Source organism: Achromobacter sp. 77 (genome assembly GCF_020541125.1).
Lineage (GTDB): Bacteria > Pseudomonadota > Gammaproteobacteria > Burkholderiales > Burkholderiaceae_B > Achromobacter > Achromobacter mucicolens.
Genome location: NZ_CP059848.1, coordinates 3,390,547 through 3,504,072 on the forward strand (window position 1 = coordinate 3,390,547; position 113,526 = coordinate 3,504,072).

Below are 113,526 nucleotides of genomic sequence, written 5' to 3' on the forward strand. Positions count from 1 at the left end.
TCGCGTTCCTCATCCAGGAGGCGCGTCAGCGTGGCTCGCATCTCGGCGCGCGCCGCTTCCAGCTCGGCTTGCAGCGTGTCCAGCACGCCGGCGTCATCGCGCGCATCGTCCAGCATCTCGCGCCAGGTCATCTGCTGCATCAGAAAGGCCGCGTCCATGGACGTGTTGCTTTCCGTCTGAAGGTCCACGCCCGCCTGCTCGCAGAGGTAGCGCGCCCGCAGCAGCGGATCCTTCAATTCGCGATATGCCTCGTTGGCGCGGGCGGCCCACTGCATCGCCACGCGGCGCTCCGCAGGGCTGGCCGTCGCAAACCGGTCGGGGTGAACCTTCGCGGCGACGCTGCGCCAGGCGTGTTCAAGCGCCTGGCCGTCCAGGTCGAATCGTGCCGGCAAGCCAAACAGGCTGAAGTGATCGTCACCAGCCAAGACTTACACCGTGAACGACTCGCCGCAGCCGCAGGTCGCCTTCTCGTTGGGGTTGCGGAACTTGAAGCCTTCGTTCAGGCCCTCGCGGGCGTAGTCCAGCTCCGTGCCATCGAGATAGGAAAGGCTCTTGGGGTCAATGAAGACCTTCACGCCAAAACTCTCGAAGACGACATCTTCCGCCTCGACCTCGTCGACATACTCCAACTTGTAGGCCATGCCGGAACAGCCCGTCGTCCTAACGCCGAGCCGCAAGCCTATACCCTTTCCGCGCTTTTGCAAGTAGCGGCCGATATGGGTGGCAGCCTGTTGGGTCAGGGTAACGGACATGATCAGCCCGCCACAGCTTCGGCAGTGGCCGAATGCTTTTCTTTGTAGTTCTGCACCGCGGCCTTGATCGCGTCTTCGGCCAGGATGGAACAGTGCACCTTCACCGGCGGCAGGGCCAGCTCTTCGGCGATCTGCGTGTTGCGGATGCTCATCGCTTGATCCAGCGTCTTGCCCTTGACCCACTCGGTCACGAGCGAGCTGGAAGCGATGGCCGAGCCACAGCCGTAGGTCTTGAAGCGCGCGTCTTCGATCACGCCGGCTTCGTTCACCTTGATCTGCAGCTTCATGACGTCGCCACAGGCCGGCGCGCCGACCATGCCGGTGCCCACCGACTCGTCCGACTTGTCGAACGAACCGACGTTGCGGGGATTTTCGTAGTGATCCAGAACTTTGGTGCTGTAAGACATGTTAATTCTCCACGTATTTCGAGGCGCGGGCGCTTAGTGCGCGGCCCACTGCACGGTGTTCAAGTCGATGCCTTCCTTGGCCATTTCCCACAGCGGCGACATATCGCGCAGCTTGCCAACCCGGCTCTTGAGCAGCTCGACCGCAAAGTCCACTTCCTTCTCGGTCGTGAAACGGCCCAGCGTGAAGCGGATCGAGCTGTGCGCCAACTCATCGTTGCGGCCCAGGGCGCGCAGCACGTACGAGGGCTCCAGGCTGGCCGACGTGCAAGCCGAACCGCTGGACACCGCCAGTTCCTTGATCGCCATGATCAGGGATTCGCCTTCGACGTAATTGAAGCTGACGTTCAGGTTGTGCGGCACGCGCTGGTCCATGTCGCCGTTGAGGTAGACCTCTTCGATTTCGGACAACCCCTTCCAGAGGCGGTCGCGCAGCATGCGGATGCGCTCGTTCTCGGTGCCCATTTCTTCGCGGGCCAGACGGAACGCTTCGCCCATGCCGACGATCTGATGCGTGGCCAGCGTGCCCGAGCGGAAACCGCGCTCATGGCCACCGCCGTGCATCTGCGCTTCGATGCGGATACGCGGCTTGCGGCGCACATACAGCGCACCGATGCCCTTCGGGCCGTAAGTCTTGTGGGCCGAGAACGACATCAGGTCGACCTTCAGCTTTTGCAGATCGATTTCCACCTTGCCGGTCGCCTGAGCGGCGTCCACATGGAAGATGATGCCCTTTTCGCGGCAGATTTCGCCCAGCGTTTCCACGTCCTGGATCACGCCGATTTCGTTGTTCACCATCATCACCGACACGAGCACGGTGTCGGGACGCAGCGCAGCCTTGAAGACATCCAGGTCGATCAGGCCGTTGTCCTTGACGTTCAGATACGTGACTTCGAAGCCTTGGCGTTCCAGTTCACGACAGGTGTCGAGCACAGCCTTGTGCTCGGTCTTGACCGTGATGATGTGCTTGCCGCGTTCGGCGTAGAAGTTGGCTGCGCCCTTAATGGCGAGGTTGTCGGATTCGGTGGCGCCAGAGGTCCAGACGATTTCGCGCGGGTCGGCATTGACCAGCTTGGCGACTTCTTCGCGGGCGCGTTCGACGGCCTCTTCGGACTCCCAGCCAAACGCGTGGCTGCGCGAGGCCGGGTTGCCAAAGTTTTCGTACAGCCAGGGCACCATGGCGTCGACGACACGCGGGTCGACAGGCGTCGTGGCCGAATAATCCAGATAGATCGGACGGGTGGTCATTTCTACAACTCCTGATGCTTCTTATACGGTGGCGTTGGCAGCCACAGTCGTGGTCGGGGCGTTGGCGGCGGTCGCGCCTCCCACCCGGTTCACACGCACTGCGCAGGCCTGCGCTTGATTGGTGGCTTCCTGCAGTTGGCGCACACGCTGCTGATCAACGAGATCCTGCAGGGACACCGAATCCAGGTAATCCACCATCTTGCGATTCAACGTCGCCCAGAGTTCGTGCGTCATGCACTTGCCCGGCTTGCCGTCGTTGCCGCTCGTACAGTCCCGCTTGCCACCACAGCTGGTCGCATCCAGCGGTTCGTCGACGGCGAAGATGATGTCCGCGACCGTCACATTGCGCGCCAGACGCGCAAGCGAATAACCCCCGCCCGGGCCGCGGACACTGTCCACGAGCTCGTGACGGCGGAGCTTGCCGAAAAGCTGTTCAAGATACGAAAGCGAAATGTTCTGACGCTGGCTGATGGCCGCAAGAGTGACCGGACCGCTATGCTGCCGCATAGCCAGGTCGATCATGGCAGTCACGGCGAAACGCCCTTTGGTAGTTAGCCGCATGGTGAATTCCCTGTGATTCCGGCAGTGGCCGCCAGCGAATCCAGCGGTCAATACCCGAGTAATTGGCTCAAGTATAGCCTATTCCCGACTAATTTGGTATGGCTCCGGGCTACAAAAAACCGCGCATCTGCGCGGTTTTTCACTGCCTTATACCTGAAGAGCGGCTCTGCGAGCGGCTCCACGACCATGCAATCAGGCAGCCTGGTACTGGGTAGCGCGCTTGCGGACCAATTCGAGGACGCCCTGACAGGCATCTTCCAGGTAATCCAGAACCTTGCCGAAGCCGTCGGCGCCGCCATAGTAAGGATCGGGCACGGTGGCTTCTTCGAATTCATTGGCGAAGCGCATCAGCAGCATCAGCTTGTGCTGGTATGCCTTGGGGCATTGCTGCTGCATGGCGGACAGATTGTCCCAGTCCATGGCGAGGATCAGATCGAAGTCACGGAAGTCTTCCGCGGTGACCTGACGCGCCTCGCAGTGAGTGATCTCGTAGCCGCGCTTGCGAGCTGCAGCCTGCGCCCGGGCATCAGGCGCCTCGCCAATGTGAAACGCGTGCGTACCCGCGGAGTCGATGCGAACGACATCGCCCAAACCCGCGTCATTCACCAAATGGCGAAACACGCCCTCTGCGCTCGGCGAGCGACAGATATTGCCCATGCAAACGAAAAGTACCTTGGTCATCATGGAAGCAAGTGTGCGGGAAAACCCGAGATAAGGCAAGCTTTTTTTGCGCCCGCGCAATTGACGCAGCGCAAATCAGAGGCCGGCATAACTACAACAAAATCATGGGCTTGCAAGCTTATATTCAGGTAACCATTGAGATGCAAACGGCGCAAAATTCCCGAATGGTTACACCATGATTGCAACGCACCACTTTTTGCGGCTATTCAGGAAGCAGTAAGCGTCTGGACATGAATTGAAACATCCATATCCCGCTACACCGCCCCATCGAGCAGCACCCGCTGCTTGAGCGCATTGAGAGAATCCCGAGCTGCGGCCGCCTGCTCGAATTCGAGGTTGCGCGCGTGATCCATCATCAGCTTTTCCAGGCGCTTGATCTCGCGGGCCAGCGCCTTTTCGTCCTTCAGCAGTTCGGCGGGCACTGCGGCCTCCAGCGTGTCATGCTGGGCGGGCGCCACGATGCCGTCGATCAGCTCGCGCACGGCCTTCTGCACACCGCGAGCGGTGATGCCGTTGTCGAGGTTGAATTGCAGCTGTTTGGTGCGCCGGCGGGCGGTTTCATCCATGGCGCGCTTCATCGAGTCCGTGATCCGGTCGGCATAGAGGATCGCATGACCATTGAGGTTGCGCGCCGCGCGGCCGATGGTCTGGATCAGGCTGCGCTCCGAACGCAGGAAGCCTTCCTTGTCGGCGTCCAGAATGGCCACGAGCGACACTTCGGGAATGTCCAGCCCTTCGCGCAGCAGGTTGATGCCCACCAGCACGTCGAACGTGCCCAGGCGCAAGTCGCGCAGGATTTCGACGCGCTCTACCGTATCGATGTCCGAGTGCAGATAGCGCACCTTCACGCCATGCTCGCTCAGAAAGTCGGTCAGGTCTTCGGCCATGCGCTTGGTGAGCGTCGTGACCAGCACGCGATCTCCTTGCGAGACACGCGCCTTGATCTGCCCGAGCAGATCGTCCACCTGCGTGCGGGCGGGCAGCACCTGCACGAGTGGATCGACCAGCCCCGTGGGGCGCACCACCTGCTCCACGACGTTGTCCGCATGTTCTTGTTCGTACGCGGCCGGCGTTGCCGAAACGAACACGCATTGGCGCATCCGCGCTTCGAACTCTTCGAGCTTGAGCGGGCGGTTGTCCAACGCGGACGGCAGACGAAAACCGTACTGCACCAACGTCTCCTTGCGCGACCGGTCTCCGCGATACATGGCGCTGAGCTGGCCGATGGTCACGTGGCTTTCGTCGATGAACATCAGCGCGTCGGACGGCAGGTAGTCGATCAGGGTCGGCGGCGGCTCGCCCGGCGCGGCGCCGGATAGATGGCGCGAGTAGTTCTCGATGCCCTTGCAGAATCCCAGCTCCTGCAGCATTTCCAGATCGAAGCGGGTGCGCTGCTCCAGACGCTGCGCCTCGACCAGATGGCCGTCGTCAACGAAGCGCTTGACGCGTTCGCGTAGTTCTTCCTTGATGGTTTCGATGGCGCGCAGCACGGTGTCGCGCGGCGTCACATAGTGCGATCCGGGATAGACAGTGAAGCGCGGCAGCTTCTGGCGGATACGGCCAGTCAGCGGGTCAAACAATTCCAGGCTTTCGATTTCGTCGTCGAACAGCGTCACGCGCAACGCGAGCTCGGCGCTTTCCGCCGGGAAGATATCGATGGTTTCGCCCCGCACGCGAAACACCCCGCGCGTGAACTCCGCGTCGTTGCGGGTGTACTGCATGGCGACCAGGCGCGCGAGAATCTCGCGCCGGGCGATCTGATCACCCGCACGCAGGATCAGCACCATCGCGTGATAGTCGCCGGGGTTGCCGATACCGTAGATGCACGACACGGTGCCCACGATGATCGTGTCGCGGCGCTCAAGCAGGCTCTTTGTGGCCGACAGCCGCATCTGCTCGATGTGTTCGTTGATGGACGAATCCTTCTCAATGAACAGATCGCGCGTCGGCACGTAGGCCTCGGGCTGATAGTAGTCGTAGTAAGAAACGAAGTACTCGACCGCGTTCTTCGGGAAGAACTCGCGCATTTCGGCGTAGAGCTGCGCGGCCAGCGTCTTGTTGGGCGCAAGCACCAGCGCCGGGCGGCCCATGCGCGCAATGACGTTGGCCATGGTGTAGGTCTTGCCCGACCCGGTCACCCCCAAAAGCGTCTGGTACATGAGGCCGTCTTCGACACCCTGGGTCAGCCCTGCGATGGCCGTGGGCTGGTCCCCCGCCGGCGGATAGGGTTGGTAGAGATGAAACGGGCTGTCAGGGAAATCGACGAATCCCGGACCTGCGGCGGGAGCCCCCGCGCTCGGGTCTATTGCGCTCTTAGGCATGCTAGACTGTTCCAGGGTAAACCCCCCATTATCCACAGCACCTCGTACTGCGTCCACCCACCTCATCAGAGTCCCATGAGCACCCTTTTCGATTCCGTCGAGCTCGCGCCGCGCGACCCCATTCTTGGTCTGAACGAACAATACAACGCGGATACCCGCCCCGGTAAAGTGAACCTGGGCGTGGGCGTGTATTACGATGATCAGGGACGGATCCCGCTCCTGGGCGCAGTGCGCAAGGCCGAAACCGCCCGCATCGAAGCCGCTGCCGCCCGCGGCTATCTGCCGATCGAAGGCATTGCCGGCTACAACGCCGGTGCGCAGGCCCTGCTGCTGGGCAAGGACTCCGCGCTGGCCGCCGCTGGCCGCGTGCTGACCACGCAAGCCCTGGGCGGCACCGGCGCCCTGAAGATCGGCGCCGACTTCCTGCGCCAGCTGTTGCCGGGCTCGAAGGTGCTGATCAGCGATCCCAGCTGGGAAAACCACCGCGCGCTGTTCGAACGCGCCGGCTTTGAAGTCGGCACGTACGCCTACTACGACGCCGCCACCCGTGGCCTGAACTTCGAAGCCATGCTGGCCGACCTGAAGGCCGCGCCCGCCAAGACCATCGTCGTGCTGCACGCATGCTGCCACAACCCCACCGGCGCTGACCCCACCGCCGACCAGTGGAAGCAGATCGCCGCCGTCGTGAAGGAAAACAACCTGGTCCCGTTCCTGGACATCGCCTACCAAGGGTTCGGCGACGGCCTCAAGGAAGACGCCGCAGTCGTGCGCCTGTTCGCCGACATGGACATGACCATGTTCATCAGCTCGTCGTTCTCGAAGTCGTTCTCGCTGTACGGCGAGCGCGTCGGCGCGCTGACCGTTGTCGCCGGCAGCAAGGACGAAGCCACGCGCGTGCTGAGCCAGCTCAAGCGCGTCATCCGCACCAACTATTCGAACCCGCCCACGCACGGCGGCACGGTCGTCTCGACGGTGCTGAACACGCCCGAGCTGTTTGCCCTGTGGGAAGAAGAACTGGCCGGCATGCGTGATCGCATCCGCCTGATGCGTGCTCAACTGGTCGACAAGATCAAGGAACACGGCGGCAAGCAGGACTTCAGCTTCGTGCTCAAGCAACGCGGCATGTTCTCGTACTCGGGCCTGTCCGCCGCCCAAGTGGACCGCCTGCGCGAAGAACACGGCGTCTACGCCGTGTCCAGCGGCCGCATCTGCGTGGCCGCGCTGAACAGCGGCAACATCGACAAAGTGGCAGCCGGCATCGCAGCCGTGCTGTAAATCACGTCGGCAGTGCGCCGTCAGCAGTCAAAACGGGACCTTCGGGTCCCGTTTTTGTTGGCACCGTGCCCCGCTTGCTTTTTTGCGCTACGTCCCCCAGAATGGCGCTGTATATATGTACAGTCCGCTCACACCGGATCATCGCCATGGCCAGCAAACTCACGGATCGCCAACAACAAATCCTGGACCTCATCAGGCAAACGGTCGCGCGCACCGGCTTTCCGCCGACCCGCGCCGAAATTGCCCAGGCCTTGGGTTTTCGCTCTCCCAACGCCGCAGAAGACCACCTCAAGGCATTGGCACGCAAGGGCGCCATCGAACTCACGGCTGGCGCCTCACGCGGCATCCGGCTCAAAGATGCCGCCGCCGCGCCGGTGCAATCGTCGCTTCCCATCCCCGCCCTCGCCCAGCTTCTCCTGCCGCTGGTCGGCCGCGTGGCAGCTGGCAGCCCCATCCTTGCAGCTGAGCACGTCGAGCGCGAAGTTGGTGTGGATCCCAGCCTTTTCGCCCAAGCCCCCGACTACCTGCTCAAGGTGCGCGGCATGAGCATGCGCGACGCGGGCATCCTCGAAGGCGATCTGCTGGCCGTCAAGAAGGCGTCTGAAGCGCGCAATGGCCAGATCGTGGTGGCCCGTCTGGGCGACGACGTCACGGTCAAGCGGCTCCAACGCCAGAACGGCCATATCGAACTACTGCCTGAAAACCCCGACTTCGAAACGATCGTGGTCAAGGCCGATCAGGAATTTGCGCTTGAAGGCATTGCGGTGGGTCTCATCCGCACTCAAGCGCTTCACTGAGCTGCAGTCCTCTGGCGGGCGTCCCCCACCCCACCCAAACTGGCAGGCAAGCCCACCAAAGCAAAAACCCCGCTCATGAGAGCGGGGTTTTTGCTTTCGGGCGTCAACAAGGCCTGGTGACGCCTTTCGGCTTCGGGCACCCTCTTTCGAGGGCGCCCCGGCGTTCAAGACGCCATCAGTGCTTCATCACCGGGTCGGTCGAGCCAGGTTCCGCAGGTTTGGCAACCAGCGGCTCCTTGACGGCTTCTTCCTCCGCCAGGGGCTCCGGCAGACGCTCCAAGGCCAGCTCCAGCACCTTGTCGATCCAGCGGACCGGCACGATCTCAAGGTGGTTCTTGACGTTATCCGGGATCTCCGCCAAGTCCTTGACGTTTTCTTCCGGGATCAGAACCGTCTTGATACCGCCGCGGTGGGCCGCCAGCAGCTTTTCCTTCAGACCGCCGATCGGCAGGACTTCACCACGCAGCGTGATCTCGCCCGTCATGGCGACATCGGCGCGCACCGGGATGCGCGACAGCGCCGAGACCATGGCGGTGGTGATCGCAATACCTGCGGACGGACCGTCCTTGGGCGTCGCGCCTTCCGGCACGTGCACGTGCATATCGTGCTTTTCGAAGACGCTATCGGCAAAGCCCAGACGGCGAGCCCGCGAACGCACAACCGTGCGCGCCGCCTCGACCGACTCTTTCATCACATCGCCGAGCGAGCCCGTGCGCTGGATGACGCCCTTGCCGGGCATGTCCGCGACTTCGATCGTCAGCAGGTCGCCGCCGACTTCCGTCCACGCCAGGCCGGTCACCTGGCCGATCTGGTTTTCCTTTTCGGCCATGCCGAACGCGTAGCGGCGCACGCCCAGGTAGTCGCTGAGGTTGTCGGCCGTGACGTTGACCGCCTTGACCTCCGGCGTCTTGCCCTCGGCCTTGGCGCGATCGCTTTGGGTCAGCAATTGCTTGATGACCTTGCGGCAGATCTTGCCGACTTCGCGTTCGAGCGCACGGACACCGGCTTCGCGGGTGTAGTAGCGCACGATATCGCGCAGCGCGCTGTCGTCCACGGTCAGCTCGGTATCCTTCACGCCGTTGTTCTTCATCAGCTTGGGCAGCAGATGGTCGCGGGCGATGTGGATCTTTTCTTCCTCGGTGTAACCCGACAGGCGGATCACTTCCATGCGGTCCAGCAGCGCCGGCGGAATGTTCAGCGTGTTGCTGGTCGCCACGAACATGACGTCCGACAGGTCGAAATCGACCTCGATGTAGTGGTCCTGGAACGTATGGTTCTGTTCCGGATCCAGCACTTCGAGCAAGGCCGACGAGGGATCGCCGCGGAAATCCATGCCCAGCTTGTCGATTTCATCAAGCAGGAACAGGGGATTGCGCACGCCGACCTTCGACATGTTCTGCACGATCTTGCCGGGCATGGAACCGATATACGTACGGCGGTGGCCGCGGATCTCGGCCTCGTCGCGTACGCCGCCCAGGGCCATGCGCACGAACTTGCGGTTCGTGGCCTTGGCGATCGACTGACCCAGCGAGGTCTTGCCGACGCCCGGAGGGCCGACCAGGCACAGGATCGGCGCCTTCACCTTGTCCACGCGCTGTTGCACGGCAAGATACTCGAGGATCCGTTCCTTGACCTTTTCGAGACCGTAGTGGTCGTTGTCCAGCACCGTTTCGGCGTTGCTGATCGAGTTGTTGATCTTGCTCTTCTTTCTCCAGGGGAGATTGATGAGCGTATCGATGTAGTTGCGCACCACCGTGGCTTCGGCCGACATGGGCGACATGAGCTTGAGCTTCTTGAGCTCGGCATCGGCCTTCTTGCGCGCCTCTTTGGGCATGTGGGCAGCGATGATCTTCTTTTCAAGCTCTTCGATGTCCGCGCCCTCTTCGCCTTCGCCGAGCTCTTTCTGAATGGCCTTGACCTGCTCATTCAGGTAGTAGTCGCGCTGGCTCTTTTCCATCTGCTTCTTCACGCGGCCGCGAATCCGCTTCTCGACCTGGAGGATGTCGATTTCGGTTTCGAGTTGCGTGAGCAGACCTTCGAGGCGTTCAGAGGTGCCCGTGATCTCGAGCATCTTCTGCTTCTGCTCGAGCTTCAGGGGAAGATGCGCGGCGATCGTGTCAGCCAGGCGGCCAGCATCGTCGATGCCAGCCAGCGAGGTGAGGATCTCGGGCGGGATCTTCTTGTTGAGTTTTACGTATTGCTCGAACTGAGCAACGATGGCGCGGCGCAAGGCTTCGGTTTCGGAGCCCTGCATGGCGTCCGGTTCGATGGGCGACACCTGGCAGGTGAAGTGCGAATCGGCGTCTTCGATGGAGTTGATGCGGGCGCGCTGCGTACCCTCGACCAGCACCTTTACGGTGCCGTCAGGCAGCTTGAGCATCTGCAGGATGCCGGCGACGCAACCGATCTCGTAGACGTCTTCAGGCGTGGGGTCATCTTTGCCGGCGGACTTTTGGGCCACCAGCATGATGCTTTTGCCCGCTTCCATCGCGACCTCGAGCGCGCGGATGGAGCGCGGTCGGCCGACGAACAGCGGGATGACCATGTGCGGGAACACTACGACATCGCGCAGCGGCAGCAGGGGAAGGTCGATCGGGTCGGAAGGCAGGGTCTGGCTGGCAGACATATGAGGTTCCTCGGTATGACTCGGCGTATGGGGACGGGGCACCCGGGTAATACCCGAGCAAACTCGTCAATTACGTCTGTTATGGGAACAATAGCCGAAAATTCAAGATCTCGGCCGCCTGGATCACCAAAAGGCCCCAAAAAGGCCCTGGAACCGCCTTCAGTATGCGGCCATGACGGGCGGCTGAAAAGTGCGATCGGGGATGTAGGCGCGCCCTAGGTAAAAAAACCCGTTACTAGAACGGGCTTTTTTGAAATATCAGGCGGCGGCGTCGCGGACTTCTCCGCGCTCCGGCTTCTCTGGCGCGGCATTTTCATCCGCGTAGATCAGCAGGGGCTTGCCCTCGCCTTCGATGGCGTTTTCGTCGAGGACCACGCGCTTGACGTTGCCCTGGGAAGGCAGGTCATACATGGTGTCGAGCAGTGCCTGTTCAATGATGGAACGCAGGCCGCGGGCCCCCGTCTTGCGGCGCAGCGCCTTGCGGGCGATGGCCTTGAGCGCAGCCGGGCGCACGTCGAGCTCGGCGCCTTCCATGGCGAACAGCTTTTGGAACTGCTTGAGCAAGGCGTTCTTGGGTTCGGTCAGGATCTGGACCAGTGCGGCTTCGTCCAGCTCGTCCAGCGTCGCGACCACGGGCAGACGACCGACCAGTTCGGGAATGAGACCGAACTTGATGAGGTCTTCGGGTTCCACTTCGGAGAAGAGTTCGCCCACGCCGCGCTCGGACTTGGCACGCACCGACGCCGAAAAGCCGATACCAGACTTTTCAGTACGGTCGCGGATGACCTTTTCCAGCCCGTCGAAGGCGCCGCCGACGATGAACAGGATGTTGGTGGTGTCGACCTGGACGAAGTCCTGGTTCGGATGCTTGCGGCCGCCCTGCGGGGGAACCGACGCCACCGTGCCTTCGATCAGCTTGAGCAGGGCCTGTTGCACGCCCTCGCCCGACACGTCGCGCGTGATGGACGGGTTGTCGGACTTGCGCGAGATCTTGTCGATCTCGTCGATGTAGATGATGGCGCGCTGGGCCTTTTCGACTTCATAGTTGCAGTTCTGCAGCAACTTCTGAATGATGTTTTCGACGTCTTCACCCACGTAGCCCGCTTCGGTCAGCGTGGTGGCGTCGGCCATGACGAAAGGCACGTTCAGCATGCGAGCCAGCGTCTGGGCCAGGAGCGTCTTGCCGGAGCCGGTGGGCCCGATCAGCATGATGTTGCTCTTGGAGAGCTCGACTTCGTCGCCCTTGATCTCGCCGTGGCGAATGCGCTTGTAGTGGTTGTAGACGGCCACGGCCAGCATGCGCTTGGGCGACGTTTGCCCAATAACGTACTGGTCGAGGAAAGTCTTGATTTCAGCCGGAGTGGGCAGCTCGGAACGAATCGCCGCGCGCGCGGTGGCCTGCGCCTCTTCGCGGATGATGTCGTTGCACAAGTCGATGCATTCATCGCAGATGAATACCGACGGACCCGCGATCAGCTTGCGGACTTCGTGCTGGCTTTTATTGCAAAACGAGCAATGCAGCACCTTAGCGTCTGCCGATCCCTTTTTTTCAGGCATATTTCTTTCGTATCTCAGGTAAAGATGCGCCAGGCCGGGTACATGGCCTAGCGCATGCGCTTACTCAAACATGATGGCAGCGGGTCTGGATCAACCGGGAAGTCAGCCTTCGGACCGGGAGGCCATGACCTTGTCCACCAGTCCATACGATACCGCATCTTCGGCCGACATGAAGTTGTCACGTTCCGTATCCAGCTCAATGCGCTCCATGCTCTGCCCGGTGTTGTGGGCCAGGATGCGGTTCAAGCGCTCGCGCAGGTCCAGGATTTCGCGAGCCTGGATCTGGATGTCGGAGGCCTGCCCTTGGGCGCCGCCCGAGGGCTGGTGAATCATGATGCGCGAGTTGGGCAGGGTGAAACGCTTGCCCTTCTTGCCAGCCGCCAAGAGGAACGCGCCCATGCTGGCCGCAAGGCCGGTGCACAGGGTGGACACGTCCGGCTTGACGAACTGCATGGTGTCAAAAATGGCCATTCCCGCGTACACCGACCCGCCAGGCGAGTTGATGTACAGGGAAATGTCCTTGTCAGGATTCTCCGATTCCAGGAACAGCAACTGAGCCACGACAAGGTTGGCCGTGGCGTCGTTCACCGGCCCCACCAGGAAAATGAGCCGTTCGCGGAGCAGACGCGAATAGATGTCGTAGGCGCGCTCGCCGCGCCCCGACTGCTCGATCACCATGGGAATGTAGCCCAGGCCGGTGGGGGTCACCGAAGACCCGCCATTCATTGCCGCATAGAAATCGGTGAATCTCTGCATAGTGTTACGCCATCCCCATCAACTGATCGAAAGGCACCTTTTCATCGGTGACCTTGGCCTTTTCCAACACGTGCGCGACGACGTTGTCTTCAAGCACGATAGCCTCGATTTCAGCACGACGCTGGCGGTCTGCCAGGTAATAGCTGACAACCTGGGCGGGTTGTTCGTAGTTCTGGGCGAATTCTTCGATGCGCGCGCGGACCTGTTCCGGCTTGGCTTGCAACTGAGCTTGCTTGACCAGTTCGGAGACCAGCAGGCCCAGGCGGACACGGCGCTCGGATTCGGTCGAGAAGGCTTCGGCCGGGATCGGCACGGATTCGGCATTGGGCACGCCGCGCTGCTTCAGTTCTTCGCGGGCAGCGGAGATACGGCCTTGCACGTCGTTGTCGACCAGGGCCTTCGGCACGTCGAACTTGCCGGCTTCGACCAGGGCGTCCATGACGCTTGACTTGGTGCGGCCTTGCGAACGGACCTTCACTTCGCGCTCGATGTTGCTGCGGATGTCGGCCTTGAGCTTTTCGACGTCGCCTTCGGCTTGGCCGAGCGACTTGGCGAATTCGCTGTTCAGTTCGGGCAGGACGCCTTCAGCCACTTCCTTGACGGTGATGGTGAATTCGGCGGTCTTGCCGGCAACTTCCACGCCTTGGTAGTCATCGGGGAACTTGAGCTGGAAAACCTTGGTTTCGCCAGCCTTCAGGCCACGCGCGGCTTCTTCGAATTCCGGCAGCATGCGGCCTTGGCCGAGCACGAACGGGAAGTCTTCGGCCTTGCCGCCTTCGAACGGCACGCCGTCGATGGTGCCGGCAAAGTCCAGCGTCACGCGGTCGCCGTCGGCGCTGGCGCGGCCTTCACGGGCTTCGAACGTGGCGCGTTGCTTGCGCAGCACGTCCAGCGTCTGCTGAACTTCAGCATCGGTGACGGCGGTTTCGTAGCGGGTGACGGCCAGGGCGGACAGGTCCGGCACGGCGACTTCCGGGTAGACCTCGAACGTGGCGGTGAACGCCAGCGTGTCGTCGGAAACGCCTTCCGTCTTGGGCTCGAGGTTCGGGGCGCCGGCGACGCGCAGCTTGGCGCCGTCGATGGCTTGTTCAAAGGCACGGCCAACTTGGCTATTGATCACGTCGTAGCGGATGCTGGGACCATGGCTGCGCTCGAGCATGGCGAGCGGCGCCTTGCCCGGACGGAAGCCGGGGACCTTGGCGGTCCGAGCCACGCGCTTCAATTGCGCCTGGACTTCCTTTTCGACGTCGGCCACCGAGACGGCCAGATCAACACGGCGCTCCAGGCCGGAGAGGGTTTCAACCACAGGCTGCATTAAAAGACCTATTTTCCGAGAGATGAGATTACGGGCGGATAAACGCGGCATTTTACCGGAAACTTCCGGAACCCTGACGCAAAGGGGCGCGAGCCCCGGATTTGCCCGGATGCTCGCGCCCCGTTTATCGCCCAAAAAGCGAGGATCGACGCCTGGCTCAGAGGTTACTTGGCCTTGGCGATGCGGTCTTCGATGTGCTGCGCGCGCTTGGTCGAGGACGGGTGGGAGCTCATCATATCGCTCTTGCCGCCATCAAGCTCGGCCAGCTTCTGGAACGCGGTCACAAGGCCACGCGTATTCTGCTTCTTGGACTGCAGCAGGTCGAACGAATAATCGTCCGCCGCGCTTTCCTGCGATTGCGAGAACTGCGCATTGATGAACTTCTCGGTCAGGTCGCCCAGTTGCGAGGAGCTCAGTTGGGAGACGGTCGCGCCACCCGCCGCGCCAGCCGCGTCACGCGCAGCCGACACGGTGTAGGCGGTCTGCATTGCCTTCTTGGTGTGGCCCAGCGCCACGTGACCGATTTCGTGGCCGACCACGCCCATCACTTCGTCGTCCGTCATCATGTCCATGAGGCCGCTATAGACGCGGATGCAGCCGTTGGCCATTGCCCAGGCGTTCACGTCCTTGGTGACATAGACCTTGTAGCTGGCTTTCTGGCCATTGACCGTGCTGCCCAGCGACTTGGCGATCTTCTGCAGACGAGCGTCGTATTTGCTGCCCGGCGCGGCGATCTTTTCCTGCGAATCGCTCTGTGCGCATGCCTTGTCCGACAGGGTCTTGATCTCGGCATCGCTCAGCGTGGCCGCCTGGACGACCTTGGCGCCGGCGCCGACGAGCCCACCGATATCCAACGCATGTGCGGCCGAGTAAGGGGCGAGCGCAATGGCCAACGCGGCGACGGTGTAGCGGATCTTCATGGGAACAAACTCCTATTGACTTGTTCTATGCAAACGAGGCGGCAATTCTATATACGCCTCCAGCTTTCGACGTATTTCGGCACAGAGTTTCGCAAATGCGAATTTCGCTTACCAAAAAGCCGAGCGCTTCGAAGGACGCCATGCTAAGCATCCTGCCAGCGGCAAGCCGCCGGTTGAAAGAGATGTCCGCTGTCTCATGGCGTTGATAGAATTGCCGCCGCGCATTTTTTCGCAAAACCACAACGGCTCGCACCCATCATGATCCCGAATCCCCCTCCCCGCCTCGGGCTGCTGCCCAGTCTCATCTTCAGCTCGCGCTGGCTGCAGCTTCCGCTTTACCTGGGGCTTATCGTCGCGCAGGGCGTATACGTCATGCTGTTCCTCAAGGAACTGTGGCACCTCGTCACCCACGCAACCAGCTTCGGCGAAATGGAGATCATGCTGATCGTGCTGGGCCTGATCGACGTGGTCATGATCTCCAACCTGCTGGTGATGGTGATCGTTGGCGGCTACGAAACGTTCGTGTCGCGCCTGCGCCTTCAGAACCATCCCGATCAACCGGAATGGCTGAGCCACGTCAACGCCAGCGTGCTGAAAGTGAAGCTGGCCATGGCCATCATCGGCATCTCCTCGATCCACCTGCTGCGCACCTTCATCGAAGCAGGCACGATCGGCACGCCGAATGCGCGCTTCACTGAAGCCGGCGTGATGTGGCAGACCATCATCCACGCCATCTTCATTCTTTCCGCATTGGGGATCGCACTGGTGGACAAGCTCTCGACCGGCAGCAACGCCAAGCACTAAGCGTCCGCGCAAAAAAAAGCCCCCACGCGACAAACGTGGGGGCTTTTTTATGGATAGAACACCGGGCGCACCCAGCGCGCTACCCGAGAGGTCTCAGGCCGCTACCTTGATGTTCTTGGCGCTGGGGCCCTTTGGGCCGGTTCCAACGTCGAAAGTGACCCGCTGGTTTTCCTGCAGCGACTTGTAGCCCTCGCTGCGGATTTCGGAGTAGTGAGCGAAAAGATCCTTGCTGCCGTCGTCGGGCATGATGAAGCCATAACCCTTTTCGGCGTTGAACCACTTGACGATGCCGGTTGCCATGGGATGTCCTTGACCTAAAAAGCGATTGCTCGCGGGACGCCAGATCTTCAAGGATGGGAGAGGATAGCAACCGCGGCACCACTGACGGCGACCAAGGAGAACGCAGACCGCGTCGCTTGAGAATCTCGCTGAAACCAGTTTATTGGCGAATCTGGAAAAACGTCAAATGTCCGAAAGGCCTGTTTTTGATCCCGAAAACGGGCCCTACACCCGCTAAAAAGCGCAAGCCAGGCCGCTGGGCGGATTGAACATTTTCAACTTGCCACGCACCGATACACCTAGAAACCGACACGCCCGGCCTGCTTCGCGAGGCACCGCGCCCTACCCGGCGAATCCGCCGGCTTCCAGAAACTCGCGTTCGGCCTGGCTCGTCTGCCGTCCCAGCGCCGCGTTGCGGTGCGGGAAGCGTCCGAAACGCTTGATGATGTCGCGATGCAGGACGGCCCACTTCACGGCTTCTGCACCCAGCGGTTCCATCAGGGCGACAGCGCGGTTCTGTGCAGCCAGGCTCTCGGCATGCTCGAACGGCATGTAGAAGAACTGGCGTAGCGACGCATCGACTTCCAGATCATGGCCCGCGGCGATCGCGTGTTCCGCGAAATGCAGCGCCAGCGCGTCGGTGGCGAACATATGCGCGGTGTCCCGGTAGGCATTGCGGGGAAACTGGTCCAGCAGGATCATGAGCGCGATCGCGCCCGAGGGGTCATCCAGCCAGGCATCGAGCCGGCGCGCGGCTGCTGCCATATGCGCCGCTTCGAAGCGCTGGCGAAAGCTGGCGTCGAACTGTGCGTTCTTGCTGAACCATTGGGGTGGCCCGGCTTGCAGCCAAAAGGCGACCACATCCTGAGGTTGCGTGACAAACGGCGTGGGGGTGGTTGCGGTCATGGCGATGCGTGCATAAGGGTGAGTGCGCTGCCATTCCCAAAAGAATCGGTAGCGCGACGGAAAATCAGCCGCCCAGCATAACGCGCAGAAAACAAAAAAGGCCCCACTAGGGGGCCTTCTTGCGAAAATTCAGAGCCTTACAGGACCTGGATCTTCGTGGCTTGCGGGCCCTTGGGGCCATTGGCCGTCACAAAGCTGACGCGCTGGTTCTCTTCCAGAGACTTGAAGCCCGAGCCCTGAATTTCGGAGAAGTGAGCGAACAGATCCTTGCCACCCGCTTCCGGGGTGATGAAGCCATAACCCTTTTCCGAATTGAACCACTTAACGACGCCGGTTTCCATACTGTATTTCCTAGAGATAATGGGCAAATGCCCGGAGGTCACGAATCAATCAAGGAGGGGACAGTAGAACAATAACGCTGAGCCGGAAACGGCACCGCACTGATCGAAAATCGCAACGCTTGTGATCGTGTGCCGACACTATCGTTATATTCCCCTCACAAGTCAACATAATCCTAAAAAACACGTGCCAATAATGCAACAAAGAGAAACTGCGCGGTTATTCTGCACGTTTTTAAAGGGTAAACGAGTCCCTGCATAGGTGTTAACACCCATACATCATAAAAAAACAAACAAGGCTTATATAAATGCCATCAAAAGCGCGTACGACCTGCAATACGCCGTTCGGATGACACTATGGTTTGCCGCCAGGCTTACTCGTCGATAGGTAAACCCAACAAGTCGAGCGCCGCGCCAAAAGCATCGGGGCCCGAGCAAAGGAAAACCGCCACGTCGCCGGGGTTCATATTTTCCAGCACTTGGTCGATCTGTTCTTGAGCATTATCAACATTGTCGACATTGGCGGCGTGTATATCCGCTCCGGCATCGACTTTTTCGCGAGGCACGATGTCTGCGATTGCATTGAGATCATCCACGCCCATGACGACATAAGCGCTGATGCTCTCGCCGTCCAGGGTGGTGTGCAGCTCGACGCCGCCCGCTACGTCGGCAACGTGCCGACTGAGTATTTCCATTTCCATCTTCCTTGATTTGCGGGCTGAACCCGCCTGGGCACGCACCTCACAGGTGCACACGCACGCCCAGGCGCGACTATAACAGCCTTAGGCTAACGTTTCTTGACGCTGGGGCCAAGCGACTGGCGAGCAGCCCCGGAAGTGGCCGCCACGGTACGGCAACGCACCCCGGCTTCGGCCAGCACCCGGGCCAGCGGCTTCTGCGCGGCGAGGAAAGCCGTCTTTTCGTCGGCGGCCAGCTTGCAGATGAACAACTGAGCCTGGAGTTGCGTGCGGCGCGCCTTGCGGTTGTCGGCTTCCTTGGCGAGCCATTCGCCCACCCAGGCCGCGGCAGCCTCGGCATCTCCCTGCTGCTTGACGTGCCCGAGCAGGTCGTAGACGGTCACGCCGTCGATGCGCTCATCCTCGCCGCGGGAGAGGAACAGCTTGGCGGACTGGCCCGTGTAGCCTGGAACGACCGCCAGACAATCCCGTTCTGCGGGTTTTTTCATGGTGTTTTCGAATGTGGTTTAGCAAGAACCCCGGACTGTAACGCAGGCGCGCCCGCCGTCCTATTGCCGTTGCGGAAGTCTGCTATCGTCAACGTGTTCTTTCATCCCAACATGGTGGACATCATGCAACGCGATTTCGATCTGGTCGTCACGATTCTGGGCGCCCTGCGCGACGCCCCCGGCCCCAACCTGAGCACGCACGACATCAAGAACGCCGCCCTGGCGCCGCACCCCGAAGAGCAAGGCCTGCAGCTCATCGCGCATCACCTGGACCTGCTGGAAGATGCCGGCCTGGTCAAGCAGATCAGCGAGACCGCGGCGACCGCTGGCGCCACGCGCTGGCGCATCACGTGGAAGGGCTACGACGCCCTGGAGCAGGATGAGGACGACGAAGACGAAGACGACGAGGACTTCGACGCCGAAGAATGAGACGCTGCGCCGAAAGGCGCAGCCGGACGATCCGCGCGGCTTAGCGCAATGATTGCGCCGTTTGCCGGCGTTGCCGGATGCGCCGCGTCAACAGCGCCGCCGCGGCGCCGATCACGAGACTGAACATGAAGGCGGCGATCGACAGCATCGCCGCCAGCTCATCGAATCCCCCCTGCCGCGCCAACACCAGCACGGCCACGAATATCGCCACCGACCACGCCACAAGGCCGATCAGCAGCTGCTTGACCGTCCGCAGGCGGCCGCACAAGGCGCCGCCGGCAAGTGCGGCGGCCACCATGGCAGCCATGGACCAGAACAGATACTCGTAGTGCATGGGAACGGTCTCCGCCAAGGGCATTGAGGCGCACGCATTATAGGCGGCGCCTGCGTGCCGCCGTTTGCTCCCCTGCCCGGCCGCGAACCCCGGTCAGGCCAACGCCACCACGCTGATTTCCACCAGCGCGCCGTAGTGCAGTTCTCGGGTGGGCACGATGGCGCGGGCTGGCCGGTGGCTGCCAAAGCATTCCTCGTACACCGCGTTGACCTCATCCCACAGGCTGACGTCCGGGATGTACACGGTCACGTTGACCACCGACGACAACGAGGAACCGGCAGCGTCCAGGATTGCGCGCACGCTGCGCAGCGCCTGCCGCGTCTGGCCTGCCGCATCCGCCGCCAGGACGGGGCGCACGCCAGGTGCGGCCGGCGGCAAAAAGCCCAACTGCCCTGAGACGAAGACGAACCCGTTGGCGCGAATCGCCTGAGAATAATGGCCCGCGGGCGGGGTGGCGTCGGGCGTCTGGATGAGGTCCATGTGAGCGTCCATGTGAGCGTCCACGATGATGCGCGGCTTACCAGCCACGGAAGCGTTCCCAGTGCGCCACCACGCCCGGCTCGCCGGTACGCACAACCTCGTAGGCGTCGTGCTGAGCGCACGTCGCGCAAGCGTGGTTCGGCACGATACGCACTTTGGCGCCGATCGGCAGGTCGGGCAACACCGCGGCGCTGCCAGGGCGCACCTTGATGATGCCCTGCTCCTGGTTGGTTTCGGCAAGCAGCACGTCCGGGTAAACCGCGCCGTCCACGTCGCACACCAAGCCGTACAACTGGTCCACCGGCTGTTTTGCCGTGCCACGATCCCGCGACATGGCCATCCACCCAGCGTCCACCAGGATCCAGCCCTTATCGGGCTGATGGCCGATAACGGTGGTCAGCACCGTGGCGGCGATGTCGTCCACGCTGCACACCCCCAGGCCGGCCATCACGAGATCAAGGAAGACGTACACGCCGGCACGGACCTCCGTGACGCCTTCGAGGTTCCGAGCAAAGTGCGCGGTGGGCGTTGAGCCGACGCTGACCACCGGGCACGGCAACCCCGCGTCGCGAATCGCCTGCGCGCAACTGACGGCGGCCCACCGCTCCTGTTCGGCCATATCCGCGATCGCCTCGACGCTACGGCAGCCATACGATTCGCCCGCGTGCGTCATGACGCCGCGCAGGCAGGCGCCCTCTTCGTGCAGCACGCGCGCAATGGCCAGCAACTGGCCGGTGTCCTTGGGCTGCACACCGGCGCGGTGACCGTCGCAATCGATTTCGATCAGCGCCGGGATGGCATCGCCGGCCGCCTTGGAACGCGCCGACACCGCGCGCGCGGCCTCGATGCTGTCGACCACCACCGTCAGGTCGATGCCGCGCTGGCGCAAGGCCAGCACGCGGTCGAGCTTCGACGGAGACACGCCGACGGCATACAGCAGATCCGTGACGCCAGCGGCCGCGAATTGCTCGGCCTCCTGCAGCGTCGAGACGGCGGCAGGCCCTTGCGGCGTCGTCATGAGACGGCGCGCGACCTCGATGGATTTGGGCGTTTTCAGATGGGGACGCAACCTGACGCCGTGGCCGGCCATCAGCGCGTTCAGCCGGTCGATGTTTCGCGTCATGCGCGTTTCGTCCAGCAGCAGGCAGGGCGTTTCCAGCGAATCCAAGTTGGGCGCGGGGCTTTCCAGGGTCATGGGAATCTCTTGAGGGATGAGGGGAGCGGCAGGCACGGCTGGCCCGTCGGGATCAGGACGAAGTATGGCGCGCTCGCCGCTTCCCATGTTTAATTCGAAATTAATATCCCATTAAGACCAGCCTGAATGATTACGACCGACGACCTGCGCTTTTTCCTGAGTCTTTCCACTGCCGGATCGTTGGCGCAGGCGGCGCGCTCGCTGGACGTGACGCCCCCAGCAGTCACGCAGCGGCTCAATGCGCTGGAAAAGCGGTTGGGCGTGAGACTGGTCAACCGATCGGCTCGCGGCATCGCACTGACCGACGAGGGCCGCCTGCTGGCCATGCGCGCGGGGCAGATAAGTCATGACCTGACGGTGCTGGCCGATGAACTTGCGGGCAGGCGCGGCGTTGTGGCGGGGCATCTGCGGGTAGTGGCGCCGCTGGGCTTTGGCCAGCGCTACATCGCCCCGCTGGTGGCCGACTTCCGAGCGCGCAGCGAGAACGTAACGGCCAGCCTGACGCTGTCGGACGGCCCTCCCCGCCTGGCGTCGGACAACTGGGACGTCATGGTGCACATTGGCGAACTGCGCGACTCCACCCTTGTCGCGCACCCGCTGGCGCCGAACCGGCGCATGCTGTGCGCGTCGCCCGCGTACCTGAAGCGGCGCGGCACGCCGGTCATGCCTGAAGACCTGCGCAACCATGACTGCATCGCCCTGCGCGAGAACGATGAAGACGTGACCCTGTGGCGGTTCAGGCGCGCCCGGGGCGCAGCAGTCGGGGTTCGCATCGCGCCCGTGTTGTCGTGCAACGCGGGGGCCACTGCGCTGGAGTGGGCGTTGGGCGGACACGGCATCGTCGCGCGTTCGGAATGGGACGTGGCCACGCACGTCCGTGCGGGCGCACTGGTCCCGTTGCTGGCCGGCTGGAGCCTGCCCGATGCGAATGTGGTGGCGCTGGTGAAATCGCGGCAGGAACTGTCCGCGCGCACGGCAGGGTTTCTGACGGCGCTGCGCGCGGCCTTCGTCGCGCCGCCCTGGCGCGGCGGGGCGTCCTAGGCGGGAGGACGGCTCAATCGAGCATCGCTTCCGCTTCGATCTCGATCAGCCATTCGGGCAACGACAACCCGCTGACGATGATCCACGACGACGGCGGCGGATCGACCTTGAAGCGGTCGCGAAGGGCCTGCGCCACGACCTCCTGTTCGGTGCTGACCGTGTCGCAAATGTAGATCCGCAGCATGATGACCTGCGACAGATTGCCGCCCGCGGCCGCCAGGACACGTTCGACATTGTCCAGCGCCGCTTCAGTCTGCACTTGCAGCCCGGGTCCGACCGTACGCTCGTTGGCATCGACGCCGACCTGGCCGGACAGCAGCATGCGGCGTTGTCCGGTAACGATCACCGCCTGGCTGAAACCGTACTGCACGGAATTGAACACCGTATCGGGATTGACGACGACTCGGGACATGGGCTTCTCCTGTGCAGTCCGGCGGGGGACGGCTGGTCATTCTAGCAACCGCACTGCGGACGACGAAGCGCCAGCGGCACCGCGCGTCGAGTCGACCAAACGCGGTATGGAGCCGCGGCACGGCGTTTGCTACGCTGGACCGGTCTGTTCAGCCAGGGTCACGGCCATGAGCGAGAAGATCCGAGTTCTATGCATCCAGCCCGCCACGACGTCCGCGCGTTTCGCGTTCCTGGTGATTGCTCTGAAATGGTCATTGGGCGCCACGCCCCGGCCGTCGCGCCTGCAGATCGGCCCGCATGATCTGGCGCCCGAAGGATCGGAAGGCGCTTTCTGGCAGTTTGCGCTGCGGCACGCGTTTTCCAGCCAGTCCATTCTGGTCACGCGCGGTGCGCACTGGGATGTGTCGGCGTCGGTGGAGGGCGACGAAGTCCGCGCCTTCGGGCGGACTTTTGCGCTGAGGCAGTGTCTTTTCTGACCTCGCAGTGCGCTATGCCTGCGTCTCAGGCGTCGACTGGCGCCTTACGGTGATAGGCCGCAAGCTCTTCGGCCGTCCAGCGCTGGCGCGCTTCGTCCTGACAGCAGGTGCGATACACCAGCGCGCCGACGTCCAGAAAACGCTTCACGTCGGCGTCCGACAGCTTTCCCTGCACCTGCAACAGGCAGTCGGCCAAGGTGGAAAGCACGCCGTCCCAGCCGTCAAACCTGCCAGGCGCCACCGGTAACGTGATCATGCGCGCCATCATTTCACTATGGTCCATGCTGAGTCTCCCCTCTGTCGCGGCGCCGCTCGATCCGCTCTCGCCTGGCGCCCCCAGGATGGCTTGCAGCAAGTAGCGTTCCTGAAGGGAAACGTAGAGTTCAACGCGCTGGCGCCCGCCCAGTCACCGGATCCGGCGCGCGTCCCCGCAACAACGACCCCGGATGGGCTTGCAGGTAGTCGGCCAATTCGCGCAACGACCGCGCGGTGCGGGCCAGTTCCTGCAGCAGCGTGCTTGTGTTGGCCGGCAAGCCCGCATCGGGACTCAGCAACCCGCCCACGGCGCCCAGCGATCGGCTGGCTTGGCGCAGCATCGCGGACGCTTCGGGCGCAAGCTGCGTGTCCAGCCGCTTGACCAGCCTGGACGTGCCCTGCAGCAGGTTGCCCAGCTCAGCGCCCAGGCCCTCCAGCGGGATCTTTTCGATCTTGGTCAGGATTGAGTTCAACTGCAGTTGCAGCTGATCGAGGTTGTTTGGCACCGTGGGGATGAATGGCGCCTCTTCCATCTTGAACGTGACGGGCTTGGCATCAGGAAACACCGCCATCGCAATGTACAGCTGGCCCGTCAGCAGGTTGCCGATGCGCAATTGCGCACGCAGGCCCTGCTCGATCATGGCCGCCATCAGCTTGCCGCTGGGATGCTCCAGCGACGATCCGGAATACTCCCGGATCTCTTCGAACGTCTTCGCGCCCAGCCGCTCCGGGTATAGCGTGGCATCTACCAGCGCGTAGAACTGGTTGGTCGTGCGGTCCAATTCCAGCCCGATGGCGTCGACCTGCCCGACCGAGGCGCCGAACGCGTCGATCGGGGCGCCGACGGAAAGGCCCCGCACCGACTGGTCAAACCGCATGCGGATATGCAACGGCATGCCATCCGGCTGCGCCCGCGCAGCGGTTTCTGAGGGGTAGATGACGAACGTGGCCTCCGGCTTGGCCGCGGCATGATGGCGGGTCTCTATCGAATCGAAGGCGACGCCCCCCACGATCACGGACAGCAGGGATTGCGAGCGCACTTCAAGCCCCCGCGCATCCACCGAGAAATCCACGCCGCTCGCATTCCAGAAGCGCGTGCCTTCGTTCACATATGCATCGTTCGGCGCGTCCACAAACACCTGGATGTCCACCCCCTTGCCGGTGCTGTCCAGCCGGTAGCTCACAACCTGCCCCACCGCGATGCGCCGGTAATAGACCGGCGAGCCGATATCCAGCGACCCGAGGTCGTGGCCCTTGAGCGTGAAGCGCTTGCCCGGCCGGTCCTGCGTCACTTCGGGCGGGACCTCCAGGCCGACGAACGCGAATTTGGTGGCCTTGCCGGGATCGACGCCGCCGCGAAGGCCAGCCGGGTCCAGGCCGATGTAGGCGCCGGACAGCAAGGTGCTCAGGCCGGAGACGCCGCTAAGCGTGAGCCGGGGCCGCACCACCCAGAACAAGGTGCCCTCTTGCAAGAGGCCTGCCGCCTCCTTGTTGAGCCGCACCGTCGCGATCACGCCCGTTCTGTCTGCGTTGAGCGCCACGCGCTCCACGAGGCCGACATTCACTTCCTTGTATCGGACCTGCGTCTTGCCCGCCTCCAGCCCTTCTGCCGTCTGGAAACTGATCGTGGCCTGCGGGCCGGCGTCCATCCAGACCTTCAGCACCAGCAGCAAGCCGCCCAGCGCCGCGACGATCGGCACCAGCCAGATCCAGGAAACGCGGCGGCCACGGCGGGCCGACGGGCGCTTTTGAGCGGCAGCAGAAACAGTCTCGGGCATTGAAGGCATCCTTCGTGAGCACGCGTCCGGACTCTGGGTGCAATCCCGCTAAAGCGTCGCGCCGGCGGGCCCGCCGCGCAACAAGGGTAATCCCGACGTTTGCGCATGCCCGCAGACTAAAGAAAGAGTAGGATAGCCATCCCAGTAAACAGGAAACTTCCGTGAATATCGAAATCCGTCCTGCCGTGCCTTCGGACGCGGCCCAGATCCATGCCTTCATCACCGAACTGGCGATCTACGAGCGCGCCGCCCATGAGGTGATCGCCAGCGCTGAAGATGTCGAGCGCACCTTGTTTGCGCAAGGCGCCCCGGCCCGCGCGTTGATGTGCCTGGTCGAGGGCAAGGCCATCGGCTACGCCGTCTATTTCTACAGCTACTCCACCTGGCTTGGAAAGAACGGCATCTACCTGGAGGATCTGTACGTCACGCCCGAACATCGAGGCATCGGCGCGGGACGCGATCTGCTGCGCCATCTGGCGCGCGAGGCGGTCGCAAACGATTGCGGGCGGCTTGAATGGAGCGTGCTGGACTGGAACCAGCCCGCGATCGATTTTTATCAATCCATTGGCGCCCTGCCTCAGGACGATTGGGTGCGCTATCGGATGGCCGGCGACGCATTGCGCAATTTCACCGAAGGCCGCCGCTGAGGCGGCCACTACGGCAGCCACTTAGGCAGCCACTAAGACAGTCAGACCGCTCAGAACTCCGGCAGGTCGAACAGCGTGTGCAAGGTGGAGCTGGGCACCGGGACGGACGCGAGATGCTCGCGGCCCCGCGCATCCACCAGCACGCGCACCGCGCGCGATGCGACGGTCAAGCCGTCCACGCTGATCGCGGTCTCGACCTCGGCGCCTTCCTTGAGAAGTTCAATGACTTCGGAGGCTGCCGCCGTCGTGGGCTCCGAGATCCACCCGGGAACGCCGCGCACGGCCTGCCCCCAGCGCACGTAGGCGATATGGCCACTCATGGCCTCCTTGCGCACGGCGACGATCACATACAAAGACATCCAGGCCTCCCTAACGTGTGGCCTGGATCGTATAACAGCCTGGCGTCCGCGGCATGACCGCGCCAGTGTCAGGGCTCGATGTCGATGGGCGCAAAGGACTTCACCAGGTCGTCGAGCTGCTTGAGTTGCGTCAGGAAGGGCTCCAACTTGTCCAGCGGCAAGGCGCTGGGACCGTCGCACTTTGCGTTCTTGGGGTCGGGATGGGCTTCCAGGAAGAGGCCCGCCAGACCGACCGCCATGCCCGCGCGCGCCAGTTCGGCCACCTGTTCACGGCGCCCGCCGGATGCGGCGTCCAGGGCCGATCGCTGCTGCAGCGCGTGGGTCACGTCAAAGATCAGCGGACGGTTGCCGGATACTTTTTTCATCACGCCAAAGCCCAGCATGTCGACGACCAGGTTGTCGTAGCCGAAGCTCGTGCCGCGGTCGCAGAGAATCAGCTTGTCGTTGCCGGCCTCGGTGAACTTCTCGACGACGTTGAGCATCTGCGTGGGACTGAGGAACTGCGGCTTCTTGATGTTGACCACGCGTTGCGTCTTGGCCATCGCGACGACCAGGTCGGTCTGGCGGGCCAGGAATGCAGGCAGTTGCAGGATGTCGGCGACTTCGGCGACCGGCGCGGCCTGCCAAGGCTCGTGCACGTCGGTGATGACCGGCACGCCGAACTCCGTTTTCACGGCTTCGAAGATCTTCATGCCCTCTTCCAGTCCGGGACCGCGATAGGAATGGATGGACGAGCGGTTGGCCTTGTCGAACGACGCCTTGAACACGTAGGGGATGCCCAGTTTGCGCGTCACGCGCTGGTATTCCTCGCAGGCGCGCAGCGCCAGTTCCTTGGATTCCAGGACGTTGATGCCGCCGAACAGCACGAAAGGCCGATCGTTCGCGCAGGCGATCGAGGAGGAAATTACGACTTCTGGGGCGGTCATGATGGGAATCCTGTAAAGGTAAGGCAGGTGATAGTGCGTAATGTACAACCTGCCTTACTGCGGCATCCATCTGCCCGCCCCCATTTTCCGGCCAGCACGGGCCGAAAAACACGCGGGCGTTGCGGACCAGGCTTGTCAGGCCCGCTCGAGCGCCGGGTCGCTGACCAGCCGGTAGGCCACCGCGCCGATGATCGCGCCCACGATGGGGGCCACCCAGAACAGCCACAACTGCTCCAGCGCCCAGCCGCCTACAAAAAGTGCCGGCCCGGTCGACCGCGCCGGATTCACCGACGTGTTGGTGACCGGGATGCTGATGAGGTGGATGAGCGTCAGCGCGAAGCCGATGGGAATGGCGGCAAAGCCCGCCGGCGCGCGCCGGCTGGTCGCGCCAAGAATCACGAAGATAAAGCCGGCTGTCAGCACCAGTTCGGTCACCAGCGCGGACAGCAATGTGTATTTGCCGGGTGAATACGCGCCATATCCATTGGCGGCAAAGTGGCTTGCCCGCAGGTCAAAGCCCAGCTTGCCGTTTGCAATGCATGCCAGGACCGCCGCCGCCGCAATCGCGCCCAGCACCTGCACGATGACGTACGGCAGGATTTCCTTGGCGGGAAAGCGTCCGCCCGCCACCAGCCCCACCGTGACCGCAGGATTGAAGTGCCCGCCGGAGATGTGACCCACTGCGAAGACCATCGTCAGGACGGTCAGGCCAAACGCCAGCGCCACGCCCAAGAATCCGATGCCCAACTGGGGAAATCCGGCGGCGAGCACCGCCGCGCCGCACCCGCCCAGCACCAGCCAGAAGGTGCCGAAGAACTCCGCGCCGCAACGCTTGGGTAATGAATACATGACCACTCCTCGATATCGGAAGCCCTAAGGTAGGGGCGGGCGGGAAGGTAATGGTCAAAATAGCCGGATGGCGGGCGCCCTGGGATCGGACAGATGGGGGATGCAGGGGGACGAAATTCAAGGTCCAACTCACCCAGCCTCGTTGACGTCAAAAAACGGCGAGTGCTATGTTTTCAGCGGCCCGCCTTCGCCGGAGGAACACCGTGAAACTGCTACTCGCATTCGCTCCCTTCATCGCCTTCGCGTTGTTGGAGCATCGGATCGGCACGCATGCAGCCCTGGTGGCGGCGACCGCCGTCGCCGCCCTGCTGGTGATACGGGACTGGTTCATTCTTCATGTATCGCCCAAGACGCTGGAAGTCGGCTCCCTGATCCTGTTTGGCGCGCTTGCCTTCGCGACGCGCTTCGCGGGCTTCAGCCCGTCCCTGCTGAGCGTCCGGCTGCTGGTGGACGCGGGCCTCCTGGCAATCGTGCTGGGCTCGATCTTTGCCGGCCGGCCCTTCACGCTTCAGTACGCGAAAGAACGCGTGTCGCCCGAAGTCGCCGCCCTGCCGGCGTTCCGGCGCACGGCCGAGCGGATTGCCTGGGCATGGGCGGCCGCCTTCATGGTCATCGTCGTCGCGGATCTGGCGATGATGTACGTGCCGGCGTTCACCGCCACCGCGGGCACGGTCGTCATCCTGGCGGCGCTGGCTGCCGCGGCCTGGTTTACCGCCTGGTTGCCGAAGGCGGCCAAGCGGTGACGGCGGCTGAGAACGCCGTCCCGACGCCAGCAGAACGTCAATCCGCCTGAACGCGCTCGGGCCACCGCACGTCGGGCACTGCATTCAGGGCGGGCTTTGCGAACAGATAGCCCTGAAAGCGTTCGAAACCGGCGGCCTGGAGCCAGCACCATTCCTCGACCCGTTCCACGCCCTCCGCGACGGGCGTGATGCCCATGGCGCTGCAAGCGCGCGCAATGCCGCAAACGATCGCCTGGCGGGGGCCGTCCAGATGAATGTTCTGGATGAGTTGCCGGTCGATCTTGAGCTTGTCCGGCTGAAATTCGGCCAGCAACGACAGGCCCGCGAACCCTGCCCCGAAATCATCGATCGCGACACCGATGCCTGCCCGGCGCAGGCGTGCGATCGCGTCCCGGAAGGCGAACGGGCGCTCAATGGCTTCCTGTTCGGTGATTTCCACGATCACGTGCTGCGACAAGAGGTCGCAGGCCGCAATCTGATCCACCAGGCGGCTGACCGCCGACGGGTCTTCGATCAGCGACATCGGCAGCAGGTTGACCGACAGCTTCACATTTTCCAGACCCAACCGCCGCGCCAGTTCGAATGCCGCGGCTTTCGATTCCAGATCGACGCGGTAACGCTGAGCGGGATCGAGACTGGCGAACATCTGTTCGGGGGATTCTCCGGATCTGCCGCGGATCAGGAACTCGAAGGATGTGACCTCGCGCCGCATGGGATCGACGATCGGTTGCAGCGCAAAGGGATACGCGCGGGCGGGCGCTGCGGGGTCTTCCTGGATCGCAGCCGCGCCGCTCGCCGCAAACCGCCAGCGGGCAGCATCTTCGCCCTCGACGATATGATCGGTCCCCCGCGCGGCGGCATACCAGCCCAGGATCTTCACGACCCGGTCGTCGCCACGCGCCAGCCGGGCGGAAACTGTCATTTTGGCAAGAATGCGCGAGGACACCTCTTGCGGGCCGAGCTCGCGCAGATCAAGCAAGGCCATCGCATCGCCACCGAACCGGCGGGCCGGCCCCTGGTCCTGCATCAGCAACACGACGTTCTTGTGGGCGTCGTCGCGCCGTATCGAATCGAAAAGGCGCGATACCGCTTCATCGGGGCCCTCCAGCAGCTGCACGAAGTGCACACCGTCAAAGAGCATGATGCCGGTCACGTCCAATGCGGCGTTGCGCGCCCGGGCGGGCGTCAACAGATCGGTCAGATCCTGCGCATTCATGGTTTCGGCAGCACGGCTGCGGTATATCAGTGTGGAAATCATGTCGTGTTCTTTCACGAACGGGTCGGACGTGGGTGAGGCGCTGCGGCGGAGCCCTGAGGCGGCGGGCGGGGGTACGCGAAGCATGGGCGCGAGGCAAGCAAGCCTGGAAGTCCGGCCAGATTCAGCGGCGCGCAATAAACGTCAGTACCGGGTGCGGATTCGCGGACGGCGGCAAGACGGAGAACGGCTCGGGGGGAAACGTGGGTTGAGCCGGAAGATTTGGCCAAATATCCCTGAAATGATCGGTCCGAAACCTAAATCACTGAAAACATGGGAAGTTTGGTGGTGCGAAGGAGGGGACTCGAACCCCTACACCTGTTACGGCGTCAGGACCTAAACCTGGTGCGTCTACCAATTTCGCCACCTTCGCAATAGGCCAAGCCCGCTATTGTAGCTTGCTTGTTAAAATCTTGCGTCATGAATCCGCGCCTCGATGCCCTGCACCCCTACCCGTTCGAAAAATTGCGCGCGTTGCTGGCTTCTGCCAGCTCGCAGCCGGACGGCATTACGCCCATCAACCTGTCGATCGGCGAGCCCAAGCACGCCGCGCCGGAACGCGTGGCGCAAGCCATCCGCGACGGCATGGCCGGGCTTTCCGTCTACCCGTCGACGAAGGGCGATCCAGCCCTGCGCCGGGCAATTTCGGAGTGGCTGGCGCGCCGCTACAGCATTCCGGCGCCCGATGCCGAAACGCAAGTGCTGCCGGCCCTGGGGTCGCGCGAGGCGCTGTTTGCGTTCACGCAGACCGTGATCGATCCCGCGGCCGGTTCCGTGGTGATCTGCCCCAACCCGTTCTATCAGATCTACGAAGGCGCCACGCTGCTGGCGGGCGCGACGCCCTACTTCGTCAACGCCGATCCGGTACGCAATTTCGGCAGCGACTGGAACCAGGTGCCCGAAGACATCTGGAAGAAGACGCGCCTGGTGTTCGTGTGCTCGCCGGGCAACCCTGCCGGCAACGTGATGTCGCTGCAAGAGTGGGAAACGCTGTTCAAGCTGTCGGACCGTCATGGTTTCGTGATTGCGTCGGATGAATGCTATTCCGAGATCTATCTGGACGAGGGCGATCCCCCGCTGGGCGGTTTGCAGGCGGCGCGGCGTCTGGGGCGGGACGACTACCGCAACCTGGTGGTGTTCTCCAGCCTGTCCAAGCGGTCCAATGTGCCGGGCCTGCGGTCGGGCTTCGTGGCGGGCGACGCGGCGCTGATCGGCCGGTTTCTGCTGTATCGCACGTATCATGGCAGTGCGATGAGCCCCATCGTGTCCGCGGCCAGCATTGCCGCGTGGACGGATGAGGCGCACGTGAAGGAAAACCGCCGCCAGTACCGCGAGAAATTCGACGCGGTGCTGCCCATCCTGCAAAAGGTGCTGGATGTGTCGCGGCCGCAGGCTTCGTTTTATTTGTGGGCGGCGACGCCCGGTTCCGATACGGCTTTCGTGCGCGACCTCTATGGCCGTACCGGTGTTACCGTGCTGCCAGGCAGCTTCCTCGCGCGCGAGGCGCACGGCATGAATCCGGGCCAGGGACGCATCCGCATCGCCCTGGTGGCGCCCTTGGCCGACTGCGTGCAGGCGGCCGAGCGCATCGCCCATTTTGTACATACTTCTGTTTGACCAACCTTTAAAAGCTGAGCCGCTATGACTCTCGACCTGCAGACCACCATTGAACAAGCCTGGGAGAACCGGGCCAACCTGTCGCCCACCGACGCCAGCGCCGAAGTGCGCGAAGCCGTTGAGCACACCATCGACGGGCTGGACCTGGGCCGCCTGCGCGTGGCCGAGAAGATCAATGACGACTGGGTCGTGCACCAGTGGATCAAGAAGGCCGTGCTGCTGTCCTTCCGCCTGAACGAAAACGCCATCATGGGCCAGGCGCCGCTGCAGTTCTACGACAAGGTGCCGCTCAAGTTCTCGGAATTCGGCGACAACGCGTTCAAGCAAGGCGGCTATCGCGTGGTGCCGCCGGCCGTGGCCCGCCGCGGCTCGTTCATCGCCCGCAACGTGGTGCTGATGCCCTCTTATGTGAACATCGGTGCCTACGTCGACGAAGGCACGATGGTCGACACCTGGGCCACCGTCGGCTCGTGCGCCCAGATCGGCAAGAACGTCCACCTGTCGGGTGGCGTGGGCATTGGCGGCGTGCTTGAGCCGCTGCAGGCCAACCCCACCATCATCGAAGACAACTGCTTCATTGGCGCGCGCTCCGAAGTCGTGGAAGGCGTGGTGGTCGAAGAGAACTCGGTGCTGGCCATGGGCGTGTTCCTGTCGCAAAGCACCAAGATCTACGATCGCGCCACCGGCAAGATCACCTACGGCCGCGTGCCCTCGGGTTCGGTCGTGGTGCCGGGCTCGCTGCCCTCGGCCGACGGCACGCACAGCCTGGCCTGCGCCGTGATCGTCAAGCGTGTCGACGCGCAGACCCGCGCCAAGACCAGCATCAACGACCTGCTGAGGGCTTGATGAGCAATTCGGCCGTACTGGATCTGGTCAAGGACCTGATCGCCCGTCCCTCCGTCACGCCCGCGGACGAAGACTGCCAGGCGGCGATTGCCGCCCGGCTCGAACGCATCGGCTTTACCTGCGAGACCATCGCGCAGGGCGGCGTCACCAATCTGTGGGCCCGGCGCGGCAGCGCCGCGCCGCTGACGGTGTTTGCCGGCCACACCGACGTGGTGCCCCCGGGCCCGCGCGAGAAGTGGAACAGCGATCCCTTCGTTCCCACGGAACGCGACGGCTGGCTGTACGGCCGCGGGGCGGCCGACATGAAGAGCTCGATCGCCGCCTTTGTGGTGGCGGCCGAGGAATTCGTGGCGGCCCACCCGCAGCATGACGGCTCGATCGCCCTGTTGATCACGTCCGACGAGGAAGGCCCGTCCATCGATGGCACCGCCATCGTGTGCGACGCGCTCAAGGCGCGCGGCGAGCAGCTGGATTACTGCATCGTGGGCGAGCCCACGTCGGGCGACGTGCTGGGCGACACCTGCAAGAACGGCCGCCGCGGCTCCTTGTCGGGCAAGCTCACGGTCAAGGGCATCCAGGGGCACGTGGCCTACCCGCACCTGGCGCGCAACCCTGTTCACCAGCTTGCGCCGGCGCTGGCCGAGATCGTCAGCATTGAATGGGACCAGGGCAACGAGTATTTCCCGCCCACGACGTTCCAGGTGTCCAACCTGAACTCGGGAACGGGCGCGACCAACGTCGTGCCCGGCGAGGCCGTGGCGTTGTTCAATTTCCGCTTTTCCACGGCCAGCACGCCTGAAGGCCTGAAGCAGCAGGTTCACGCCGTGCTGGACAAGCACGGCCTGGAGTACGAGCTGGATTGGGAATTGGGCGGCGAGCCCTTCCTGACCCCGCGCGGATCCTTGACCGACGCGCTGGTGCAGGCGATCCACGCGGAAACCGGCGTGACCGCCGAGCTGTCGACCACCGGCGGCACGTCGGACGGCCGCTTCATCGCCAAGATCTGCCCGCAAGTCATCGAGTTCGGCCCCGGCAACGCCACGATCCACAAGGTCAATGAGCGCATCGAGGTCGCCTCGCTGGAACCGCTCAAGAACATCTATCGGCGCACGCTGGAAAACCTGCTGCTGCCCGCATGATGCCCGCGCCGGCGGGACGCCAGTCCCGCCGCGCACGCTTTCCAGCCCCCTTTCAGGGGGCGTTTTTCCGTTTTCCCCCTGGGACGGTGATTTGAATGCCTGATACGAACGCAACCTCCCGCGACGAACTGCAGACCGTGCGCGACCTGATCCGCTACGGCGTTTCGCGCCTGAACGGCGCCCAGGTGTCGCTGGGACACGGCAGCGACAATGCCTGGGACGAGGCGGTCTACCTGACCCTGCACGCGCTGCACCTGCCGCTGGACACGCTGGATCCGTTCCTGGATGCGCGCGTCTTGCGCGAAGAGCGCGAGCGTGTGCTGGACCTGCTGGACCGTCGCGTGGCCGAGCGCGTGCCCGCCGCGTACCTGACGAACGAAGCCTGGCTTCGCGGCCACCGGTTCTACGTGGACAAGCGCGTGATCGTGCCGCGCTCGCCGATCGCCGAGCTGCTGGACGAGGGGCTGTCGCCGTGGGTGCAGGATGCGCTGGCCGTGGAAAACGTGCTGGACATGTGCACCGGCTCCGGCTGCCTGGCGATCCTGGCGGCGCTGGCCTTCCCGTACGCGCACGTGGACGCGGTGGACGTGTCCCCCGACGCCCTGGAAGTCGCGCGCCGCAACGTCGACGACTACGGGCTTGCCGACCGCCTGGACCTGCACGAAAGCAACCTCTTTGATGCCCTGCCCGCGCGCGAATATGACGTGATCGTCTGCAATCCGCCCTACGTGAACAGCGGCTCGATGCGCGCTCTGCCGCAGGAATACCTGCACGAACCGCAACTGGCGCTTGCCGGCGGCGACGACGGCATGGACCTCGTGCGCCGCATCCTGCAAGCCGCCCCGCAATACCTGTCGGAGAACGGCGTGTTGGTGCTTGAAATCGGCCATGAGCGCGATTTCTTCGAGGCCGCCTTCCCGCAGCTGTCGCCCGTCTGGCTGGACACCGAGGAAGCCTCGGACCAGCTGCTGCTGCTTACCCGCGAGCAACTGAGCCTGTGATACGCGCCAACGGATTGACCCTGCGCCGCGGCACGAAAGTGCTGCTGGACGGCGCCGAATTTGTCGTGAACCCGGGGGAACGGGTAGGCATCGTGGGCAAGAACGGCGCGGGCAAGTCCTCGCTGTTCGCGCTGCTGACCGGCGCGCTGGACGCAGACGCCGGCACCTTGTCGCTGCCCGCCGGTTGGCGCATCGCCAGCGTCGAGCAGGAACTGCACGCGGACGACCGCCCTGCCCGCGAGTTCGTGATCGACGGCGACACGCATCTGCGCGCATTGCAGGCGCAGCGCGCGGCGCTGTCCGACGACCAGGGCACGCAGATCGCCGAAGTGGAAGCCGCGCTGGTGGAAGCCGGCGCCTGGAGCGCGGCCTCCCGTGCCGAGCAACTCCTGGCCGGCCTGGGCTTCAAGCCCGCCGAATGGACGCAACCGGTCGAGAGCTTTTCGGGCGGCTGGCGCATGCGCCTTGCGCTGGCCCGCGCGCTGATGGCTCCGTCCGAGCTGTTGCTGCTGGACGAACCCACCAACCACCTGGATCTGGACGCGATGCTGTGGCTGGAGAAATGGCTGGCCGCCTATGAAGGCACCGTCATGCTGATCTCCCACGACACCGAATTCCTGGACGCGGTCGCGCGGTCGATCCTGCATTTCGACCATGCCAAGCTGACGCGGTATCGCGGCGGCTATGGCGACTTCCTGACGCAGCGCGCCGAGCGCCTGCGCCAGTCCAGCATCGCCTACGACCGCCAGACACGCGAGGCGGCCCGCCTGCAAGGCTTCATCGACCGCTTCAAGGCCAAGGCGTCCAAGGCCAAGCAGGCGCAGAGCCGCGTGAAGGCGTTGGCGCGCATGCAGGTGCTGGCGCCGCTGCAAGCGGAAGCCGGCATCGACATTCGCATCCCCTCACCCGACCAGGTGCCGGATCCGCTGCTGACGCTTGAGCATCTGTCGGCGGGCTACACGGACGCCGAGGGCAATGCCATGCCCATCCTGCGCGATGTGACGCTGATGGTTCGCGCGGGCAGCCGCGTGGGCGTGCTGGGCGCCAACGGCGCCGGCAAGAGCACACTGATCAAGACCCTGGCCGAGGAACTGCCCGTGCAGGCCGGCGAGCGCCGCGCCTCGCGCGGTCTGGCGATCGGATACTTCCACCAGCACCAGCTCGACATGCTGGACGTGGACAGCACGCCAATCGCGCACCTGGCCCGCCTGGCGCCCGAGGCGCGCGAGCAGGAACTGCGCAATTACCTGGGCGGTTTCGGTTTCTCGGGCGATACCGTCACCAGCAAGGTCGGCCCGATGTCGGGCGGCGAAAAGGCGCGCCTGGCGCTGTCGCTCATCGTCTGGCAAAAACCCAACCTGCTGCTGCTGGACGAGCCCAGCAACCACTTGGACGTCGAGACGCGCGAGGCCTTGGCCACCGCCCTGGCAGACTTCGGCGGCAGCATGCTGCTCGTGTCGCACGATCGCCATCTGCTGCGCACTACCGTGGACAGTTTCTGGATCGTGGCGGACGGCGCGGTGCGGGAGTTCGACGGCGACCTGGAGGACTACCGCGACTGGCTGGCCGCGCGCAATGCGGACGAACGCGCCGAGGCGCGGGAAAGCGCCGAAAACGGCAGTGACCCCGTCGTCGATCGCAAGGCGCAGCGCCGCGCCGAAGCCGAACAGCGGCAACGCCTGTCCGCCCTGCGCAAGCCGCTGGAGTCCAAGCTGGCCAAGGTGGAATCCGAGATGGAAAAACTGCGGAGCAAACTCGCGGCCCTGGACGCGGTGATCGCCGATCCGGACCTGTATTCCGACGCGCGTCGCGCCGAACGCCAGAAGGTCATGGCGGACCACGGCGAACACGGCAAGCGCATGGGGGAACTGGAAGAGCAGTGGCTGGAGCTGCAGGGCTCGCTGGAAGAGATCGACCAGAGCGAAGCCTGACCCAAAAGAAGTGGCCCACATTTAAGCGGGCTTCAAATAGAAACCGGCCCCGAATTGGGGCCGGTTTTTTTGGGCTAGCTGTTTTCGGCTGGCCTATAACCGCGCACTTGCCTTGACAGGCCTCGGGCGCGCGCCTGCGGTCACGAGTAAGGACGCTCGCGCAGGCGGGTGTGGTTGTCGATCACGGTGTCGATCACTTCGCGCAGGATGGTCTCGGCCAGATCGGGCGGCACGCCGGCTTCCAGTGCCAGGCGCCGGATGCGCTCGACCTGCTGGGCCTCGCGCCTGGGGTCCACCAGATCCATCCCGTGGTTGGTTTTCAGTTCGCCGATCATGTCCGTGCAACGGAACCGCACACCCAGCAGCAGCATGATCTGCTGGTCGATCTCGTCGACTTCGGCGCGCAGGGACGCCAGCTCGGCTTTGGGGGAATCGTTGTTGGCCATATGTGTCAACCCTGAACAATGTCGAGCTTGGCGATGCCAAGCGCCAAGGTTTTGGCGCCGACATCGCGGAAGTGGATTTCCGCCTGGGCGTCCTGTCCCGCGCCGCTCAGGCCGATGATCGTGCCGTCGCCGAAACGCGCGTGACGCACACCCTGCCCCACACGATACTGCTTGTCGCCCACCGTGACGCCGGTAGCGACACCGCGGGGTTGACGCGGCGCAATGGTGTTGGTCGGCTTGCGGCCAAAGGCATCGCCACGGTTGCCGCCGCCCCACCCTGCACCTGTCGCGCTGACCGGGGCCAGCCCGGCCTTGGGGGTCAGCCACTTCAGGTGCTGCTCGGGAATTTCATCCAGAAAGCGCGAGCGCATGGCGTATCGCGTCTGGCCATGCAGCATCCGGCTTTGCGCCAGGCTGATGTACAGGCGCTGCCGCGCGCGCGTGATCGCCACGTACATGAGGCGGCGTTCTTCTTCCAGGCCGGCCGGCTCGAGGATGCTGTTCTCGTGCGGGAACAGCCCTTCCTCCAGGCCGGTGATGAACACGGCGTCGAATTCCAGGCCCTTGGCGGCATGCACCGTCATGAGCTGGACGGCATCCTGGCCTTGCTGGGCCTGGTTGTCGCCGGCCTCGAGCGCCGCATGCGACAGGAACGCGGCCAGGGGCGTCAGGTTGTCGCCTGCAACCGCAGGCGCGTCCACCACACCCGGCATGAGCGTGGAGGACGTGTCACCGTCGGGCACCTGGCCGGCGGGCATGCCGTCGTAGTTTTCCTCGGACGCAAACACCGCCGCGGCCGTGATGAGTTCGTTCAGGTTTTCCAGCCGTTCGGCGCCTTCGCGCTCGGCCTTGTAATGGGCGTTCAGGCCGCTGGCCTCGAGCATGTGCTCGACCATTTCGGGCAGCGGCAGCTCGCGGGTTTCTTCGATGAGCCGATGAATCAGCTGCGCGAACTGGGCCAGATTGGATCCGCCCTTGCCCGCAACCCGCGCTACCGCGCCATACAGGCTGGTGTCGTGCTCGCGTGCGGCATCGGCCAGTTGTTCGAGCGTACGTGCCCCGATCCCGCGCGTCGGGAAATTGACCACCCGCATCCACGACGTATCGTCGTGCGGATTGGCCATTAGGCGCAGGTAGGCCAGCGCGTGCTTGATTTCCTGGCGCTCAAAAAAGCGCAGACCGCCATACACCTTGTACGGGATGCCGGCCGAGAAAATGGCGTGCTCGATGACGCGCGACTGCGCGTTGCTGCGATACAGCACGGCGATTTCCCGGCGGTCGCTGCCTTCATGGATAAGGGAACGGATCTCGTCCACGATCCACTGCGCTTCCATGCCATCAGACGGCTGCTCGATGACGCGCACCGGTTCGCCCTCGCCCTGGTCGGTCCAGAGATTCTTGCCCAGGCGTCCCGAGTTGTGGCCGATGAGCGCGTTGGCCGAATCCAGGATATGACCGTACGAGCGGTAGTTCTGCTCCAGGCGGATCACGGTGCCATGCGCATAGTCGCGCTCGAAGTCAGCCATGTTGCCGACGTTGGCGCCGCGGAAGGCGTAGATGGACTGGTCGTCGTCGCCCACGGCGAAGATGGCCGCGCCACCGCCCGCCAGCAGGCGAAGCCACTTGTACTGCAGCGTGTTGGTGTCCTGGAACTCGTCGACGAGGATGTGGCGGAACCGGCGCTGGTAGTGCTCGCGCACGGGCGCGTTGCGCGACAGCAGCTCATAGGCGCGCAGGAGCAGCTCGGCAAAGTCGACCACGCCTTCGCGTTGGCACTGCGCTTCGTAGAGCTGGTAGATCTCGATCAGGCGGCGGCGGTGCGCGTCGTAGGCTTCGACGTCGGCGGGGCGCAGGCCCTCTTCCTTGGCGCCGTTGATGAAGCGCTGCACATCGCGGGGCGGGTACTTTTCGTCGTCCACGCCGTTGGCCTTCATGAGGCGCTTGATGGCCGCAAGCTGGTCCGTGACGTCCAGGATCTGAAAGCTCTGCGGCAGGCCGGCGTCGCGGTGATGCGCGCGCAGCATGCGGTTGCAAAGGCCGTGGAACGTGCCGATCCAGAGGCCGCGCGTATCGATCGGCAGGATGGCCGACATGCGCGCCAGCATCTCGCGGGCTGCCTTGTTGGTGAACGTGACCGCCAGAAGCCCAAAAGGCGAAGCCTGGCCGGTTTGAATCAGCCAGGCCATGCGGGTGGTGAGCACCCGGGTCTTGCCGCTGCCCGCCCCGGCCAAGACCAGGGCGTGCTGCGGTTCTAACGTTACTGCGGCGCGTTGTTCAGGATTGAGCTTCTCTAGCATCATGCCGCGTAGCGGCGCAGATGTTGAGCGAACTGCTCAAGCCCAGCGATGCCGCTTTGCTGGGCGCGCTGGCACCAGGCCTGCAGGTCATGAAGAAGTTGTTCGCTGCTGGCGCTGGAGCTTTCCCAGATGCGGCCGAGTTCACGGCGCATCTGAACCAGCGTCGACAGCGACTTGTTCTGGGCAATGGCCTTGTCCACGGCAGCCAGTTGCTCGGGCTGCAGGATTTCTTCGTTGCGGTGGATGGCACGGCGCACGCTGTGCAGCTTGGTGTAGCCGCACTCGGCGTTGCCTTCCTGGCGCGAGGCCTTCAGCTTGGCCAGCTCTTCGCGGGCGGCGCTCTTGATCACGTCCGCATAGCGGGCCATGACTTCGTAGCGGTGCGTGATCACGCCTTGCAGCGTGCGCAGGTCGATGCCCGTGCGGGAGTCGTCCAGCTTGAGCTTGGGCGCAACCTTCTTGATCTTGGCCAGGCCGAAGAACTTCAGGATGTTGATGTAGCACCAGCCGATGTCGAACTCATACCACTTGGCCGAGAACTTGGCGGACGTGCCGTGGGCATGGTGGTTGTTGTGCAGCTCTTCGCCGCCGATCACGATGCCCCAAGGGAACACGTTGGTGCTGGTGTCCGGGCTGTTGTAGTTGCGGTAGCCCCAGAAGTGGCCGATGCCGTTGACGACGCCGGCGGCCCAGAAGGGGATCCAGGCCATCTGGACAGCCCAGACGGTGACGCCGATGGCGCCGAACAGGGCGATGTCGATGGCGAGCATGGTCAGCACGCCCCACAGGCTGTGCTTGCTGTAGACGTTGCGCTCGAGCCAGTCGTCAGGCGTGCCGTGACCGAACTTGGCCATGGTTTCCTTGTTGTTCGACTCTTCGCGGTACAGCTCCGCGCCGCGGAACAGCACCTTCCAGATGCCGAACAGCATGGGCGAGTGCGGGTCACCTTCTTTTTCGCATTTGGCGTGATGCTTGCGGTGAATGGCCACCCATTCCTTGGTGACCATGCCGGTCGTCATCCAGAGCCAGAAGCGGAAGAAGTGCATGACAGCCGGATGAAGATCCAGACCGCGGTGCGCTTGGCTGCGATGGAGAAAAACCGTGACCGCAACAATCGTGATGTGCGTCACGACCAAAGTGAAAACGACGATCTGCCACCAAGTCGCTTGGGTCAGGCCGCCGGCAATGAAGGAGAGGATGTAATCCATAAAGCTGTTATGAGCCTCGCATGAGAAGTGGCTGAAAGTTTAGCTTACCTTAGCCGTCTGATGACAATCTAGTTTCAAAATAGTTATTGAGAGAAATCAAGGACTAAGCCGCGGTTTTGACCAAAAAAGCCGCGCTCGCGGCGCTTTGGGCGCACGCAGAGCCTTCAACGGCGCCATTCCGGTGTCCACGCCCCCGGGAGGGAGAGCTGCGACTTTCGCAACGGCACCGGGTTTTGGCTACATTTGGCGATTAAAGTTCCAGTCAGGCAAGTCCGCCGTCTTGAAGAGGCCACGATAGCCGGGCACACTGCCCGCCGTCACGCCCCAAAACTGTCTCTTTTGTCCCACTAATGCCCCTGAATCTAATGCGTCACCGTTTTTACATCGCCCTCGCCGCGCTTGGCGTGGGGTTTTCGGCGTCTGCCCAGGCGCAAACGCTGAAGTCCGGGGACGTTGCCGTCCTGGCCTCTTACTATGAGATTCGTGGTTCGGACTGCCTGGCGTTGCGGGCGCCGCGCGTCGCGATCACCCAGATGCCGACGCTGGGCAAGGCCAGCATCCTGCAGACGCGCGGACAATCCAACGATTCCGGGCGCTGCGCCTACAAGTCGGTGCCGGTGGCACAGGTGGTCTACCAGGCCGACCGGCCGGGCTCCGACACCCTGTCCTGGGAAGTGAAGTACCAGAACAAGACGATCGGAACCCGCCGCTACAGCGCGACGGTAGGGGTCACACCGGGTCCTTGACGCCGGCTTCTTCCTGCAAGGCGGTTTCGGCGCCGGCTTCCTCGGCGGCCACCGGCTCGGCAAACTCCGCATCCTTGGCGTCTTCGGCGCTTTCCGAAGCTTCAGCGGCACCGGAAGCCGCTGCCTTCTTCTTGCGCTCGAACACGGCGGCAAAGAACCCGTCGGTGCCGTGCACGTCCGGGCGCAACTGCACGTAAGGACCTTCCAGCTTCAGGGTCTCGCACCGGGCGCCCAGGATTTCGGCGGCGTCCACGCGTTCGAAATCCGGGTGGCTGGCGAGGAACCGGTCAGCCTGGACTTCGTTTTCTTCGGCCAGCAGGCTGCATGTGGCGTAGACCAGACGCCCGCCGGGCGCAACGCAGCGCGCCGCGCTGTTCAGGATGCGCTCTTGAAGCTGACCCAGTTCAGCCAGCGCCTCGGGGTGCTGACGCCATTTCAGGTCCGGATTGCGGCGCAGGGTGCCGATGCCGCTGCAGGGCGCATCGACCAGCACGCGTTGCGCCTTGCCTGCCAGGCGCTTCACGCGCGCATCGTTTTCATTGTCGATCACCACCGGCACGACATTCGACAGGCCGCTGCGCGCAAAACGCGGCTTGGCGCGCGCCAGCCGGGCCGCCGAAACATCAAAGGCGTACAGACGGCCGGTCGAACGCATCAGCGCGCCTAGAAGCAGCGTCTTGCCGCCTGCGCCCGCGCAGAAATCGATGATCATCTCACCGCGCCGGGGAGCAACCAGGAGCGCGAGTAACTGGCTGCCTTCGTCCTGGACTTCGATGCTGCCGTTCTCGAATTGGGGCCACCGGTTGATGGCGGGCCGCCCTTGCATGCGGATGCCCCACGGCGAAAAAGGCATCGCCGTCGGCTCATAGCGGCCCGCGCTTTGCTGCAGTTCGGCCAGCATGGCATCGCGCTCGGTCTTGAGCGGGTTCACGCGCAGGTCCAGGCTGGCCTGGCGGTTCAAGGCCTCGACCAGCGTGTCCGGGCTTTCCATGGCGCTCAGACGCTCGTCCAGCCAATCAGGAATGCTGCCGCGCACGGCGCGGGGCAAGGTTGCCACGTCGATGCGCGACACGCGCTGCAGCCATTCGGCTTCGGCCGCGTCCATGCCCTCTTGCAGGGGTTCTGCGCCCACCGTGGCATTCAGACCCAGGATGGCCAGGCGGCGCGAAGCGGGGCCGACGCCGCTTTCCGCGTACTGGCGGTAGCGGCGAAGGTGACGCAGCACGTCATAAACGGCCTCTGCGACTTCGGAGCGGTCGCGCGCGCCCAGGTTCGGGTGGTGGCGCAGCCAGTGCGACAGCGCAGCGTCGGCCGGATAGGTCCATTGCAGGATCTCGCCCAGCACGCGCTGCACCTGGTCGATGCGGATGGCGCCGTGCGAGAGGCGCGGGCGGTTGGATTGGGGCTTTTGCGGGGCGTGATCGCCGCCGCGGTGTTCGCCACGTTGACCGCTGGAGGCACGGGAATCGAAGGAACGGGAATCCGGGCGGCTTTGCCCTTCGCGGCGGTCCTGGCCATATGAATGGCGGTCACCGCCACGGGCTTCGCCGTGCTGGCCGCCGAAGGACGAGCGGGAATCCGGGCGGCCCTGACCTTCGCGGCGGTCCTGGCCATACGAATTGCGGTCACCGCCACGGGCTTCGCCGTGCTGGCCGCCGAAGGACGAGCGGGAATCCGGGCGGCCCTGACCTTCGCGGCGGTCCTGGCCGTACGAATTGCGGTCGCCACCGCGGCCTTCGCCGCGCGGGCCGCCGAAAGACGCGCGGGAATCCGGGCGGCCCTGGCCTTCGCGCCAATCTTGGCCATACGAATTGCGGTCGCCGCCGCGGCCTTCGCCACGCGGCCCGCCGAAGGACGAGCGCGAATCCGGGCGGCCCTGGCCTTCGCGGCGATCCTGGCTGTATGAATTGCGGTCGCCACCGCGGGCTTCGCCACGCGGCCCGCCGAAGGACGAGCGCGAATCCGGGCGGCCCTGGCCTTCGCGGCGATCCTGGCTGTATGAATTGCGGTCGCCGCCGCGGCCTTCGCCACGCGGCCCGCCGAAGGACGAGCGCGAATCCGGGCGGCCCTGGCCTTCGCGGCGATCCTGGCCGTACGAATTGCGGTCGCCACCGCGAGCTTCGCCGCGCTCCTGGCCGTAGCCGCCGCGATCGCCACCGCGATCGTCACGGGCGCGGTCGCCGGATTCGGACCGGTCGCGGGGCGCCGGCTTGCGGGCGTCGCCCTTGGGGCGGGAGAAGAAGGATCGGCCGTCGCGGCCTTCCGTGGCGGCGCCGAAGGAGCCGGCCAGCCGGGAACGCGGGGATTGGGGTTTGGTCATGGTGTAGTCCAGTGGGGCGCAGGCGCTCGCGCCCGATAAATGCTTTTCAGGCCGTTCAGACGGCCGGCGTCCAGGAAAAAAGGCGCACGGGGTCGCCCTGGACGGCCACGCGGTGATCATTTGTCAGGGTAACCCGGCCTTCGGCCAGCCAGCGAACGGCAGCCGGAAAAGCCTGGTGTTCGACGGCCAGCACGCGCTCGGCCAGCAACTCCGGGGTGTCGCCGGCCAGAACCGGCACGCAACCCTGGGCAATGATGGGGCCGTGGTCCAGGACCGGGGTGACGAAGTGCACGGTGCAGCCATGCACTCGCACGCCCGTCGCCAGGGCCTGGGCGTGCGTATGCAGCCCCGGAAACGCGGGCAGCAAGGAAGGATGGATGTTGACCAGGCGGCCGGCGTAGTGATTCACGAAACCGGGCGTGAGCACCCGCATGAATCCGGCCAGGATGACGTAGTCGGGCTCGTACCGGTCGATTTCGGCAGCCAGCGCGGTGTCGAAGGCTTCGCGGCTGGCGTAGTCCTTGTGATACAGGGCGGCCGTGGGGATACCCTGCCCGGCGGCCCATTCGAGGCCGGCGGCGTCGGGACGGCTGGCGATGACAGCGGCAATTTCCGCTGGCCAGGATTCGTCGCGGCAGGCCTCGGCCAGCGCCTGCATGTTGCTGCCCCGTCCCGAGATCAGGATGACGAGGCGGCGCTTGATAGAAGATATTTCCGGCAAGATGAAGAATTCCAAGGGAAATCGGGCGGGTCCGCCCCCGTGATCCGGAATCGGAAAAGGGCCCGCGCGCGCAGCGCGGAAGCGCCGGCGCGAGAGGACGCTGGCGGGATACGAACAAACCCGTAATCCAAAATTGTAAACTCTCGCTCGTGAAACCATCGCTGCGTATCTACCGATCCCTGCCCCCGCCCGACCGGCGCGCCCCTTGCGCGCTGACGATCGGCAATTTCGACGGCGTCCATCGCGGCCACCAGGCCATGCTTGCCCGCGTCTGCCAGGTGGCCCGCGAACGCGGACTTACGCCGGCCGTGATGACCTTCGAACCGCACCCGCGGGAGTATTTCGCCACCCTGAACCAGCGTCCGGAGCTGGCGCCGACCCGCATATCCGGGCTGCGCGACAAGCTGGCCGCGCTGGCACGCTACGGCATCACGCAGGTCGTGGTCGAGCGATTCAATGCCCGGCTGGCCGAAATGTCGGCCAATGCCTTCATCGAACACCTGCTGGTGCAGGGCTTGCAGACCAAATGGCTGCTGGTGGGCGAGGACTTCCGTTTCGGGCACAAGCGCAGCGGCGACATCGATCTGCTGCGCGAGGCCGGCATGGTGCATGGTTTCGAGGTCCAGACGCTGGCCGATGTCACGGACCGCCAAGGCCACCGCATTTCCAGCTCCGAGGTCCGCACCGCGCTGGCGGTGGGCGACCTGGAGCGCGCCCGTCATCTGCTGGGACACCCCTTCCATATCAGCGGCCACGTCATCCATGGCCAGAAGCTTGGCCGGACCCTGGGCTATCCCACGATGAACCTGCGCGTGGCCGAAAGATGCGCCGCGCGTTCGGGCATCTACGTGGTGCAGGTTCACGGATTGGCCGACCGCGCGCTGCCTGCGGTGGCAAGCCTGGGCGTGCGGCCGACGGTCGAGGACCGCGGCAGAGTGCTGCTTGAGTCACACTTGCTCGATGAGACCGTCAACGCATACGGTAAACTCGTACGCGTCGAATTCCTGCAAAAGCTGCGGGACGAAGAAAAATTTCCTGATCTCCCTTCCCTGACTGCCGCCATCGCCGAAGACGCGCGAAACGCGCGCGCCTATTTTGCCGTTCATGGACTATAAAAAGACCCTCAACCTGCCCGATACTCCCTTCCCCATGCGGGGCGACCTCGCCAAGCGCGAGCCCGCCTGGATTGCGCAATGGGAGGAAAACCACGTCTACCAGGCGATCCGTGCGGCCAGCCGCGGCCGGCCCCGCTTCGTCCTGCATGACGGCCCGCCCTATGCGAACGGCGACATTCACATCGGCCACGCGGTCAACAAGATCCTGAAGGACATCATCGTCAAGAGCCGCAACATGGCCGGCTACGACGCGCACTACGTGCCGGGCTGGGACTGCCACGGCATGCCCATCGAGATCCAGATCGAAAAGAAGTACGGCAAGCACCTGCCCGTGGCAGAAGTGCAGTCCAAGGCACGGGCCTACGCGCTCGAGCAGATCGACCGCCAGCGCAAGGACTTCAAGCGCCTGGGCGTGCTGGGCGAATGGGATCGTCCGTACATGACGATGAACTACAGCAACGAGGCCGACGAGATTCGCGCCTTGGGCCGTATCCTGGACAAGGGCTATGTGTTCCGCGGCTTAAAGCCCGTGAACTGGTGTTTCGACTGCGGTTCGGCGCTTGCCGAAGCCGAGGTGGAATACGCCGATCGCGTGGACCCGGCTGTCGACGTGGCCTTCCCGTTTGCCGAACCCGCCAAACTGGCCAAGGCCTTCGGCCTGGAATCGGTCGAAGACGGCGCCATCGTGATCTGGACGACCACGCCCTGGACCATCCCGTCCAACCAGGCGCTGAACGTGCATCCGGAAATCGAATACGCGCTGGTGCGGGTCACGTCCGAAATCACGCCCAAGTTTGGCCCCCTGCTGCTCATCGCCAAGGAACGCGTCGAAGACTGCCTGAAGTCCTGGGCGCTCGACGGCGAAGTCATCGCCACGGCGCCCGGCCAGGCGCTGTCGGGCATTGAATTCCGCCACCCGCTGGCGCAGTTCAACGCCGCCTACGACCGCAAGGCGCCCGTCTACCTGGGCGACTACGTCACGGCCGACTCCGGCACTGGCGTGGTGCACTCGGCGCCTGCCTACGGTATCGAGGACTTCATGTCGTGCAAAGAGCACGGCATGAAGGACACCGACTTCATCAGCCCGGTCATGGGCGACGGCAAGTACGTCGACAGCCTGGCGCTCTTTGGCGGCCTGTCGATCTGGGACGCGAATCCCAAGATCGTCGAAGCCCTCAAGGAAGCCGGCGCGCTGATGCACGTTGAAAAGCACAAGCACAGCTACATGCACTGCTGGCGCCACAAGACGCCCATCATCTACCGCGCGACCAGCCAATGGTTCGCCGGCATGGACGTCGCGCCCAAGGACGGCAACCCGACCCTGCGCGAAACGGCGCTGGCCGGCATCGACGCCACGGCGTTCTACCCTGCCTGGGGCCGCGCCCGCCTGCATGCCATGATCGCCAACCGCCCGGACTGGACCCTGTCGCGTCAGCGCCAGTGGGGCGTGCCGATGGCGTTCTTCGTTCACAAGGAAACCGGCGAGCTGCATCCGCGCACGTCCGAGCTGCTTGAACAGGTGGCGCAGCGCGTCGAACAAGGCGGCATCGAGGCCTGGCAGGCGCTCGATCCCCGCGAGCTTCTGGGCGACGAAGCCGACCAGTACGAAAAGAACCGCGACACGCTCGACGTGTGGTTCGATTCGGGCAGCACGCACGCCACGGTGCTGGGCGGCAAGGACGGCGAATTCGCCGGCTCGCACGGCGCCGAACTCGGCTGGCCCGCCGACCTCTACCTGGAAGGCTCGGACCAGCATCGCGGCTGGTTCCATTCGTCGCTGCTCACCGGCTGCATGCTCTACGGCCAGCCGCCCTACAAGGCCCTGCTGACGCACGGCTTCGTGGTGGACGGCCAGGGACGCAAGATGAGCAAGTCGGTCGGCAACGTGATTGCCCCGCAGAAGGTGTCCGATTCCCTGGGCGCCGAAATCCTGCGTCTGTGGGTCGCGTCCACCGATTATTCCGGCGAGCTCTCCATCTCGGACGAAATCCTCAAGCGCGTCGTGGAAGGCTATCGCCGCATCCGCAACACGCTGCGCTTCCTGCTGGCCAACCTGGCCGACTTCGACGCCGTGTCGCAATCGGTGCCCTACGGCGAGCTCTTCGAGATCGACCGCTACGCGCTCGCCATGACGGCGCAGATGCAGGCGGAAGTCCAGGCGAACTACGAGCGCTACGATTTCCATCCGGCCGTCTCGCGCCTGCAGACCTTCTGCTCCGAAGACCTGGGCGCGTTCTATCTGGACATCCTGAAGGACCGCCTGTACACGTCCGCACCGGACAGCCGCGCGCGCCGCTCGGCGCAGACGGCCCTGCTGGATGTGACGCAGACGCTGCTCAAGCTGATGGCGCCCATCCTGTCGTTCACGGCCGAAGAGGCCTGGAAGGAACTGGCGGCCTCGGCCCTGAAGAACCAGGCCGATGCGGCCCGCACGACGATCTTCACCGAGGTCTATCACGTGCTGCCGCCGTTTGCCGACGCCGAGACGCTGACCGCCAAGTGGGCGCGCCTGCGCGCCATCCGCGCCGAGGTCCAGCGCAAGCTGGAAGAAGTGCGCACGGCGGGCGACATCGGTTCGTCGCTGCAAGCCGAGGTCGACCTGTACGCCAACGGCGAAGACCAGCAATTGCTGGCCAGCCTGGGCGACGACCTGCGTTTCGTGCTGATCGTCTCGCGCGCCACCGTGCACGCTGGCGAAGGCGAAACCCGCATCGAGGTCACGCCGTCGGCGCACAAGAAGTGCGAACGCTGCTGGCACTGGCGCCTTGACGTGGGCCAGGACGCCGATCATCCCGAGATCTGCGGCCGCTGCGTGTCCAACCTGTTCGGCTCGGGCGAAGCCCGCGACAAGGCTTGAACATGACCCGCCCCTCCGAACACGGGGTGACGGACGCCGCCCCCGCCCGCGCCGCGCCGGCGCGCGTGGGCGGCTGGCTGGCGCTGGCCTTGCTGATCATCGTGCTGGACCAGTTGACCAAGATCTACTTCAACACGGCCTTCCAGTACGGCGAGCGCGTCAACATCCTGCCTTTCTTTGACTTCACGCTGGTGTTCAACCGCGGGGCAGCCTTCAGCTTCCTGGCCTCCGAAGAAGGCTGGCAGCGCTGGCTCTTCACCGGCCTTGGTTGCGTGGCGGCGGTGGTCATCGTCTGGATGCTGCGCCGCACGCACGGCCAGCCGCGCTTTTGCCTGGCGCTGACGCTGATCCTGGGCGGCGCCATCGGCAACGTCATCGACCGCGTGGTGTATGGCCACGTGGTGGACTTTCTGCTCTTCTACTGGAACGACTGGCAGTTCCCTGCCTTCAACCTGGCCGACGTCGGCATCACCTGCGGCGCGGTGCTGCTGGTGCTGGACGAACTGCTGCGCGCCCGCAAGCCGCAAGCATGACAAAAGGGGGGCATGTTGCCCCCCTTTCGTTTCCAGCGGTTTTCGTCTGCATTGATGCCCCCTCTAATCCATGACGAACGGCGCGTTGCGGCAATGCAGAATAAAATCCCTTTCAATTCCTCGATTACACGGCGCTGAACCCGCCGCCCTGCCCTCATGCTCGATCTCGCCCGCAAACGCATCGTCCTCGGCCTGACCGGGGGCATCGCCTGCTACAAAATCGCCGAGCTGGTGCGGCGCCTGACCGAACAAGGCGCCACGGTGGACGTGGTGATGACCGAGGCGGCCACGCACTTCATCACGCCCGTCACCATGCAGGCGCTGTCGGGCCGCCCCGTGTTTGTGGACGCCTGGGACGCCCGGGTGCCCAACAACATGGCGCACATCGACCTGACGCGCGGCGCGGACGCCGTGCTGATCGCCCCCGCCAGCGCCGACTTCATGGCAAAGGTGGCGCACGGACTGGCCGACGACCTGCTGTCCACGCTGTGTCTGGCGCGTGCCTGTCCGCTGCTGGTGGCGCCCGCCATGAATCGCGAGATGTGGGCCAACCCGGCCACACAGCGCAACGTCGAAACCCTTCGCGGCGACGGCGTCACGGTGCTGGGACCCGCAGCGGGCGAACAGGCCTGCGGCGAGACCGGCGATGGCCGGATGCTGGAAGCGCATGAGCTCCTGACCGACCTGATCGCCTTCTTTCAGCCCAAGCTGCTTGCCGGCCGCCACGTGCTGCTGACCGCCGGCCCCACGTCCGAACCCGTGGATCCGGTGCGCGTGCTGAGCAACCGGTCATCCGGCAAGACGGGCTACGCGCTGGCGCGCGCCGCGCGCGAAGCCGGTGCCCGCGTCACGCTGATCACTGGCGCGACCTTCCTGCCCATTCCTCGCGGCGTGACCGCCCTGCCTGTCATGACCGCCCGCCAGATGCACGACGCCGTCATGGCCAGCGTGGGCGACGCGGACATCTTCATTGCCGTGGCCGCCGTGGCCGACTGGCGCGTGAAAAACGTCAGCACGCAAAAGCTCAAGAAAACCAGCGAAGGCGGCGGCGCGCCGGTGATGGAATTCGAACCCAATCCGGACATCCTGGCCGAAGTGGCCAAGCTTGAGAACGGCCCGTGGTGCGTCGGCTTTGCCGCCGAAACCGAAAAGCTGGCCGAGCACGCTGAAGCCAAGCGCACGCGCAAGGGCATTCCGCTGCTGGTGGGCAATCTGGCGCACAAGGTAATGGACGCCGACACCACAGAGCTGGTGCTGTTCGATGCCCAAGGCACCCACCCGCTGCCTGCCGGCAACAAGCTGGACGCCGCACGCCGGCTTATCGCCGAAATCGCGGCGCGCATGCCAGCCTGACCGGGCATCTTGGATACCCCGGCTTGCATTAACGCGCGCCGGCTTATCCGGCGCCACGCATCAAAAAAAACGCCAGTCCCGAAAGGGTCCGGCGTTTTGCTCTATGGCGACTTTCGCGACCATGGAGACTGAAGCCGCCACCCGCGCGTTACTGCTCCAGGCTGATGTTCGCGGCCTTGACGATGTCCGCCCATTGCTTGCGGTCATTGTCCAGGAATGCGCTGAACTTCTCGGGCGTCATGCCGGTGACGGGCTCCGAACCCAGGCCCGCCATCTTCTCGACGAGTGCCGGTTGCTTCAGCACGTCCTGCAGCGCGGCGTAATAAGCGGCCAGCACGTCCGCGGGCAGACCGGCGGGCGCGAAGACACCTTGCCACGTCGGCATGTCAAAGCCCTTCAGGCCTTGCTCGTCCAGCGTCGGCACGTTGGGCAACTGGGCGGCGCGCTTGATCGAGGCGACGGCAATCGCCTTGACCTTGCCTTGCGAAGCCAGCGGCGCGGCGGTCGAGATGTTGTCCATCGTCATGGCGATGTGGCCGCCGAGCAGGTCGGTGATGACCGGCGCGGCGCCGCGGTAGGCGGCGTGCGGCACTTTCACGCCCAGCTTGTACAGCATGGTCTCGGCGATCAGGTGGTTCGAGATGCCCACGCCCGCGGTGCCGTAAGTGGCCGTCGGCGTCTTCTGGAAGTATTCCTTCAGTTCGGCCAGGTTATTGGCAGGCACGTCCTTGTTGACGATGACCACATTGGGCTGCACGGCAGCGAGTGTGATGGGCGTGAAGTCGGTGGGCTTGTAGTTCGTGCCCTTGGGGTTCAGGACATGGGTGATGGCCATGGAACCGGCGGCGGCGATGCCGATGGTGTAGCCGTCGGCGGGCGCCTGGCTCAGGCGGTACGCCATGATGTTGCCGCCGGCGCCGGCCAGGTTCTCGACCACGACGGGTTGGCCCAGGCGGGCCGACAGCGGCTCGGCCAGCAGGCGGGCCAGCGTGTCGGCCGAACCGCCCGGCGCAAAGCCCACCAGCAGGCGCACGGGCTTGGCGGGCTTCCAGGCGTCGGCGGCATGGGCCGAGGCAGCCGAGAGCGCGGCAACGGCGAACAGTGCGCCAGCGGCGCGGTGCAGGGTACGGCTGATCATGAAAAAAACTCCCAACAGTTGATTGACGAAGTCGGCTTCGTCTCCTCTCGCCGCTCGCCCGAAGCGGCCGCGCGAGTCCGTGCGGCCAGAGTTTCGGGATTGCGTCCGGCGGCGTTATTCCAGTATTTGTGCCAGGGCCTGGGCCACCAGGCGGTTGGACAGCAGCACGGGGCGCCCCGACGCCTGCGCCACGGCATCGCGCATGCGCTGCGCGTAGCCCACGCAGTGCATGACGATCAGGTCGCAGGACGCCAGTTCGCGCCCGGCCGCCTCGAAGTTGCGGGCGGCCTGCTGCGCGTCGGCCTCGTAGGGCGAGGCGTGCACAACCTGCGTTTCGCATTCCAGCGGCACGGCCATGTGAAAAGCGTCGACCTGGGCCTCAAGCGGAACGACCAGCCCGACCTTGCGGCAGTGCTGCGCAAGGCCAGCAACAAGGTGGTCCACGACCTGCTGCGGCTCCACCACCAGCGTGCACATGGGCGCGATGGCCGTGCCGGTGCACAGCGGCACCAGCACGTCGTACCCCTGCCCGTCGGCCTCTCGCATCACGTGCGCCAGCCGGGCCTCGGCAGCCGCGGCGTCCAGTTCGATCTGAGAACCGTCTCGCAGGCGCGTGGCAAAGCGGTATTCGCGGGGCCGCGGCGCCAGCGCGGCCAGCCCCGCAGCGTCCAGGCCGTCCAGCGCGCCGAACTCGTCGATGCGCACGTGGGCGCCCAGCACGCGCGCCATCTCGGGCACAACGTCGCTGCGCGGCGATTGACCGATCGTGAAGAACGCGACGCGGCGCGGTGTGCGGGCGCTCATTGCGCGGCTCCGTCTTCGCGGCCCACGGTCTGCAAGTGCGCCATCGAGCCGTAACGGGCCTGCAGCGCGTGCCACTCGGCATCGTCGAAGAAAGTCATGGCGCGCTGGCCGTACAACTTGGCGATCTCGATGCAGAAGCGCATGGCGACGTCCGCGTCCACGGCGTTGGTGACGCCGGTGGCGCAACCGGGCACGGTGGTCTGCGCGGTCAACGCCACGCCGACGACCGGCGCGTCCGTGGCGATAGCCGGCTGCATCAGCGAATTGACGTGCCACAAGCCGTTTTCGTAGGGCGTGATGTCCTGGGTGGTCAACGGCAGCGTGACCGGCAGCTCACCGCTGACCCAGCCCATGACGTCGAGCATGGTTTCGGGGATGCGCAGCAGGTAGCCCTGCTTGGCCACCGGGGTCAGCGCCACGCCGCGCTTGTTGACCAGGCGGTTGCCGCGCGTGGTGTCCACCGACAGGATCGCGTCCATGCGCGGATCCACCTCGTGCGACATCATTTCGCGCATGGGGAACGGCGAGCGCATCATCGGCACCGGATGATGCGGCCGCGTGCCGGCGCGCGGGCAGATGTGCGTGCGGATGCGGACCGTGCCGGGCAGTACGTCGCCCTGCTGCGCCATCGCCATCAGCTTGAGCGCGGCGGCGATTGCGACGACGGCGCCGTCGCTGTCGGACACCAGGCCCGTCACCGCTGGGCGCGCGCCGATGCCGCCCAAGCGGCCCACGATGCCCAATTGCGGGGCCGAGGCATCCGCGCCGGGAATCACGATGGACAGGAAGTCGGTGGCAAGACCGTCACGCTCCAGGTGCGTGACCTGCACTTCGCAATGGCCGGCGTCGCGCAGCACCTGCGCCACGGACTCGCCCGTGACGTGCGCGGACGACAGCAATTCGATAACGTCGATGACCTGCTTCATGCCGGGATTTCCACGGGGCCGGGACGGAACATGCGCGGTTCTTCGCGCCCCAGGAAGAGCGGCGCATCGTGCGGACCGACCAGCGCGATCTTGTGGCCGCGCACGCGCAGACCGGCGCCTTCGGGCAGGCCGAGCACCGGCATGGCCGGATTCAGCGTGCAGAACTCGGCCAGACGCTGGGCGCGCGTTTCGCCGCGGTGGCCCGGAGGGTGCGCGTTGGTGTAATGCGGATTGATCTGGAAGGACAACAGGCCCAATGCATCAAAGCCTTGCGGGTCGGTGATGGGCATGTCGTTCGTCGTGCAGATGGTGGGACACGTCAGGTTGGAGCCCGCGCTCCAGCCCAGATAGGCCGCACCCGCGCGCACACGGCGCGTCACGACCTCGAGCAGGCCCTGGCGGCGCAGCTGGCCCAGCAGATTGAACGTGTTGCCGCCGCCGACGATGATGACCGACGCGGCCTCCAGCGCGGCAACGGGATCTTCGGCCGTATGCAGGCCCTGGATGGCCAGCCCCGTGTCGGCCAGCGCGGACGAGACCAGCGCCGTGTAATCGTCCCAGTTGCGCGTGACCCCGGCGTACGGCACGAACACGGCCGGCGCGCCTTGCGGCAGGGATTCAATCAGTTCGCGGATGTCCGGCATGGCGTGCACCAGATAGCCGGCGTCGCTGCTGGAATTGCTGAGGAGCAGAAGGTTCATGGAAGTCAGAGTCCGAAGGGGTAAGGGTTCTGGGCGCGGCGCATTGCGGCCAGCGCCGTGAATTCAGGCGGTCAGTTCAGCCAGTAGGGATCGTTCAACTCGCGGCCCAGCGCGCCCACCTGCTGCAGAACCGATTCGCGCAGCACGGCCACGCGCGCCGCGTCGGCCTGGAAGGAGACGAACGACAGGCATAGCCCGCGCAACTCGCCGGTGGCCGGGTCGCGCACGGCGGCGGCCACGGCGCCGATGCCGGGCATCGCCTGGTCGATGGCGACCCCGCAATGGTCGGCGCGCGTCTGCGCCACCAGGCGTGCCAGGTCGCCCACGGTGGCCGGGCAGTCGCGCCCTTCGACGGGCAGCGGCTGGGCGGGGTCGGCGCCATACAGCGCCTCGAATTCGGCATCGGTCAGGCGCGACAGCAGCGCGCGCCCCATCGCGGTGCCGGACGCGGCACGGCGCGAGCCGGGCGGCGACAGCACCTGCACGGGGTGCGAGCCATTCAAGCGTTGCAGCACGACGGTTTCACGCTGGTTGAGCGTGGAGAGATAGGCGGTCAACCCGCTGTCGTCGGACAAGCGGGCCAGCACGCCGCGGCAGGCTTCGTCCAGCGGCGTGGCGGCCATGCCGGCGCGCACCGCCTGCGCCAGCAGCGCGCCGGGGCGGTAGCGGCGCGTGCCCGCGTCCTGGTCGAGCAGGCCGTAGTTCTGCATCTGGTTCAACAGGCGCGACGCCGTGCTTTTGGGCATGGACAGCCGCGCCGCGACCTCCGTGAAGCTCAATTCGGCCGCGCCTTCCGCATAGAGCGAGAGCACGCGCTGGACGCCGTCAAGAATACTCATACTTGTTCCATAAAACGGAACCTAAGTTCCTTATTAGAGAACAAGAATAATGCAAGCGATGGAAACAGGTCAATACGGCCCCGGAAAGAAAAAGGCCCCCGCGTTCACGGAGGCCTTCAAAGTGCGGACGAGTATCCGGCGGGTCTTACTTCGTGGCCAACTCGGACCATTGCGCCAACGGCAAGGGCGGGTGCGCATCCAGGATGCGGCCGAGCACCAGCTTCATTTCATCCCAGCCGCCGCGGTTGGTGGGCCAGACCGACGGTGTGATGGCGTTCCATGCGCCGTCCGTCGCACGCTCGGCCATCTTGAAGCGGAACGTGTAATGCCCTGCCATGCCCATGCGCAGATCCGACACCACCAGCGCATCGTCGATGACGTCGTAGCGTAGCCAGTCGTCCGTGAACCAGCGCAAGCGCTCATGCAGCGGCACACCGGCCAGGACGCGGCCCGCCTCCAGGTTGAGCGGCAGCCGCACCCATTCCGGGGGATGGCGATCAAAGAGGCTGCTGACCGATTCGTAATAGCTGCCATCGCCACTTTTGGCGATTACGCGCCACACCAGCGTATTGAAGGGCATGGGGATGGCCCGCACCTGTGTGACTGCAATGCCCTGCGCCTGCATCACCTCGTGCACGCGCTGCTCGGCCGCCATCCTGCCTGCCAGCCCGAAGCCCAGATAAGCGGTGCTGAACACCAGCGCCCCCACCAGCACGCGCCGAGCGGTGCGGGTGATGCCGGAGATGATCGCAAACACGACGCCTATGAGCAGCGGCACGGTGTACACCGGGTCAATGATGAAGACGGACGACCAGCTCTCCGGCGTCAGCGCCAGCGGCCAGAACAATTGGGTGCCGTATACCGTGAAGGCATCCAGGATGGGATGCGTGATCAGCACCAGCCATATCGTCAGAAAGAGCCGCCGCCCGCTATAGGGCGCAGTGGGCCAGAACCTGCGTATCAGCCACGCCAGCAACATCGCAAGGCCCGTCAGCACGAACACGGAATGCGAAAAGCCCCGGTGATACGTCATGAGCGACACCGGATCCGGATAGCGCATCAGGACGTCCAGATCCGGCAGGGTGGCCAGCGCCGCGCCATAGACAAGGGCGCGTCTGCCCTGCACGCGCCCCAGCATGGCGCCCTGGATGCCGGCGCCCAGCACCGCTTGTGTAACTGAATCCATGTTTCTCCATCGTCGAGCGTTCCACCAAAAAGCCTACCCGCGATACGGCTGGCCCTGCAGGCGTTAACATACCCGATTGCGTTCAGCTAATTTTCAACTTTGCATTCATGGATGAATACATCACTCAGATCGGCCAGTTCATCGAGGCCAACCAGGCGTGGGCCGGACCGATCACATTCCTCCTCACGATGGGCGAGTCCATGGTGCTCCTGGGGCTGTTCATTCCCGCCACCGCGCTGCTGCTGCTCACGGGCGGCCTCATCGGCTCCGGCACGCTCGCGCCCTGGGGCGTGATCGCCTGGGGCATCGCGGGCGCCATCGTGGGCGACGCGCTGTCGTACTACTTGGGGCGCTGGGCGGGCCCGAGCGTGCTGCGGCGCTGGCCGCTCAAGCAGCAGCGCACCGGCGTGGCCCGGGCGCGGCTGTTCTTCTACCGGTACGGCTTTGCGTCCGTGCTGATCGGCCGGTTCCTGGGCCCCATCCGCTCCACGATTCCCACCGTGGCGGGCGTGATGGGCATGGCGCACAGCCGCTTCCAGATGGCCAACGTGCTGTCGGCCGTGCTGTGGATGCCGCTGATGCTGGCGCCCGGCTACATCACCGCGCGCAGCCTGGGCACGGCGGAAAACGCCCAGCAGATCGCCATGATGATCGGCGCGGGGCTGTCGGTTTTGCTAGGATGCGGGCTTCTCCTCGCCATGGTGCGCAAGCGCCGCCAACCGGTGCGCGTGCGGCGAGGCAATTGATCCGGAGAGCGTCATGGCCATCGATGCCGAGCCCAAGAACGGCGATTTCGCGCGCTATATCGAAGAGTTGACCAGCGCCGGCGGCGCCTCGCCCGGCCGCATCGCAAGCCGGCGCGACGCCCGCAGGCAGACGTCCCCGGTGACTGTGCCCATCCCCGTGGCGGCGCCGCCCTCTCCCACCCCGGGTTCGCTGTCGGAAGCCCCGTGGGGCAATACGGCTTCGTCCGCCCCGCGGTCGCGCTCTGCGTCCCAAGCGCCTTTGGCGACGGCGCCGGGCCAGCCCGACGAAGCCAACATCACCCTCGCCCGGCAGGCGGGACGGCGCAAGCTCGGCGTCGTGTTGACCGTGACCGGCATCATGGCGGGCTGGGCGGCCGCCAACATCGCCTTCCGTGCGCTGCAAAGCCCCCGGTTCGAACTGGACGAGTTGATGCCAGCGATATTCCTGGCGTTCTTTGCCTTCATGCTGTTCAAGGCGGCCCGCGGCGCCCGCAATCCCCGCAAGACGCCCCTGAACAAGTTGCCGCCCCTGACGCCTTCCTCGTATCGCAAGGACGGCGCCTGACGCGCCGGCGCGTGGCCGGCGGGCGTTGGTGCTAACATTTCCGGCCATTGAATCAGCCCCATCCCCGGAGTGAAAGTGAACAACGTAGTCGGATTGAACCAGGCCCAGGCGGCCACGATGCTGAAGCTGCAAGGCCACCTGAACAGCATGATCAATCCGGACTGGGTCAATGGCGGCGCCCGCTTCCTGCGCGCCGCCTTCGTCGAGTCGGCCGAAGCGCTGGAACACTACGGCTGGAAGTGGTGGAAGAAGCAAACCATCGACCTGCCCCAGGTCCAGATGGAACTGGTCGACATCCTGCACTTTTACCTGTCGGACACGATCGTTCAATCGGCGGGCGACGTCGAGGCCGCCGCGCGCGCGCTGGTCGCTGACCTGGCCTCGCCCGCCACCGTCACGCTGGACGGCAAGTCCCATGACCTCGCCGCCCTGAACGTGCCGGAATTGCTTGAGCTGATCGGCGGCCTGGCGGTATGCGGCCGCGCCAGCTTCAAGGTCCTGGAGCAGACCATGACCGCGTGCGACATGACCTGGAACGACGCCTATACGCAGTACGTGTCCAAGAACGTGCTGAACATCTTCCGCCAGCAGCACGGCTACAAGGAAGGCACCTACATCAAGATCTGGAACGGCGAGGAAGACAACGTCGTGCTCGCGCGCCTGCTGTCCCAGCAGGATCCGGCCAGCGCGGACTTTGCCGACGTCCTGCATCGCGAACTGGAAGCGGCCTACGCGCGGCTGTAAGCCGCTGCTGCCCTCTTAAAGACCCCGCGGCCGAGCTTTAGCCAAATGCCGCCTTCCTGCGCCGAAGAATAGTAGGCGTCTAGTGCCGTACATGGCCCCCTCGCACTCGGCACTTCCCCATTACTTCGAACCTTGGGGAAGCGTCGCGCCTGGCGTGCCTCGGTGTGGGAATAAAAAAACGAACCGATGTCAGCCTCCGACCTCTACGTGGGAGGCCGGGAGCTCCAGGCACGGCCGAATCCAAAGCCCCCGCATTTGAGCGCAGTTTAGATATCCTCTGATTTCCTTGCATGGTCCCTGGCAATACAAGTGACGTTTCACACTTGATTGACTCCCATGGAAGACAAGGATGGCCCACCAGAGTGACTTGCGCTTCACCTTCCGCGTGGTCGACGGGATGGAATTCGACGTCATCGAATTTACCCTGGACGAAGCGCTGTCCGAGACCTTCCGCCTTGAACTGGACCTGGCCAGCTCCGATCCCGCGGTCGACTTCGGCCAAGTGCTGGACCGGCCCGCGCTGTTCACACTGTGGCACGGCGAACAGCCGGTGCGCCACGTCCACGGCCTGGTCAGCGCGCTGGAACAGGGCGAGACTGGTTTCCGCCGCACCCGCTACCGTGCCGTCATCGAGCCCGAACTGGCACGGCTCAAACTGTCCTCGGATTGGCGCGTCTTCCAAACCCAGAGCGTCCCGGAGATCATCGAGGGTGCGCTCAAGCGCCATGGCATTCTCAACCATGGCTTGATCGTCACCAATCAGCACCTGCCCCGCGAGTACTGCGTGCAGGCTGGCGACACCGACTACCAATTCCTGGAGCGCATTGCACGCGAGGAAGGTTTCTACTACACCTTCCTGCATAACGCCGATGGCCACCGGCTGATTCACAGCGACCGGCTGGCCGTCCAGGGCAGCATCGGCGACGCCCCGGTGCTGTACAACCCCAACGCCGGCGGCGACGCGGCCGCCCCAGCGCTGCGCCGCTTTCGCTACGTCGAGAACGTACGCACCGCGCAACAAACCCAGCGCGACTACGTGTTCACCAACCCCGGCTACGACCAGCAACACAGCCTGCGCGGCCGTGACCTTGCGCAGGACGCTCGTCGGCCTTACGAGCGGTACGACTACCCCGGCCGCTACAAGAGAAACGAGGCCGGCAAACCCTTCACCGAGAACCGCTTGCGCGGCCACCGCCGTGACGCGCGCATCGCCCGGGTCGAAGGCGACGACCCACGGCTGCTACCCGGCATCTCCTTCGAGCTGGCAGGCCACCCTCGAGATGAGTGGAACAGCGCCTGGCGCCCGGTGCGCATCCAGCACCACGGCATTCAGCACACCAGCCAGGCCGAGGACGGCGCGGATTCCGAGCAGGGCACCCGATACAGCTATGCTGCCGAACTGGTCACCGACTGCACCGAATGGCGCGCCGAGCCGCTACCCAAGCCGCGCATTGACGGCAGTCAGCCGGCCACCGTCGTCGGCCCGCCCGGCGAAGAGATTTACTGTGATGAATGGGGCCGGGTGAAGATTCAATTCCCCTGGGACCGCCTGGGCAACTTTGACGGCCAAAGCTCCTGCTGGGTACGTGCGGCGCAGAACTGGGCTGGCGCGGCATGGGGGCACATGGCCATCCCGCGCATCGGACAGGAGGTGTTGGTCAACTTCATGAATGGCGATCCCGACCAACCCATCATCATTGGCCGCACCTACATGGCCACGCAGCCACCGCCCTACGAGCTGCCCCGGCACAAGACCCGGATGACGATCAAAAGCCAGACCCACAAGGGCCAGGGCTTTAACGAGATGCGCTTCGAGGACGAGGCCGGGCTGGAAGAAATCTACTTCCATGCCCAAAAGGATCAGAACAACCACGTCAACAACGACGAAACTACCTTCATCGGGCATGACCGCGTGGAGCGCGTCGAAAACGACGAGACCATCCATATCGCCGGCAACCGCGCCCTGAGCGTCGCCGGCACCGACACGACCCAGGTGCAGGCAACCTCGACGCTATTGGTGCAGGGGAAACGCACGGTAAATGCTCAAGCCGACGACGTCCTGCATGTCGGGGGGGACCAAACCACGAGCATAGGCGGCAGTTATCTCATCCGTGCCGGCAGACGCATGCAACTTAACGCGGGCGACGAACTCGTCCTTGATGGCGGCATCAGTCTCACCCTTCAGGCCGGGGGGCAGGCAATTCGCCTGGACCCAAGTGGAATCCACAGCAGCGTGCCCATCCGGTTAGGCGCCGCGCCGCGTCCGCTGACTTCATGGGACTCCGAACCCTTGACGCTAGCACCGCATGAGTACCTGCGCGCCGCGCAGGAAGGCGCACTGCTTGTTTCCCCAACCTGCGAGTTCGATGCTGATGGACGCTGCAAAATTCACCTACGCCACTGACCGGTTACCCGGGTTGATCCAGCAGGCGGAAATTCCGTTGCCGCCGGACCTGGATCGCCATTGTGTGCTTCTGGATGCCGCAATTGACGACAACTTGCTCGCATCCCTTTATGCGGAACGCGATGCCGAGGGGTGGGCGGTCGAGCCGCTCTTTCTGGGCACCCCGCTTCAACCTTTGAGCAACGTGGGACCACATCTGGTCCAGACATGGCGCGGCAGCCGTGTCATCGGCGACATCCTCAGCCGCATGGAACACGAACCGATGGGCATCACCTTGTTCCCCAAGGACGGCGCAACCTGGGAGCAACTCTGCAATCACTGCCGAACATGGCTCAGCGTCACGGGAGAAGGTGAAAGGCCCATGCAGCTGCGCTGGTTTGACCCGCGCTGGACTCGCGCCTTGCTGACGGTGCTGACGCCGGTACAACGCCAAGCCCTGGCCGGTCCGTGGCAGGCGTTGTCGTGGCACGACATGGGGCGCTGGAACCATTGGGCGTCTGACCCACTCGATGCCGAGGAAGAATGGACACGTCCCGTCTTCGACAAGGCGCTGTTGGCCCGCCTGGATGATGAACGCCGTTGGGATACCGCCGCCGCGCTGACGCTGGACTACGAGCAATGCTTTCCGCGCGGAGACAGTGATGCGGATCATCGATGGAGCTACCGGACACTAACGGATGCCGCCTGTTATGGCATCACGCAGCTCGCAAGGCTGGAACGCTGGTTTCGCCTTGCCTTGGTCCATGGCCAGGACTTCCATCGTCGCCATCCGCACGTCGAGTCCCTGCTGCGCGACGCTACCCGCCTGCAGTCGGAGCGCCTCTCCTTGCTGGAAGACCTCTTTGAAGAAGGAAAGGCCTCATGACAAGCGCCGCGACGCTCCCTCCCCCCAAACATGCCGACAGCGATCTCGACAGCAAGGCCGAATGCGCACCGCGGTGTTCGGAACCCATGGCCGACATCGTCCACATCACGGGCGAAGGCAACATCTACTACGTGCTGACGGAAAAACAGCAGGCTGCGCTTCGCAAGCAAATCGAAACGGTCGATGCGCTCATGAAGCGGTTCCGGGAAATAACCGCCGACGCCGTCAAGCCGACTCCTTGCGCCGCCTCCAGCGGAAAGGCAAGCGTAGACACCTGTCCCTGCCAGGGCTGCCGCAAGCTGCGTTGGGCCAGGCAAGCCGAAGCCGCGGGCTTGATGGCACTCGACGACATCACGCCAACAGCCGAGCTGGAAAGAATCGAATCCGCCGAAGACATCCGAGGGCGCCTGTCTCAGCTGCGCGAACAGCGCAAAGAATTTGCCGATATGTGCAATTGGTGGAACCGGGAACTCACCTGCAAGATTGGTCAGCACATGCCGACAGCCATCGATGGCATCATCGCCGACCTCGAAAAACAACTGCCTGCCGCCGCCAAAGACACCGAAACCACCGCCAGCGCCACCATGCCATCGGTTTCGGAAGGTGGCCGAGAGCAGCGGCAACGTCAAGTCACCGTCGCCGCCGACAGAAACGGCATTGTCGAAATCATCGTCGTCAGCCGTCCCGACAAGCACTACTACATCCCGCAGCGCTACCTCGCCGTGCTTCGCGAGCACTTCCGCGTGGATGTCAGCATGCTTAATGCAAAATCCCCGCTAAACGACGACGACTTGCGGATTCGCGGCAAGCAGCTGATCACCCGAATCCGCGAACGGGTGGCCCGCGGGCTAAACGAAGACAGCGCCAAACCGCTTGGCAACCTGGAAGCCAAGCTTGTGACATGGACTGCCAAGGACGACTGCGCGCTCAATGCGTTGCACTTGGAAGCGATCAACTTGAGCTCGAACAAGCACGACAGCGCCCCTTACGCTGCCAACGCAGAAGCGCATTTGCTGCGATTTGCCGCGCAGGCCAGCGTGGGGTTCACGGGCTTTGACCCCAAGAACGGGGAGATATCCGTTGGCATGAAGGCGCAGGCAAGCTTTTCGCTTGCCGAGGGCAAGATCAGCCTGGAGCGATACCTTCCCAGCCAAGGCGGATACGATTGCTTCTTTGCCTATCGCAATGCCGACCGTCAAATGATTTACCACCGCTTCGGCGCCTTCCGCATCAAGGGCGCGCTGGAGCTGAGCTGCTTTGTCGGGGCAGTGGCCTCGGGGTCCGCAACCGCGGGCGTCAAGTGGAAAAGCAGCCCCGCGGGTGGCAGCGCCCTGCTGACATCGCCTGAGCTCAGCAGCCGCGGCGGTGCGGTCAGACTGCAGGGAAGCGCCTTCGCCGGCGCACAAGCGGGCGGTTCATTGATGGGTGCATTTGAATGGATGACCCCAGAAAACCAGCATCACCCCGACGCCACCTGGCAGGCGTTGCTTGAGGTAAAGGGCGAAGGCAACGTCGCCTTCGGCGCAGGCGCGGAGCTGGACTTCAAAATCGTGATGACCGGCCTTCGGCTGTATTTCCACGTCAAGGCGCAGGTGGTGCTCGGGCCTGGCGCAGCAGGCGGCTTCGCGACCATGGTCAACCTGGAACACATCGGCAACCTCATCATGGTGGTTTACCGCAACCTAAGCAGCGTCGATTATCGGCACCTTCTGAGCATTGATAACAAAGCCTTTACGTTGTTCGCTCAAGTCGTGATGAAGACGTTGAGCACCCCCGGCGCCACCATCGAATCGATACTCAAGGGAGGGCTACGGTCGATCGAAGAATGGTGGGATGAACGCAATAATCGTATCGGCGCAGCCCAGGGACTCGCCAAGCGCATTCTCGAAGGCAAACCGCTGGAAGTTCATGGTCAAAGTGTTGCACTCAATGAACTCCCGCCCGAGGTCATGGGGCCGGCAATCTACACGTTGGGAGTCGACTATGTGCTGACCTACAGCGAGGACCGCGAACGAGCAATCATCAAGTTGCTGCGCGCCGTGCGGACTTGGCGGCACTTCTACTTGACGCTGGAGCGTGTGAACGAAAGCGGAACGCGCGAATCGGCCGAGGATGGACTCAAACACATCAGAAGCTTCCTGAATGATCAGCAGACAAGGGAGTTTTCGCGGTTCCTTGATGCGCTGGCTGCTTCCCCCGGTCAAGCCCCGGTCAACACCCAGTTGGCGATGTCGCCCTGGAATCCCGTCCTTCCTCATAACAAACATCAAGTGCTGGTGACGGCGCACAACAAAGAACTTCATCGCCGTGGCTCAAGCATGAAAGCCTGAACTTAGGAAATTTTATCGATGCACCGTCTTCTATTGCCCGTGGCAGGGGCGTTCGCCCTGAGCGCCTGTCACGCCCCCCCGATCGACAGCCAAAGCCTGTCCGCGACTCACGTCGCCGCCATCGCCAAGCGCATCGAACAGCGCTACCACCAGCATCCTGCCCAAGAGCGCCTGGCCTTGCTCAAGCAGGTCGTCACCGCCATCGACAACATGGTCTTTATCGAAGGCGGCACCTTCGAGATGGGCGATTTTGGCTGGGCGAGCGAATACGACCCCACCAACATGTGCGAATGGCCATGCGGGCAGGATCTCGACGCGTTGTTGCCGCTGGTGCCCGAAGCCGATGCCCGTCCTTTGCACAAGGTCCGTCTCGACAGCTTCTACATGGCCAAGTACCACACCACCATCGGCGAGGATGATCACTATCGACTGATGAACGGCAAGCCCCTGTACCGTTCGGAACTCACTGACGAGGAGAGAGCCCTCGGCTTGACCATCCCGTATCGCATCAGCGAGGCCCGCCAGTTCAAACCTGATTTTCCGGCGCGCAGCCAATGGCAGGACGGCAAGGACTACTGCCTGTGGCTGGGCGAGATGAGCGGCCTGCCCGTGGACCTGCCCACCGAAGCGCAGTACGAGTATGCCGCCCGCTCCGGCGGCCGCTATGTCGTCTATCCCACCGACACCGGCAGCCTGGACTATGGCCGAAATGTGCACAGCGGGGAGTTCGGTACCCACCGTTTGATCGCCGTCGGTTCATTCCCGGCGAACCCGATTGGCCTCTACGAAATGGGTGAGAACGCCAGATCATGGGTGAACGACTGGTACGACCCCCAGTACTACCAGCACTCGCCGGTCGACAATCCGCGCGGCCCGGAAAGCGGCACAGAGAAAGTCATGCGGGGTGGCATCTACTACGAAACCCCTCAGTTCTCAGCTATGACCACGTTCCGCTTTCCTGCGACGCCAACATTGAAAGACTACTACGCCGGAATCAGCTATCGCTGTTCCATCCAGCAAGCCGAGCCATTGAAAAAATGAAGCTCGCGATGCACCGTCTTCTATTGCCCGCGGCAGGGCTGTTCGCCCTGAGCGCCTGTCACGCCCCACCAGTCGACAGCCAAAGCCTGTCCGCGACTCACGTCGCCGCCATCGCCAAGCGCATCGAACAGCGCTACCACCAGCATCCTGCCCAAGAGCGCCTGGCCTTGCTCAAGCAGGTCGTCACCGCCATCGACAACATGGTCTTTATCGAAGGCGGCACCTTCGAGATGGGCGATTTTGGCTGGGTGAGCGAGTACGACCCCACCAACATGTGCGAATGGCCATGCGGGCAGGATCTCGACGCGTTGTTGCCGCTGGTGCCCGAAGCCGATGCCCGGCCCCTGCACAAGGTCCGCCTCGACAGTTTCTACATGGCCAAGTACCACACCACCATCGGCGAGGATGATCGCTATCGACTGATGAACGGCAAGCCCCTGTACCGCTCGGAACTCACGGAAGAAGAGAGGGCGAGTGGTTTGAGCGAGCCCTACCGTGTCCGCCAGGCAAGGCAATTCAAGCCGGACCTCCCTGCGCGCAGCCAATGGCAGGACGGCAAGGACTACTGCCTGTGGCTGGGCGAGATGAGCGGGCTGCCCGTGGACCTGCCCACCGAAGCGCAATACGAGTATGCCGCCCGCTCCGGCGGCCGCTATGTCGTCTATCCCACCGACACCGGCAGCCTGGACTATGGCCGAAATGTGCACAGCACGGAGTTCGGCACGTTCCGTTTGGTCGCCGTCGCTTCATTCCCCCCGAACCCGATTGGCCTCTACGAAATGGGCGAGAACGCCAGATCATGGATGAACGACTGGTACGACCCCCAGTACTACCAACACTCGCCGGTCGACAATCCGCGCGGCCCGGAAAGCGGCACAGAGAAAGTCATGCGGGGTGGCATCTATTACGAAACCACTCAGTTCTCAGCCATGACCACGTTCCGCTTTCCTGAGACGCCAACATTGAAAGACTACTACGCCGGAATCAGCTATCGCTGTTCCATCCAGCAAGCCGAGCCATTGAAAAAATGAAGCTCGCGATGCACCGTCTTCTATTGCCCGTGGCAGGGCTGTTCGCCCTGAGCGCCTGTCACGCCCCACCAGTCGACAGCCAAAGCCTGTCCGCGACTCACGTCGCCGCCATCGCCAAGCGCATCGAACAGCGCTACCACCAGCATCCTGCCCAAGAGCGCCTGGCCTTGCTCAAGCAGGTCGTCACCGCCATCGACAATATGGTCTTTATCGAAGGCGGCACCTTCGAGATGGGCGATTTCGGCTGGGCGAGCGAATACGACCCCACCAACATGTGCGAATGGCCATGCGGGCAGGAGCTCGACGCGTTGTTGCCGCTGGTGCCCGAAGCCGATGCCCGTCCCTTGCACAAGGTCCGCGTCGACAGCTTCTACATGGCCAAGTACCACACCACCGTTGGCGAGGATGATCGCTATCGTCTGATGAATGGTAAGCCTCTCGGCGACATGGAGCTCCTCGAAGAAGAGAGGGCGCGTGGTTTGACCGAGCCCTACCGTGTCCGCGAAGCAAGGCAGTTCAAGCCGGACTTCCCGGCGCGTGCTCATTGGCAGGACGGCAAAGATTACTGCCTGTGGCTGGGCGAGATGAGCGGCCTGCCCGTGGACCTGCCCACCGAAGCGCAATACGAATATGCCGCCCGCTCCGGCGGCCGATATGTCGTCTATTCCACCGACACCGGCAGCCTGGACTATGGCCGAAATGTGCACACTGGGGAGTTCGGTACCCGCCGTTTGATCGCCGTCGGTTCGTACCCGCCGAACCCGCTTGGTCTCTACGAAATGGGCGAGAACGCCAGATCATGGATGAACGATTGGTACGACCCCCAGTACTACCAGCACTCGCCGGTGGACAATCCGCGAGGCCCAGAAAGCGGCACAGAGAAAGTCATGCGGGGCGGCATCTACAACGAAACCCCTCGGCTCTCAGCCATGACCATGTTCCGCTTTCCTGAGACGCCGACAATGAAAGACTACTACGCCGGCATCAGTTATCGCTGTTCCATCCAGCAAGCCGAGCCATTGAAAAAATGAAGCTCGCGATGCGCCGTCTTCTATTGCCCGTGGCGGGGCTGTTCGCCCTTAGCGCCTGTCACGCCCCCCCTGTCGACAGCCAAAGCCTGTCCGCGACTCACGTCATCGCCATCGCCAAGCGCATCGAACAGCGCTACCACCAGCATCCTGCCCAAGAGCGCCTGGCCTTGCTCAAGCAGGTCGTCACCGCAATCGACAACATGGTCTTTATCGAAGGCGGCACCTTCGAGATGGGCGATTTTGGCTGGGTGAGCGAATACGACCCCACCAACATGTGCGAATGGCCATGCGGGCAGGAGCTCGACGCGTTGTTGCCGCTGGTGCCCGAAGCCGATGCCCGTCCCTTGCACAAGGTCCGCCTCGACAGCTTCTACATGGCCAAGTACCACACCACCATCGGCGAGGATGATCGCTATCGACTGATGAACGGCAAGCCCCTGTACCGTTCGGAACGCACGGAAGAAGAGAGAGCGAGTGGCTTGAGCGAGCCCTACCGTGTCCGCCAGACGAGGCAGTTCAAGCCGGACTTCCCGGCGCGCAGCCAATGGCAGGACGGCAAGGACTACTGCCTGTGGCTGGGCGAGATGAGCGGCCTGCCCGTGGACCTGCCCACCGAAGCGCACTACGAATATGCCGCCCGCTCCGGCGGCCGCTATGTCGTCTATCCCACCGACACTGGCAGCCTGGACTATGGCCGAAATGTGCACAGCGGGGAGTTCGGTACCCAACGTTTGATTGCCGTCGGCTCATTCCCCCCGAACCCGCTTGGTCTCTACGAAATGGGCGAGAACGCTATGTCTTGGGTGAACGATTGGTACGACCCTGAGTACTACCGCAATTCACCTGTCGACAACCCCAAAGGGCCTGACACAGGGATCAAAAAGGTTATGCGGGGGGCCGATTACCTCTCAGATCCACAAATGACCGCCATGACGATGTTCCGCTTTCCCGAGACGCCGACAATGAAAGACTACTACGCCGGAATCAGCTATCGCTGTTCCATCCAGCAAGCGGAGCCATTGAAAAAATGAAGCTCGCGACGCCCTATCGGCGCTAGCGCTGGCCGAAGCGCGTCTCGCCGAACAACGCCTTCAACTCGCGCGGTTGCGACCGCCAGTATTGCTTGGGCGCGCTGACCTGGCCGCCCAGCTGGGCGGCCGCGTGCCACGGCCAGCGCGGGTCGTAGAGCATGCCGCGCGCCAGCGCGACCATGTCGGCCTGGCCCTGCGCAATAATGTCCTCGGCCTGCTGGGCCTCGGTGATCAGCCCCACCGTGATGGTAGGCATGCCGATCCGGCGCTTGATTTCCTCGGCGAAGGGAACCTGGTAGTTCGGCCCAACCGGGATCTTCTGCTGCGGCGACACGCCGCCGCTCGAGACGTCGATGAACTCACAGCCGCGCGCCTTCAGCGCTTCGGCGAAGGTCAACGTCTGCTCCAGGTCCCAGCCGCCCTCGACCCAGTCGGTCGCGGACACGCGCACACCCAGCGCCACCGATTGCGGCACGATCTCGCGCAGGGCCAGGAAGACTTCCAGCGGAAAGCGCATGCGGTTCTCCAGCGATCCGCCGTAGGCGTCGTCGCGCTGATTCGACAGCGGCGACAGGAACTGGTGCAGCAGATAGCCATGCGCGGCATGCAATTCGATGGCGTCAAAGCCCAGGCGTAGCGCGCGCCGGGCGCTGTCGACGAACGCATGGCGGATGCGCTCAAGGCCCGCCGCGTCCAGCGCATGCGGCGCGGGCTCGTGTGCGTTGTGCGGCACGGCGGACGGCGCCCATCCCTGCCAGCCGCCAGCGCTTTCGGGAACAAGCTGGCCGCCGTTCCAAGGCGCGTCACTGGAAGCCTTGCGGCCGGCATGGCCCAGCTGGATGCCCAGCTTGATGGGCGAGTAACGGCGCACGGCGGCAACCACTTTGCCCAGTGCGGCCTCGGTCTCGTCGGACCACAGGCCCAGGTCTCCGGGAGAGATGCGGCCGTCCGCCTCGACCGCGGTAGCCTCGGTAAAGAGCAGCGCCGCGCCCGACAGCGCCAGATGCCCCAGATGAATCATGTGCCAATCCGTCGCGCAGCCCGCTTCGGCGGAGTATTCGCACATGGGTGCGATGACGATGCGGTTGGCTAAGGCGACATTGCCGATTGACGTGGGGCTGAACAGATGGCTCATGCGGGCAGGCTCCGGTTGCGTTGGACGACACAGCATAGCGCCCGGCCGGGCAAACGCCGTCAATCCCAACGCCCCCGGCAGGGTTACCCCATCGCCTACTGCCCTTCGATCACCGAATCCAGGAACTGGCGCGTGCGCGCCTCCTTGGGTTGGCTGAACAGCACGGACGACTCGGCATCCTCGACGATGTTGCCCTGATCGAAGAACAGCGTGCGGTCCGAGCTGCGTTCGGCGAACTTCATCTGGTGCGTGACGATGATCATCGTCATGCTGCGGCGGGCGGACAGGTCGCGCAGGATCTGCAGGATGCCGCCGACCAGCTCGGGGTCGAGCGCGGACGTGACTTCATCGAAAAGCATCACCTGCGGGCACATCGCCAGCGCGCGCGCGATGCCCACCCGTTGCTTCTGCCCACCCGATAGCTGCGCGGGATAAACGTCGAGCTTGTCGCCCAAACCCACCATATCCAGATACTCGACGGCGCGATCGCGCGCCTGGTCGCGCGGCATGCCCAGCACGTGCAGCGGCGCCTCCATGGCGTTGCCCAGCGCCGTCATGTGCGGGAACAGGTTGAAGTGCTGAAACACCATGCCGATCTTGCCGCGCACCTGGCGCAGGTGCGCGGAGTTGACGCCGGCAGGCCGGCCCTGCGCATCGGTCCACATCGGCTCGCCATCGATCTCGATGTCCCCGCTGGTGGGCGGGTCCAGCGTCATCAGCACGCGCAGCAACGTGGACTTGCCCGAACCCGACGGGCCGATGACAGCCACGGTCTGCCCCGCCGGGATCTCGAGATTGATGCCTCGCAGGACTTCCACGTCTCCAAAACGCTTGTGCAGATTCTTGATGCTCACGCTGGCGCTCATCGCTTTCCTCCATATCGTTGCAGGCGGGCCTCCAGGCCGCGCACGCCCCAGGCCGCGACCAGGCTCAGCGCCAGGAACAGCAGGCCCACCAGGGTCAGGGGTTCGGTGTACCGGAACGTCGCGGATCCGATCATCTTGCTTTGCTGCAGCAGCTCGACCACGGTGATGGCCGACAGCAGCGGCGTGTCCTTGAACATCGCCACCAGGTAGTTGCCCAGCGCGGGCACCACCGGCGGGATCGCCTGCGGCAGCACCACGCCCACCGCCGTGCGCCAGCGCGACATGTTCAGGGCCGTGGCCGCTTCCCACTGGCCGCGTGGCACCGCCTCGATGCCGGCACGGTACACCTCGGCGCAATAGGTGGCGTAGTGCAGGCCCAGCGCCACGATGCCCGTCATGAGCGGCGACATCTGCGCGCCGGTCAGCGGCAAGACATAGAACAGGAAATACATCTGCACCAGCAGCGGCGTGCTGCGCACGAACTCGATGAAAAACGCCGTGGGCATCGACACGATGCGCAGCCGCGATCGCCGGAGCATGGCGAGCACCAGCCCCAACGTCACCGCCACCAGCATGCCGAGCACGGTGGCCTGGATCGTGATGACGAGCGCAGACCCCAGCGTGGGCAGGATTTCCAGGGCGAAAGACCAGTCAAATATCGGTGTCATCGGACTCGGACCCTCCGCTCAAGCAGACGCACGCCCGCGGTGATCAATAGGGCCACGGCAAAGTACATCAGCAGCATCAGCGTGAAGATCTCGGTCGTGCGCAGGGTTTCGCTGCGCAGCAGTTGGCCGCGGAACGTCAGGTCGGTGATGGTGATCAGCGACACCAGGGCCGTGTTCTTCAGGAGTTCGATCAGCAGGTTGCCGGCGGGCGGCAGCATGGCCGGCACGGCTTGCGGCAGCACGATGCGCTGCATGATCTGACGGCGCGTGAGGTTCAACGCCACGCCGGCTTCACGCTGCCCGGGCGGCACGGCCCGGATGGCGCCGCGCACCACTTCCGCCCCATACGCGCCCGCATTCAGCGCCAGCACCACGATGCCGACCAGCATGGCCGGCAGTTGCACGCCAAAGAGCGGCAGCACGAAGTAGAACCAGAAGAGCTGCACCAGGGCCGACGTGCCGCGAAAGACCTCAACGTAGATCGACGCCGCCCAACGCACGGGCCGCAGGGTGGACAGGCGGCCCAGCCCCGACAGCAGCGCAAGCGGCACCGCCAGGACCACGGCGCCCGCCATGATCTGCAGCGTGACGACCAGCCCCTCGAGCAGGGGCGGCACAAGCTGCGCGATATGTTCAGACATCAACTGCATCGGCGCCCCTTACTGTCCGCTGCAGAGCTTGTCCGCGGTCACCCCTTGGGGCAGTTCGTCGGCCGTAAAGCCGAACGGCTCGACGAGCTTCTTGTGTTCGTCGGTGCCGATGAACTTGGCGAGCTCGGCGTTGAAGGCGTCCGCGAAGGCCTTGTCGTCCGTGCGGAAGGCATAGGCGCCGTAACCGCGCACGCCCTTGCCGTCGATGACCGGGTCCGTGAACGGCTCGGCCTTTTCCAGCCCGCTGCCCGCCTGCGTCTTGCCCATCAGATCGTTGATGGTGAGCGCGGTTGCGGCATAGGCATCGGCGCGGCCGGCCTGCACACCGGACAGCGCGCTGACCGCATCCGGAAACACGACCACCTGCCCTGCCGGGATGTTGACCTTCTGCGCGTAATCGCCCTCGATGGCGCCCACCACCACGCCAAGCTTGGCGTCGGGGTTCTTGGCCACGTCTTCGTAACTGTGCAGGTTCTTGGGATTGCCGTCCTTGACGAGGAACGCTTCGCCCACGCCATAGGTGGGATTGGAAAACGCCACCTGCTGGCAGCGCTCGGGCGTGATGTACATGCCCGCCGCAATGATGTCGAAGCGCTTGGCCGCAAGACCCGGGATGAGCGAACCGAATTCGGTCAGGACCCCTTCCACCTCGTTGATGCCCATGCGCTTGAGCACCACGCGGGCGATTTCCACCGATTCGCCGGTGACCTTGGCCTCTTTGCTGTCCATGTAGGCAAATGGCGCCTCGTTGGCGTAGCCGATACGGATCTTTCCGGCCGACTTGGCGGCTTCCAGCGTGCTGGCGCTGCTGGCGGGCGCATCGCCTGCTGCCGCGGTCTTGTCGCCGCCCGAGTCCGAACACGCCGCGAGAACGCCCAGGCCAAGGGCCAACAGCAGTCGTCTGGATTGGATGAGGGTCATGAATCTTTCTCCCGAATTTATTTCTAGGTACATGGCTTCACTAAAAATAATACGCTAAGAAATGATTTCGACACGAATGATATAGACGTGAAAAAGCAGGCCTAAGCCTGCTTTTGACGTTCGTTGCCCTATGACGCGTTAGGACACGTTACGAACGGTAGATAGATATGGCACCGTTTATTGAGCGTAGGAAAAGCGTCCATTCTTGACCGTGCCCATCACCCGGGCGCGCTCATCGAATCCCTGGTGGTTTTCCTTGGTGATGTTCAAGACGCCATTGGGAACGACCAGGTCCCGGGTGTTTTCCAGCGCGTCGCGCAGTGCCAGGCGGAACTCGGGCGTGCCGGGTTTGGCACCCGTCTTGAGGGCCCGAGACACCGCCGAATCCAGCAGCATCCAGGCGCCATAGGCGTCCCCGGCGAACTGGGTCAGCGTATTGGGGCCGTATTGCTGCTCGTACTTGTCGGCGAAGGCCACCGCCACCTTCTTGACCGGGTTGGAATCGGGCAACTCGCGTGCCACCACACCCGGGCCGGTGGGGAACAGGGTGCCCTCCACGTCTTTGCCGCCGACCTGCAGGAATTCAAGTGTGCCGATGCCGTGCGTCTGGAAGACGGCGCCGGTGTAGCCGCGTTCGAGCAGCGTCTTCTGGGGCAGCGCGGCTGGCGTGCCCGAACCGGCGATCAGCACTGCGTCCGGCTTGGCGGCAATGACCTTGAGCACCTGGCCGACCACCGACGCGTCGGTGCGCTGGAAGCGCTCTTGCGCGACGAGTTTCAGATCGGACCCGGCCGCGGCCGTGAACTCCTTCAGCCAGCTGTCGCCATACGAATCGGCAAAGCCGATGAAGGCCACGTTCTTCAGGCCCTTCTTCTTCATGTCTTCGACCAGCACCGTGGCCATCAGCGAGTCGTTCTGCGGCATCTTGAAGGCCCAGGTGCGCTTGGGATCCGACTGCGGTTCCACGATGACGCTGGACGCGGCCAGCGCGATCATCGGCGTCTTGGTTTCGGCCAGCACGTCCAGGGCGGCCAGCGCGGAAGCTGTGATGTTGGGGCCGACGATGGCGTCCACCTTGTCCTCGGAGGTCAGCTTGCGCATGTTCTTGACCGCCCGGCTGACGTCCGTGCCGTCGTCCAGCACCACGTAACGCGCGGGTTCGCCGCCCAGCGTGTTGGGCCACAGGCGGATCGCGTTGTTGGTCTGGATGCCGATGGCGGCGGCGGGGCCCGTGGTGGACACGTCCACGCCGATCACGATTTCAGCTTGGGCGGACAGGGCGGGGACGGCCAGCGCGACGGCGCAGGCGTAGCGGGCAAGGATGCGAGGCATGACTACGGCTCTTGGATAGGAGTGAAGGAGATGCCGCTATTTTGCCTGATGCGCCAGCGGCGGTTATTGACGCGGCCAACCCTTGTTGCGCGGTAAGTGCCCCGCCAAGCCGTCGTTACATCGGCTTGCCGTTGCGTACCGCCGTTTTACGCGATGGGCGGGGTGGCGGGCCGTATCATCGACGGTGCCGCCTGAGGCAAGGCGCGCCGCCCCCGCGGCGGCGCCTCTCCCCACCCCGGACGCGCCGCACGCGGCTGCGTTCCCACACAGGAGTCACGTATGAAGAAAACCGCAACCGCCGCCTGGTCGGGCGATCTGAAGACTGGCAAAGGCACGATTTCCACGCAGAGCGGCGCGCTCAAGAGCCAACCTTACGGCTTTAACACCCGCTTCGGCGACACGCCGGGCACCAACCCCGAAGAACTGCTGGGCGCGGCGCACGCCGGGTGTTTCACCATGGCGTTGTCCAACATCCTGGGCGAAGCGGGCATGGTCGCGCAAAGCCTGGACACCAAGGCCGAAGTCACGCTGGACAAGGTCGATGACGGCTTTTCCATCACCGCCGTGCATCTGACCGTGGAGGCCGTCATTCCCGGCGCTTCCGCCGAAGCGTTCGAGGAAGCCGCCCGCAAGGCCGAAAAGGGCTGCCCGGTTTCCAAGGTGCTGAACGCCAAGATCTCGATGGACGCCAAGCTGAAGTCCTGACCGGCGCGAGGGTAATCCGGCTCCCGACGGGGCCGGATCATTGGCCCGCCCTATCCCGGGCGTGGCCAAAATCAATTTGACGGTGCAGGTGCGCTCCTGAAAAATGAGAACCATTCTCAGGAGCAGCACATGACGGGATTCATCTACGCAATATCAGGCGGCAATGCCGCCCTGGCGCAGGACGCGCGGGTTTCCGCGAACCTGCGCCGCATGGTCGGGTCGGGCATCCTGGTCGCCGTCGGCTACATCGATCCGGGCAACTGGGCGACCGACATCGCCGGCGGCAGCGGCTTTGGCTACGGCCTGCTGATGGTCGTCATCACGTCAGCCTTTCTGGCGCTGGGCTTTCAGGTGCTGGTGTCGCGCCTGGCGCTTGCCACCGGTCAGGATCTGGCCACCCTCACCGCCCGCCACCTTTCCCCGCGTTTGGCCAAGGCAGCGTGGCTGGCTGGCGAGGCCGCCATTCTGGCGACCGCGTTGGCCGAACTGATCGGCGGCGCGATCGCGCTGCGGCTGTTGTTCGGACTGCCGCTCATCGCGGGCGTCGCGGTGACGGGGATCGGTACCTTTGCGGTGCTGGCCATGACGCGCGGCAATGCCGACCGGCATGAACGCGTGATCGCCCTGCTGTTGTCCGTGGTCGCGCTGTCTTTTGTGTTCCTGCTGTTCAAGGCCAATCCGGCCTGGAAGGAAGTGGCGCATGGCGTCACCGAGACCGGCCGCGCGCTGCGCGATCCGCAAGGCTTTTTGATCGCGCTGGGGATTCTGGGCGCGACCCTCATGCCGCACAACCTCTATCTGCATTCGGGCTCGCTTGCGCAGCGGGCGCGGGACCTGCCGCCGCAGGCGCTGGGCATGGCGATGCGCGTGGCGCGCAACGACACGATCGTGTCGCTGGGCGTGGCCATGCTCATCAATTCGGCCATCATGATCGTGGCCGCCGCCTCGCTGTCCGGATCCGGCATGACGGTGTCCAGTCTGGACGATGCGCATGCGGTGATCGGCCACACGCTGGGCATCGGGGCGGCAATCGTGTTTGCCGTGGCCCTGTACGCCGCCGGCCAAAGCTCCACCATCACGGGCGTGTTGGCCGGACGCATCCTGTCCAAGGGATTCCAGGTCGGCAGCACCTGGTCCGACCGCCGCCGCGCATTGATGACGCGCTTGGTGGCGGGCGCTGCCGCCGTCGGCCTGCTGGCGTTCACGGGTGGCAACGATCCGGACGGGTTGCTGGTGCTGAGCCAGGTCATCCTGAGCCTTGCCCTGCCCTTCGCCCTGGGTCCGCTGGTCGTGCTGGCCTGCCGCAAGAGCCTGATGGGCCGCTACGTGCTGAAAGGCGCGTGGGCCTGGGCCGCCATCGGCGCCACCGTGGGCATCGTCGTGCTGGACGCCTATCTGCTGCTGGATATCGTGGCCTGATGTGGCCAGCGCCGCCTGCCAGCGGCAGGCAAAAAAAAACGCCAGCGATCAAAGCTGGCGCTTTTTTTGGCGAGGTGCTTCAGTGGTACGCGGACACGACCGGGTGTTGACGGCGGCCGGCGTCCATATTGTGCAGGACCTCGCCGACAGCGCCGCCCAGTGCAGCCATGCGCAGCTTCAGGCGCAACCAGCGCGAGCGTGCGGTGGGACCGGACAGGGTTTCCGCCTTGATGGCCTCGCGGATCAGGGACCGCTCCAGCGCATCCGACATACGGGCATTTTTCAACGCGGTATCGCTCATGATTCTCTCCTTGAGAAAGCGCGATGTGGAACAACGTGAATCCATCTTAGATCCGCGTATGCTGCGTTGCAATAAAAACTACAAACATTTTTTTTGGCGTTGCGCAATGGGTACAAACACCACCACAACGGTGCATGGCGCACACGGTTACGCACCGAGTTTGTGCGACGCCCTAGGCCGATCGGCCGGGCAGGTGCGCCTGAATCAGCTTGTCGGCCATCGAAGCCACCCGTCCGGCGGGCCCACCCGCCCCGAAAAGCTGGCTGGATACGAACGCGCCTTCGATCAATAGCAGCAGTCCATCGGCCAGGGCTTCGGGATCTTCCGCGCCCATCCCGGCGGCCATGGCGTTCAGCCGGCGGCGCAATTCGCGTTTGTGTTCAACGGCCACGGCGCGGGCCGGATGATTGGGTTCGGGGTATTCGACCGCGGCGTTCGTCAGCCCGCATCCCCGGTAGCCGTTCTGCACCGCACGTCCTGCCATGCCGGTCAGGTAGTCGAGCAACTGGGCGCGCGGATCGCCCGGATGGGCGGCGCACGCGGCGTCAAAGCGCGCCCAGAATTCAGCGTCGTAATCGCGCAGGTACGCGGCCGCCAATTCGTCCTTCGAGGAAAAACTGCGGTACAGGCTGGGTTTCGTCACCCCAGCCTGGTTGACGATGGCGTCCACGCCCACGGCGCGGATGCCGTCGCGGTAGAACATCTCGCGCGCGGTCTTACGGATGCGGTCAGCCGCCAGGAGCGGTTTGGATGGCGTGGCGCCGGGGGCGGCGGACGCGGGGGAACTCTTGCTGGCCATACGAGGCTCCTTTTCTGCGAAACAGCGCGAGCGGCCATCTGCGAAAACAGGGTCGCCAAAAATCGCTTGACGGTGTTACTGACCGGTACGTACTATCCGCAATCCTTAATACGTACCGGTCAGTAACATGAGTATAGCCCAGCCTCCATTCCCCTTCCGCCGCGCCGGTCAGAAGTACGCGTTCGTGGTGGTTGCCGTGATTTTCCTGTCGCTGCTGGTCGCGGCCGGCCTGCGATCGTCGCCCAGTGTGCTGCTGGTGCCGCTGGAAGAAACGTTCGGATGGAGCCGAAGTTCGATCTCGTTTGCCGCCGCGCTGGGCATTTTTCTGTACGGCCTGGTTGGCCCCTTCGCAGCCGCCGCGATGGAGCGCTTTGGATTGCGGCGCGTGCTGATCACGGCGCTGATCCTGATGTCGGCCTCCAGCGCCGTCAGCGCCTACATGACCGAACCCTGGCATCTGATCATGACCTGGGGCGTGTTCTCGGGCATCAGTTCGGGCGCCGTGGCGATCGTGATGGGCGCGACCGTGGTGAACCGCTGGTTCGTCAAGCACCGCGGACTGATGATGGGCCTTCTGACCGCCAGCGCCGCCACCGGCACGCTGGTGTTCCTGCCGGTGCTGGCCGCGCTGGCCTCGTCGGGCGACTGGACGCGCGTGGTCTGGACGGTGGCCGGCGCCGCGGCCGCGCTGGTGCCGCTGGCCTGGTGGCTGGTGCCCGACCGCCCGTCCAGCGTGGGTCTCGTGCCCTTTGGCAGCGATCCGCACGCGACGCCCGCCCCCGCCGCGCCGCGCACCGGCATGGTGGCCGCCACCTTCGGCACGCTGGCGCGCGCGGCCCGCACGCGCACGTTCTGGTATTTGTTCGCCACCTTTTTCGTGTGCGGGTTCACGACCAATGGCCTGGTGGGCACGCACCTGATCGCACTTTGCGGCGACCACGGCATGCCCGAAGTGCAGGCGGCCGGCTTGCTGGCCATGATGGGCATCTTCGACCTGCTTGGGACCACGGCCTCCGGCTGGCTGACCGACCGCTACGACCCGCGCAAGCTGCTATTTGTCTACTACGCGTTGCGCGGCCTGTCCCTGATGTACCTGCCCTATTCCGATTTCTCGTTCTACAGCCTGTCGATCTTCGCGATCTTTTTTGGTCTGGACTGGATTGCCACGGTGCCGCCCACGCTGCGCCTGACGACGGAAGCCTTCGGCGAACGCGACGCCTCGATCGTCTTCGGGTGGATCGTCGCGGGCCACCAGATGGGCGCGGCTAGCGCCGCGTGGATGGCCGGCGCCCTGCGCGAAGCCCAGGGCAGCTACCTGATGGCTTTTGTGATCTCGGGCTCGACCGGCATCATCGCCGCCGTGCTGGCGCTCATGATCGGCAGAAAGCGCGTCGTGGCGCAACCTGCCTGAACTCGCTCTTGCGCTTGCAGGCAGGCGCCTGCATGCGAACGGGCCGCGGCGCGCCGCCCTGCCCTCAGGCCGCGCCGCCGGTGCGCCCGCGCAGGTTGTAGGCCTTCTTGCCGCCCACGTGTTTGCGGATGAGGGCTTCGGCGCGTTCGCCGTCGCGCGCCATCAACGCCTGCACAAAGGCCTCGTGGTCGGCCACCGCCGTCGTCCATTCGTCCAGATCGAAATTGGACTTGTAGCGCAGCGCCTGCACCTGCAGGTTCAGCCGGTCGTAGGAGTGTGACAACGCCGGGTTGTGCGCGGCGCGATTGATCGCGATGTGCGTGCCCATGCTGGCCGCAAAATACGCGCGGATGTCCCGTTTTTCATAGTTTTCAAGCATCTGCGCATGCAGCCGCGCGATCTGCGCCAGCTCCGCTTCGGACGCGCGCTCGGCGGCGCTGCGCACCGCCAGCCCTTCCAGCACCGACAGCACGTCGAAGATGTTCTCGATGTCCTCGGCGGACAGCTCGATCACCATTGCGCCGCGCTTGGGCTGCAGCGTCACCAGCCCATCCGAGGCCAACATCCGGTACGCCTCGCGCAGCGGCGTGCGCGAAATCTTCAGTTGATCGCATAGATCCCGCTCGTTAAGCCACGTGCCGGGCTTGAGCGTGCCATCGATGATGAGCTGGCGCAGCCGTTCCGCCACGACCGCCGGCAGCGTGGGATGGTGAATGGCCAAATCGGGGACGGACACATCGGCAATCAGGGGTTCAGGGTTAGCCATGGGTTGTTCATGCTCGCAACATCGACTACTTTTGTATCTGGTATACCAAACACCAACGGCATACCAACCTGACCCAATCATAGAGCAAGCAGCCCCTGGGCAGGACTCATCCACCAAAGGAGACCCTATGAACAAGCATGCTCGCGCCTGGACCGGCGTATTGATGCTGGCCGCCGGCCTCGCGGCGGCCAGCCCCGCCTCGGCGCAGGATCCGGTCAAGTGGCCGGAACGTCCCATCCGGCTGGTCGTCGGCTTCGTGCCCGGCGGCGGCACCGACGTGTCGGCCCGCATTCTTTCGGCGCGCCTGTCCACCCTGCTGGGCCAGCAGGTCGTGGTCGAGAACAAGCCAGGGGCTTCCGGCCTGATCGCGGCCGACTATGTGGTCAAGGCGGATCCGGACGGCTACACGCTGCTGCTGGCCAATATGCAGTCCACCGTGGCCGCGCCTTACGTCGTGCAGTCCAACATCGATCCCAACAGGGATTTCACGGCGGTGCGGTACATCGGGTCGGTGCCGAACGTGCTGGTCGTCAATCCGGCCAAGCACGCGTACGCCACGGTGCAGAACCTGGTGGACGACGCCCGCGCCAAGCCCAAGCAACTCTTGTACGCGTCGTCCGGCATGGGCAGTCCGCAGCATTTGAGCGCCGCGCGTTTCTCGCAGATTGCCGGGGTGCAGATGGAACACGTGCCGTACAAGGGCAGCGGCCAGGCCATGACCGACCTGCTGGGCGGCAGCGTGGACCTGAACTTCGACACGCTGCCGGGCGCGATCAACCAGATCCAGGCAGGCAAGCTGCGGCCGCTGGCGGTGACCAGCCCGCAGCGCAGCAAGCGCCTGCCCGATGTGCCGACGCTGGCGGAATCCGGCATCAAGGGCCTGGACGTCGTGCAGTGGTACGCGGTCCTAGCCCCGGCCAAGCTGCCTCATCCGATCATGGAAAAGCTTGACCGGGCGCTTGCCCAGACGCTGGCCGATCCCGAGGTCGCCGCCAAGCTCGCCGACCAGGGCATGGACCTGGGCGGCGGTCCGCAATCCCCCGCCGCCTTCGCCTCGTACGTGCGGGACGAATGGAGCAAGTACGGCAAGCTCACCGCAAGCCTGGGCCTGACGAAGCAGTAAGGCCCGCAGCAAGCCCCGCAGTAAGCCCCAACAACGGGCACGACTCACCTGGCGGGGGACGATCCCCCGCGCATGCAAAAGGAATCCCATGACCGCTACTTACACCCCGGGCTCCTCGCCCATCCTGCTGCACCGCGACGGCGACATCGCAACCGTGGTGCTGAACCGGCCGGAAAAGCTCAACGCCTTCACCATCGACGGCTGGCGCTTGCTGGGCGACACGTTTCTCGAACTGGACCGTGACGACGGCGTGCGCTGCGTGCTGCTGCGCGGCGCGGGCGAGAAGGCATTTTCGCCGGGCAACGACATCGGAGAGTTCGAGACGGCCCGCAGCAACAAGCGTCAGGCCGTGGAATACGGCGCCGTCATGCGCCGCACGATCGAGGCGATCGGCGGGTGCCGCCACCCCGTCGTGGCGCAGATCCATGGCATTTGCGTGGGCGGCGGACTGGAGATCGCCAGCCTGGCCGACGTGCGCATCTGCGGCGAGAGCTCGCGGTTCGGCGTGCCCATCAAGAACCTGGGGCTGGTGATGTCGTATTCGGAACTGGCCCCGCTGGTTCGGCTGGTCGGCCCCACCGTGGCGCTGCAGGTGCTGCTGGAAGGCAACATTTTCGACGCCGCCGAGGCCTTGCGACTGGGCGTGGTCTCGCGCGTGGTGGCCGACGACCAAGTGGCGGCCGACGCCCAGGCAACGGCCCGCCGGATCGCGGACGGCGCGCCGCTGGTGGCCCGCTGGCACAAGAAGTTCGTGCGCAACCTGGTGCAAGGCAAGGCGCTGACCGATGCCGACCGCGACGAAGCTTTCGACTGCTTCGACACCGAGGATTTCCGCGCCGGCTACCGCGCCTTCCTGGCCAAGGCCAAACCGCAATTCAGCGGCCGCTGAACGAACGATCGAGGAACACGCATGCACAACGACAACCGCGGCTCCGGCCGCCCGCCCTTTTCCGCTTCCGATGCCCCCGCCGCCGGCGCGCTGGCCGGCATGCGCGTCATCGAGCTGTCGCAGATCATGGCCGGCCCGACCTGCGGCATGATGCTCGCGGACCTGGGCGCCGATGTCATCAAGGTCGAGAAGATCGACGGCGGCGACGATTCGCGCCAATACCGCGATCCGCAGATCAATGGCATCTCCGCGCCTTTCCTGATGCTCAACCGCAACAAGCGCGCCATTGCGCTGGACCTGAAGCATCCCGACGGCAAGAAGGTGCTCTTGCGCATGATCCGCGACGCCGACGTGGTGACCGAGAACTTCCGCAAGGGCACGATGGAGAAGCTGGGCCTGGGCTACGACACGCTGCGCAAGGAGAACCCGGGTCTCATCTATTGCGCCGTCTCGGGCTATGGCACGACGGGCCCCTACGCCGACAAGGGCGGATTCGATCTTGTGGCGCAGGGCTTCTCGGGGTTGATGGCCATCACCGGTGAACCCGGCGGGCCGCCGCTGCGCACCGGCAACTCGGTGGCCGACATCAACGCCGGCCTGCTCGCGGCGTTCGGCGTGCTGGCGGCCTACCAGCACAAGCAACGCACCGGCGAAGGCCAGATCGTGGAGACCTCGTTGCTGGAGGCCAGCCTACAGCAGCTCTACTGGCATGCCGCCATCTATTTCGGCAGCGGCGTCTCGCCGGGTCCCACGGGGTCGGCGCACGTGCTGAGCGCGCCCTATCAGGCGTTTCCCACGCGCACCGACTGGATCATCATCGGCGGCGCCAACGAAAAGAACTGGCAGCGCATCGCGCAGGCGCTGGGCAAGCCCGAATGGGCCGACGACCCGCGCTTTGCGCGCAATCGCGACCGCATGCAGAACCGCGACGAACTGGTGGAGGAGATTTCCGCCATCCTGAAAACCCGCGACGCGCAGGAATGGCTGGACATCTTCGATGCGGCCGGCGTGCCCGCCGGTCCGGTGCACTCGATCGCGCAGGCGTTGTCGCACCCGCAGACGCTGGCGCGTGAAATGGTGGTGGAACAGGAGCATCCCGTGGCGGGCAAGGTCCGCACCGTGGGCATGCCCGTGAAACTGTCCGCCACGCCTGCCCGGTATCATCGCGCCGCACCGCGGCTGGGCGAGGATTCCATCGCGATCCTCGGCGAATTCGGCTATGACCGGCAAGAGATCGACGCGCTGATCGACGCTGGCGTGGTTGCGGCCGTGGACCGCGAGCCGGTGCAGGCCTGAGGCTGAATAAACGCAAGGCGGGAGACCGCCTTGCGTCAGGTTTTGCTTACTCCACTTCGCCCAGGTACGCCGCGCGCACCTTGGGATCGTGCAGCATGTCGCGCGCAGGACCCGACAGGGTGATCTCGCCCGACTCCATCACGTAGCCGCGATGGCTGTTCTCCAGGGCCAGGCGCGCGTTCTGCTCGATGAGCAGAATCGTCACGCCTTCGCTGGCAATGGTGCGCACCACGTCGAACACCTTTTCCACCATCAGCGGCGCAAGCCCCATCGACGGCTCGTCCAGCAGCAGCAGCTTGGGGCGCGCGATCATCGCGCGGCCCATCGCCACCATCTGCTGCTCGCCGCCCGACAGCGTGCCGGCGGCCTGCTTGCGGCGTTCGGCCAGGCGCGGGAACAAGGTGAAGACGCGGTCCGTGTCCTGGCGGATCTGCGCGGCGTCGCGGCGGATGTACCCGCCCATCGCCAGGTTTTCCTCGATGGTGAGCTGCCCGAAGATGCCGCGGCCCTCGGGCACCATCACCAAGCCTTTGCGGACCAGTTCGTGCGACTTCTGTCCGCCGATGGATTGGCCGGCATAGACGACCTCGCCGCCGGCCAGCGGCACCAGACCGCAGATGGCGCGCAGCGTCGTGCTCTTGCCCGCGCCGTTGGCGCCGATCAGGCAGACGAGCTCACCGTCGTCGACGCGCAGGTCGATGCCGCGCACCGCGCGAATGCCGCCGTAGGACACTTGCAGGCCCCGCAGCTCGAGCAGGGGTTGGGATGCCGTCATGTTGCCTGGCCCTCGTTGTGGATGAGCGGATCCTGCGCAGCCCCGGCGCCCAGATACGCTTCAATGACCTTGGGATCGCGCTGCACCTGGGCAGGCTTGCCCATCGCCAGCACCTTCCCGTATTCCAGCACCAGCACGCGATCGCACAGGCCCATGACGAGCTTCATGTCGTGTTCGATCAGCAGCACGGTGACCCCGTCGGCGCGGATCTTTTCCACCAGCTTGCGCAGCACGACCGTTTCCGAGGCGTTCATGCCGGCGGCGGGTTCGTCCAGCGCCAGCAGCTTCGGATCCGTTGCGAGCGCGCGGGCGATCTCCAGACGCCGCTGGTCGCCGTAAGGCAGCGACCGCGCGACGTCGTTGGCGCGATGGCCGATGCCCACGTAGTCCAGCAGTTCCTGCGCGCGCGCCTCGATGGCGGCTTCTTCGGCACGCGTCGCGCGGGTGCGCAGCACGGCACCCAGCACACCCGCGCGGGTGCGCATGTGGCGGCCGATCATCACGTTCTCGATCGCGCTCAGGTTCGCAAAAAGGCGGATGTTCTGGAAGGTGCGCGCCAGGCCTGCATACGCGACCTCGTGCGGCTTCTTGCCCGACATGGATTCGCCGTTGAACGTGCAGGTGCCTTCCTCGGGTATGTAGAGGCCGGTCAGCACGTTGAACAGCGTCGTCTTGCCCGCGCCGTTCGGGCCGATCAGGCCATAGATCTCGCCTTGTTCGATGTCGAAACTGACGCCCGACAGGGCCTGCAGCCCGCCGAAGCGCTTGCCCAGTCCCTGGGCTTGCAGCAGTTTGCTCATGCCGCGCCTCCTTGCGTCTTGGTGGCAAGTTCGCGCTTGCGCACTGCCGACGGCCACAGGCCGGCCGGACGGAACAGCATCACGCACACCATCGCCAAGCCGAACAGCAGCATGCGGATGCCTTCCGGATCCAGCACCACGGCGCCGAACAGCATGTGCTGGACGGGTTCCACGACGGCGCGCAGGAATTCCGGCAACGCGGCCAGGATCAGCGCGCCCAGGATGACGCCCGGAATGTGGCCCATGCCGCCAAGCACCACCATGCACAGGATCGAAATGGACTCCATGAGCGAGAAGCTCTCGGGGCTGACGAAACCCTGCATCGACGCGAAGAGCGCGCCCGCGACGCCGCCGAACGATGCGCCCATCGCAAAGGCCAGCAGCTTGATGTTGCGGGTGTTGATGCCCATCGCCTTGGCGGCGATTTCGTCTTCGCGGATGGCTTCCCACGCGCGGCCGATGCGCGAGTTCTGCAAACGCACGCACACCAGGATGATGATCAGTGTCAGCGCCAGCAGCAGGTAGTAGTACTTTTCCGGCCCCGTGAACCGGATGCCCATCAGGTTCTGCGTTCGGCCAAAGACAAACTCGCCCACCTTGAAGGTGTCGATGCGGTTGATGCCTTGCGGCCCGTTCGTGATGTTGATCGGCGCGTTCAGGTTGTTCAGGAAGATGCGGATGATCTCGCCAAACCCGAGCGTCACGATGGCCAGATAATCCCCCCGCAACTTCAATGTCGGCGCGCCCAGCAGCACCCCGAACAGGCACGCGACCGCCAGCGCGATCGGCAGGATCGCCCAGAACGGCAGGTGCAGCCCGAAATGCGGCGAGGCAAGCAGCGCCCACGTGTAGGCCCCCACCGCGTAGAACGCGATATAGCCCAGGTCCAGGAGACCCGCGAAGCCCACCACGATGTTCAGGCCCAGCGACAGCATCACGTACAGCAACGCGAAGTTCAGGATGCGGACCCAGCTCTGGCCGGCCATGCCGATGACGAACGGCAGCACGGCCAGGACGACGCCGATCAGGGCGATGCCGATCAGGTTGCGGGTGGAGAACCCGCTTTTCTTCAGATGGGCGTTCATGCGCGATCCCCCACCCGTTCACCCAGGAGACCCGAGGGACGGAAGATCAGCACCAGCACCAGCACGAAGAACGCGAACACGTCCTGATAATGGCTGCCCAAAAAGCCGCCGGTCAGGTCGCCGATGTAGCCCGCGCCCAGCGATTCGATGATGCCCAGCAGCAAGCCGCCGGCCATGGCGCCGACCAGGTTGCCGATCCCGCCCAGCACGGCGGCGGTGAACGCCTTCAGGCCCAGCATGAAGCCCATCGTGTATTGCGACACGCCGTAATACGTGGCGACCATCATGCCGGCCACGGCAGCAAGCGCCGACCCGATCAGGAAGGCTGCCGAAATCACCGTATTGATGTTCACGCCCATCAGGCCCGCGACCTCGCGGTTCTGCGCGGTGGCGCGCATTGCGGTGCCCAGCCGGGTCTTGTGCACGACGGCCAGCAAGCCGCCCATGATGAGCGCCGCGATCACCACGATGGCGATCTGCAGCGTGCTCATGCGCGCGCCGGCAAACTCGAACACCTGCGGCGACAGCACTTGCGGGAAGTTCAGGTAGTTGCGGCCCCAGCCCATCATCGCCACGTTCTGCAGGATGATGGACACGCCGATGGCCGTGATAAGGGCCGCCAGGCGGGGCGCGCGGCGCAGCGGCCGATAGGCCACGCGTTCGGCCGTCCAGCCCACCGCCATGCACAGGGGCACCGAGACCAGCAGGCCCACGCCCAGGACCACAAAGGCCGAGACGCCGGGATCGCCGCCCACCAGCGAAATGGCGATCGTGGTGGCCGCCATCGCGCCGATCATGACGACATCGCCATGCGCGAAGTTGATCAGCCCGATGATGCCGTACACCATGGTGTAGCCAAGGGCGACCAGGGCGTACACGCTGCCGAGCGTGACGCCGTTAATCAGTTGTTGAATGAAGATATCCATAGGGGCCGCTGAATAAGCCTGGAAGAATCGCGCGGGGCGGCCAGGGCGCAAAGGCCTGGCCGCGCGTCGCGCGCCGCAGCGCCGGACGGCGCGAGCGGAAAAAAGCGGGCGGATCGTGGCGCGTGGCCTGCGCCGCCCTGGTTTCGAGCCGGCTTAGTTGGCCTGGCTGACCATCGTTTCGACCATCTCCCACTTGCCGTTCTTGACTTCGTAGATGGTGACCGAGATTTCCTTCAGATCGCCCTTGTCGTCGTAGGAAATGTGCTCGCTCGTCGCGCCCTTGCGGTTCAGCTTGGCCAGCTTGGGCAGATACTTTTCGGGTTCGGCGGAACCGGCCTGTTCGATGGCCGTGATCATGTTCCAGGCGCCGTCGTAGGCGTACGGCGCGTACACGCCGGGGGCCTTCTTGAAGCGGGCCTGGTAACGCTGCTCGAAGTCCTTGCCCGCGGCCATCTTGTCCAGCGGCACGCCGGCCAGCGAGGCGTAGGTGCCGTCGGCGGCGTCGCCCGCCAGCTTGATGAACGTGTCGCTGCGCGTCATTTCGCCGGACACCAGCGGCGCCTTCAGGCCCAGCGTGGCGAGCTGGCGCTTCATGGGGCCGGACTGCGCGTCCAGGCCGCCGTAGAAGATGGCGTCAGGCGCGGAGCCCTTGATGTTGGTGAGGATGGCCGTGAAGTCGTTGGCCTTGTCGGTGGTGTACTCGCGGCGCACGACCTGGCCGCCGGCGGCCTTGACGGCTTTCTCGACCTCGTCGGCCAGACCTTGGCCGTAGGCGGTGCGGTCATCGATGATCGCGACCTTCTTGGCCTTCAGGTTTTGCACGATGAACTTGCCGACCGCGGCGCCCTGCTGGGTGTCGCTGGTCATCATGCGGAACGTGGTTTCGTAGCCCTGCTTGGTGTATTCGGGCGAGGTCGCCATGGCGATCTGCGGCAGGCCTGCCTCATGGTAGACGCGCGATGCCGGAATGGTGGTGCCCGAGTTGAAGTGTCCCAGGATGCCCACGACGTCCTGGTCGACGAGCTGCTGGGCCACCTGCACGCCCACGCGCGGGTCAGCCTGGTCATCGCGCGAAACCAGCACGAACTTGGCCGTCTCGCCGTCAACCTTGATGCCCTTCTTGTTGGCTTCTTCGAGCGCCAGGTTCAGACCGTTCTGCATGTCCTCGCCGTAGTGCGATTGCGGACCGGTCAGCGGGGCGGCAAAGCCGAACTTGATGTCGGCGGCCTGCGCGGCGGCGGTCATGCCGGCAGCGGCGATGCTGGCGGCGAGGAGCTTCAAAGTGGTGCGCAACTTCATGGGGAATCCTCCGAGGTATCGGACTAAGGCCTTGTTATACCTGAGCTTTTAGCCAGGCTTTTGGTTTTTTACTACCGCGGGCCCAGTGATCTCCGGGTCCCGCGCATGCATTTTCTGCAGAGTCTGAATGCCGGATTGCGGCAGCCAGACCAGAGGTGCGACCGGATTTTCGTTCCAGTGCAACCTAGCCCGATATTGGAGATAACCCTTGGATGCCCAAGGGTTACCCCTGGTGACGATTAACCGATCGTCATGAGGCTAGCGTTGCCGCCTGCCGCCGCCGTGTTGACGCTGACGGAACGCTCGGTCAAGAGGCGCTCCGGCACGTAGCTGGCGCCGGCCGCCAGCGCGTCGGACGTGAGTCCGTGCACCGCCAGAATGGCGCCCGGGCGCCGCGCGATGCGCTGATTCAGCGCCTTGAGCGCATCGCCATCGCCTTCGAACAGCACCGCCTGGTAGTCGGCGTCGTCGACGTCGGTATCGGCCAGAATGCCCGCCTGGCCCTGCTGTTCGGCGTCCAGCGTCGCCAGCAGCGCCTGTGCGGCCGGCGTGTCGGCAAACCAGGCGTGGTTGCCGGTCAGGCGCGCCACGGACCACTGCGCACGCGCGCCCGCCTCGGTGGCGGCCACGCAGTACACGGCGCCGCGCGGCTCGACCATGTAGGTATTGGTCTCGCCGGTCGGGCCCGGCAAGGCGATGCGCTGCGGCAGCGGCGCCGCGGCGTCCAGTGCCGGCGGCAGACCGGCGGGGCGCGTGCCGAGCAGGCGGTACATGTACAGCGGACCGCCCGCCTTCGGACCCGTGCCCGACAGGGCTTCGCCGCCGAACGGCTGCACGCCCACCACGGCGCCCACGATATTGCGGTTGACGTAGACGTTGCCGGCGTGAACCTGGCCCGTCACGTGCGCGATGGTTTCATCGATGCGGGTGTGCACGCCGAACGTCAGCCCGTACCCCGTGCCGTTGATCGCATCGAGCAGCGCGTCCAGTTCGTCGCGCTTGTAGCGGACCACGTGCAGGACCGGCCCGAAGACTTCGCGGGTCAGCTCGCTGACGTTGTCGATTTCGATGATGGTCGGCGGCACGAACGTGCCATGGCGGCATTCGCCGTTCAGCTCGACCTGGTCGATACGATGACCGGCCGTGCGCATGGCTTCGATGTGACGCTGGATGCCGTTGCGCGCCTCGGTATCGATGACGGGACCGACATCGACGGACAGGCGGTCGGGGTTGCCGACGGCGAGTTCGCGCATCGCGCCGCGCAGCATGGTCAGCACGTGGTCCGCGTTGTCTTCCTGCACACACAGCACGCGCAGCGCCGAGCAGCGCTGACCCGCCGAATCGAACGCGGAACTGAGCACATCGAACACCACCTGCTCGGACAGCGCCGACGAATCCACCACCATGGCGTTCTGGCCGCCGGTTTCGGCGATGAGGGGGATGGTGTGTCCGTTATCGTCCAGGCGATCGGCCAGCGTGCGGGCAATGATGCGCGCCACGTCGGTGGAACCGGTGAACATCACGCCGCGCACGCCAGGGTTGGCCACTAGTTGCGCGCCCACGGTCTCGCCGCGGCCCGGCAACAACTGCACGGCGCCAGCGGGAACGCCGGCCGCGCGCAGGATGGCCACGGCTTGCGCGGCGATCAGCGGCGTCTGCTCGGCCGGCTTGGCCAGCACGGTATTGCCCGCCGCAAGCGCTGCCGCTACCTGGCCGGTAAAGATTGCCAGCGGGAAATTCCACGGGCTGATGCACAGCACGGTGCCCAGCGGACGGTGCGTATCGTTGCTGAATTCCTGCTCGGCCTGATCGGCGTAGTAACGCAGGAAATCGACGGCCTCGCGCACTTCGGCGATGGCGTTGGGCAGCGATTTGCCGGCTTCGCGCACGATCAGGCCCAACAGGGTCTGCATCTGCTCTTCCAGCAATTGCGCCGCGCGGCGCAGGCATTGGGCGCGCTCGGCCACGGGCGTGGACTGCCAGATCGGCGCGGCGTTGGCGGCCGCGCGCAGGGCGACTTCAGCGTCGGCCGAATCGGCCTCGATGACATGACCCACGACGTCGCGCAGGTTGGCGGGGTTTCGCACCTCGATGGCCTTGGCGGCATCCCAGTGTTCGCCGCCTTCGCCCAGCATGGGACCGGCGCGCCACGGCGTGCCGGCGCTGGCCAAGAGCGCCGCCGACAGCGAGCCCAGGCGGTGTTCGTTGCTCAGATCCAGACCCGCCGAATTGGCGCGGGCGCCGTCTTGGGGATTGCCGTAGAGCTCGCGCGGCAGCGGGATCTTCTCGTGCGGCGCGCCCAGCGGCGTGATGCGCGAAGCGGCTTCCACCGGATCGGCAACCAGCGTCTCGACGGCAATGGAATCATCGCCAATCAGGTTCACGAACGACGTGTTGGCGCCGTTCTCCAGCAGGCGGCGCACCAGGTACGCCAGCAGCGTTTCGTGCGTGCCGACCGGCGCGTAGATCCGGCAGGGACGATTGAGCTTGCCCTGCGCCAGTGGGCCCACGACTTCTTCGTACAGCGGTTCGCCCATGCCGTGCAGGCACTGGAACTCGTACTGGCCGGGGTAGTAGTTCTGGCCGGCAAGCTGATAGATCGCCGCCAGCGTGTACGCATTGTGCGTGGCGAACTGCGGGTACACGGCTTCGGGCGCGGCCAGCAGCTTGCGGGCGCAGGCAATGTAGGCGACGTCCGTGTACAGCTTGCGGGTGTAGACCGGATAGCCTTCCAGGCCATCGACCTGCGCGCGCTTGATTTCGCTATCCCAATAGGCGCCCTTCACCAGGCGCACCATCACGCGGTGACGGCTGCGGCGGGCCAGGTCGATCACATAATCGATGACGAACGGCGCACGCTTCTGATAGGCCTGGATGACGAAGCCGATGCCGCTCCAGCCTTCGAGTTCGGGCGTGAAGCAAAGCGCTTCCAGCAGATCCAGCGAGATTTCCAGACGGTCGGCTTCTTCGGCGTCGATGTTCAGGCCGATGTCGTAGCTGCGCGCCAGGATGGTCAGCGCCTTCACGCGCGGCAGCAGCTCGGCCATGACGCGCTCGCGCTGGGCGCGCGAATAACGCGGGTGCAGCGCGGACAGCTTGATGGAGATGCCGGGGCCTTCGTAGATGCCGCGTCCCGCGGCGGCCTTGCCGATGGCGTGAATGGCTTGCTCATACGATGCGTAGTAGCGCTCGGCGTCTTCGGCCGTGGTGGCCGCTTCGCCCAGCATGTCGTATGAATAGCGGAAGCCGCGCGATTCCATCTTGCGGTTGTTGGCCAGCGCCTCGGAGATCGTCTGGCCCGACACGAACTGTTCGCCCATCATGCGCATGGCCATGTTCACGCCCTTGCGCACCAGCGGCTCGCCGCCCTTGCCGATCAGACGCGTCAGCGCCTTGGACAGCGACTGCTCGCTGCTCACGGCCACCAGCTTGCCGGTGATCATCAGGCCCCACGTGGCGGCATTGACGAACAGCGACTGCGAGCCGCCCATGTGCGACTTCCAGTCGCCGCGGGCCACCTTGTCGCGAATCAGCGCATCGCGCGTGGCGCGGTCGGGAATGCGCAGCAGCGCTTCGGCCAGGCACATCAGCGCCACGCCTTCCTGGCTGGACAGCGAGAATTCCTGGATCAGGCCTTCCACCCCGCCGCCGGTGCGCTTGCCGCGCAGCTTCTTGACCAGGCCGGCTGCCATCGCATGCACCTTTTCCAGGTTGGGCACGCGGGCCTGGCCCAGCAGCAGCGGCACGCACTCGGGCTCGGGCCGGCGGTAGGCCGCTGTGATGGCGGCGCGCAGCACGGATTGCGGTTGCACGTCCTGGCCGAATTCGTAGAACGGCGGCGTCGGCGCGGAATGGGTGTCGGCCGCGTCGTCCTCGCCAGCCGCGTCGGCGCTCAGGTGCGACATCTCGGCGGGCAGATGGCCGCGCTCGATCTTGTCCAGATAGGAAAGGATCGCCTGCTTGTGCAGCCAGTGAGGCGTGCAGTTGAGCTTGTGGGCGGCGGCTTTCAGGCGGTCGCGGAGTGCGTCATCGACTTTGACGCCGAGGGTCGTGCTGGCCATAAGAGATTGCTTCCTGTCGCATGGCAAAGGTGTAACTGGGCCCGATCGGAACCCAGTAGGGGTAGGACCGTATGCTAGACAGGTTGCAACCGCGTTTGTATTAAGGTTAACCCTAGGTTAAACCCTAGTTAACCGATTGAGATCGCGGAGGTTATCCGGATCTGCGGGTCGGATCATTGCTTGAGCGCGGAACATCCCATCATCTGAACCGAGCCCGATCCCGCGGGCGTCTGGCCGCGGATCGCCGCCGCCATCACGCCGGCCAGGCTAACCACCGCGCGTTGCTGCGCGGCGATCAGGCTGGGGATCGCGTCGTCAGGCACCGCTTCGGTGACGACGCTGCGGCACAACAGGCCCGTGCCCTTGGCATCCACGGGGCGCACGCGCCAGGTGGCATCCAGCTGTGCCATGCGCCCGGACACCATCTCAAAGCGCTGCACGTCGGTCTGAATGCGCCAGATCGGCGCGCCCGGTCCGGGCTTGACCATCTGCACGTCCAGCGCGCCCAGCTCGCGCTTGAGCGCGTCGGACAAGGCATTGCGCAACTCGTCGCCCAGCGGCGAGCTCCAGCGCTCGGAATACAGGGCGGAAATGCTGCCGTCGCCGGTGCGGACCATGAGTTGCGGCTGGTCGGCCTGCGTGGCAAGCGTGACGGGCTGCACCTCGATCAGGAACGAGGCGGAACCGGGCGCCGCGCCCGGCGCCCCCGCCCGCTCGGGCGTCTGCAGGGTGTAGTAGTGGACGGGCGGTGACGAGCCGCAGGCCGCCAGCGCGCCGGACAGCGCCAGCACGGCCAGCGCGGCGCGGCTGCGTCCGCGGGCAAACGGGGTTGCGAGGCAAGAGAGTCGGCTTTTCATGAGCGTCTAGTTCCTGACTGGGCCGGCGCCCGGGATGGGGTCGTCGCCTCTGCCGCGCAGCAGGGCTTCAGGGTTGGATTGCAGGAAGTCGGCCAGCGCCCGCAGCGAACGGGCGGCGCGGCTCAGTTCCTGCATGGCCCGTTCCGCGTTGACCGGCAACGAAGCGTCGGTGGCCAGCAGCGAGTTGATGTTCGCCATTGAGTCCTTGGCCGCCTTGAGCGCCTTCTGCGCTTCGGGCGCCACCTGCTTGTCCAGGCGGTTCATCAGCTTGGACGTGCTGGCCAGCGTGGCGCGCAGGTCCTCGCCGATCTTGTCGAATGGAATCTTCTCGATCTTGGTGACGATGTTGGTGACCTGTTGCTGAAGCTGATCCAGATTGCCGGGCACCGTCGGAATGATCGCCGGTTCTGACATCTGGAACTCGACCGGCTTGGCGTTCGGGATGTTGTCCAGCACCACGTAAAGCTGGCCGGTCAGCAGGTTGGACGTGCGCAGTTGCGCTCGCAGGCCATGCTTGACCATCACCCCCAGCAAGCGGCCGCCGGCCACGTCGCCTTCCTTGATCGCGCGCTCGCGCACCTCTTCGTAGACGCGGCCAAGGCGTTCGGGATACAGCGTGGCGTCCACCAGCGAATAGAACCGCTTGGTCTCGGGGTCGAAGTCCAGCGTGATCTGCGTGACGTCGCCCAGCGTGATGCCGTTGAAGTCGATCGGCGCCCCCACGGCCAGCCCGCGGATCGACTGGTCAAAGCGCATGCGGATGGGGAAGGCTTCGCCGTCCGGGTTGGCCTTGGCGGCGGCCTCGGTGGCGTACAGGTCGAACTCGGAGTCCGCCTGGGCCGGCGTGTCGCCGTCGCGCGCGGTCTGCACGGTTGCAAAGGCCACACCGCCCACCGCCATCGACACGAGCGACTGGGTGCGCACCTTCAGGCCGTCGGCGTTGACGCTGAAGTCCACGCCGCTGGCGTTCCAGAAGCGCGTGCCGCTGGTCACAAATTTGTCGTTGGGCGCATCGACGAATACTTCGACGTTCACGGCGCGGCCGTTCTCGTCCAACGCATAACCGATCACGCGGCCCACATTGATGCGGCGGAAATAGACGGGCGACCCGATATCCAGCGAGCCCAGGTCCGACGCCTTGAGCATGAAGCGCTTGCCCGCGCGGTCGTGGGTCACGGCGGGCGGGGTTTCCAGGCCTTCGAAAGACAGCTTGGTGGCCCGTTCGGTGCCGTCCTTGCCCTCTTCCGCGTCCACGCCGATATAGGCGCCCGACAGCAGCGTGCCCAGGCCCGATACGCCGCTGACGTCCAGCCGCGGCCGCACCACCCAGAAGTTGGTGCCTTCGCGCGCCAGATCGGAAACGTCCTTGGCCAGCTCGGCCTTCACGACGACCTTGCTGCGGTCCGAATTGAAGCCGATGGATTTGACCGTGCCGATGTTCACGTCCTTGTAGCGAAGCTGGGTCTTGCCCACCTCCAGCCCTTCGGCGGTATTGAACGAAATCGAAATGTCGGGGCCCGCCTGCATCCAGGTCCGCACGACCAGCGACAGGCCCATCAATGCGGCCACTACAGGCACCAGCCAGATCCAGGAGATCCGGCTCTTCTTCTTGCGCGAGATCGCGGGTGACGCGAATTTCTCTTCACCGGATCCGGGTGCTTGCTCGGACATCTACTTTTTCCTTGTTCTGAGCGGAAAACAACGGCGCGAGGCCTTTCCTAGCCCGCTTGCTTGCCAGCGGCAGACGCCGGCGCATGCCGGCCCTCCACCGGCGCTGATTCGATTTCGGTCTGACCTTCCAGGTCCCAGCTACGGCGCAGGTCAAAGCTCATGGCCGCGAGCATGGTCAGGATGACGACCACGCCAAACGCGGCGGCGCCCGCGCCAGCGCTGATTTCCATCAGGCCTTTGAAGTCTGCCAGAGCCGCCAGCAATATAACGACAAAAACATCCAGCATGGACCACTGTCCAATGAATTCAACCATCTGATACAACCGCGTACGCGCCCCCAGATTGGTTGTGCTACGCCATTGTTCGGTCAGCAGCAGCAGGATCAGCGCCATCAGCTTGGTCAGCGGCACGGCCACGCTGGCAATGAAGACGATAAGCGCGATGTCCCAGGAACCCATCTGCCACAGCTCGACAACGCCGCCCAGGATGGTGTGCGCGCTGTCGCCCAGCAGCGAGCTGACGTTCATCACGGGCAGCACGTTCGCCGGTATGTAAAACACCACGGCCGCCAGAAGCAGCGCCCACGTGCGCGCCAGATGATCGGGCTTGCGGTAATGCACCACGGCGTCGCAACGCACGCAGTGATGGTGCGCTTCGGGATCGGCATCGCGCGGCAGAGCCTGCACCTGGCCGCAGACGTGGCAACCGGTCAGGAGGACGTCCGGCCCGGCCTCGGGCACATGCACGGGCACCACGTCGACGGATTCGGCATACCGCCACAGCACGTGCGGCGACAGCCTGCCGAGCATCGTGAGCAGCACGGTCAGGATGCCGAACGCGGCCAGCCCAATGCCCGGCGACACCGCGGCCATGCCGGCCAGCTTGACCACCGCGACCAGCACGCCCAGCAGAAACACCGGCACCATGCACCACGGCCGCAACATGCCCAGCAGCCGCATGGCGCCGTGAAACCCGGCGGGCTCGCGGTGCTGCGACAGCGGCCCCAGCACCCACAGCAGCACGGTCAGCTGCAGCAGCGGGAGCGCGAAACCGGCCAGGCCGGTCATGATGGAGACCACCCAATGGCCTTGGCGCCAGGTGATGGAAATGGCGTCCAGCAGCGAGGCCTGCTGGACCATGCCTTGCACGGACATCGACGCGACCGGGTAGGCGTTGGCCACCCCGAAGACGATCAGGGCAGTGATGGCGAGCGCCAGCCAATTGGACAAAGTAAGCCCGCTGTAGCGCCAGAGCACGGCGCCGCAGCGGGCACAATTGGCGGTCTCGCCAGGTTCAAGCTGATGTCGGCGATAAATGCTTGCGCAGTGCTCGCACTCGATCAGCGGCTGGCGGTCCGCGGTCATCAGTCGACGAGTTCGACTTCCTGCTTGTCCGGCGCGTCCGACGAAGGCGGCTTGCCGCTTTCGTCAAAATCCAGCGTGACCTTGCCCGACTCGTCCAGATCCACCGTGACCGAACCGCCGTCGACCAGCTTGCCGAACAGCAGCTCGTCGGCCAGCGCGCGCCGGATGGTGTCCTGAATGAGGCGTTGCATGGGACGCGCGCCCATGAGCGGATCGAACCCCTCCTTGGCAAGGTGTTCACGCAGGCGCGTGGTAAAGACTGCTTCCACGCGGCGCTCATGCAGCTGGTCTTCCAGTTGCATGAGGAACTTGTCGACCACGCGCATGATGACCTCGTGGTCCAGCGCGGCGAACGGGATGATCGCGTCCAGGCGGTTGCGGAATTCAGGCGTGAACATGCGGCGGATTTCCGCCATTTCGTCGCCCACCATCCGCGAATTCGCAAAACCGATCGACGGACGGTTCAAGGTCTCGGCGCCCGCGTTGGTCGTCATGATGAGGATGACGTTGCGGAAGTCTGCCTTGCGGCCGTTGTTGTCGGTCAGCGTGCCGTGGTCCATGACCTGCAGCAGGATGTTGAACACATCCGGGTGCGCCTTTTCGATTTCGTCGAGCAGCAGCACGCAATGCGGCTGCTTGGTGATTGCCTCGGTGAGCAGGCCGCCCTGGTCGAAGCCCACGTACCCCGGCGGCGCGCCGATCAGGCGCGACACCGCGTGACGCTCCATGTACTCGGACATGTCAAAGCGCAGCAGCTCGACGCCCAGCGTGAAGGCCAGTTGGCGCGCCACTTCGGTCTTGCCCACCCCGGTGGGGCCGGACAACAGGAAGGCGCCGATCGGCTTTTCCGGCTTGCCCAGGCCCGAGCGCGCCATCTTGATGGCGGCGGACAGCGCATCGATGGCGCCGTCCTGGCCGAACACCACCGTCTTCAGGTCGCGGTCCAGCGTGGCGAGCTTGCTGCGGTCGTCGTTGGAGACGGACTGCGGCGGAATGCGCGCGATCTTGGAAACGATGTTTTCGATGTCGACCTTGCCGATCACCTTCTTCTGGCGCGAACGCGGCAGCAGGCGCTGGGCGGCGCCGGCCTCGTCGATCACGTCGATAGCTTTGTCGGGCAGGTGACGGTCGTTGATGAAGCGGGCCGACAATTCAGCGGCAGCCGACAGCGCCGCGGCCGAATAGCGCACGCTATGGTGCTCTTCGAAGCGGCTCTTCAGGCCGCGCAGGATCTGCACGGTCTGCTCGATGCTGGGCTCGGCCACGTCGATCTTCTGGAACCGGCGTGACAGCGCGTGGTCCTTTTCGAAGACGCCGCGGTATTCGGTATAGGTGGTGGCGCCGATGCACTTCAACTGCCCGGACGACAGGGCCGGCTTGAGCAGGTTGGAGGCATCCAGCGTGCCGCCCGATGCGGAACCCGCGCCGATCAGCGTGTGAATTTCGTCGATGAACAGAATGGCGTCGGGGTTGCCGCGGATCTGCTTGAGCACGCCCTTAAGACGCTGCTCGAAATCGCCGCGGTACTTGGTGCCGGCCAGCAGCGCGCCCATGTCCAGCGAATAGACCTGAGCGGCCTGCAGGACTTCGGGCACTTCGCCGCGGGTGATGCGCCAGGCCAGGCCTTCGGCGATGGCGGTCTTGCCAACGCCGGCCTCGCCCACCAGCAGCGGGTTGTTCTTGCGGCGGCGGCACAGCACCTGGATGACGCGCTCGACTTCGTGCTCGCGGCCGATCAGGGGATCGATCCGGCCCGCAAGCGCGGCGGCGTTCAGGTCGGTGGCGTACTGATCCAGCGGCGACTGACGCGAATCGCCCTGCTCTTCACCATTGGGCTGTTGCTCTTTCTGCACGGCGGCGGACTCCACCTGCGGCTGTTTGGTAATGCCATGAGACAGGAAATTGACCACGTCCAGACGCGTGACACCCTGCTGTTGCAGGTAGTACACGGCATGCGAGTCTTTTTCGCCAAAAATGGCCACCAGCACGTTCGCGCCCGTGACGGGCTTTTTGCCCGTGCCGCCGGCCGAAACATGCATGATCGCGCGCTGAATGACGCGCTGGAAACCTAGCGTGGGTTGCGTGTCGACTTCGGCGCCGCTGGGGATCACCGGGGTGTTTTCCGAGACAAACTGGCGCAGGTTGCGGCGCAGGTCATCCAGGTTGGCCGCGCACGCGCGCAGGACCTCGACCGCCGAAGCGTTGTCGAGCAAGGCGAGCAGCAGGTGCTCGACGGTAATAAATTCGTGCCGGGCCGAACGGGCCTCGACGAAAGCCATATGCAGGCTGACTTCAAGCTCTTGAGAAATCACGCTTCCTCCGTAACGCATCGAAGCGGGCTAATACACGATTCATATTCTATGCCGATCATGGCGTAACGCCAGCGATTTCAAAAACCACGCTGTCGTGCCGGCCATGTGTATCCATGACGGTTAGCGTATACCGGCCGTCGTGCGCCAGCACCAAATTAAACGGATGACCCGCGGCGCCATGACTTGCGACACGACCATCGAGCATCCACCATACTTCGCCTTCAGCGCCCTGGACGTCGACGTCCAGCGCGACTTGCCGCCCGCCGGGCACGGGCCGCAGCACCGAACCGTTGGCCACGCCGCCGAGCCGCAGCGGTCCCTGGGTGGCATCGGCATAGCCCGCAAACGAGGGCGGCGTCGTTTCATTGAGCATCCAGGCGGCCCGCTGTTCGGGACACGCGCCCGAGGGCTCGCTGCCCAGCCTGTAACCCAGGGGCCAGCATGTCACCACCGCCTGCACCGTTTCGGGCCTGACGCGGACCTGCTGGGCGCCTTCCGGCAACGCCGCCACAATGTCTTGCAGTAGCGGCGCCGCCACATTCGCCCCGAAAAATCCCGGGTTCGGCGTACCGTCGGGTCTGCCGACCCATACGCCGATCGTCCATCTGTCGGTCACTCCGACCGCCCAGGCGTCCCGGAAGCCAAAACTGGTCCCGGTTTTCCAGGCCAGTTGCCGTCCGGGGCTGCCCGACTGGTAGAACGGCCGGTCCGGGTGTCCACCGCCTTCGAGGATGTCCCGGACGATCCAGGCCGCGCCAGGACTCATCATACGGGACTCGACAAGGGGTTGCTCCGCCGTCAGGCGGGGCCGCCCCGAGACGCCGCCCCGGGCCAGCGCGCGATAAGCGCCGACCAGTTCTTCCAATGTGGTGCCGCCCCCGCCCAAAATCAAGCTCAGATTCGGCTCCGCCCCTGCGGGCATACGTAACTTCACGCCTCCCGCCAGCATAACCGAGGCAAAACTGACCGGTCCGACCCGGTCCAGCAGGTCCACCGCAGGCACGTTGAGCGACCGCTGCAAGGCCTGCGCCACGCTCACCGGCCCGGCGAACGCCGCCTGGAAATTGCCGGGCGCGTACCCGCCAAACGACATGGGCGCGTCCATCAGCAGGCTTTCCGAATGGATCAGCCCCTCGTCCAACGCCTGGGCATACAGGAACGGCTTCAGCGTGGAGCCCGGCGAACGCACGCCGCGCACCATATCCACATGCGAGTAACGGGAATCGTCGGAAAAATCTGCCGATCCCGCGTAAGCCTTGACCTCCAGCGAGTCGTTGTCCATGACCAGCACCGCCATCGACACCTTGGGCGGAAGGTTATCGACCCGATCCAGCAACATTTGTTCCACCGACGCCTGCATGTCGGCATCGAGCGTGGACGTGACGAGTGGCGGCCGTCCGCCGGCGCGGCGCGGGCCGCCCGCCTCCAGCAGCAGGCGCTGCGCGGCCAGGGGCGCCAGCCAGCGCGCCCTGAGCGGCGGCGCAATCACGGTCTCGATCTTGGCGTCGGCCACCTCGGCCGGTGTCCAGCGGCCCAGTTCGGCCATGCGGTCCAGCACCTTGTCGCGCGCGGCCTGCGCGGCTTCAGGGTGGCGGTCGGGGCGCAGCCGCGACGGCGCCTGCGGCAAGGCAGTCAGCATGGCGGCTTCGGCGGGCCCCAGGTCGCGGGCGGGCTTGCCCAGCCACAGCCGCGAACCCATTTCGACACCCTCGACGATGCCGCCCATGGGCGCATGCGTCAGGTACAGGGACAGGATCTCGTCCTTGCTGTAGTGCATTTCAAGCTGCACGGCGCGCCAGGCCTGCCGCAGCTTGGCCGACATCGTGCGCGACGGCTTGCCGGCAAGCTGCGGATCGATCAGCCGCGCCACCTGCATGGTCAGCGTCGATCCGCCCGACACGATGCGGCGGTTGGTGGCCCACTGCCACCCGGCACGCGCGAGGGCCACGGGGTTCACCCCCGGATGCCAGTAGAACCAGCGGTCCTCATAGGTGAGCAAGGTTTCCAGGTAGCGGGGCGAGACCTGGCCGGGCTGGACCGGATAACGCCAGATGCCGTCGCGGCTGGGATAGTTGCGCAGCGGCGTGCCATCGGCCGCGACGACGACCGCCGCCCCGCCCGAGTCGATGGGGGGCAGCGGATACAGGCGGTCCAGCGCGAATAACAACGCGGCCAGCGCTGACAACGCGCTGGCCGCGAAGATGCCGCGCCGCCGCCAGCGGCGGGCGCGCGATGCGCCCGCCCCGGGTGCGGCGGCGGCGTTCAAGGACGCTTGGCGCCGCGATCGCGGATTTCGACCGTGCTCCATTGCTCACCCACGCCGCGGATTTCGGGGCGGTACATATCCTCGGCCACCGTCGACGGCACCGCATAGCGGCCCGGCGTCACGACGCGCACCAGATAGAACACGTCCACCTTGCCACGGCCCAGCGATACCGCCGCCACATAGCGGTCGTCGCGGAACTCGCGATGCTTGATGTTGGAATCCGACATGGCGTCGGCCACGCGGCGTCCGCCGATCTTCCAGTCCTGCATCTCGGGGCTTTGCGACAGGTTCAGGTTTTCGACCTCGAAGCCCGCCGGCACGCGATCAACCAGCAGCCCGTCCGGGATGTTCTGGTTGGCGCTGGCCTGGACCCACACCACCAGCATGTCGCCGGTCTGCAGCGTGCCGCCATCCCACGGGCGGCCATCCGGACGGTACCAGCCGCGCTTGAGCTGGATGATGTCGTTGCGCGGCGCGGGGGTCGCGGTCGGGCTGCCCTGGATGTCGTACTCGACAAACAGAGATTGGCTGCCGGTGTTCTGGATCTGCGTGCCCGCCAGATCCGCCGCGGCCAGCGACACCGTCTGGTCGCTCTTGCCGCCGGACAGCGGCTTGCGCTCGCCATTGACGGTCAGCACGGCTTCCCACGGCGTGTTCTTGCTGCCGCCCGCGGCGCGCGCGGCCAACAGAAGCGCCATCTGTTCCTGCGTGGACAGGTACGAACGATTGCCCAGGCGGCTGGAGAGCTGGTTCAGCAGGTTTTCGCTCCGCTCGTGACGCAACTCGTACTGCGAAACCAGCGCATAGGACAGCGCGTAATCGCGCACGCTGCTGCCGTAATCGCCCATCCATTCGTCGTAGTAGGCGCTGCTGCGGTTGTTGATGTTGATGCCATAGGCGCGCGTCATGGCCAGGTCGAGCGCCTGCTTCATGCGCCCTTCGTCGCCCATCAGCTTGAAGGCGGCAGCCAGTTGCACCAACGGCAGCGGCGAACGCGCGCGTTCCTGGTAGTTGTCAAAGAGCTGACGCACCGTCGACAACGGGGCCTTCTTGTCGCGCGCCAGCACGAGCGCGGCGGTGGCCAGGCCGGCGAAGCGGCGATGGTCTTCGCGCAGCACGTTGGCATCGCTGCTGTCGATGCGGTTGGCCTCGACGTTGCGGCGCAGGTTGGCCGACCACGTGCCGAACGCGCCCGTGCTCTGCTGCACCTGTTCCAGCAACCAGGTGCGGGAACGGTCCAGCGACGATTCGGGCACGTCGAAACCGCGGTCCCGTGCGTCCTGCATGAAGCCGACTGCATAGGCCGTCAGCCACACATCGCGCGAGGACGAGCCACTCCAGAGGTTGTACGAACCCACCGAGTTGCGCATGCCGGACAGGCGGCCAATGGCGCCCGCCACCTTGGCGGCGCGCTCGGCCTGGGTGCGCGGCTTCAGGCCGAACTGCTTGGCCGACTCCTCATCGAGCATCACCCACGGCATGGTTGCGCTGATGGTCTGCTCGGTGCATCCGTACGGATAGTTGAGCAGGTCTTCGACCAGGCGGTTGACGTTGAACGGCGGACGGTTGGACACCGTGAGGCTGACGGTGGTGGAGTCCGGGTAGTAGGACGCAACCCACGATGCCTGCGCCGGCTGCGATTCGCCCGGATTCAGGCGCAGACGCCGGACCTGGCGTTCGGGCGCGTGCGCCGGCTGCACCTGCAGCACGGACTCGCGCACGATGTGCACAGGCTTGGCGCCGCCCTGCCCGTCCACCGTCAGGCGCATCAGGCCAAGGCCGTACGAACCGGTGGTGGTGGCGGTGAAGCGCAGGGTCGTGCGCTGCTTGTCCTTCAACGTCACGGTGCGCACGCCATCGACGATGGCCAGCGGATCCAGCGCCTCGAGCTTGACCGAGATCTTCTGCTCGGCGCCGCTCAGGTTGGTGACGTCCAGCGCAATGGCGGCCTGGTCGCCCGGCGTGATGAAACGCGGGGTGTTCAGTTCGGCCACGATCGGCGCGGCCACCACCATTTCGGCGTCGGTGCTGCCGTAGTTGTCGGGCGTGAACGCAACCGCCATCAGGCGCAGCGTGCCGTTGAAGTCGGGCAGGTCCAGCGGGATGTCGGCCTCGCCCTGCGCGTTCAGCGCAACGGGCCCCGAGAACAGGTCCACCAGCTTGACCTTCTTGGGCAGGCTCTTGCTGTCGCCGCGCATCGCGGCGTCGCCGCCCCACTTCAGCTTGCCCTTGGTGCCGTCCATCTTTTCGATGAGCTTGCCGTACATGTCCAGCAACTCGGGCGCGTAGCGGTGCTTGCCGAAGAAGTAATTCAGCGGGTCGGGCGTGGCGTACTGGTTGATGTTGAGGATACCCACGTCGACCGCGGACAGCGTCACCATCGCCTGCTTGCCCTGCGCGCCGTCGACCTTCACGCGCACGGTCGTCTTCGTCTCCGGCACGACCTTGGGCGCGGCGGTGAGCTTGACGTCCAGCTTGCGGTCGGCGCTGGCGATCGGCAGGAATGCCAGGCCCAGCGCACGGGCCGGCGTGACGCGGTCGCCTTCGCTGCCCGGACGGAATACCGCGGCCGCCACGTACAGGTCGTGACGCTTCCATTCCTTGTCGACTGGAATCTCGACCTCGGTGCCGGTCGCCTTCACCGCCACCCACTTGGACCACAACATGCGGTCGCCTTCGACGGTGATGAGCGCCTGGCCGTCATGCGGCGGCGTGAGCGTCAGCTTGACGGTGTCGCCCGGCTTTGCCGGCACGCCTTCCAGCTTCATCTGCACGCGGTCGGGACGGTTGCCCATCGCGTCGGCGTCCTGCGCATTCCAGCCGGCATAGAAGCGATAGCGCATCGTTTCGCCGGTTTCCGGATCCGTGATTTCCAGGCGGTAACGGCCCCACTTGACCGGCACCGTCAGCTGGGTGCGATCCTTCAGCGCAATTTCGCGCGAATCGACCAGTTCCTCGGTTTCGGTATAGCCGCTGTTCCAGCCGCGCTGGTCGTCGAAGCGCCAATAGTATTGACGCTCTTCGCGGAACAGGCGCATTTGCGCCTGCGCAAGCGGTTCGACCTTGCCCTGCGCGTTGGCGCGGATCACTTCAAAGCCTGCCGGCGCGTTCTCGCGGGCCACGTCGCTGTCGAACTGCGGACGCACGGCGATCAGCTTGTCGGCGGGCCAGACGGTGCGTTCGATGGAGCGCACCACCGGGCGGCCGCCGGATTCCAGCAAGCTGGCCGACACGCGTACCTTCATCGGCGAATGCGTGCCAGAGGCGTTCGGGTTCACGTCCAGTTGCGCGCGGCCTTTGTCGTCCAGCGCGGTTTCCGGCAGTTCGCCAAAGCTGCGCCGCGTATCGTCGGCCACGTCGCCGAAAATAAAGCCGGGCCATTGCTGGGCCAGCGCGAAACGGTCACGCTTGACCTGGAAGGTTGCCAGCAGGCGGTTGCCCGCCGCGGGCGCGCCATACAGGTAATCGCCCTGCACATCGACGGTCAGTTCCTCGTCGGGGGACAACACGTCCTGGCCCGAGGTCAGCGCCATCTTCATGCGTTCGGGCAGAAATTCTTCGACCTGGAATTTCCAGGAGGCATCCGGCGCGCGCGAGGCCGGATCGACGCGCAATTCCAGCATCCACGTGCCGGTCTGCGCATCCAGCGGCAGATCGATTGCGCGCTCGACGTAGCCGGGCAGGTCTTTCTGCGGCTGCCACAGTGCGGTCTGCACCGTGCGGCCATCGGGGCGCTTGATGGTGGCGGTCAGCGGCGACGGCGTCAGCACGCGGCCGTCCAGGTCGCGCGGCAGCACCGACACATGGAACGTTTCGCCAGGGCGGTACAGGTTGCGGCCCGCATACACGAACAAATTGTTGGCGCGCGACGCGTGGCCGCCCGTGTCGAACTCGGACAGGTCCAGCGCGGGTTCGCCCAGCGCCAGCACGGTCATTTCCTTGTCGCGCGAGGCGCGGATGACGCGCGCATTGGCAAAGCTGCCGTCAAAGCGGACATGGCCTTGCGCATCGGCAGCCGCCTTGGCCAGCGGCTTGCCGGCGCCGTCCACCAGTTCGAACACCGCGCCCGAAATGGCCTGGCCGGACTTCAGCGACACCGAATACGCTTCGATGCGATCGCTGTAACGGCGCGCGTGCAGCCCGATGTCGCTGACGTAGAAATAGGTGACCTGATATTCGTAACGGAACCGGCCCGGCTGGCTCATGACCGCGACATAGATGCCCGGCTCCTGCAGTTCCTTGATGCCTTCGACCGGCAGGAACGTGACGTGGCGGCGGTTCGGCTTGTCGTCGGTGACGAAGCGGCCCTGATAGACGCTGGTCGTCAGCGAATTCAGCCGGTCCAGGTCCCAGTTGCTGACCGAGCCCTTCAGGCTGCGGTTGCCGGCATAACGCCAGTCGTTCTCGTCGTAGCCGTGGTCGTCCTCGTCGTCCGAGGCGGCCGGCGTGCGGCCCACGCCCAACACGGTGTCGAAGAGTTCGGGCACACGTTCGGGCGATACGCGCAGGAATTGCACGTCGACCTCGGGCACGTTGACCGTGGCCACGGGCAGGCCGCCGTTCTGGCCGGCGGGCAGTACCACGCCGCGGCTGGCGAAGTAGAACGAAGGCGGCATGGCCTGCGTGCTGACTTCGCAATGCGAGGCCTCGGCCAGCGCGACCTTCTCGCCCGCGCCCGGCAGGCCCGAGCGGACCGTGATGGCGTACGAGCGCTGCGGCTGCACGTAGGGGAAGTACACGACACGCGGATTGTCGCCGACGACCCAGTTGCCCTTGACGATCTTGCCCTTGGGCGCGGAATCGCCAGGACGCACGGAGGCCGGCTGCTGGCCGGTTGCGGCCGCCGATTCGCTGTCCTCGTCAGCCTTGCCGGCCGTCGAACCCGTGTCGGTGACCTGAAGGAAGGCGTCCAGATTGCTCTTGGCATCCACCGGCTGCGTGAACGTCACGGCCAGCGACAAGGCATCGTTGTATTGGCGAGGCTGGCAGTTCAACGCGGCGAAGGGATCCGCGGCGCCCACCGTTGCGGTGGCCGGTAACGCTGGCGCCCCGCCGTTCGCCGCCTGCGGGGCAGCGGCAGTTGCCGTCTGCGCCGCCGGAACCGCTGCCGGCGTCGCCGGTTGCTGTCCCTTGCCCATCCACCAGCCCACGCCAATGGCGCCGGCCAACACAGCGACCCCGGCTACTGCCAGCCAGGTCTTGTTGAACTTTCCACTCACGGCGAAACCCTCCCCGCCCACTAGAATGCAACGCTCCTTAGCGGCGGAGCTGCCGACCCGCATGCGCCGCGCGCTTCCCGTTACGCGGCGAAACCGTTCATCCCGTCATCCGGGATGCAACCGGCAGCACAACGCCGCCATGGCTGGCGGCGCTGTCTTTTTTCGTTTTCAAACCGGTTCCATCACGCACTGCAACGGGTGCTGGCGCGCCCGAGCATATTGACCGACCTGCGCGATGCGCGTGGCCGCGAGGTCGCGCGGGTAAACCCCGCAGACACCTCGACCTTCGTGATGGACCTGCAGCATGATCCGCGTCGCCTCTTCCTGATTCTTATTGAAGAATTTCTGCAGCACTTTCACGACGAACTCCATCGGGGTGTAGTCGTCATTGAGCAGCAGCACCTGGTACATCGGTGGCGGCGCAGCGCGAGCCGGCGCCTTTTCGACGACCAAGTCATGCTGGGAATCCAAGGTAGAACTCATAGGGCGGGTATTCTATTTAAACTGGGGACGGCAACCACTCAACTTACTGAAAATTACACGCAGAAATACGTAGTATCCATACTTGACTAGGTCAAGAAAAGCGGCGCATTATCCACGCATTCTGGGGTTTTCAATTCACCGAAAATCTGCCAGAAAGCCGGAGGGGGGACAGGGGTCTAGACCACAATGCCCTTCTGTCAACATACGATTCAATGAGGCAGGCCGCATGTCTGATACGACCGCAACCGCCGTCCAAGGGGACAATCCCAAATCGACGGGCACCGTCAAATGGTTCAACGATGCAAAGGGGTTTGGCTTCATTACGCCCGACGATGGCGGTGAAGATCTGTTCGCCCACTTCTCGTCCATCCAGATGAATGGTTTTAAAACCCTGAAAGAAGGCCAGAAAGTGGCCTTCGAGATTATTCAGGGGCCTAAAGGCAAACAGGCGCTTAATATTACGGCAGCCTGAGTTACCCTTTAAAGCGCAACGGTAAGGTTGCGCCATTATCCAGGCGGGGCTTTCGGGCCCCGCCTTGTTATTTTCTAAATACTCCGCCGGACCATGCTGAAGATTGCAGTTTTGTTTCCCATTGTGCGCACACTGTTCAAAACAACGTTCACCAAGGCATCGTCAGCGGGAACCTCGGCGGGCCGCAAGGGTTCGGTGATTGCCGCCGCAGCCATCGCGTTCGCAACCGCCGCCCTGCCCCTGCCGGCCAGCGCCCAGCAACAGACCGGTCCGCAACCCAAGCTGCCGACCACACAGCTGTCGGCAGGCATCCATATTATCCGCGCGGAAGTCGCAGACACGGACGCCACGCGGCGCGACGGCCTGATGTTCCGCAGGGAACTGCCCGGCAACGACGGCATGCTGTTCGTCTTTGACCGCCCGGACGTGCAGTGCTTCTGGATGCGCAACACGCTGCTGCCCCTGTCGATTGCCTTTATCGCCGACGACGGCACGATCGTCAACATCGAGGACATGGCGCCGCAGACCGAGGATCCGCATTGCGCGAAAAAGCCCGTGCGCTACGCGCTGGAGATGGCGCAGGGGTGGTTCGACGCCCACGGCATCTCCGCGGGCAAGAAGCTGGACGGGCTGCCCTGATTCGGCCCGCAACTGTCAGCACCGATACAAGACAAAGGGAGCCCGAGGGCTCCCTTTGTCTTTGGGGCGGCGGGTACTGTCCGCCCGGGGTCACTGCCTTACACGCGCTCGACGATAAGCGCGATGCCTTGGCCGACACCGATGCACATCGTGCACAGGGCATAGCGGCCACCGGTGCGATGAAGCTGGTTGATGGCCGTGGTGGCCAGACGCGCGCCGCTGGCGCCCAGGGGGTGGCCCAAGGCGATGGCGCCGCCGTTGGGGTTCACGCGCGGGTCATTGTCGGCGATGCCGAGCTGACGCAGCACGGCCAGGCCTTGCGCCGCAAACGCTTCGTTCAGTTCGATCACGTCCATCTGATCCAGCGTCAGGCCGGTCTGGGCCAGCACCTTTTGCGTGGCGGGCGCCGGGCCGATACCCATGATGCGCGGCGCGACGCCTGCGGTCGCCATGCCGACCACGCGGGCGCGCGGGGTCAGGCCATGACGGGCGGCGGCCTTTTCGTCGGCCAGCAGCAGCGCGGCGGCGCCGTCGTTCACGCCCGACGCATTGCCGGCGGTGACGCTGCCGCCTTCGCGGACCACACCCTTGAGCTTGGCCAGCGACTCCAGCGAGGTTTCACGCGGGTGCTCGTCCTTGGACACGACGATGGGATCGCCCTTCTTCTGGGCGATCGACACGGGCACGATTTCGGCGTCGAAGACGCCTTCCTTCTGAGCGCGAGCCGTCTTTTCCTGGCTGGCCAGCGCGAACAGATCCTGGTCGGCGCGGCTGATATTGAAGTCGTCGGCGACGTTTTCGGCGGTCTCGGGCATCGAGTCCACGCCGTACTGCGCCTTCATCAGCTTGTTGATGAAGCGCCAGCCGATGGTGGTGTCGTAGATGGCGGCGCTGCGCGAGAAGGCGCTGTCGGCCTTGCCCATGACGAACGGGGCGCGGCTCATGCTTTCCACGCCACCGGCCAGCATCAGGCCGGCTTCACCGGCGCGGATGGCCCGCGCGGCGGTGCCGATGGCGTCCAGGCCCGAACCGCACAGGCGGTTGACAGTGGCGCCGGGCACTTCGATCGGCAGGCCGGCCAGCAGCGTGGCCATGCGGGCCACGTTGCGGTTGTCTTCGCCCGCCTGATTGGCGCAGCCCATGATGGCGTCGTCGAGTTCTTCCCAGCGCACGCCGGGGTTGCGCGCCACGAGGGCCTTGATGGCTACGGCAGCCAGATCGTCGGGCCGCACCGAAGCCAGCGCACCGCCATAGCGGCCGAAGGGGGTACGGATCGCATCACAGATAAAGGCATTCACGGTCATGGGAAGCTCGGAGTGAAGTGAAAGAACTCGGGATCGGACGATCTTAACGCAGCGGTTTCGCGCCAAGTTGGTGCGTTGCACGGATGTCCGCTGCACGGACAGTGTCCAATGGACGTTCACATTAGTCGGCCTTGCCGCGCCCGAAAACGGGCGCCTGTGCACGCGTTCAGGGCGTCCCGGCCTTGGCCGCGCGGCCCGCCTCGACGATGGCTTGCCGGCGGAAACGGCCGGCGGCCAGATGGTAGAAAGGTTGCGGGCAGAATTGGCGCGACACGCCGGACGCCAGCAGGGACGCCACCAGCAGCCAGAACAGCATGGGCTGGCTGCCCGTCATTTCCATCACCACCACGCTGGCCGTCAACGGCGCCTGCGTGGCGGCCGCCAGAAAGGCGGCCATCGACACCAAAACCAGCACGCGCTGGTCGACGCCGTTGCCCGCGAGCTCCCAGATGTGGTGGCCGATGCCCGCGCCCGTGGTCAGCGCCGGCGTGAAGATGCCGCCGGGAATGCCCGCCCAGTACGACGCCACGGTCGCGAACAGCTTGGCGATGCCAAACCCGTCCGGCACCGAGTCCTTCCCGTTGAGCAGATCGGCAGCGGCGGCGTAGCCGGTGCCGTACACGCTGCCCGCGGTGCACAGGCCGATGACCGCCAGGGCCAGGCCCATGATGAACGCCGTCCAGATCGGATGCGCCCGGATCCAGCCGCGCCACGATTGCGGCGCCGCCAGGACGGGGCCCTTGCCCAGCAACCGCGCGAAGATGCCGCCCAGCGCGCCGTTGAGCGCGCCGCAGATGACGATCCACATCAGCATGTTCTGGGACAGCGGCGCGCCGCCGAACACGCCGAAATAGGGATTGTTGCCTTCAACGGCCACGACCAGAAAGCCGGCGGCCAATACGCCGATCAGCACCAGCCGCTGCCAGCGCAGCACCGTGCCGCGGCCCAGTTCCTCGATCGCGAAGATGACCCCGGCCAGCGGCGCGTTGAACGCCGCCGCCAGGCCGCCCGCGGCGCCCGCGGCGATCAGCTCGTTGGCGTGAAAACCGCGCAACTGCAGGCCGCGCCGCTTCCAGAAGTCGCCCCATGCCAGCATCAGCGCCGCGCCGACCTGCACCGAAGGCCCCTCGCGGCCAATCGACGCGCCCGCCAGCATGCCAAAGAACGCCAACGGGATTTTCCAAAGGCTTTGCGCCAAGGACACCAGGCTGCTTTGGCTGGGCCCCGGCGGCAGCGACAACGCGCCGATGACCTGGGGAATGCCGCTGCCCGAGGCGTTGGGCGCGAAGCGCAACGTGAGCCAGCGCAAGGCGGCAAGGCCGAACGGCATCACCAGCAGCGCGAGCCATCCGTTGTAGGCCACCCACTGCCGGTTCCACGCCAGCGCCTTGTCGGCAAGGTAGGCAAAACCCAGCGACATGAGCGCCACCAGCGCGGCACCGCCCAGCAGCAGCCCCAGTTGCACGCTTTTGCGTGACAGCCGGTTGACCTGACGCACCTTGCGGCGCGTGAGCCGGCGTGTTCGGGCAATGACGCGGCGGACGGGGTCGGGCAGGGGCATGGACGAGAAAGGGGTGGTTTGGCGGGTTGCCAACCATACCATCCCCGCCTGACCCGTAACCGAACGGCCGCCGCCCATCGCGGGGCCGGCCGCCTTAGAAGGACGACCAGTCGTCGTCCTGCGAGGCGTTGGCCAGCGCGGGCCGGGCCTGCACCGGGCGCGCGGCCTGCGCGGCAGCGGCGGGCTTGCGCGCGGCGGTGCGTTCCGACGGCAGCAACCGGGCTTGCGCCTGAACCGCTGTCGCGCCGCCCGCATCGACCTTGAAGCGGCGCACTTCCTGCGCCAGGCGGGTGGCCTGCTCCTGCATGCTGGCTGCGGCCGCTGCCGCTTCCTCGACCAGCGCGGCGTTCTGCTGGGTCACGGCGTCCATCTGCGACACGGCCTGATTCACCTGGCCGATGCCGGCCGATTGCTCTTCCGAGGCGCCCGAGATCTCGCGCACCAGGGTTGCAACCTGGCGCACGCTGTCGACCACTTCGCGCATCGTGCGTCCGGCTTCGTCGACCTGACGCGTGCCGCCTTCGACGCGGGTCACCGATTCATCGATCAAGGCCTTGATCTCCTTGGCGGCCACGGCGGAACGCTGGGCCAGCGTGCGCACCTCGCCCGCCACGACGGCAAAGCCCCGGCCCTGCTCGCCCGCACGCGCGGCTTCCACCGCGGCGTTGAGCGCCAGGATGTTGGTCTGGAATGCAATGCCGTCGATCACGCCCGTGATGTCGGCGATGCGGCGCGAGCTGTCGGAAATTGCGCTCATGGTCTGCACCACGCCTTCGACCACTTCGCCGCCGCGCACGGCAACGCTGGACGCCTGGCTGACCAGACGGTCGGCTTCCCCGGCGTTGTTGGCGTTTTGCTGCACCGTGCTGGTCAGTTGCTCCATCGACGCCGCGGTCTCTTCCAGCGAGGACGCCTGCTCTTCCGTGCGCTGCGACAGGTCGGAGTTGCCCTGCGCGATCTGGGACGACGCCGAAGCGATGTTCTCACAGCCGTCGCGCACGTCCTTGACGATGCGAGCCAGGCTTTCGTTCATGGCCTTGAGCGCCGCCATCAGGTCGCCGGTTTCGTCGCGCGTGGCAACGCGGATATCGGCAGTCAGGTCGCCCGCGGCCACCTGGCGCGCCGCCGACACGGCCTCGCTCAGCGGACGCACGATGCCTCGCGTCACCAGCCACCCCAGCAGCATGCCGATGGCCACGCCCGCGATCGCAAGCGCAATCATGACAGCGCGAACCGTGTTGTAAAGATCCGTCCCGTCCTGCACGGAACTCTCGGCGGACTTTTCCTTGTTGACCGCCAGGTCGGTCATCAGATCATCGAGCTTTTGCGACGTCGCGATGACGCGCTTGTCGATCTCGGCCACGCGCGCGTCGGTCTGCGTCAGCGGCTGCGACTTGGCCGCCTCGAAGAACGCCATGGCCTCGCGCTTCCACGCCTGCTCGGTTTCATTGAACTGCGCCAGCAGGCGCTTGGCCGGTTCGCCGTAGAAATTCTCGGCCGCCTTGTCCCGCAGGCCGTCCATGGTCTTGACCGCATCGTCGAACTGCTTGCGCAGCGCCAGCCGGGCTTCCTCGGAGGAGGCGGCCAGGTACGCGTTGCGCGCACGCCCCGCGTAGATGAGGTTGAGGTTGGCTTCCTTCAGATCCGAAATGCCGCGCAGTTCGGTGTCGTAAAGCCTGTCATTCATTTCATTGATTCGCGACAGCCCCCATACGCCGAACGCCCCGATCGCACCGCCAATCACCGCCACCAGCAAAAACGCGCCCGTCAGGCGTGCCCCGATGCGCATTCCCGAAAATAACCGCAACATGCTTCCCTTCCCTGTGAGTGCCCCGGCTTGTGGCGGCGTTGCCGCAGCCCTGCGCTCCGGGGTGCAGGCGCAGGCCGGAGGAAACGATAGCGACGTTTGGCTTAGGGCTTACCCTGAAGAGAAGCCAGTTCCCGCGTCAGTTTCGTGTAATGAACTCGACAATCGACAGGGGTTTTTGAAACTGAATTTTTCCTGAACAAAAGAAAACCCCTCGCCGGGGCGAGGGGTCGTTTTCACGGGGTGCGGCGGGGGGCCGCAAGGCGCCCGGAACGGGAAATCAGGCGAAGTTCTTCGCCGCGAAATCCCAGTTTGCCAGTGCCCAGAAATTCTCCAGATACTTGGGACGCGCGTTGCGGTAGTCGATGTAGTACGCGTGTTCCCAGACATCACAGGTGAGCAGCGGCTTGTCGGCCGTCGTGAGCGGGGTGGCGGCGTTGCTGGTGTTGACGATGTCGACCGAGCCGTCGGCCTTCTTGACCAGCCAGGTCCAGCCCGAACCGAAGTTCCCGGCAGCCGACTTGTTGAAGGCTTCCTTGAAGGCGTCGAAGCTGCCCCACTTGGCGTTGATGGCGTCAGCCAGCGCGCCGGTGGGAGCGCCGCCGGCCTTGGGAGCCAGGCTGTTCCAGTAGAAGGTGTGGTTCCAGACCTGAGCGGCGTTGTTGAAAATGCCACCCGAGGACTTCTTCACGATGTCTTCCAGCGACAGCGTTTCGAATTCCGTGCCCGGGATCAGGTTGTTCAGATTCGTGACGTACGTCTGGTGATGCTTGCCGTAGTGGAACTCCAGCGTTTCCTTGGAGATGTGCGGCGCCAGGGCGTCGAGTTCGTAAGGCAGGGGGGGAAGAGTATGTGCCATGTGATGGTTCCTTCTGTTGAGAGCACGATCAAGCCGGTCAATTGTATCGGCAACTCCTGAGGATACCGTGTTAACCCCGCGCTGGCGCGGGGTTAACGGGCACATGCTTATTACCGGGCCGTCCAGGCGCCCGCGCGCGACCGCGGGCATCGCGTCACTTCGTGTAGCGCAGTTCCCTGCCGCCGGCCGTTTCGACCAAGGCGCCGTCGTCGGCCACGGTCAGGACTTTGTGCAGGGGCGCGCTGGCCGCGCCGTCCGGCACGTCGATATCGATGCGAATGGACCGGGTGGCCGGATCGATGCGGCTCACGTCCGCCTCATGCCAGCGTTCGCCAGCCGGCAACGGCACGAAGACGGCCAGGGACTTCAGCGCGCCCTCGGCGATGGGCACGCTGACGCCGTCCGCGCCTTCCGATCGGCGCGGCCCGCCGCCGTAATCGGCATCAGCCGACGACGCCGCCACATCGATGCTGACCGGCCTGCCGCGGTGATACACCCGCACCGTCAGCATGCCGGGCTCAGCGGGCAGACTGTCGGCGCGCACGCTGGCGATGGCTGAAAACGGCCGCAGCGGCGGCGTATCCAGGAAAATCTGCTTGCCGTCGGCGCGCCAGGCGCCGTGCGCGTTGATGTCGACGGCGCCATAGCTCAGGAAGTATTCAAAGCTGCCGTCGTCGCGCAGCAGCAATTCGCTGCCGACCTCCCGAACACCGACGAGGAAATAGTGCCCGGGAACGCGGATGGCTTCGGTGGATTTGTTCGCGGCCTTCGCGCCCAGGCGCCGGCCTTGCGCGGCCGGTGGCGCGCAGTCCGCCTGCAGCGTGACGCCCGCGTGCTGCAAGGTCTGCGCGAATACCGGATCGGACTGGCAGACAAGCGCCATGCGAAACGACTGCCCGGACGGCGCCACGGCCGCGTCGAACCGCGGGTGATGCCGCGCCAGCAAGGCCAGCATCCCGGGCTGGCCGGTTTCGAGCGCAACCCACGCAGGCCCACGACCCGAGGCGGCGCCGGCGTCCGGGCTCGCGCCCGCCTCCAGCAGCGCATTTGCCAGGTCCTGGCGGCCCAGCCGTATCGCAGCCGTCAGCGGCGTGTCGTCGCCGGCCACCGGCGCATCCAGGTCGGTTCCCGCGTCCTTGAACTGGCGCAGCACCTGGACCACGGTGTCGTGCCGCGCGGTGATCAGTTGCCGGCTTTGCAACAGCATCGACACGACGCGCTCGGGCAAGCGGCGTCCATCACGCGCGCATGCCGATTCGTGGCCGGTGAACCCGGCTGCATGCAGTTGCGCAAAGTAGCCGGGCTTGTCGACCAGCACGAACTCGGCGTTGTCCGGCAGACAGGCCTGCGCGATCGCCTGGCCATTCGCGGCACTCACGCGGCGCACCGTGTCGATGTCGCCTGACACCACGGCGGCGTTGAGCAACGCGTACGGGTTGGGCGCTGCCGGTAGCCGCGGGTCGTCGAACCGGGCGCCGGCGCGCAGCAGCCGATCCAGCATGGTGGCGTCCTGACGGCCGATCAGCCAATACAAGGCGCTCTCGCCGTCCGGTGCGATGGCGGCCGGGTCCGCGCCCTTGGCGAGCAGCGCGTCGACGACGGCGACGTGGCCGGACGTGGCCGCCAGCAACAGGGGCGGCGTGCCGCCCGCATCCGCCGGCTCCGCTGGCGCGGCATTCCGCCCGGCCGCCGGCGCCGGCGGATTCACCGGCACGCCAGCGTTGATCAGCATCAGGGCGAGCGCCGTATCGCTGTTTTCCAGCGCCTGGCGGATGGCGCCCGCGTCCAGGGTTTTCATGTCGAACCCCGCGTCCGCGAACATGCGCAGGACCGCCGCGCCCTGCCCGCCCGGTCGCCGCAACAGCTGCGCCACCGGCGAGTTGCCGGGATCCTGCAACGCCGCGCGCAAGGCGTCGGGCGTCATCGCGGACAAGAGATTGCGCAGCAGCGTCGTGTCCCCGGCCCGCACCGCGGCATCCAGCGCCGACTGGCGGTCATAGCCATCGCGCCGCAAGCCGGGATCGGCGCCCCCGGCGAGCAGCGTCTTGACGACGTCAGACTTACCGGCT

103 protein-coding genes and 1 tRNA gene (2 of these 104 cut by a window edge) are annotated in these 113,526 nt (G+C 64.9%); 38 read left to right on the forward strand and 66 right to left on the reverse strand.

The window, feature by feature from the left end; translation table 11 throughout:
• The 7 genes from hscB to uvrB all read right to left on the reverse strand — a co-directional run.
• Positions 1-425: the 5' portion of a Fe-S protein assembly co-chaperone HscB gene (gene hscB, locus H4P35_RS15635; RefSeq protein ID WP_152384759.1), read on the reverse strand. Its footprint begins 88 nt before the window's first position; only the first 425 of its 513 coding nucleotides appear in the window; its start codon is at positions 423-425; its stop codon lies off the left edge, out of view.
• Positions 426-428: 3 nt separating this feature from the next.
• A complete protein-coding gene (gene iscA, locus H4P35_RS15640; protein WP_056318874.1) occupies positions 429-752 on the reverse strand; it encodes an iron-sulfur cluster assembly protein IscA in 324 nt (107 codons plus the stop codon).
• A 2-nt stretch (positions 753-754) separates the two neighbouring features.
• Positions 755-1,159, reverse strand: coding sequence for a Fe-S cluster assembly scaffold IscU (gene iscU, locus H4P35_RS15645; protein WP_056318871.1), 405 nt, complete (start codon positions 1,157-1,159; stop codon positions 755-757).
• 33 nt (positions 1,160-1,192) lie between these two features.
• A complete protein-coding gene (locus H4P35_RS15650) occupies positions 1,193-2,404 on the reverse strand; it encodes an IscS subfamily cysteine desulfurase (RefSeq protein WP_180098478.1) in 1,212 nt (403 codons plus the stop codon).
• Positions 2,405-2,425: 21 nt separating this feature from the next.
• Positions 2,426-2,965, reverse strand: a complete 540-nt coding sequence (gene iscR / locus H4P35_RS15655; protein WP_056318865.1) for a Fe-S cluster assembly transcriptional regulator IscR — start codon at positions 2,963-2,965, stop codon at positions 2,426-2,428.
• A 192-nt stretch (positions 2,966-3,157) separates the two neighbouring features.
• A complete protein-coding gene (locus tag H4P35_RS15660; protein ID WP_006386176.1) occupies positions 3,158-3,649 on the reverse strand; it encodes a low molecular weight protein-tyrosine-phosphatase in 492 nt (163 codons plus the stop codon).
• Positions 3,650-3,900: 251 nt separating this feature from the next.
• Positions 3,901-5,967, reverse strand: a complete 2,067-nt coding sequence (gene uvrB, locus H4P35_RS15665; RefSeq protein ID WP_152384763.1) for an excinuclease ABC subunit UvrB — start codon at positions 5,965-5,967, stop codon at positions 3,901-3,903.
• A gap of 75 nt (positions 5,968-6,042) precedes the next feature.
• Here uvrB and H4P35_RS15670 point away from each other — a divergent pair, with 75 nt between their 5' ends.
• Positions 6,043-7,242: an amino acid aminotransferase gene (locus H4P35_RS15670; protein ID WP_056318860.1), complete on the forward strand. Its 1,200-nt coding sequence runs from the start codon at positions 6,043-6,045 to the stop codon at positions 7,240-7,242.
• Positions 7,243-7,388: 146 nt separating this feature from the next.
• A complete protein-coding gene (lexA, locus tag H4P35_RS15675) occupies positions 7,389-8,039 on the forward strand; it encodes a transcriptional repressor LexA (protein WP_062840730.1) in 651 nt (216 codons plus the stop codon).
• Between the two features lie 175 nt (positions 8,040-8,214).
• Here lexA and lon read toward each other — a convergent pair whose 3' ends face one another.
• From lon to H4P35_RS15700, 5 genes are all read right to left on the reverse strand, one after another.
• Complete coding sequence (gene lon, locus H4P35_RS15680) at positions 8,215-10,665, reverse strand: endopeptidase La (RefSeq protein WP_056318855.1); 2,451 nt, start codon at positions 10,663-10,665, stop codon at positions 8,215-8,217.
• Positions 10,666-10,923: 258 nt separating this feature from the next.
• Positions 10,924-12,222 (reverse strand): ATP-dependent Clp protease ATP-binding subunit ClpX, encoded by a 1,299-nt coding sequence (gene clpX, locus H4P35_RS15685; RefSeq protein ID WP_056318854.1) that lies wholly within the window; start codon positions 12,220-12,222, stop codon positions 10,924-10,926.
• Between the two features lie 102 nt (positions 12,223-12,324).
• Entirely contained in the window at positions 12,325-12,978 is a 654-nt protein-coding gene (clpP, locus tag H4P35_RS15690; RefSeq protein WP_056318852.1) for an ATP-dependent Clp endopeptidase proteolytic subunit ClpP, read from the reverse strand.
• Positions 12,979-12,982: 4 nt separating this feature from the next.
• A complete protein-coding gene (gene tig / locus H4P35_RS15695; protein ID WP_223575974.1) occupies positions 12,983-14,293 on the reverse strand; it encodes a trigger factor in 1,311 nt (436 codons plus the stop codon).
• Between the two features lie 164 nt (positions 14,294-14,457).
• Positions 14,458-15,213, reverse strand: coding sequence for a M48 family metallopeptidase (locus H4P35_RS15700; protein ID WP_056318844.1), 756 nt, complete (start codon positions 15,211-15,213; stop codon positions 14,458-14,460).
• 258 nt (positions 15,214-15,471) lie between these two features.
• Here H4P35_RS15700 and H4P35_RS15705 point away from each other — a divergent pair, with 258 nt between their 5' ends.
• Positions 15,472-16,017 (forward strand): TIGR00645 family protein, encoded by a 546-nt coding sequence (locus H4P35_RS15705; RefSeq protein WP_056318843.1) that lies wholly within the window; start codon positions 15,472-15,474, stop codon positions 16,015-16,017.
• Positions 16,018-16,110: 93 nt separating this feature from the next.
• Here the strand turns inward: H4P35_RS15705 and H4P35_RS15710 are convergent, their stop codons facing one another.
• From H4P35_RS15710 to H4P35_RS15730, 5 genes are all read right to left on the reverse strand, one after another.
• Entirely contained in the window at positions 16,111-16,317 is a 207-nt protein-coding gene (locus H4P35_RS15710) for a cold-shock protein (protein WP_042794090.1), read from the reverse strand.
• A gap of 321 nt (positions 16,318-16,638) precedes the next feature.
• Positions 16,639-17,202: a DUF924 family protein gene (locus H4P35_RS15715; protein WP_152384765.1), complete on the reverse strand. Its 564-nt coding sequence runs from the start codon at positions 17,200-17,202 to the stop codon at positions 16,639-16,641.
• A 137-nt stretch (positions 17,203-17,339) separates the two neighbouring features.
• Positions 17,340-17,543: a cold-shock protein gene (locus tag H4P35_RS15720; protein ID WP_006220190.1), complete on the reverse strand. Its 204-nt coding sequence runs from the start codon at positions 17,541-17,543 to the stop codon at positions 17,340-17,342.
• A gap of 371 nt (positions 17,544-17,914) precedes the next feature.
• Positions 17,915-18,235 carry a hypothetical protein gene (locus H4P35_RS15725; RefSeq protein WP_056324478.1) on the reverse strand — a complete coding sequence of 107 codons (321 nt, stop codon included), beginning with the start codon at positions 18,233-18,235 and terminating at the stop codon, positions 17,915-17,917.
• A gap of 92 nt (positions 18,236-18,327) precedes the next feature.
• Positions 18,328-18,726, reverse strand: a complete 399-nt coding sequence (locus H4P35_RS15730; RefSeq protein WP_128828502.1) for a hypothetical protein — start codon at positions 18,724-18,726, stop codon at positions 18,328-18,330.
• Positions 18,727-18,849: 123 nt separating this feature from the next.
• Here H4P35_RS15730 and H4P35_RS15735 point away from each other — a divergent pair, with 123 nt between their 5' ends.
• Positions 18,850-19,155, forward strand: a complete 306-nt coding sequence (locus tag H4P35_RS15735) for a DUF2513 domain-containing protein (RefSeq protein ID WP_128828503.1) — start codon at positions 18,850-18,852, stop codon at positions 19,153-19,155.
• 40 nt (positions 19,156-19,195) lie between these two features.
• Here the strand turns inward: H4P35_RS15735 and H4P35_RS15740 are convergent, their stop codons facing one another.
• The 3 genes from H4P35_RS15740 to H4P35_RS15750 form a co-directional block, all read right to left on the reverse strand.
• Positions 19,196-19,489: a hypothetical protein gene (locus tag H4P35_RS15740; RefSeq protein ID WP_152384766.1), complete on the reverse strand. Its 294-nt coding sequence runs from the start codon at positions 19,487-19,489 to the stop codon at positions 19,196-19,198.
• A gap of 93 nt (positions 19,490-19,582) precedes the next feature.
• A complete protein-coding gene (locus tag H4P35_RS15745; RefSeq protein WP_304518336.1) occupies positions 19,583-19,981 on the reverse strand; it encodes a RidA family protein in 399 nt (132 codons plus the stop codon).
• A gap of 25 nt (positions 19,982-20,006) precedes the next feature.
• A complete protein-coding gene (locus H4P35_RS15750) occupies positions 20,007-21,164 on the reverse strand; it encodes a DSD1 family PLP-dependent enzyme (RefSeq protein ID WP_226846191.1) in 1,158 nt (385 codons plus the stop codon).
• Positions 21,165-21,290: 126 nt separating this feature from the next.
• Here H4P35_RS15750 and H4P35_RS15755 point away from each other — a divergent pair, with 126 nt between their 5' ends.
• A complete protein-coding gene (locus tag H4P35_RS15755; RefSeq protein ID WP_226846192.1) occupies positions 21,291-22,205 on the forward strand; it encodes a LysR family transcriptional regulator in 915 nt (304 codons plus the stop codon).
• 13 nt (positions 22,206-22,218) lie between these two features.
• Here the strand turns inward: H4P35_RS15755 and H4P35_RS15760 are convergent, their stop codons facing one another.
• On the reverse strand, positions 22,219-22,617 hold the full coding sequence (locus tag H4P35_RS15760; RefSeq protein ID WP_056324461.1) for a RidA family protein: 399 nt from the start codon (positions 22,615-22,617) through the stop codon (positions 22,219-22,221).
• A gap of 166 nt (positions 22,618-22,783) precedes the next feature.
• Between H4P35_RS15760 and H4P35_RS15765 the strand changes: the two genes are divergently transcribed.
• Complete coding sequence (locus H4P35_RS15765) at positions 22,784-23,092, forward strand: hypothetical protein (protein WP_152384769.1); 309 nt, start codon at positions 22,784-22,786, stop codon at positions 23,090-23,092.
• Positions 23,093-23,117: 25 nt separating this feature from the next.
• Here the strand turns inward: H4P35_RS15765 and H4P35_RS15770 are convergent, their stop codons facing one another.
• Together H4P35_RS15770 and H4P35_RS15775 are read right to left on the reverse strand one after the other, a co-directional pair.
• Positions 23,118-23,375 carry a hypothetical protein gene (locus H4P35_RS15770; protein WP_128828507.1) on the reverse strand — a complete coding sequence of 86 codons (258 nt, stop codon included), beginning with the start codon at positions 23,373-23,375 and terminating at the stop codon, positions 23,118-23,120.
• Positions 23,376-23,475: 100 nt separating this feature from the next.
• Positions 23,476-25,125: an intermembrane transport protein PqiB gene (locus H4P35_RS15775; RefSeq protein WP_226846193.1), complete on the reverse strand. Its 1,650-nt coding sequence runs from the start codon at positions 25,123-25,125 to the stop codon at positions 23,476-23,478.
• 161 nt (positions 25,126-25,286) lie between these two features.
• Between H4P35_RS15775 and H4P35_RS15780 the strand changes: the two genes are divergently transcribed.
• Positions 25,287-25,772, forward strand: coding sequence for a GNAT family N-acetyltransferase (locus H4P35_RS15780; protein WP_226846194.1), 486 nt, complete (start codon positions 25,287-25,289; stop codon positions 25,770-25,772).
• 50 nt (positions 25,773-25,822) lie between these two features.
• Here the strand turns inward: H4P35_RS15780 and H4P35_RS15785 are convergent, their stop codons facing one another.
• The 3 genes from H4P35_RS15785 to aqpZ form a co-directional block, all read right to left on the reverse strand.
• A complete protein-coding gene (locus tag H4P35_RS15785; RefSeq protein ID WP_056324448.1) occupies positions 25,823-26,131 on the reverse strand; it encodes a hypothetical protein in 309 nt (102 codons plus the stop codon).
• Between the two features lie 68 nt (positions 26,132-26,199).
• On the reverse strand, positions 26,200-27,057 hold the full coding sequence (gene kdsA, locus H4P35_RS15790; protein WP_226846195.1) for a 3-deoxy-8-phosphooctulonate synthase: 858 nt from the start codon (positions 27,055-27,057) through the stop codon (positions 26,200-26,202).
• A 135-nt stretch (positions 27,058-27,192) separates the two neighbouring features.
• A complete protein-coding gene (gene aqpZ / locus H4P35_RS15795; RefSeq protein WP_056324443.1) occupies positions 27,193-27,906 on the reverse strand; it encodes an aquaporin Z in 714 nt (237 codons plus the stop codon).
• Between the two features lie 203 nt (positions 27,907-28,109).
• On the opposite strand from aqpZ, the gene H4P35_RS15800 reads away from it, so the two are divergent.
• Complete coding sequence (locus H4P35_RS15800; RefSeq protein ID WP_226846196.1) at positions 28,110-28,649, forward strand: hypothetical protein; 540 nt, start codon at positions 28,110-28,112, stop codon at positions 28,647-28,649.
• 37 nt (positions 28,650-28,686) lie between these two features.
• Here the strand turns inward: H4P35_RS15800 and H4P35_RS15805 are convergent, their stop codons facing one another.
• Together H4P35_RS15805 and H4P35_RS15810 are read right to left on the reverse strand one after the other, a co-directional pair.
• Positions 28,687-29,907 carry a diguanylate phosphodiesterase gene (locus tag H4P35_RS15805; protein WP_226846197.1) on the reverse strand — a complete coding sequence of 407 codons (1,221 nt, stop codon included), beginning with the start codon at positions 29,905-29,907 and terminating at the stop codon, positions 28,687-28,689.
• A 283-nt stretch (positions 29,908-30,190) separates the two neighbouring features.
• Positions 30,191-30,277 (reverse strand) — tRNA-Leu (locus tag H4P35_RS15810).
• 47 nt (positions 30,278-30,324) lie between these two features.
• Between H4P35_RS15810 and dapC the strand changes: the two genes are divergently transcribed.
• The 5 genes from dapC to H4P35_RS15835 all read left to right on the forward strand — a co-directional run bounded on the left by dapC (position 30,325) and on the right by H4P35_RS15835 (position 36,438).
• Entirely contained in the window at positions 30,325-31,521 is a 1,197-nt protein-coding gene (gene dapC / locus H4P35_RS15815; protein ID WP_056324436.1) for a succinyldiaminopimelate transaminase, read from the forward strand.
• Between the two features lie 24 nt (positions 31,522-31,545).
• A complete protein-coding gene (gene dapD / locus H4P35_RS15820) occupies positions 31,546-32,367 on the forward strand; it encodes a 2,3,4,5-tetrahydropyridine-2,6-dicarboxylate N-succinyltransferase (RefSeq protein WP_056324432.1) in 822 nt (273 codons plus the stop codon).
• Positions 32,367-33,506 (forward strand): succinyl-diaminopimelate desuccinylase, encoded by a 1,140-nt coding sequence (gene dapE / locus H4P35_RS15825; protein ID WP_056324429.1) that lies wholly within the window; start codon positions 32,367-32,369, stop codon positions 33,504-33,506. Before dapD ends, dapE begins: the two co-directional genes overlap by 1 nt.
• Before the next feature lie 95 nt (positions 33,507-33,601).
• The gene (prmB, locus tag H4P35_RS15830; RefSeq protein ID WP_226846198.1) at positions 33,602-34,507 is read left to right on the forward strand and encodes a 50S ribosomal protein L3 N(5)-glutamine methyltransferase; all 906 of its coding nucleotides are present in this window, start codon (positions 33,602-33,604) and stop codon (positions 34,505-34,507) included.
• A complete protein-coding gene (locus H4P35_RS15835; protein ID WP_226846199.1) occupies positions 34,504-36,438 on the forward strand; it encodes an ABC-F family ATP-binding cassette domain-containing protein in 1,935 nt (644 codons plus the stop codon). The genes prmB and H4P35_RS15835 overlap by 4 nt, the downstream gene beginning before the upstream one ends.
• Before the next feature lie 140 nt (positions 36,439-36,578).
• Here the strand turns inward: H4P35_RS15835 and H4P35_RS15840 are convergent, their stop codons facing one another.
• The 3 genes from H4P35_RS15840 to H4P35_RS15850 are packed head-to-tail and all read right to left on the reverse strand — an operon-like array spanning position 36,579 to position 40,317.
• A complete protein-coding gene (locus tag H4P35_RS15840; protein ID WP_056324424.1) occupies positions 36,579-36,884 on the reverse strand; it encodes a chorismate mutase in 306 nt (101 codons plus the stop codon).
• A gap of 5 nt (positions 36,885-36,889) precedes the next feature.
• Positions 36,890-39,184: a UvrD-helicase domain-containing protein gene (locus tag H4P35_RS15845; protein WP_056324422.1), complete on the reverse strand. Its 2,295-nt coding sequence runs from the start codon at positions 39,182-39,184 to the stop codon at positions 36,890-36,892.
• On the reverse strand, positions 39,181-40,317 hold the full coding sequence (locus H4P35_RS15850; protein WP_369818561.1) for a fatty acid desaturase: 1,137 nt from the start codon (positions 40,315-40,317) through the stop codon (positions 39,181-39,183). Before H4P35_RS15850 ends, H4P35_RS15845 begins: the two co-directional genes overlap by 4 nt.
• Between H4P35_RS15850 and H4P35_RS27270 the strand changes: the two genes are divergently transcribed.
• Both H4P35_RS27270 and H4P35_RS15855 read left to right on the forward strand, forming a co-directional pair.
• Positions 40,237-40,413 (forward strand): hypothetical protein, encoded by a 177-nt coding sequence (locus H4P35_RS27270; RefSeq protein WP_370458371.1) that lies wholly within the window; start codon positions 40,237-40,239, stop codon positions 40,411-40,413. The genes H4P35_RS15850 and H4P35_RS27270 overlap by 81 nt on opposite strands.
• 341 nt (positions 40,414-40,754) lie before the next feature.
• Positions 40,755-41,135, forward strand: a complete 381-nt coding sequence (locus H4P35_RS15855) for a hypothetical protein (RefSeq protein WP_370638925.1) — start codon at positions 40,755-40,757, stop codon at positions 41,133-41,135.
• Here the strand turns inward: H4P35_RS15855 and H4P35_RS15860 are convergent.
• Both H4P35_RS15860 and purN read right to left on the reverse strand, forming a co-directional pair.
• Complete coding sequence (locus H4P35_RS15860) at positions 41,119-42,480, reverse strand: RsmB/NOP family class I SAM-dependent RNA methyltransferase (RefSeq protein ID WP_226849477.1); 1,362 nt, start codon at positions 42,478-42,480, stop codon at positions 41,119-41,121. The two genes, H4P35_RS15855 and H4P35_RS15860, sit on opposite strands and share 17 nt — an antisense overlap.
• A gap of 1,030 nt (positions 42,481-43,510) precedes the next feature.
• Positions 43,511-44,167 (reverse strand): phosphoribosylglycinamide formyltransferase, encoded by a 657-nt coding sequence (gene purN, locus H4P35_RS15865; RefSeq protein WP_172802195.1) that lies wholly within the window; start codon positions 44,165-44,167, stop codon positions 43,511-43,513.
• A gap of 158 nt (positions 44,168-44,325) precedes the next feature.
• On the opposite strand from purN, the gene H4P35_RS15870 reads away from it, so the two are divergent.
• The 4 genes from H4P35_RS15870 to coaBC all read left to right on the forward strand — a co-directional run bounded on the left by H4P35_RS15870 (position 44,326) and on the right by coaBC (position 50,034).
• Positions 44,326-45,291: a bifunctional riboflavin kinase/FAD synthetase gene (locus H4P35_RS15870; protein ID WP_063955488.1), complete on the forward strand. Its 966-nt coding sequence runs from the start codon at positions 44,326-44,328 to the stop codon at positions 45,289-45,291.
• Positions 45,281-48,148: an isoleucine--tRNA ligase gene (gene ileS, locus H4P35_RS15875; protein ID WP_226846201.1), complete on the forward strand. Its 2,868-nt coding sequence runs from the start codon at positions 45,281-45,283 to the stop codon at positions 48,146-48,148. The genes H4P35_RS15870 and ileS overlap by 11 nt, the downstream gene beginning before the upstream one ends.
• Before the next feature lie 2 nt (positions 48,149-48,150).
• The gene (gene lspA, locus H4P35_RS15880) at positions 48,151-48,681 is read left to right on the forward strand and encodes a signal peptidase II (protein WP_152384776.1); all 531 of its coding nucleotides are present in this window, start codon (positions 48,151-48,153) and stop codon (positions 48,679-48,681) included.
• Between the two features lie 156 nt (positions 48,682-48,837).
• On the forward strand, positions 48,838-50,034 hold the full coding sequence (coaBC, locus tag H4P35_RS15885; protein WP_056324402.1) for a bifunctional phosphopantothenoylcysteine decarboxylase/phosphopantothenate--cysteine ligase CoaBC: 1,197 nt from the start codon (positions 48,838-48,840) through the stop codon (positions 50,032-50,034).
• Between the two features lie 148 nt (positions 50,035-50,182).
• Here coaBC and H4P35_RS15890 read toward each other — a convergent pair whose 3' ends face one another.
• The 6 genes from H4P35_RS15890 to H4P35_RS15915 all read right to left on the reverse strand — a co-directional run bounded on the left by H4P35_RS15890 (position 50,183) and on the right by H4P35_RS15915 (position 55,628).
• Positions 50,183-51,172 carry a tripartite tricarboxylate transporter substrate binding protein gene (locus H4P35_RS15890; RefSeq protein WP_056324398.1) on the reverse strand — a complete coding sequence of 330 codons (990 nt, stop codon included), beginning with the start codon at positions 51,170-51,172 and terminating at the stop codon, positions 50,183-50,185.
• Positions 51,173-51,286: 114 nt separating this feature from the next.
• Positions 51,287-51,976: an AroM family protein gene (locus H4P35_RS15895; protein ID WP_226846202.1), complete on the reverse strand. Its 690-nt coding sequence runs from the start codon at positions 51,974-51,976 to the stop codon at positions 51,287-51,289.
• The gene (locus H4P35_RS15900; RefSeq protein WP_226846203.1) at positions 51,973-52,902 is read right to left on the reverse strand and encodes a DUF1177 domain-containing protein; all 930 of its coding nucleotides are present in this window, start codon (positions 52,900-52,902) and stop codon (positions 51,973-51,975) included. The genes H4P35_RS15895 and H4P35_RS15900 overlap by 4 nt, the downstream gene beginning before the upstream one ends.
• Positions 52,899-53,603 (reverse strand): dipeptidase PepE, encoded by a 705-nt coding sequence (pepE, locus tag H4P35_RS15905; protein ID WP_062840701.1) that lies wholly within the window; start codon positions 53,601-53,603, stop codon positions 52,899-52,901. The genes H4P35_RS15900 and pepE overlap by 4 nt, the downstream gene beginning before the upstream one ends.
• Positions 53,604-53,674: 71 nt before the next feature.
• The gene (locus H4P35_RS15910; RefSeq protein ID WP_217617524.1) at positions 53,675-54,442 is read right to left on the reverse strand and encodes an IclR family transcriptional regulator; all 768 of its coding nucleotides are present in this window, start codon (positions 54,440-54,442) and stop codon (positions 53,675-53,677) included.
• 145 nt (positions 54,443-54,587) lie between these two features.
• Complete coding sequence (locus tag H4P35_RS15915) at positions 54,588-55,628, reverse strand: metal-dependent hydrolase (protein ID WP_217617523.1); 1,041 nt, start codon at positions 55,626-55,628, stop codon at positions 54,588-54,590.
• 107 nt (positions 55,629-55,735) lie between these two features.
• On the opposite strand from H4P35_RS15915, the gene H4P35_RS15920 reads away from it, so the two are divergent.
• From H4P35_RS15920 to H4P35_RS15965, 10 genes are all read left to right on the forward strand, one after another.
• Positions 55,736-56,374, forward strand: coding sequence for a DedA family protein (locus H4P35_RS15920; RefSeq protein ID WP_062840698.1), 639 nt, complete (start codon positions 55,736-55,738; stop codon positions 56,372-56,374).
• A 13-nt stretch (positions 56,375-56,387) separates the two neighbouring features.
• Entirely contained in the window at positions 56,388-56,939 is a 552-nt protein-coding gene (locus H4P35_RS15925) for a hypothetical protein (RefSeq protein WP_226846204.1), read from the forward strand.
• A 93-nt stretch (positions 56,940-57,032) separates the two neighbouring features.
• Positions 57,033-57,683 (forward strand): dUTP diphosphatase, encoded by a 651-nt coding sequence (locus H4P35_RS15930; RefSeq protein ID WP_370638983.1) that lies wholly within the window; start codon positions 57,033-57,035, stop codon positions 57,681-57,683.
• 349 nt (positions 57,684-58,032) lie between these two features.
• The gene (locus H4P35_RS15935; protein WP_226846205.1) at positions 58,033-60,087 is read left to right on the forward strand and encodes a type VI secretion system Vgr family protein; all 2,055 of its coding nucleotides are present in this window, start codon (positions 58,033-58,035) and stop codon (positions 60,085-60,087) included.
• Positions 60,050-60,952: a DUF4123 domain-containing protein gene (locus tag H4P35_RS15940; protein WP_152384785.1), complete on the forward strand. Its 903-nt coding sequence runs from the start codon at positions 60,050-60,052 to the stop codon at positions 60,950-60,952. Before H4P35_RS15935 ends, H4P35_RS15940 begins: the two co-directional genes overlap by 38 nt.
• 86 nt (positions 60,953-61,038) lie before the next feature.
• Positions 61,039-63,282: a hypothetical protein gene (locus H4P35_RS15945; RefSeq protein WP_226846206.1), complete on the forward strand. Its 2,244-nt coding sequence runs from the start codon at positions 61,039-61,041 to the stop codon at positions 63,280-63,282.
• 18 nt (positions 63,283-63,300) lie between these two features.
• Positions 63,301-64,323 carry an SUMF1/EgtB/PvdO family nonheme iron enzyme gene (locus H4P35_RS15950; RefSeq protein WP_226846207.1) on the forward strand — a complete coding sequence of 341 codons (1,023 nt, stop codon included), beginning with the start codon at positions 63,301-63,303 and terminating at the stop codon, positions 64,321-64,323.
• Positions 64,320-65,354, forward strand: coding sequence for an SUMF1/EgtB/PvdO family nonheme iron enzyme (locus tag H4P35_RS15955; RefSeq protein WP_226846208.1), 1,035 nt, complete (start codon positions 64,320-64,322; stop codon positions 65,352-65,354). Before H4P35_RS15950 ends, H4P35_RS15955 begins: the two co-directional genes overlap by 4 nt.
• A complete protein-coding gene (locus H4P35_RS15960; RefSeq protein ID WP_226846209.1) occupies positions 65,351-66,385 on the forward strand; it encodes an SUMF1/EgtB/PvdO family nonheme iron enzyme in 1,035 nt (344 codons plus the stop codon). The genes H4P35_RS15955 and H4P35_RS15960 overlap by 4 nt, the downstream gene beginning before the upstream one ends.
• The gene (locus tag H4P35_RS15965) at positions 66,382-67,416 is read left to right on the forward strand and encodes an SUMF1/EgtB/PvdO family nonheme iron enzyme (RefSeq protein WP_226846210.1); all 1,035 of its coding nucleotides are present in this window, start codon (positions 66,382-66,384) and stop codon (positions 67,414-67,416) included. Before H4P35_RS15960 ends, H4P35_RS15965 begins: the two co-directional genes overlap by 4 nt.
• A gap of 22 nt (positions 67,417-67,438) precedes the next feature.
• On the opposite strand, the gene H4P35_RS15970 is transcribed toward H4P35_RS15965, so the two are convergent.
• The 6 genes from H4P35_RS15970 to H4P35_RS15995 all read right to left on the reverse strand — a co-directional run bounded on the left by H4P35_RS15970 (position 67,439) and on the right by H4P35_RS15995 (position 72,988).
• A complete protein-coding gene (locus tag H4P35_RS15970) occupies positions 67,439-68,551 on the reverse strand; it encodes an NADH:flavin oxidoreductase/NADH oxidase (protein WP_226846211.1) in 1,113 nt (370 codons plus the stop codon).
• 95 nt (positions 68,552-68,646) lie between these two features.
• Positions 68,647-69,417 (reverse strand): ectoine/hydroxyectoine ABC transporter ATP-binding protein EhuA, encoded by a 771-nt coding sequence (gene ehuA, locus H4P35_RS15975; protein WP_180098444.1) that lies wholly within the window; start codon positions 69,415-69,417, stop codon positions 68,647-68,649.
• Positions 69,414-70,085, reverse strand: coding sequence for an ectoine/hydroxyectoine ABC transporter permease subunit EhuD (gene ehuD, locus H4P35_RS15980; protein ID WP_056324341.1), 672 nt, complete (start codon positions 70,083-70,085; stop codon positions 69,414-69,416). Before ehuD ends, ehuA begins: the two co-directional genes overlap by 4 nt.
• Positions 70,082-70,735, reverse strand: coding sequence for an ectoine/hydroxyectoine ABC transporter permease subunit EhuC (gene ehuC / locus H4P35_RS15985; RefSeq protein WP_180098443.1), 654 nt, complete (start codon positions 70,733-70,735; stop codon positions 70,082-70,084). Before ehuC ends, ehuD begins: the two co-directional genes overlap by 4 nt.
• Positions 70,736-70,744: 9 nt before the next feature.
• Positions 70,745-71,656 (reverse strand): ectoine/hydroxyectoine ABC transporter substrate-binding protein EhuB, encoded by a 912-nt coding sequence (ehuB, locus tag H4P35_RS15990; RefSeq protein WP_081101021.1) that lies wholly within the window; start codon positions 71,654-71,656, stop codon positions 70,745-70,747.
• A gap of 177 nt (positions 71,657-71,833) precedes the next feature.
• A complete protein-coding gene (locus H4P35_RS15995) occupies positions 71,834-72,988 on the reverse strand; it encodes an ABC transporter substrate-binding protein (protein WP_226846212.1) in 1,155 nt (384 codons plus the stop codon).
• 279 nt (positions 72,989-73,267) lie between these two features.
• On the opposite strand from H4P35_RS15995, the gene H4P35_RS16000 reads away from it, so the two are divergent.
• The gene (locus H4P35_RS16000) at positions 73,268-73,693 is read left to right on the forward strand and encodes an OsmC family protein (protein WP_062840687.1); all 426 of its coding nucleotides are present in this window, start codon (positions 73,268-73,270) and stop codon (positions 73,691-73,693) included.
• A 129-nt stretch (positions 73,694-73,822) separates the two neighbouring features.
• Positions 73,823-75,112 carry an Nramp family divalent metal transporter gene (locus tag H4P35_RS16005; RefSeq protein ID WP_226846213.1) on the forward strand — a complete coding sequence of 430 codons (1,290 nt, stop codon included), beginning with the start codon at positions 73,823-73,825 and terminating at the stop codon, positions 75,110-75,112.
• 79 nt (positions 75,113-75,191) lie between these two features.
• Here the strand turns inward: H4P35_RS16005 and H4P35_RS16010 are convergent, their stop codons facing one another.
• Together H4P35_RS16010 and H4P35_RS16015 are read right to left on the reverse strand one after the other, a co-directional pair.
• Positions 75,192-75,413, reverse strand: a complete 222-nt coding sequence (locus H4P35_RS16010) for a hypothetical protein (RefSeq protein WP_056324328.1) — start codon at positions 75,411-75,413, stop codon at positions 75,192-75,194.
• Between the two features lie 172 nt (positions 75,414-75,585).
• Positions 75,586-76,212, reverse strand: a complete 627-nt coding sequence (locus H4P35_RS16015) for a TetR/AcrR family transcriptional regulator (protein WP_063955460.1) — start codon at positions 76,210-76,212, stop codon at positions 75,586-75,588.
• A gap of 127 nt (positions 76,213-76,339) precedes the next feature.
• Between H4P35_RS16015 and H4P35_RS16020 the strand changes: the two genes are divergently transcribed.
• Positions 76,340-77,623, forward strand: a complete 1,284-nt coding sequence (locus H4P35_RS16020) for an MFS transporter (RefSeq protein WP_056324322.1) — start codon at positions 76,340-76,342, stop codon at positions 77,621-77,623.
• Between the two features lie 64 nt (positions 77,624-77,687).
• On the opposite strand, the gene H4P35_RS16025 is transcribed toward H4P35_RS16020, so the two are convergent.
• Positions 77,688-78,389, reverse strand: a complete 702-nt coding sequence (locus H4P35_RS16025) for a GntR family transcriptional regulator (RefSeq protein WP_226846214.1) — start codon at positions 78,387-78,389, stop codon at positions 77,688-77,690.
• Between the two features lie 127 nt (positions 78,390-78,516).
• Here H4P35_RS16025 and H4P35_RS16030 point away from each other — a divergent pair, with 127 nt between their 5' ends.
• From H4P35_RS16030 to H4P35_RS16040, 3 genes are all read left to right on the forward strand, one after another.
• The gene (locus H4P35_RS16030) at positions 78,517-79,512 is read left to right on the forward strand and encodes a tripartite tricarboxylate transporter substrate binding protein (RefSeq protein WP_226846215.1); all 996 of its coding nucleotides are present in this window, start codon (positions 78,517-78,519) and stop codon (positions 79,510-79,512) included.
• 88 nt (positions 79,513-79,600) lie between these two features.
• Positions 79,601-80,401 (forward strand): enoyl-CoA hydratase/isomerase family protein, encoded by an 801-nt coding sequence (locus H4P35_RS16035; RefSeq protein ID WP_226846216.1) that lies wholly within the window; start codon positions 79,601-79,603, stop codon positions 80,399-80,401.
• A gap of 21 nt (positions 80,402-80,422) precedes the next feature.
• Positions 80,423-81,697, forward strand: coding sequence for a CaiB/BaiF CoA-transferase family protein (locus tag H4P35_RS16040; RefSeq protein ID WP_226846217.1), 1,275 nt, complete (start codon positions 80,423-80,425; stop codon positions 81,695-81,697).
• Between the two features lie 46 nt (positions 81,698-81,743).
• Here H4P35_RS16040 and H4P35_RS16045 read toward each other — a convergent pair whose 3' ends face one another.
• The 13 genes from H4P35_RS16045 to clpS all read right to left on the reverse strand — a co-directional run bounded on the left by H4P35_RS16045 (position 81,744) and on the right by clpS (position 104,815).
• Entirely contained in the window at positions 81,744-82,472 is a 729-nt protein-coding gene (locus H4P35_RS16045) for an ABC transporter ATP-binding protein (RefSeq protein ID WP_056324308.1), read from the reverse strand.
• Positions 82,469-83,272, reverse strand: a complete 804-nt coding sequence (locus H4P35_RS16050; protein ID WP_056324304.1) for an ABC transporter ATP-binding protein — start codon at positions 83,270-83,272, stop codon at positions 82,469-82,471. Before H4P35_RS16050 ends, H4P35_RS16045 begins: the two co-directional genes overlap by 4 nt.
• Positions 83,269-84,357 carry an ABC transporter ATP-binding protein gene (locus H4P35_RS16055; protein ID WP_152384799.1) on the reverse strand — a complete coding sequence of 363 codons (1,089 nt, stop codon included), beginning with the start codon at positions 84,355-84,357 and terminating at the stop codon, positions 83,269-83,271. Before H4P35_RS16055 ends, H4P35_RS16050 begins: the two co-directional genes overlap by 4 nt.
• Positions 84,354-85,283 carry a branched-chain amino acid ABC transporter permease gene (locus H4P35_RS16060; protein WP_056324299.1) on the reverse strand — a complete coding sequence of 310 codons (930 nt, stop codon included), beginning with the start codon at positions 85,281-85,283 and terminating at the stop codon, positions 84,354-84,356. Before H4P35_RS16060 ends, H4P35_RS16055 begins: the two co-directional genes overlap by 4 nt.
• A gap of 153 nt (positions 85,284-85,436) precedes the next feature.
• Positions 85,437-86,582: a branched-chain amino acid ABC transporter substrate-binding protein gene (locus tag H4P35_RS16065; RefSeq protein ID WP_056324296.1), complete on the reverse strand. Its 1,146-nt coding sequence runs from the start codon at positions 86,580-86,582 to the stop codon at positions 85,437-85,439.
• A gap of 239 nt (positions 86,583-86,821) precedes the next feature.
• On the reverse strand, positions 86,822-90,643 hold the full coding sequence (putA, locus tag H4P35_RS16070) for a trifunctional transcriptional regulator/proline dehydrogenase/L-glutamate gamma-semialdehyde dehydrogenase (protein WP_152384800.1): 3,822 nt from the start codon (positions 90,641-90,643) through the stop codon (positions 86,822-86,824).
• A gap of 173 nt (positions 90,644-90,816) precedes the next feature.
• Positions 90,817-91,500, reverse strand: a complete 684-nt coding sequence (locus H4P35_RS16075; protein ID WP_226846218.1) for a membrane integrity-associated transporter subunit PqiC — start codon at positions 91,498-91,500, stop codon at positions 90,817-90,819.
• 6 nt (positions 91,501-91,506) lie between these two features.
• A complete protein-coding gene (locus H4P35_RS16080; RefSeq protein ID WP_180098434.1) occupies positions 91,507-93,171 on the reverse strand; it encodes an intermembrane transport protein PqiB in 1,665 nt (554 codons plus the stop codon).
• A gap of 47 nt (positions 93,172-93,218) precedes the next feature.
• Positions 93,219-94,535 (reverse strand): paraquat-inducible protein A, encoded by a 1,317-nt coding sequence (locus H4P35_RS16085; RefSeq protein WP_226846219.1) that lies wholly within the window; start codon positions 94,533-94,535, stop codon positions 93,219-93,221.
• Complete coding sequence (gene clpA / locus H4P35_RS16090; protein ID WP_056324674.1) at positions 94,535-96,847, reverse strand: ATP-dependent Clp protease ATP-binding subunit ClpA; 2,313 nt, start codon at positions 96,845-96,847, stop codon at positions 94,535-94,537. Before clpA ends, H4P35_RS16085 begins: the two co-directional genes overlap by 1 nt.
• Before the next feature lie 55 nt (positions 96,848-96,902).
• A complete protein-coding gene (pbpC, locus tag H4P35_RS16095) occupies positions 96,903-99,113 on the reverse strand; it encodes a penicillin-binding protein 1C (protein ID WP_226846220.1) in 2,211 nt (736 codons plus the stop codon).
• A complete protein-coding gene (locus H4P35_RS16100; RefSeq protein WP_370638926.1) occupies positions 99,110-104,332 on the reverse strand; it encodes an alpha-2-macroglobulin in 5,223 nt (1,740 codons plus the stop codon). Before H4P35_RS16100 ends, pbpC begins: the two co-directional genes overlap by 4 nt.
• 168 nt (positions 104,333-104,500) lie before the next feature.
• Positions 104,501-104,815: an ATP-dependent Clp protease adapter ClpS gene (gene clpS, locus H4P35_RS16105; RefSeq protein WP_056324280.1), complete on the reverse strand. Its 315-nt coding sequence runs from the start codon at positions 104,813-104,815 to the stop codon at positions 104,501-104,503.
• Between the two features lie 226 nt (positions 104,816-105,041).
• On the opposite strand from clpS, the gene H4P35_RS16110 reads away from it, so the two are divergent.
• Positions 105,042-105,287, forward strand: a complete 246-nt coding sequence (locus H4P35_RS16110) for a cold-shock protein (RefSeq protein ID WP_006220277.1) — start codon at positions 105,042-105,044, stop codon at positions 105,285-105,287.
• Positions 105,288-105,380: 93 nt separating this feature from the next.
• On the forward strand, positions 105,381-105,926 hold the full coding sequence (locus H4P35_RS16115) for a DUF192 domain-containing protein (protein ID WP_226846221.1): 546 nt from the start codon (positions 105,381-105,383) through the stop codon (positions 105,924-105,926).
• A gap of 98 nt (positions 105,927-106,024) precedes the next feature.
• Here H4P35_RS16115 and pcaF read toward each other — a convergent pair whose 3' ends face one another.
• The 3 genes from pcaF to H4P35_RS16130 form a co-directional block, all read right to left on the reverse strand.
• A complete protein-coding gene (gene pcaF, locus H4P35_RS16120) occupies positions 106,025-107,230 on the reverse strand; it encodes a 3-oxoadipyl-CoA thiolase (protein ID WP_142054672.1) in 1,206 nt (401 codons plus the stop codon).
• Positions 107,231-107,396: 166 nt separating this feature from the next.
• Positions 107,397-108,791 carry a chloride channel protein gene (locus H4P35_RS16125; RefSeq protein ID WP_056324665.1) on the reverse strand — a complete coding sequence of 465 codons (1,395 nt, stop codon included), beginning with the start codon at positions 108,789-108,791 and terminating at the stop codon, positions 107,397-107,399.
• Positions 108,792-108,885: 94 nt separating this feature from the next.
• A complete protein-coding gene (locus tag H4P35_RS16130) occupies positions 108,886-110,601 on the reverse strand; it encodes a methyl-accepting chemotaxis protein (protein ID WP_226846222.1) in 1,716 nt (571 codons plus the stop codon).
• Here H4P35_RS16130 and H4P35_RS16135 point away from each other — a divergent pair.
• A complete protein-coding gene (locus H4P35_RS16135) occupies positions 110,573-110,797 on the forward strand; it encodes a hypothetical protein (RefSeq protein WP_226849545.1) in 225 nt (74 codons plus the stop codon). The genes H4P35_RS16130 and H4P35_RS16135 overlap by 29 nt on opposite strands.
• Before the next feature lie 81 nt (positions 110,798-110,878).
• Here the strand turns inward: H4P35_RS16135 and sodB are convergent, their stop codons facing one another.
• Together sodB and H4P35_RS16145 are read right to left on the reverse strand one after the other, a co-directional pair.
• A complete protein-coding gene (gene sodB, locus H4P35_RS16140; protein ID WP_056324270.1) occupies positions 110,879-111,457 on the reverse strand; it encodes a superoxide dismutase [Fe] in 579 nt (192 codons plus the stop codon).
• 154 nt (positions 111,458-111,611) lie between these two features.
• Positions 111,612-113,526 carry the 3' portion of an ankyrin repeat domain-containing protein gene (locus H4P35_RS16145; protein WP_226846223.1) on the reverse strand. The gene runs 1,295 nt beyond the window's last position, so 1,915 of the gene's 3,210 nt are visible here — the last part of the coding sequence; the start codon falls outside the window, past its right edge — the gene reads right to left on this strand; the stop codon is at positions 111,612-111,614.

Bases quoted from the DNA above. Each gene is read 5' to 3' on its own strand.
- iscA (WP_056318874.1), bottom strand. From the start codon at position 752: ATGTCCGTTACCCTGACCCAACAGGCTGCCACCCATATCGGCCGCTAC.
- iscU (WP_056318871.1), bottom strand. From the start codon at position 1,159: ATGTCTTACAGCACCAAAGTTCTGGATCACTACGAAAATCCCCGCAAC.
- H4P35_RS15650 (WP_180098478.1), bottom strand. From the start codon at position 2,404: ATGACCACCCGTCCGATCTATCTGGATTATTCGGCCACGACGCCTGTC.
- iscR (WP_056318865.1), bottom strand. From the start codon at position 2,965: ATGCGGCTAACTACCAAAGGGCGTTTCGCCGTGACTGCCATGATCGAC.
- H4P35_RS15660 (WP_006386176.1), bottom strand. From the start codon at position 3,649: ATGATGACCAAGGTACTTTTCGTTTGCATGGGCAATATCTGTCGCTCG.
- uvrB (WP_152384763.1), bottom strand. From the start codon at position 5,967: ATGCCTAAGAGCGCAATAGACCCGAGCGCGGGGGCTCCCGCCGCAGGT.
- H4P35_RS15670 (WP_056318860.1), top strand. From the start codon at position 6,043: ATGAGCACCCTTTTCGATTCCGTCGAGCTCGCGCCGCGCGACCCCATT.
- lexA (WP_062840730.1), top strand. From the start codon at position 7,389: ATGGCCAGCAAACTCACGGATCGCCAACAACAAATCCTGGACCTCATC.
- lon (WP_056318855.1), bottom strand. From the start codon at position 10,665: ATGTCTGCCAGCCAGACCCTGCCTTCCGACCCGATCGACCTTCCCCTG.
- clpX (WP_056318854.1), bottom strand. From the start codon at position 12,222: ATGCCTGAAAAAAAGGGATCGGCAGACGCTAAGGTGCTGCATTGCTCG.
- clpP (WP_056318852.1), bottom strand. From the start codon at position 12,978: ATGCAGAGATTCACCGATTTCTATGCGGCAATGAATGGCGGGTCTTCG.
- tig (WP_223575974.1), bottom strand. From the start codon at position 14,293: ATGCAGCCTGTGGTTGAAACCCTCTCCGGCCTGGAGCGCCGTGTTGAT.
- H4P35_RS15700 (WP_056318844.1), bottom strand. From the start codon at position 15,213: ATGAAGATCCGCTACACCGTCGCCGCGTTGGCCATTGCGCTCGCCCCT.
- H4P35_RS15705 (WP_056318843.1), top strand. From the start codon at position 15,472: ATGATCCCGAATCCCCCTCCCCGCCTCGGGCTGCTGCCCAGTCTCATC.
- H4P35_RS15710 (WP_042794090.1), bottom strand. From the start codon at position 16,317: ATGGCAACCGGCATCGTCAAGTGGTTCAACGCCGAAAAGGGTTATGGC.
- H4P35_RS15715 (WP_152384765.1), bottom strand. From the start codon at position 17,202: ATGACCGCAACCACCCCCACGCCGTTTGTCACGCAACCTCAGGATGTG.
- H4P35_RS15720 (WP_006220190.1), bottom strand. From the start codon at position 17,543: ATGGAAACCGGCGTCGTTAAGTGGTTCAATTCGGAAAAGGGTTATGGC.
- H4P35_RS15725 (WP_056324478.1), bottom strand. From the start codon at position 18,235: ATGGAAATACTCAGTCGGCACGTTGCCGACGTAGCGGGCGGCGTCGAG.
- H4P35_RS15730 (WP_128828502.1), bottom strand. From the start codon at position 18,726: ATGAAAAAACCCGCAGAACGGGATTGTCTGGCGGTCGTTCCAGGCTAC.
- H4P35_RS15735 (WP_128828503.1), top strand. From the start codon at position 18,850: ATGCAACGCGATTTCGATCTGGTCGTCACGATTCTGGGCGCCCTGCGC.
- H4P35_RS15740 (WP_152384766.1), bottom strand. From the start codon at position 19,489: ATGCACTACGAGTATCTGTTCTGGTCCATGGCTGCCATGGTGGCCGCC.
- H4P35_RS15745 (WP_304518336.1), bottom strand. From the start codon at position 19,981: ATGGACGCTCACATGGACCTCATCCAGACGCCCGACGCCACCCCGCCC.
- H4P35_RS15750 (WP_226846191.1), bottom strand. From the start codon at position 21,164: ATGACCCTGGAAAGCCCCGCGCCCAACTTGGATTCGCTGGAAACGCCC.
- H4P35_RS15755 (WP_226846192.1), top strand. From the start codon at position 21,291: ATGATTACGACCGACGACCTGCGCTTTTTCCTGAGTCTTTCCACTGCC.
- H4P35_RS15760 (WP_056324461.1), bottom strand. From the start codon at position 22,617: ATGTCCCGAGTCGTCGTCAATCCCGATACGGTGTTCAATTCCGTGCAG.
- H4P35_RS15765 (WP_152384769.1), top strand. From the start codon at position 22,784: ATGAGCGAGAAGATCCGAGTTCTATGCATCCAGCCCGCCACGACGTCC.
- H4P35_RS15770 (WP_128828507.1), bottom strand. From the start codon at position 23,375: ATGGACCATAGTGAAATGATGGCGCGCATGATCACGTTACCGGTGGCG.
- H4P35_RS15775 (WP_226846193.1), bottom strand. From the start codon at position 25,125: ATGCCCGAGACTGTTTCTGCTGCCGCTCAAAAGCGCCCGTCGGCCCGC.
- H4P35_RS15785 (WP_056324448.1), bottom strand. From the start codon at position 26,131: ATGTCTTTGTATGTGATCGTCGCCGTGCGCAAGGAGGCCATGAGTGGC.
- kdsA (WP_226846195.1), bottom strand. From the start codon at position 27,057: ATGACCGCCCCAGAAGTCGTAATTTCCTCCTCGATCGCCTGCGCGAAC.
- aqpZ (WP_056324443.1), bottom strand. From the start codon at position 27,906: ATGTATTCATTACCCAAGCGTTGCGGCGCGGAGTTCTTCGGCACCTTC.
- H4P35_RS15805 (WP_226846197.1), bottom strand. From the start codon at position 29,907: ATGATTTCCACACTGATATACCGCAGCCGTGCTGCCGAAACCATGAAT.
- dapC (WP_056324436.1), top strand. From the start codon at position 30,325: ATGAATCCGCGCCTCGATGCCCTGCACCCCTACCCGTTCGAAAAATTG.
- dapD (WP_056324432.1), top strand. From the start codon at position 31,546: ATGACTCTCGACCTGCAGACCACCATTGAACAAGCCTGGGAGAACCGG.
- dapE (WP_056324429.1), top strand. From the start codon at position 32,367: ATGAGCAATTCGGCCGTACTGGATCTGGTCAAGGACCTGATCGCCCGT.
- prmB (WP_226846198.1), top strand. From the start codon at position 33,602: ATGCCTGATACGAACGCAACCTCCCGCGACGAACTGCAGACCGTGCGC.
- H4P35_RS15840 (WP_056324424.1), bottom strand. From the start codon at position 36,884: ATGGCCAACAACGATTCCCCCAAAGCCGAGCTGGCGTCCCTGCGCGCC.
- H4P35_RS15845 (WP_056324422.1), bottom strand. From the start codon at position 39,184: ATGATGCTAGAGAAGCTCAATCCTGAACAACGCGCCGCAGTAACGTTA.
- H4P35_RS27270 (WP_370458371.1), top strand. From the start codon at position 40,237: ATGAAGATCCAGACCGCGGTGCGCTTGGCTGCGATGGAGAAAAACCGT.
- H4P35_RS15855 (WP_370638925.1), top strand. From the start codon at position 40,755: ATGCGTCACCGTTTTTACATCGCCCTCGCCGCGCTTGGCGTGGGGTTT.
- ileS (WP_226846201.1), top strand. From the start codon at position 45,281: ATGGACTATAAAAAGACCCTCAACCTGCCCGATACTCCCTTCCCCATG.
- lspA (WP_152384776.1), top strand. From the start codon at position 48,151: ATGACCCGCCCCTCCGAACACGGGGTGACGGACGCCGCCCCCGCCCGC.
- coaBC (WP_056324402.1), top strand. From the start codon at position 48,838: ATGCTCGATCTCGCCCGCAAACGCATCGTCCTCGGCCTGACCGGGGGC.
- H4P35_RS15890 (WP_056324398.1), bottom strand. From the start codon at position 51,172: ATGATCAGCCGTACCCTGCACCGCGCCGCTGGCGCACTGTTCGCCGTT.
- H4P35_RS15895 (WP_226846202.1), bottom strand. From the start codon at position 51,976: ATGAGCGCCCGCACACCGCGCCGCGTCGCGTTCTTCACGATCGGTCAA.
- H4P35_RS15900 (WP_226846203.1), bottom strand. From the start codon at position 52,902: ATGAAGCAGGTCATCGACGTTATCGAATTGCTGTCGTCCGCGCACGTC.
- pepE (WP_062840701.1), bottom strand. From the start codon at position 53,603: ATGAACCTTCTGCTCCTCAGCAATTCCAGCAGCGACGCCGGCTATCTG.
- H4P35_RS15910 (WP_217617524.1), bottom strand. From the start codon at position 54,442: ATGAGTATTCTTGACGGCGTCCAGCGCGTGCTCTCGCTCTATGCGGAA.
- H4P35_RS15915 (WP_217617523.1), bottom strand. From the start codon at position 55,628: ATGGATTCAGTTACACAAGCGGTGCTGGGCGCCGGCATCCAGGGCGCC.
- H4P35_RS15920 (WP_062840698.1), top strand. From the start codon at position 55,736: ATGGATGAATACATCACTCAGATCGGCCAGTTCATCGAGGCCAACCAG.
- H4P35_RS15925 (WP_226846204.1), top strand. From the start codon at position 56,388: ATGGCCATCGATGCCGAGCCCAAGAACGGCGATTTCGCGCGCTATATC.
- H4P35_RS15935 (WP_226846205.1), top strand. From the start codon at position 58,033: ATGGCCCACCAGAGTGACTTGCGCTTCACCTTCCGCGTGGTCGACGGG.
- H4P35_RS15940 (WP_152384785.1), top strand. From the start codon at position 60,050: ATGCTGATGGACGCTGCAAAATTCACCTACGCCACTGACCGGTTACCC.
- H4P35_RS15945 (WP_226846206.1), top strand. From the start codon at position 61,039: ATGGCCGACATCGTCCACATCACGGGCGAAGGCAACATCTACTACGTG.
- H4P35_RS15950 (WP_226846207.1), top strand. From the start codon at position 63,301: ATGCACCGTCTTCTATTGCCCGTGGCAGGGGCGTTCGCCCTGAGCGCC.
- H4P35_RS15955 (WP_226846208.1), top strand. From the start codon at position 64,320: ATGAAGCTCGCGATGCACCGTCTTCTATTGCCCGCGGCAGGGCTGTTC.
- H4P35_RS15960 (WP_226846209.1), top strand. From the start codon at position 65,351: ATGAAGCTCGCGATGCACCGTCTTCTATTGCCCGTGGCAGGGCTGTTC.
- H4P35_RS15965 (WP_226846210.1), top strand. From the start codon at position 66,382: ATGAAGCTCGCGATGCGCCGTCTTCTATTGCCCGTGGCGGGGCTGTTC.
- H4P35_RS15970 (WP_226846211.1), bottom strand. From the start codon at position 68,551: ATGAGCCATCTGTTCAGCCCCACGTCAATCGGCAATGTCGCCTTAGCC.
- ehuA (WP_180098444.1), bottom strand. From the start codon at position 69,417: ATGAGCGCCAGCGTGAGCATCAAGAATCTGCACAAGCGTTTTGGAGAC.
- ehuD (WP_056324341.1), bottom strand. From the start codon at position 70,085: ATGACACCGATATTTGACTGGTCTTTCGCCCTGGAAATCCTGCCCACG.
- ehuC (WP_180098443.1), bottom strand. From the start codon at position 70,735: ATGCAGTTGATGTCTGAACATATCGCGCAGCTTGTGCCGCCCCTGCTC.
- ehuB (WP_081101021.1), bottom strand. From the start codon at position 71,656: ATGACCCTCATCCAATCCAGACGACTGCTGTTGGCCCTTGGCCTGGGC.
- H4P35_RS15995 (WP_226846212.1), bottom strand. From the start codon at position 72,988: ATGCCTCGCATCCTTGCCCGCTACGCCTGCGCCGTCGCGCTGGCCGTC.
- H4P35_RS16000 (WP_062840687.1), top strand. From the start codon at position 73,268: ATGAAGAAAACCGCAACCGCCGCCTGGTCGGGCGATCTGAAGACTGGC.
- H4P35_RS16005 (WP_226846213.1), top strand. From the start codon at position 73,823: ATGACGGGATTCATCTACGCAATATCAGGCGGCAATGCCGCCCTGGCG.
- H4P35_RS16010 (WP_056324328.1), bottom strand. From the start codon at position 75,413: ATGAGCGATACCGCGTTGAAAAATGCCCGTATGTCGGATGCGCTGGAG.
- H4P35_RS16015 (WP_063955460.1), bottom strand. From the start codon at position 76,212: ATGGCCAGCAAGAGTTCCCCCGCGTCCGCCGCCCCCGGCGCCACGCCA.
- H4P35_RS16020 (WP_056324322.1), top strand. From the start codon at position 76,340: ATGAGTATAGCCCAGCCTCCATTCCCCTTCCGCCGCGCCGGTCAGAAG.
- H4P35_RS16025 (WP_226846214.1), bottom strand. From the start codon at position 78,389: ATGGCTAACCCTGAACCCCTGATTGCCGATGTGTCCGTCCCCGATTTG.
- H4P35_RS16030 (WP_226846215.1), top strand. From the start codon at position 78,517: ATGAACAAGCATGCTCGCGCCTGGACCGGCGTATTGATGCTGGCCGCC.
- H4P35_RS16035 (WP_226846216.1), top strand. From the start codon at position 79,601: ATGACCGCTACTTACACCCCGGGCTCCTCGCCCATCCTGCTGCACCGC.
- H4P35_RS16040 (WP_226846217.1), top strand. From the start codon at position 80,423: ATGCACAACGACAACCGCGGCTCCGGCCGCCCGCCCTTTTCCGCTTCC.
- H4P35_RS16045 (WP_056324308.1), bottom strand. From the start codon at position 82,472: ATGACGGCATCCCAACCCCTGCTCGAGCTGCGGGGCCTGCAAGTGTCC.
- H4P35_RS16050 (WP_056324304.1), bottom strand. From the start codon at position 83,272: ATGAGCAAACTGCTGCAAGCCCAGGGACTGGGCAAGCGCTTCGGCGGG.
- H4P35_RS16055 (WP_152384799.1), bottom strand. From the start codon at position 84,357: ATGAACGCCCATCTGAAGAAAAGCGGGTTCTCCACCCGCAACCTGATC.
- H4P35_RS16060 (WP_056324299.1), bottom strand. From the start codon at position 85,283: ATGGATATCTTCATTCAACAACTGATTAACGGCGTCACGCTCGGCAGC.
- H4P35_RS16065 (WP_056324296.1), bottom strand. From the start codon at position 86,582: ATGAAGTTGCGCACCACTTTGAAGCTCCTCGCCGCCAGCATCGCCGCT.
- putA (WP_152384800.1), bottom strand. From the start codon at position 90,643: ATGGCCAGCACGACCCTCGGCGTCAAAGTCGATGACGCACTCCGCGAC.
- H4P35_RS16075 (WP_226846218.1), bottom strand. From the start codon at position 91,500: ATGAAAAGCCGACTCTCTTGCCTCGCAACCCCGTTTGCCCGCGGACGC.
- H4P35_RS16080 (WP_180098434.1), bottom strand. From the start codon at position 93,171: ATGTCCGAGCAAGCACCCGGATCCGGTGAAGAGAAATTCGCGTCACCC.
- H4P35_RS16085 (WP_226846219.1), bottom strand. From the start codon at position 94,535: ATGACCGCGGACCGCCAGCCGCTGATCGAGTGCGAGCACTGCGCAAGC.
- clpS (WP_056324280.1), bottom strand. From the start codon at position 104,815: ATGAGTTCTACCTTGGATTCCCAGCATGACTTGGTCGTCGAAAAGGCG.
- H4P35_RS16110 (WP_006220277.1), top strand. From the start codon at position 105,042: ATGTCTGATACGACCGCAACCGCCGTCCAAGGGGACAATCCCAAATCG.
- H4P35_RS16115 (WP_226846221.1), top strand. From the start codon at position 105,381: ATGCTGAAGATTGCAGTTTTGTTTCCCATTGTGCGCACACTGTTCAAA.
- pcaF (WP_142054672.1), bottom strand. From the start codon at position 107,230: ATGACCGTGAATGCCTTTATCTGTGATGCGATCCGTACCCCCTTCGGC.
- H4P35_RS16125 (WP_056324665.1), bottom strand. From the start codon at position 108,791: ATGCCCCTGCCCGACCCCGTCCGCCGCGTCATTGCCCGAACACGCCGG.
- H4P35_RS16135 (WP_226849545.1), top strand. From the start codon at position 110,573: ATGCGCATTCCCGAAAATAACCGCAACATGCTTCCCTTCCCTGTGAGT.
- H4P35_RS16130 (WP_226846222.1), bottom strand. From the start codon at position 110,601: ATGTTGCGGTTATTTTCGGGAATGCGCATCGGGGCACGCCTGACGGGC.
- sodB (WP_056324270.1), bottom strand. From the start codon at position 111,457: ATGGCACATACTCTTCCCCCCCTGCCTTACGAACTCGACGCCCTGGCG.